Genomic DNA, 115343 nt, shown 5'->3' with positions numbered 1-115343 from the left:
CAGGAAAAAGGCTAAATTCAGAATTTGAAACTCAGCGGCATGGTGACTTTATAACTTGGACTGACAACCTGAAATTTTTACTAAAGGAGGGGATTATAAGTGCAGCTGACTTCGATCGTTTTCAAGAAGGATAAATTAACCTTGGCTGAACAAGTGGAGTTTTTAGAGTATCTGGAAAGCTCTTTAAAAAACGGCTTATCTTTTGCACAAGCTTTGGAAATTATCCCTGGTTTGTGGCCAAAAAAGGGAGTGCTTATAAAAAAGCAAGAAGCTTTGATGAGAGAAGGAGTTAGATTTAGAGAACTCTTATCGAATTTAGGGTTCAGTAAGACGGTTTCTTCTCAGCTTGACCTGGCAATGGAACAGGGAAATTTAGTGAATTGCTTATCACAGCTGGTTTATCTAGAAAAGCTGAAGGCTAAGCAAATTAAAAAGTTGCAAGCAGAATTGACTTATCCATTTACTTTGTTTGTAATGATGATTTTTTTACTGATATTCATGCAAAAGTTTTTGAATGAACAATTTAGTAGTAGTGACAATAGTGGCAATATTGTTTTTTCGCTTTTAACAGGTTTGGCAATTTTTGCAGTAGCAGGGATTTTATATTTACTTAAGCTATATCAAAAGCAAGATTATCATGCCTTAAAACGCTTAGCAAAATTTCCAATAATTCGAAAGTTAAGCTTAAGTTATATTCATTACTTACTTTCAGGACAGTTAGGAATGATGCTCGAAGCAGGTTTTAGTTTTCAAGAAATTTTTCAATTCTTTGCAAATCAAGAAGAAGATAGCTTGCAAACAGTTATCGGAGAGCAGGCATTAAGACGTCTTAGAAATGGTGAAAGTATAGAAGAAGTGGTAAGGAAGGAACTTTTTTTACCTGATAATTTATTAATTTTTCTAAAAACAGGAGCAAGCAAAAAGAATCTAGGTCAAAAATGTAGTTTATTAGCAGAAAGCTTTTTTCGAGATTTGACTATTAGATTAGAAAAATTAGTTGTGAATGTTCAACCAATTTGTTTTATTTTTATTGGTCTATGCATTGTGGGGATGTATTTGAAATTATTAATGCCAATTTATGCAGTAATGCAAAGTATGTGATGGAGGAACTTATTATGAAAAAATTGAAACAACTTTTGGCTAAATTAAGAACCAAAAAGAGTAAGGGATTTACATTAATTGAAATGGTAATTGTGATTGCTATTATTGCAATTTTACTAATTTTAATTGTGCCTAATTTGACGCAACAAAAGCAAAAGGCAGATCAAAAGACAACCGAAGCTTTCAGAACAACAATTCAAGCTCAAGTGGACTTAGCCAGTGATGATGGCAAAACTGTTACCTTTGCGGAATTGGAATCAGATAATTACATTACAAAGAAGCAAAAGGAAAAGGCTGAAAAATTATTTATCATTAAAGATGGTAGCGTTGAAACAATTAAACAAGATGGGGCTAAGTAGAGCTTTCACTTTAGTTGAGACTGTCATTACTTTAGGAATTGTTTGCTCTATGATGATTTTTACTTATTTTAGTTTGAAAGATGTAGAAGAGCAAGAAGTCTTAAATACCAATGTTAATACTGCAATTCAGTTTATTGGACGAGCAAGTAGATATTCAGGGGTCAATCAGGTGGCGTTAACTGTTAAATATTATGAATCTAAGAATGAATTAGTACTTGTTGCTAAAAATTATAGTCGTAGAGTTGCTTTAGATCCAAGAGTAAAGTTAATGCGTTTTAGTAATATTGTTATGGGACCAAATGGCTATTTAAGTCCGCGAACTATTACTTTTGCAACTAAAAAGTATAGCCGTCAAATCAAAATGCAAATGATGTGGGGAAAGATTATCAATGGTAACGAAAGGGTTTCTACTGGCTGAAGCTGCAATAAGCTTATTATTAGTAATGCTTTGTTTGACACTTGTAGTCAATTGCGTCTATGAAGCGAGAAAAGTTGAAGAACAATTGCAGTTAAAGGCTGATCAAAGTTATGCAAATTATATTTTGAAGAATACTGATGTAAAAAGGGTTGTAGTTCATGATCGAGAATATCAAGCAAGATAAGAAGTCGGGATTTTTGCTGATAGAAGCACTCTTTGGAATTATGATCACTATCTTGTGTGTATTTAGCTTGAGCCAAATCTTACTTAGTTTTAAACATTATCAAGGCAAGGGTCATCTCAATAATGAAGTTGTTTTTAGCTACGTACAATTTAAACAATTTCTGGATAAATTCGATGAAGTAACCGTAAGAACCGATTTATCTAACTCTCAAAAAATTATTTTATCTCCAAGAATTAACCATAAAACTACCAAAGATTATCGTATCGAATTTTATAAGAATGAGATGGTGCGACTAACTACGCCAAATGGTGGCCATATGCCATTATTGTTAAATTTAAGAGCAGCCCGTTTTTATATTGAACCTGATTATATTAGACTTCACGTTACCGAATTAGATGGTAAGAAGAGTGATTTGATATTTAAGCCAAAAAAGATGATATTAAAGGATAAGGCCGATGAAGAAACTGATAAAAAAGTTGATAAAGGCAAAGGTTAGAGGAAGTATTTTACTAGCAACGATGCTAGTTTTATTAACTTTGCTAGTCTTGGTACATTTTTATCAACTTGGTTTTAGCCAAAGTGTCGAAAACAATCATTTACTAATCGAATATTTTGATAAGCAATAGTTGCTTGCATTAACTCTGTAACTTACTTTAAAATAGTGACTGTAGTTAGGAGCGATTATTCATGAACAATATTGAAGCAACTTTTAGTAAATTCTTACAAGCAGTAAATATTCTACAAACAGCCTTAAATGTACCGATGGCAAGTGCAGTTACTGAAACCTTTGACAACTTAGAAAATGGCAAAATTAAGGTCGAAATGGGTGCACCTGATGTTGAAACTGTTAAGAAGTTGTCACAAGCTTATGAACAACTAGATTATGAAAACTTATCTAAAAATAAAAAATACCTTATCTTTACTTTATTAACTCTTAAAGCAATTAATGATGATGGTAGAGATTACAGTCAAATGCCAACTCCGCAAATTTTAGCAACTGTAATTTCATTAATGTTTGATAAGTTAATTTCTAAATCTGATATTACAATTGGTGATCCAGCCTTAGGTACCGGTAGCTTACTTTACAATGTGGTTAATCAATTAGTGGCCAGTCATCATTCTCAAAATAATTATCATCTTGTCGGAATTGATAATGATGAAGCAATGCTTGATTTAGCTGATGTTGGTGCACATTTAAATGGCTTTAAGATTGACTTATATTGCCAAGATGCTTTAGAAAGCTGGATGGTAGAAAAGCCAGAAGTGATTTTAAGTGATTTGCCAGTAGGGTACTATCCAATTGACGAAAATGCTAAGAATTTTGCAACTCATGCCAAAGAAGGACATTCTTTGGCACATGAATTATTTGTTGAACAAGTCATTAAGAACTTGGCTCCAGATGGATATGCATTTTTATTAGTACCAAATTCTCTTATCTCAGGGAAATTAGGTAGTGAATTTATGCCATGGTTAGCTAAGAAAGTACACTTACGTTCAATTGTTCAATTACCAAATGATTTATTTACTAATCCATTAAATCAAAAATCATTGATGGTCTTCCAAAATCATGGAACAAACTCTAAGAATGGAGAAATTCTTTTAACCAAACTTGATTCTTTGAAAAAAGAAAAATCTTTATTTGACTTCAGCCAAAAATTAAACGAGTGGTATAATAAAACGAGATAGTTTGTTGAGAAGAGAAAAGGAGTTTTATAATGAAGAAAGTATTGGCTATAAACTCCGGGAGTTCTTCATTTAAGTATAAATTGTTTGCACTACCCGAAGAAACCGTCTTAGCTGAAGGATTGGGTGACAGAATTGGTATTGCTGGTTCTACTTTTGAAATGAAATTACCTGATGGTAAGAAGTATCATGAAGAAGTCGATTTACCAGATCAAGATACAGCAGTTCATGTTTTACTTGATTGGCTAAAAAAATACGGTGTTATTAATGATTTGAATGAAATCGCCGGTGTAGGTCATCGAATTGTTAGTGGTGGGGAAGAATTTGCAGATTCAGCTATTATTGATGAAACGAATTTACAAAAGATTTTTGATTTAACTGATTATGCACCATTACATAATCCAGCTGAAGGACGCGGAATTAAGGCGTTTATGAAATTGCTGCCAGGTGTTCCTCAAGTTGGTGTCTTTGATACCTCATTCCACCAAACAATGGATGAAGTTCACTATTTGTATTCTATTCCTTATGAATACTATGAAAAATATAAGGCTCGTAAATATGGTGCACATGGTACTAGTGTACGCTATGTTGCAAATAGAACTGCAGAATTATTGCACAAGGATTTGAAAGATCTTAAGTTAATTGTTTGTCACTTAGGCTCAGGTGCTTCAATTACAGCTGTTAAAAATGGCAAGTCATTTGATACTTCAATGGGCTTCTCACCATTAGCTGGAATTACAATGGGTACTCGTTCAGGTGATATTGATGCTTCTTTAGTTCAATTTATCATGGATAAAGAAGGCATTAATAAGATTGATGACATGATTGATTTATTGAATCATAAGTCAGGCTTACTTGGAATCAGTGGACTTTCTTCAGATATGAGAGACCTTGAAGGTAGTGACACAAAACGTGCAAAATTAGCTCGTGATATCTTTATTAATCGAGCAATTCGTTACGCCGGTTCATATGCAGTTGAAATGGGTGGCGTTGATGCAATTGTCTTCACTGCTGGTATTGGTGAACATGATGCATACATTCGTGCTGGTATTATGAAGCCATTTGAATGTATGGGACTTGATCCAGATCTTGAAGCCAACAAGACCAATGGTGAAAAGTTAATTTCAAAGAGCGACTCTAAGATTGCAGCATTAATTGTACCAACTGATGAAGAATTGATGATTGAACGTGATGTTGTTCGTTTGGCACACTTAGATTAAACAAAAGACTTGAGGATATAGTAATTTATCGTTATAATTACTATGTCCTTTTTATGGGGATGTTTTGGGATTCGACAGGCGTAGATCTGCGCTGACTGCGATTCGTAGGTTACGTCTACGTAAAAACGTTATCAGTTAAATATAACTGCAAACAATAATAATTCTTACGCATTAGCTGCTTAGTCAGCATGTGTTGCCTCTTAGCGATTCACCTATGGTTGCTAATTGGTATCAACTCTAATAGGTTACGCTTAGTTTTGCCACCTGAGAGAATAAGAAGAGAATTTGCAGGTTAGTTAGGTTCTACTAGCCCTGATATATGGCGTTTGAACCTAATGAAATTTAAATAATATCTCTATGATCGTAGAGGTTAGTGATGGAATGCGTTTGGACAGGGGTTCAATTCCCCTCATCTCCACTGTAAGAAAAGCCCGGCACTTTGATGTGTCAGGGCTTTTTTGATTGAAAATATTTATAAATCAATGTATTATTTGAAGCAAGATGAGGTTAGTTCTAACAATTAGGAGAAGCTAGATGAGAAAAGCTGAAATAGATGAGTATATTCAAAAACTTATTAATACTCCACCTACTATTGATGGACAATATACGACTAAATTTGAAGATAGCTTTTCAAAGGAAGAGTGGAATTATTTTATTGAAAGACTAACAGAAATTTCTTTCACATGGACTCCGCCAGATGAGTATTTTTATAGAGGTGCATAGGCTAATAACTAATTTACTTCTAAGAGAGCTATATGCTGAAAGGAATGAGTAGATTGTTTACTATAAAATTAGTATCAAATAACAAAGACGTGTTAGTCTACGACATTTGGGATGAAGATAGAAATGAATATGTTAATCAGATAGAAGTTAGCAAAAAAGACCTATCTTATCGTTTGAAAAATAATCGAAAATTGTCTAATTCATATGAAGCGGGAGCATATAGAGTAATCATGGAAGCAATAAGGTCTAATGTAGCTCCTGAAAAATATAGTGATGGTTGGGGCTAATTTTAAAGATAAAAATTGATTTTAATTAAGCTCATTGCTAAAGGATGGAGTGACTTATCTTGAAAAAAGATAGAAATACCTTAATTGAAGAAAAGATTAATAAGATATTCAAGATGAGTGCGATAGAGTTGCTGACTGATGATACCACTTCTGAAGATATATTTTTAGATAAAGTAGGAGAGAATTTGATGTTTACCATTAAATTAGTATCTAACTCTGAAGATAAAGTAGTTTATGATATTTGGAATGGAGATACTAAAAAGTGCATTAATCAAATAGAAGTTAATAAGAGCAACCTATCTTATCGTTTGAAGAATAATCAAAAACTTTCAAATTCCTATGAGGCAGGAGCATATAGAGCGATTACGAAAGCGATAAAAGATGATTCTTATCCAGAACAATTCAGCAATGGATGGATTTAGAAAATAATAAGGAGTTGTTCACCTTGAAAAATCATAAAAAAGATCCTTTGGAAGAAAAAAATTAAGCAAATGTTCAAGACAGACCCTGTAGAACTTATGGGCAATGATACTTTAATTGAACTTCTTGAGACAGAATATAAAAGGTGATTTTTAAATCAACTTAGAAAAAACAATGTTAATTCTCTTTGTGAGGAATAATGATGTTTGCAAAAAATAGATTGGTGAGATAAAGGAATGGTTTATTATGAAAAAAATGACTGAAGCTGAAAAGAACAAGTTACTCCGTGAAAAGATTCAACAACTTGTGCATTCGAATCCTTTGGATGTGATTGGTGATGATACAATATTGGAACTCATTGATTTAGAAAATGAAAAATGACAATTTGAATATTATATAAAGTTGAGATGGGATTATAAAATGCAAAGAATTGAAATAGAAGAATATATTCAACGTGAAATTCGAAAGCCACCCGTAGACTATCAAATATCAAATTCTTTTATCGAAAGCTTGAGCGAAGAAGAAATGGCTTATTTAGAAAAAAGACTGATTGAAATATCTAAAACTTGGAATCCTCTATATGAATATACCTGAGCTTAAACAATTTTGAATCTAAGAACTAACAACACGTTAGTTCTTTTTTTATGCCTTTTTCCGTGCGTTGTAGGCGTTAAAGAACAACCTGAGTGTCTCCCACGACGGTAAATGCGAGTTTAGAAAGGACAATGAATATGCCTAACGAAGAACAACCAAATGTAACCAACAATGGCCAAGAAGTTAAGCCAGAACAAGCTGGTAATGCTGAACCAAATCCAGAAAAGCAAGATGGTGGTAAGGATTACGACAAACTTACCTCTGAACTTGAGAAGTTGAAGAATCGAATCGGCAAGGAACAGCATGAAAAGCATGTTGCTAATGACCGTATTAAGGAACTTCAAGCTGAGCTGGACAAGTACAAGCAAGAACAGGTGGATAAAGACCCTGAAAAGAAGCAAGATGAAACAGCTAAGTAATTAGAAGAACTTAAAAAGAAGAATGAAGAACTTAATCAGCAATTAGTCCGGAATAATCGCTTGAATAAAGTGAATTCAATCTTTAAGAAGTCAGGGCTTAACATTAGCGATGGTATTTTAAACATGAAGTGTGTGGACATGAGGGGAGTTGAACCCAAAAAGAAATAAAGTATTCTGTCACTATTAAAATATAAATAAAAATCAGCAACAAATACTATGATTTATAAAAAAACTTTAATATTTTCTTGCCATATGATATTATTTCCTCTAAAGAGGAGAAAACGAATGACTATAATAGGCTTAATTAAACACAAACCTTTACGCTCAATATTATTGAGTTTTTTAATTATTATCTCAGCTGCATTTGCAACTCTGGCTGATTATTGGATTAGATACCCGCTAGATGCAATTGCGCAGAAAAATCTAAAATTATTTGTTACAAACTTGATTCTTAATTTAAGTATTGGGATAGTTTCGGCTGTCTTAGTTAATATAACAGCGTTACTTTTTAAAATTCACTTACAGTCTTATATCCACCAATTAAGAGAAAAGCTAGTTAAACATTTTTACTATAATAAGGCAACGGATGTTAATCTGATGCAAAATACTCTTGCAAATAATTTGAAAATTTTATCTTCGAATTATGCGCAAGCAGCATTTATGATTGCTAAAAATGTAGTTGTTTTGCTCTTTTCAATTTATTTTTCTATCCAAATTCATTGGAGCCTTCTGCCGCTTTTTGCTGGATGTCTGTTAATCTGCACCTTAGCTCCATATTTATTGAGAAACAAGCTTTCATCCCTAACTGAAAACTTGACGCAAAAAAATGAACAGTACCTGCGTGATACCAGCCATTGGTTTGGCGGACTTGCTGAGTTAAAACGCTATGATGCAAAGGCAAAATTATCTTCAGAATTGTCTAAGTCTGGGGAACAGTTAGAAGAAATAAATGTAAAACGAACAACATTTAATCAATTGGCTGATGGCTTAAATGAAATGATTAATATCTTTGCTCAAGTTGGAATTAGTATTGGTACCGGATTGCTGTTTTTTAACCACCTAATTAGCTTTGGTGCTGCGACTGCTGCTGTTTCATTAGCTTTCGTGATTTTTTACAGTGTGAACGCCATTACAGAAGGATTAACCCAATTTAATTCAACGCATGCTCTAAACCAAAAGCTACTAGGAATGTTGCAAGAGCCTCAAACGAAATTGACACAACATTTGCAAGTGCCAACATGTTTTGCAATTAGTGATTTAAGTTTTGAATATGCAGATGGCGAAGTTATTAAATATCCAGATTTTAATGTAAAAATGGGAGAAAAGGTTTTAATTACTGGTGATAGTGGAGTAGGAAAGTCTACACTCTTTCGTTTGTTATTAGCTGAACTTTCTCCAAAAACAGGGAAAATAACTTATTTTGATCAAGCTGGGAAGTTAATATTACCGGATTTAGAAAGAGTCGGCTATATTGCTCAAGATGCCAAACTTTTTCCATCTTCAATTAAAAATAATATTACAATGTTCAATTCAAAGTTAGATTCAAAAGTTATGCCAATCTCTGAAAAATTAGGCTTTAATCGTGATTTGGCAACTTTGCCAGCAGGACTCGACACTGAAATAGATTTAGATCATGATAATCTGTCAGGAGGACAAAAGCAGAAAGTGATTTTAGCCCGAAGTGAAATTTATGAATCAAAGTTGTTACTCTTGGATGAAGCAACAAGTTCAATTGATGCTGGTGCAAGTCATGAGATTATAGCTAAATTGCTTCAAAGCAAAAAAACAATCGTTATGATTGCCCACAATCTTCCTGAAACAACTCGGAAAATGTTTGATAAAGAAATTCATTTAAGAAAGGGAGTGGACTAGTAATGACTTTCAAAGAACTTTTTAAAGTAAATCCGGTTCGCTTTCTTAGCATAGTCTTTTTAGCAATTATTAATGCTGGTGCAATTGCATTATCCAGTTATTTTGTTTTAGTTAGCAGTACAGCGTTACAGGCTTTAAAATGGCAAATGTGGGTAAGTACGACAATTGGACTTTGCCTGGCATATTTTCTTAGCACCCTAGCTGAGCCTGTTTATACAATTTTGCTACAAAAGCAAGTTCAAAATTACTTCCATGAAGTGAGAGCTGATATAATTACACATTATTATGAAGATGCCACTAGACCTGCTGTTTCAAAAATGCAAAATCGCGTAACCAATGATTTAGAGTTAATGGCAGAAAATAAATTGACCAAGCTAACAAGTATGATTAATAATGCCGCAATCTTAGTGATTTCTGCTGTTATTATTTATAGTTTGCATTGGAGTTTGTTAATAATCTTACTAATTATTGTTGCTGCTGGTTTAAGTTTGCCTAAATTAATTGATAAGCCTTTGCAAAGAGCTTTAGAGAAACTATCGGGAGCAAATGAAGAATATTTGAAGCGAATTAGCCAATGGCTTGATGGAATTAGTGAAATTAGACGCTTTTTAGCTGGAGCTAAGCTTTTTCAGGTTTTAGCAAAAACTTCAACTAAGCTTGAACAAGCTACTATCAAGCAGACTAAGCTAAAGCAAGCTTTAGCTTTTAATAACGAACTTGTTTCGCTGCTAACTGACTTTGTCTTGACCTTTGCGGCTGCAATCTTATTCATTAATGGTCAAGTTGCTTTCGGTGTAATTGTTGGAATTGGTAATTTTCAATTTTATATTATGAATGCAATTGAGGAATTAGCTAATGATTTAGGGGAAATTAAGAGTACTAAGTCTTTATCTCAAGTAATTACTGAAAGCCGCAAGACTTTGATAAGTAAATCTGAGAATGAAGATAGTATACAAATTTCAACAACAGATTTGATTTATCAATATCCTAATGGTGAAGAACTGCATTACCCTGCGCAAGTTTTTAAAGCTGGTGAGAAAGTTTTACTTACTGGAGACACTGGTGCGGGTAAGTCAACTTTTCTTAAATTATTAATCGGCGAATTATCACCGAAACTAGGTAATATTAAAATTAATCAAAAGTCCGTCAGCTATCTTCCGCAGCAGTCTGTCTTGTTTCCAGGTACGGTCAGAGAAAACATTACGATGTTTGATTCTAAGTTAAATAGTCAAGTTGAAGAAGTAGCAGAGCAGATGGGACTAAGTGTTGATTTAAAAAGTCATAAGATAAGGCTTGATAAGCAAATTAATCTAGATCAACTTAATGTCTCAGGTGGCCAAAGACAAAAAATTATTTTAGCCCGGAATTTGATCCATCAAAAACCGATTATGCTGATTGATGAGGGAACCAGTGCTATTGATAAAAATACAACCCTAGAAATTCTCAAAAACTTGAAAACGTCACCAGCTACGATTATTTTTATTGCTCATAATTTTTCACCTGAAATGCGTGCAATTTTTGACCGAGAGGTGCACTTTAGTAAAAAATAATATTATCTCAATCAAGGAACTAACTTAGGTTGGTTCTTTTTTAATAGTAAAAAAGTTAAGTTTTTCAATATACAAGATATTGAAAGATTATTAATTAACCTTTGAAATATCCCCAATATGTTGTATGCTTATATTCGTAACAACACATTTTTAGTCGAATGGGAGAAAATAATGTCAACCTTAGAAGTAAAAGATTTATATGTTTCAGTTCAAGACAACAATGAAGAAAAGCAAATTTTAAAAGGTCTTAACCTTAAAATGAGTACGGGTGAAATCCATGCCATAATGGGACCTAATGGTACCGGTAAATCAACTTTATCTTCAACAATTATGGGGGATGCAAAATATCACATTAACAGTGGGGATATCTTATTAAATGGCGAGAGCATCTTAGATTGGCCAGTTGATCAAAGAGCTCGGGCTGGACTTTTCTTAGCAATGCAATATCCTGCTGAAATTCCTGGGGTAACTAATGCTGAATTTGTCAAAGCAGCTGTTAATGCTCGTCGTCCTAAGAATGATCCCGTTCCTATGGGAGAATTCATGAAAGAACTTCAGTCTACTTTGAAAACTTTAGACATGACTATGGAAATGGCAGGACGCTATTTGAATCAAGGCTTTTCTGGTGGTGAAAAGAAACGGAATGAAATTATGCAAATGATGATGATTAAACCATCTTTTGCAATATTAGATGAAATTGACTCTGGGCTTGACATTGACGCTTTAAAGGTTGTCTCACGTGGTGTTAACTTGATGCGTGGCGATAACTTTGGTGCCTTGCTTATTACCCACTACCAACGTTTACTTAACTATATTGAACCTGACTTTGTTCATGTGATGATGGGCGGAAAAATTGTTAAAACAGGGGATGCAAGTCTTGCAAAACGCCTTGAAAATGAAGGCTATGCAAAACTTCGTGATGAATTAGGATTAGATATTAAATTAGTTGATGAAGACGCATAGGAGGCTGAAGAATGGAATCTGTAGAAACTTTAGCTAAAAAGCGTTTGGAGCCAACTTGGTTTGAAGAAATTCGCGAAAAAGCTAGTCAACTTATTGGAAAAACTCCATATCCTGATTTTAAAAAATTAAAATACAAAGATTGGGACTTACACTTAACTGGAAATTTTGTCCCAACTGAGACTTTTACGGCTAATGCTAATGTCGCTCAAGCAGGCGAAAATTTAGCTCAAATTAACCTCCCTGATGAATATCGCAAAAAAGGGGTAATTGTGGCGGATTTTCATGAGGCTTTACAAAATTACCCTAAGTTAGTGCAAAAATATTTTATGACTAAGGGCTTAAAAGCTAGTGATGATGAGTTTTTAGCTGAACATGTTGCTTATTTACAAAGTGGATTATTTATTTATGTACCTAAAGATGTTCAAGTTGAAACTCCGCTGACTTGTGAATATTTGCAAAAAGCCGCTTTAGCATCTGAATACGTTCACCATGTTTTATTAATAGTTGATGAAGGAAGTAGTTTCTCATATATTGAAAAGCTTACCAGTCAAGGCAATGAAAAAAGTAAAGTTAACTTTGTTTGTGAAGTAATTGCGAAGAAAAATAGTCATGTTCACTTTACAAGTATTGATAACTTGGCGGAAAACGTTACTTCTTATTTGAATCGTCGGGGTTATTTAGAAAAAGATGCCAAAGTTGATTGGGCCATGGCCTTGATGAATGATGGCCGAACTTTGGGTGATTTTAATAGTGATTTAGTTGGTGATGGTAGTCACGCTGAATTAAAGGCAGTGGGTATTTCAACTAACAGTCAAATCCAAGGAATCAATACCCGCGTTACAAATTATGGCAACAATACTATTGGTCATATTTTGCAACATGGTGTTAGCTTAGATAAATCAACTTTGATTTTTAATGCAGTTGGTCACATTATGAAAGGTTCAAAAGGCAGTGACGCTGAACAAGAAAGTCGTATCTTAATGCTGAGTCAAGGTGCACGTGGGGATGCAAATCCCATCTTGCTAATTGATGATAACGACGTTATGGCGGGTCACGCGGCAAGTATTGGCCGAGTAAACCCAGAGCAGCTTTATTACTTGATGAGCCGCGGCCTTGATAAAAAGATGGCAGAACGCGTTGTGATTCGCGGCTTTTTATCGCCAGTACTTGAAGAGATTCCAACTGCTGATTTAAAACAAGTGTTTAGTGATTTAATTGAGAGAAAGATTAGTGAAAAATAACTATAAAGCAGACTTTCCATTATTGGCCAATTCTGACTTAATTTATTTAGATAGTGCAGCAACTAGTCAAAAAACGCAATGTGTAATTGATGCTGTAACTAATTATTATCAAACGCAAAATGCCAATGTTCATCGGGCTTTGTACGGGTTAGGAGCAGCTGCTACGGCAGAGTATGAGCAGGCTAGAAAAAAAGTCGCAGACTTTATTAATGCTGAAGCAGATGAAGTGATTTTTACCAAAGGGACGACTCAAGGGCTTAACTGGATTGCTAGTGGTTTTGCCGAGCAAGTCTTAAAGCCAGGTGATGAAATTTTAATTTCAATTGAAGAACATCATTCAAATTTGGTCCCTTGGCAAATTATTGCTCAAAAAACTGGAGCTAAGCTAGTTTATGTCTATTTAACGGCTGATCTAAACTTTGATTATGCAGACTTTGAGGCAAAGTTAAATTCAAAGACAAAAATTGTTGCCTTACACCATATGTCAAATGTTTTGGGGAATATTCTTGATATAAGTAAACTTGCTGAATTAACCCATAATTTTGGTGCATATTTGGTAGTTGATGGCGCCCAAGCAGCTGCTCATACAGTACTTGATATGAAAAAGTTTAATTGTGATTTTTATGCTTTTTCAGGCCATAAAATGTTTGGCCCAATGGGAATTGGGGTGCTTTTTGGTAAAAGAGAGTTGCTAGCTAAAATGCAACCTGTTGAATATGGCGGAGAAATGATTAACGAAGTTAGTGAACAAAGTGCTGACTTTAAAGCTGCTCCACTTAAATTTGAAGCTGGAACTCAAAATGTTGCTGGTGCGATTGGCTTAGGAGTGGCAATTGATTATTTGAAGCAAGTAGGAATTACCAAGATTGAAAAGGTCGATTTGGACTTAAGTAAATATGCTAAAAATAAACTGGAAGAAATTGGTGGCATTACCATCTATGGCCATAACCATGGCATAATTTCGTTTAACTTAGATGGCGTTCATCCCCATGATGTAGTTAGCTTTCTTGATGCAGATGGTTTGTGCCTACGTGCTGGGCATCACTGCGCTGAACCACTAATGAATTATTTGAAGATTCCAGCATGCTTGCGAGCAAGTTTTAGTATTTATAATGATTATTCAGATGTAGATGCTTTAGCTAATTCACTAAAAAAGATAAAGGAGTTTTTTGGAAAATGAGCTTTAATTTGACTGATTTATACCGCGAAAGCATTGTTGAAGCAGCTCAAGCTCCTAGACACCATGGTCAATTAACTAAGAAAAATGCAAGTGTTGAACTTCATAATCCTTCTTGTGGGGATGTTTTAGTTTTAGATGGCTATTTTAAAGATAATAAGTTAGTTGATGTCGCCTTTTCTGGTTATGGCTGCACGATTAGCCAAGCTAGTGCAAGTTTAATGACTGATCATGTTTTAGGACAAGAAATATCTGAAATAAAAAATGAAGTAATGCTCTTTTCAAGCTTGATTACTGATGAACTTAGCCAAGCTCAAAAAGATCATCTAGGTGACTGCATCATGCTTGAAGGTGTAAAAGAATTTCCAGCCAGAATTAAATGTGCAACGTTAGCATGGAAGGCAATTTATCAATTAATTGAAAATTATGAAGGACAAAAATAATGACTGATGAAGCAATAAAAAATCTAGGTGGCCAATATCAATATGGATTTAAAGATGATATTGAACCAATTTATACAACTGGTGAAGGTTTAAGCGAAGAAGTTGTTAGAAAAATTTCAGCAGCTAAAAATGAACCTAAGTGGATGCTTGACATTCGCTTAGCTGCTTACGAAACCTATAAAAAGTTATCTTTACCAACTTTTGGGCCAGACTTAACCAAGCTTGATTATGAACACATTAACTATTTCAGACGTGACAGTGATTTTGTTGCTCGTAAATGGGAAGATGTGCCAGAAGATATTAAAAAGACTTTTGATAAATTGGGTGTGCCTCAAGCTGAACGAAAATATTTAGCTGGTTCCAGTGCCCAATATGAATCAGAAGTTGTTTATCACAATATGCGCAAGCAGTTTGAAGATATGGGAATTATCTTCATGGATACTGATACTGCAGTACAAAAGCATCCTGATTTAGTTAAGAAATATTTTGGAAAGTTAGTTCCAGCTAGTGACAATAAGTTAGCTGCCTTAAACACAGCAGTTTGGTCGGGTGGTACTTTTATTTATGTACCTAAAGGCGTTAGTTGTCCAACACCAATTCAAAGTTATTTCAGAATTAATGCGGGAAATTCTGGGCAATTTGAAAGAACTTTAATTATTGTTGATGAAGGCGCACACGTGAACTATGTTGAAGGTTGTACTGCTCCAAATTATTCAGCTGATTCACTTCACGCTGCAGTTGTTGAAGTTAATGTTTTAAAAGATGCATATTGCCGCTACACAACGATTCAAAACTGGTCGAACAATGTCTATAGTTTAGAGACTAAAAGAGCGCAAGCTTTAGAAAATGCAACTATGGAATGGGTCGATGGTAACTTGGGATCAAAGGTAACGATGAAGTATCCAAGTATCTACTTAAATGGACAAGGTGCCCATGGAAATATGTTATCAATCGCCTTTGCCGGTAAAAATATTGATTCTGATACTGGTGCTACGATGGTTCATAACGCTAAAAATACTTATTCAAGTACTGTTTCCAAGTCCCTATGTAAAGATGGCGGTATTGCCGATTACCGGGGCCATATTCGTTTTAACGAACATTGTGATGGTTCATTTGCCCATGTTGAATGTGACACAATCATTATGGATGATAAGTCTTCAAGTGATACTATTCCATTCAATGAAGTCTTGAATTCAAATGTATCAATGGAGCACGAGGCGAAAGTTTCGAAGATTTCTGAAGAGCAGCTTTATTATTTAATGAGTCGCGGAATTAGTGAAGAAAAGGCAACAGAAATGATTGTCATGGGCTTTGTTGAGCCATTTACGAAAGAATTACCAATGGAGTATGCAGTAGAACTTAATCGACTCATACAGCTCAACATGTCTGGCGGTATTGGGTAATAAAAAAAGCCGTTTCCACGGCATTTCCACATGATACGGCTAAAATAAACGATTACAAAGATGTTAATTTAATTGCTAGACCAATTTTATAAAACGCAATTAAGTACAGGAGAATATATATTGAAAAATACATTTGCACTTGGCCAATTTTTAAAGATCAAATCTCAATGTTTTTGGGATAAATTAAACATTATACGAGCTGGTATTTTAGGCGCAAACGACGGGATAATTTCGGTTTCTGGAATTGTTTTAGGAGCTAGTGGTGCTAACTTAGACAGTAAGACCTTGTTAATAGCTGGTCTTTCTGGGACTTTGGCTGGGGCTTGTTCAATGGCTGGCGGAGAATGGATGTCCGTTTCTACGCAAAGAGATATTTTGATGAAGAAAATGGAAAATCAGCTTGTTGATGATGACTTGAAATTTAAAGAAAATGATGGTCTAACGCCAATTAGCGCAGCCCTAAGTTCATTTTTCTCTTTTATTGCCGGTGCTATTATTCCATTGTGCGCAATGACTTTATCACCAATGAATTTGAGAATTCCAATTACCCTTTGTGCAATGATAGTATCATTAGCTTTAAATGCCTTTATTAGTACGTTAAATAGTGAAGCTTCAGTAAAAAAAGCCATTTTTCGCAATATTTTTACTGGCGTTTTAACGGGAATTATTACTTTTACTCTAGGTAGTGCAGTCTAAATTATTATTGAGATAGAGAGTTTTTCTCTTGTAAAAACTAGTAAAGGGTAGTAAACTAAAAGAGTTGTATTTGTGAAACCTCACATCTGCAACCGCACATGCGGGGTTAAAAGTCCGTTGCTACTTGACGGCACCTCGTTTGGCGAGTCTAAGTATTTTTTATGGAGGTGTACAAATGTACGCAGTAATTAAGACCGGTGGTAAGCAATACAAAGTTGCTAAGGGCGACAGTGTATTTGTAGAAAAGCTTGATGTTGAAGCTGGCGAAAAAGTAACTTTTGATCAAGTAATCCTTGTTTCTGATGGTAAAGACGTTAAAGTTGGTACTCCATTAGTTGAAGGTGCAAAAGTTGTGGCTAAAGTGGAAAAGCAAGGTAAGGAAAAGAAGGTTGTAACTTTCAAGTACAAGCCTAAGAAGCACTCACACACTAAGTATGGTCACCGTCAACCTTACACTAAGGTAACTATCGAAAGCATTGAAGCTTAATAAGAGGTGAATAATATTATGATGATGAATACTTTCTCAACTATGAACTTATTTGCCCACCACAAGGGTGGTGGTTCAACTGCCAATGGTCGTGACTCAGCTGGTCGTCGTCTTGGCGCAAAGCGTGCTGATGGTCAAACAGTTAACGCAGGTTCTATCCTTTACCGTCAACGTGGTACTAAGATCCACCCAGGTAAGAACGTTGGAATTGGTGGCGACGACACTTTATTTGCTTTAGTAAATGGCGTTGTTAAATTCGAACGTCTTGGTAAGACCAGAAAGCAAGTTTCTGTTTACCCAGTTGAAGAAGCAAAATAAGACTTTTTTGCAGACTGAAGACGTTTAGGTCTTCAGTCTTTTTTTATCTATGAGGTTTAACACTATGAACGGTGAGCAAAAATTATTAACTTTAACTTCAAATCGAATTAAGTCTGTTTGCAATTTAATTAAGCAAAAAGATGCCGACTGTTTGCTTATTTTTAATCAGGCAAATTATCGCTATTTAACTAACTTTACTGGTGAAGAAGCACAATTGATTTTGACAGCTAGTGGTGATAGATATTTACTTTCGGATTCACGCTTTGCTGGTCAAATTAAAAAGCAGGCAAGTGGTGAATTAACCGCAATTATGAAACGAGACGGTGATGTACCTGAAATTAGTAAAGTACTTAAACAATTAAATGCACGTCGAGTTTTAATTGAGGGCGAATTTATTTCGGCTACTAATTTTGAAAACTTACAGGCAAATTGTCCTGAAATAACTTTTGTTCTAGTTGAAGAGCTAGTTGAACAAGTTCGAAATGTTAAAGATGAGCTTGAACTTGAAAATATTCAAGAAGCTATTAATATTTCAATGGAAAGTTTTAAAGCAATTTTACCTGATTTAAAGCCAGGTGCTTGTGAACGGACAATTGGAGCTAAATTAGACTATTTGTTTAAAATGAATGGTGGTGATGGTCCATCATTTGATACAATTATTGCTTCAGGTGTGCGTTCTAGTTGGGCTCATGGTGTGGCTAGTGATAAACTAATTGAAAAAGGTGACTTGGTAGTTATTGATTTTGGAGCTTTTTATAATGGCTATGCAGCTGATATTACCAGAACAGTAGCAATTGGTGATGTCGATTCAGAACTAGAAAAAATCTATCAAATTGTCCGTGATGCCCAAAAATTGGGTATTGAAGCTGCTAAAGTTGGTAATACTGGTAAAGATGTTGATTTTGCAGCCCGCAGTTACATTGAAAAGCAAGGGTACGGTCAGTACTTTGGCCATGGAATAGGTCATGGAATTGGCCTTGAGATTCATGAATTATGTATGCCAGCTCTACCATTTAGACAGCAAAAGTTAGTTAATAATATGGTTATTACTGTTGAACCTGGTATTTATTTGCCTGATAAAGGTGGAGTTCGAATTGAAGATGATGTTTTAATCTGTAATCAAGAACCAAAAGTGTTATCAACCTTACCTAAAGAAAAATTGATTGTTTTATAAATTATTAATTATATGGAAATATCTTGCTATAATTGGTAAGATATTTAAGTAGAAATGAGGGATTACTTATGACAATGATCTCAGTTAATGAGTTCAAAAACGGATTAACTATTGAACACAATAATGATTTATGGAGAATTATCGAATTTCAACACGTTAAGCCAGGTAAAGGTAGTGCATTTGTTCGTTCTAAATTAAAGAGCTTAAGAACAGGTGCAGTTCAAGACTATACTTTCCGTTCAACTGAAAAAGTTAACACAGCTGATATTCAAACTAAGCCAATGCAATACTTATATAACGATGGCTCAAGTTATGTATTTATGGATATGAATACTTACGAACAACTTGAAATTCCAAACGCAGAAGTTGATCGTGAAGCTAAGTTCTTGAAGGAAAATATGGAAGTTAACGTTATCATGCACGGTAGCGAAACTTTGGGAATTGATTTACCAAATACTGTTGACCTTGAAGTTGCTGAAACTGAACCAGGTATTCGTGGTGATACCTCTTCAGGTGGTGGTAAACCTGCTACAATGGAAACCGGCTTAGTTGTTAACGTTCCATTCTTTATTAATGCAGGTGATATTTTAACTATTAACACTGCTGATGGTAGTTATGTATCACGTGCAAACAAGTAATTTTTAGTAGTTTTACGAGGTAAAAATTATGGCTGAAAGTTCAACAATTCTTTTGACCAGTAACGATGCTGGTGATGAAATCAAGATTGATTTAAGCGTGCTTGAAATTATTTTAGCAATTGCTGCTCAGAAGGTTGATGGTGTTGCTGCGATGCGTGGAAGTCTTAAGTCTGGGTTGAACTGGGTCTTAGGACGTGAAGATCGTGGTAAAGGCGTCGCTGTATCTGTTGATCATGATCAAAACTTGGTTGCCGATGTTTACTCTTACTTTGATTCTGGCGTCAATGTGCCTCAAGTAGCCGCTAAAATTCAAGCTAGCCTATCTAAACAAATTACACAAATGACAGATTTGAAATTATCTCAAATTAATATTCATGTAGTTGGTTTAGTTTTTCCTGAAGAAAAGGCACAGCTAGATGGTGAAAAAGACCAAAAAGAATTATTTCCTAAGTCAGAAAAGGATGGAGAGTAATGACACAACACGATAGTCGTAGAATTGCTATGCAAGCGGTTTTCCTCGCAAATGAGGAACCAGATTTGACTATTGAAGAAGTAGAAGCAAGAACTGCTAAAAGCTTGGATTTAAAAGCTCTTCCTGCTTATGCTCTTGAAATTCTTACCGGTGTTTTAAATGAACGTGGAGATTTACAAGCATTAATCTCTAAACATTTAAAAAAGGGCTGGAGATTTGAGAGAATTAATCGTATTTCAGTAGCAATAATGGAAGTTGCAATCTATGAAATTAAACATAGTACAGTAATTACCCCAGTTGCTGCTGTTAATGAAGCATTGATTCTCTGTGAAGAATTTGATGATCCTAAATCAAAATCATTTATAAATGGAATTTTGGCTAATTTTATGCCAACCAAGTAATTTTTGCCGGCATTTGCCGGCTTTTTTTGTAACAAGAAGGAGATTTATGGTGGGAAAAATTTTAGATGGTCGAGCTGTAGCGAATAAACGTGCAGCAAAAGTTAAAGAAACTGTTAAGACATTTAATGATAAGGGAATAATTCCACATTTTTGCGTAATTAATATTGGTGATGATCCCGCTAGTAAAATATACGTTGCTACAAAGAAAAGACGGGCAGAAAAATTAGGGATTAAACAAGATATCTATCAAATGTCAGCTGAAACTACTGAATCAGAAGCTTTAGAGCTAATTGCTAAACTAAATAAAAATCCTGATATTAATGGAGTAATGGTTCAATTACCGGTTCCTAAGCATATTAATAGTGATCATTTAATTGAAGCAATAAGTCCCGAAAAAGATGTAGATGCTTTGACTAGTGCTAATATTGGGCGCTTATGGCAAGGGACACATTTTGTCTTACCAGCAACTGCATGTGGAATTATCCATTTGTTGGAAGATTATGAGATTAACGTTGAAGGTAAAAATGCTGTGATTGTTGGTAGAAGTAATATTGTAGGAAAACCTACTGCGGCTTTGCTTTTAGAAAAGAATGCTAGCGTAACAATTCTACATTCACATTCGCAAAACTTAGCTGAATTTACCAGAAAAGCAGATATTCTAGTAGTGGCAGTCGGAAAAGCTAATTTGATTACCGCTGATATGGTTAAACCAGACGCAATTGTTATTGATGTTGGTATGAATCGTGTTGATGGGCATTTGATGGGTGATGTTGACTTTGAAAAAGTCAAAGAAAAGGCTAGTTTCATTACTCCGGTACCTGGTGGTGTGGGTCCATTAACTGTAGAGAGCTTGATGGAACAAGTTGTAGCACTCACAAGGAGACAAAATGACTGCGGAAAGTAAATATTTAAGTGTTACTGATTTAAATTACTATATTACGCAAAAATTTAAAAATGATCCTTATCTTCATAAAGTATTTTTGGAGGGGGAATTGTCTAATTTTAGGTTTAGACGGAATTCACACCAATACTTCTCGCTTAAAGATGAAAAATCAAAGATTAATGCCGTAATGTTTCGTTCTGATTTTGAAAAGATGAAGTTCAAACCTGAAGAAGGTATGAAAGTCTATGTGACTGGATACGTTGGAGTCTATGGTGTTCAAGGATCTTATCAATTTTATGTTCAAAAAATGGAACCAGCGGGTTTAGGTGAATTATATGAACGCTTGCGTCAGTTGCAAGAAAAGCTTTCTAAAGAAGGATTGTTTAATTCAGAACATAAACGCCGTTTGCCACGTTTTCCTGATAAAATTGCAGTTGTTACTAGTGCTTCTGGTGCGGTGATTCATGATATTATGGTTACAGCTAATCGACGGTTTCCGCATGCTGAAATTGATTTATATCCGGCTATTGTTCAAGGTGAAAAAGCAAGTGCTAGTTTAGTAGCTGCTATGGATCAAATTAAGGCTCGTATTGATAACTATGATGTAATGATCATTGGTCGTGGTGGAGGATCTTTAGAAGACTTGTGGCCGTTTAATGAAGAAGAAGTGGTTCGAGCTGTATATAACATGCCAATTCCAGTTATTAGTTCTGTAGGGCATGAAACAGATACTACTTTATGTGATTTAGTTGCCGATGTTCGTGCTGCAACGCCAACAGCAGCTGCTGAATACGCAACTCCTAATTTAGCTGATGAACTTGCTGGAATCCACCAATTACAAAGTAGATTGTTAGCTAGTATGCAAATGATAATTCGTCAGCGCAAAGAACGTTTACAAAGAGTTAAAAATTCAGTTATTATTCGTGAGCCTATGCGGTTATACGATCAACAAGCTCAAAGTTTGGATTTATTAAAAACACGTCTTGAGCAGGTGATGCAACAGACTCTTCATAATAATAAGCAGCTAGTAAAGCTAACCAATCAGCGCCTCATTTCTAAGTCGCCAACTCGTCAAATTGAACAAATGAGCCAAAAGACAGAATATTTAACTCGTAATTTAAACTTAGCAATTGAGAACTTCTTGAAGGATAAAAGGCATAATTTTAAACAGTTGATTACAACTTTAGATGATATTAGTCCCTTAAAAGTTTTAGCTAGAGGCTTTGTTTATACTAGTCAGGAAGATGGCAAAACAATTACGACTATTCATGATTTGGATGAAGGTCAGAAAATTAATTTACATTTCAAAGATGGTTTAGCAAGCGCGGAGATTTTAGACATTAAGGAGAAAACAAATGCCAACGAAGAAAAATAATTTTGAAGAACAATTAGCTGAATTGGAAAAAATTGTCACTAATCTCGAAAACGGCAATGTACCGCTTGATGATGCATTAACTCAATTTCAAGCTGGAGTAAAAATTAGCCGCGATCTTGAAAAGAAGTTAACACAGGCAGAAGAAACAGTTGCTAAGTTAATTGACAAAGACGGTAGTGAAAAAGAATTAGATCCAAAGAATGCCAGTGCACCAGAGGAATAATATGACAAATTTTCAAGACTTTTATAAGCAATATCAACCAAAAATAGATAGTTTCTTAGCTGATCACTTATCAGTAGAAATTCAAAATAAGATGTTTGCCGAAATAATGAAGTATTCTGTGATGGCAGGTGGTAAACGTTTACGTCCTTTATTATTTCTCGCAACACTTGATAGCTTGAAGCAAGAAATTGATGATAGAGCGATTAAGATTGCTTGTGGAATTGAATTAATTCATACTTATTCACTTATTCATGATGATTTACCAGCAATGGATAATGATGATTATCGTCGTGGAAAGTTAACCTCACATAAAAAATGGGGTGAAGCTCAAGCCATACTTGCTGGAGATGCTCTTTTACCGATGGGAATTCAGTGGATTGCGGAAGCATCACAAAATAGCCAAATGGTTCAAGTGATTGCAGAAGCAATTGGCCCTAATGGAATGGCTGGCGGACAATATTTAGATATAGACGCTACAAATAACGATAGTGTAAAAAATGATGCTAATTTCATTAACCAAATGGAATGGCTGAAAACTGGCTGTTTAATTGAAGCTAGTGTAAAAATGGCCACTATTTATGCTCAAGCAAGTAAAGATTTACAAGAAAAATTAGTTGACTTTAGTCGCCGGTTTGGCCGAGCATACCAAATCTATGATGATTTAGTTGATATAGTTCAAAGTGAACAAGAAGCTGGTAAAGCAACCCATAAGGATCAAGAAGAAGGTAAGAATAATACCTTAACTCTTTTAGGTGCAGATCAAAGTAGGATTGAATTGAAGAAATTAATTAATTTAGCTCAGGCTGATTTAAACTTAGTTGACGGTGAAGTTTTAGCAGGATTTTTAGATTTATATCAAAAGGTGTTGTAATGGGGAAAGAACGTGCAGATATCATTTTAGCTAAAAAAGGGTATTTTAATTCCCGTTCTCAAGCTCAGAGAGCAATTATGGCTGGTTTAGTTACAGATCATTTACACCAAAGAATTGATAAGGCTGGCGATAAATTTCCAGAAGATGAGAAGTTTTTTATCAAAGATGATGGAAATAAATATGTCTCTCGGGGTGGCTTTAAATTAGAAAAAGCGCTAAAAGTCTTTCAAATAAATTTGAAAGATAAGCTTTGCTTAGATATTGGGGCATCAACTGGCGGTTTTACTGATGTTGCCTTACAAAATGGTGCTAAAAAGGTATATGCCTTGGATGTTGGCTACAATCAATTAGCTTGGCAATTGCGCGATGATTCACGGGTTATTGTCATGGAACGTCAAAATTTTAGATATTCTAAACCAGTTGACTTTATTGAAGGCTTACCTGATTTTGCGATGACAGATGTTTCATTTATTTCATTGGATTTGATTATGCCACCAATGTATGAAATTTTGAAGGATAATTGTGATGCTGTTTGTTTAATAAAGCCACAATTTGAAGCTGGACCAGAAAATGTTGGGAAGAATGGAATTGTTCGTGATCATGCAGTCCATGAAGCCGTAGTAAAACATACAATTGAGTCCGCCTTGAATATAGGATTTGATGTATTAGGAATTGATTATTCACCAATTAAGGGTGGTAAGGGTAATATTGAATTCTTAATTCACTTAAAGAAAAACAGTACTCAGCCGAGTCAACTGTTATGGCACGGAAATGTTCAAGATGTTATTGCTCGAGCAGTAAATCAACTTTAGGAGAAGAGCATGTTAGTCGAACTAGATATACTTAATTTTGCCATTATTAAAAACTTAAAAATTAAGTTTCAAAAAAATATGACTGTTTTGATCGGTGAAACAGGTGCAGGTAAGTCAATTTTAATTGATGCTTTATCTTTGCTTTTAGGTCACCGTGCTCAAAGTGAAATGATTCGGACTGGTGAAAAAAAAGCGGTTGTGACTGGTTTATTCACTTTATCAAATAGTCAACGATTTTTAGTTGAAAATTTATGTGATGATTATGGTTTGCCTCTTGATGGGGATGATTTAATAATTAGTCGCGAATTATCAAATAAGGGTCGCAATATTATTAGAATAAATGGCCAACTAACAACTATTACAGTTTTAAAACAGATTGGACAATATTTGGTAGATATTCATGGCCAAAGTGATCAACAATTTTTAATGAATCAGGACAATCAGATTGACTTAGTGGATGATTATGCTTCAGATGAATTAAAAATCAAATTAAAGCAATATCAGGATTTATATTCTAAATGGCAAAAATTATCTGAAAAGCTGGCCCATTTACAGAAAGATGCTCAAGAAATCGCTCAGCGACAAGATATCTTGAAGTTTCAAAAACAGGAACTAGATTCAGCCAATTTAACGGATCCAGATGAAGATGAAAAACTGGAAAATGAATTTAGTAAGCTTAATAATTATCAAAAGATTGGTGAAACTGCGAATTACTTAATGCAGCTTTTCGATGATGATGAACATGGTTTAACCAGTTTACTTGGCAATGCCCAAACTGCGGCTGACGAGTTAGCTGATTATGGCTCTGACTTTAAAAATATGGCCCAGTCACTTGCTGATGGAGTTTATTCTTTAAATGATTCTCGTTCAGAACTTGGCGACATCATGGATAATCTAGATTTTGATGAAGAAAGATTTCAATATGTAACTACTAGATTAGATACTCTCAATAATTTAAAGAAGAAATATGGTCCAGAGTTAAGTGATGTCTTTAAATTCTATGAAAAAGTAGACCGGGAATTAAGTCAATTTGAAGTTGGGGGGCTTGATGAATCTAAAATTAAGGCTGAAATTAACAATTTGGAAACAAAGATGCAATCAATTGCCGGTCAAATTCATGAGGTTAGAGTTGCGACAGGCTTGAAGCTAGAAAAAGATATTAAACAAGAATTAGCTGACTTATTCATGGAAAAAGCTAGATTTTCTATTAGAATAACTCCTGCTAAGACCTTTACTAATAAGGGGTTAGATGAAGTAGCATTTTATATTGCTCCCAATCCAGGCGAAGATTTAATGCCATTAGTAAAAATTGTTTCTGGCGGGGAACAATCTCGACTCATTTTGGCACTTAAGACCATCTTTTCAAAGGTTGAACCTGTAGGAACAATGGTATTTGACGAAATTGACACAGGTGTTTCTGGCAGAGTATCGGCTGCAATTGGTAAAAAAATGCATTCAATTGGTCAAGAGAAGCAAGTAATTGCTATTACTCACTCTGTTCAGGTGGCTGCAAGCAGTGACTATCGTTATAAGATTGAAAAACATGTTGAAAACGGAACAACCTTTACAGAAGTTCATTCATTATCAGAAAAAGAAAGTGTAACAGCCATTGCTCAAATGATGGCAGGAATGAATGTGACAGCAGCCGCTGAACAAAATGCTCGTGATTTAATTAAAAGAAGTCAAGAAAACAAAAAGTAATCCATCACGGGATTACTTTTTTAGCATAAATCTACTCTAAAAATATCATTAACATTAACAATTCGATAAACTTTATGGTCGTAGTCAGCAAGCACGAATCTATGTCTTGAAACACGTTTGATAATCACTCCAATGGCAGTATGCCCATTAGCAAATCTAATTAAAATAATATTGCGTTTTAGTAAAGCAGAGCCTAATCTGACTAAAATGCCAGTATTCGATTGACTATAGATTGCTAATTTCTCAGAGTCGTAGCTAAATAAGTAGTGATAAGCATGGCTAAACTGGTCTTTAATATTCTTTGCAACTTTAAACATAAATGTATTCTCCATAATTTGTCTTAGTTAGTAATTTATACGAACGCTCGTTTGAATTAATTTTATTATACGAACAAAAGTTTTTATTAGCAAGACTTTTTTCGAACAAATTTTCGAGACCTATAAAAGCCAAGTAAGCTTGAAAAAGTTGAAGTTTTAGTGCATTATAGATGTATTAATGTTAATTAGGAGCAGTCATGGTTAATAAAGGTTTATTATTGGTCCTTTCAGGACCTTCAGGTGTTGGAAAAGGTACAGTTAAAAGTGCAATTGTAGAGCAAAAGGCTTTTCCTTTTGAGTATTCTGTATCAATGACTACAAGAAAGCCTCGTCCTGGTGAAGTTGATGGAGTTGATTATTATTTTGTTAGTGTTGATCGCTTTAAAGACGCCATTAACCAAGGTGAGCTAATTGAGTATAATGAATATGTGGGCAACTATTATGGTACCCCATTAAAGCCCGTAGAAAAAATGCTGTCTGAAGGTAAAGATGTTTTGCTAGAAATTGATGTAAATGGTGCCCAAAAAGTTCGTGAGCAAATGCCAGATGGTGTATTTATTTTCTTAACACCGCCTGATTTGCATGAACTAAAGCATCGCCTTGTACATCGTGGAACTGATTCTGAAAAAGTTATTCAAGGCAGAATGAAGCAAGCTCGTAAGGAAATTATGATGATGTCTGATTATGATTATGCAGTAGTAAATGATACAGTTGCTAATGCTGTCAGTCATATTAAGGCAATTGTTGAAGCTGAGCATGTAAGTGTTAAGCGTGTAATTGATTCATATCGTAAAATGGTTGAGGAGGACTAATTATGAAAATTACATATCCATCAATTGATAAGCTATTAGAAAAGGTTGATTCAAGATATTCTCTGTCTGTTCTTGCTTCTAAGAGAGCACATGAATTAGAAGCAGGAGACCCTGCGGCTTTAGATCATTTCAAATCTTCTAAGGCTTTAGGTCAAGCACTTGAAGAAATTGCTGCTGGTAAAGTGGTAATTGATCCAGATCGTAAGACAAAAGTAGATTAATTAACTGACCTTCATTCTTTATGGATGAAGGTCTTTTTTAGCAGGTGATTTTTTTGATTGCACAAGTTATTGTTGATGTAGCCTCTCAGCAAACTGATCATGTTTTTGAATACTTGATACCGCCTGAACTTGATGACGTAACAATTGGTAGTAGAGTTGTTGTCCCCTTTGGTAGAAGAAAGGTTCAGGGGTTTGTTGTTAACTTAGTTAATCAAACTAATTATCAGGGTAAATTAAAGAAATTGCTTTTAGTGGTTGATGAGCAAGCTCCATTGACCCCTGAATTAGTTGAGTTATCACAATATCTGGCTGACAACATTTTTGCGTATCGAATTTCAATTCTGAAAACAATGCTACCACGAGTGATGCGTGCAAATTATCGTAAAATTGTTACAGCTTCTTCTGGTGTTGATAATCCATTATTTACTAATGGGATTTTTGAATTAACTGGCAAAGAAGATTTAAAGATTATAATTAGCTTGAAATCGTTAATTAAAGCTGGAAAGGCAAAGATTGAATATTTAGTTGAAAATCAAGCAAAAGAAAAACTCGAGAAGTGTTATAATCTCGTTTTTACAAAAGAACAATATCAAGATTTGACCAAAGAAATAAGGAAAAATGCCAAGCAGCAACAAATATTAATCAACTTTATTTTAACCAACTTTGGAAAATTCCCTTTGCGCCAATCAATTTTGGCCCAAGCTGGCATCAAGACAGAAACTTTAAAAAACTTTTGTCATAAAGGTTGGCTTAGAAGTAAATTAGTTGAGACCTATCGTAATCCTTTAAGAGAATACGAAAATCAAAAAATAAAGCCAGTTAACTTGAATGATGAACAAGCTGCTGCTTTAAAACAAATTAATCAAAAAATTGAACAGCAAGAAGCAGAAACTTTTTTACTCGAAGGTGTTACTGGTAGTGGTAAGACGGAAGTATATTTGCATGCAATTAGTCAAAGCTTAAAAGTAGGGCGTAATGCCTTGATGTTGGTACCTGAAATTTCATTGACTCCGCAAATGGTTAAACAAGTCCATGCCCGTTTTGGTAAGGAAGTTGCGGTTTTGCATTCGGCTTTATCTGAGGGTGAAAAATACGATGAATGGCGCCGAATTCGCAGAGGAGAAGCAAAAGTAGTTGTTGGAGCCAGAAGTGCAATTTTTGCGCCACTTACTAATATTGGCATTATTATCATTGATGAAGAGCATGAAAGTTCTTATAAACAAGAAGATACACCACGTTATCATGCTCGTGATGTGGCAATTTGGCGCAGTAAATATCATCATGCACCTTTAATTTTAGGTAGTGCTACTCCATCTCTTGATTCAAGAGCAAGGGCACAAAAAGGGCGTTATCATTTATTAACATTAAAAAAGCGAGCAAATAAGCAAGCTCTGCCTGAGGTTAAAATTATTGATTTAAGAAAATCGGAATTTGCTGGGAGTCAATTCGATTTAACTAGTGAACTAGTCGATGCAATCAAAACTAGAATTAGTCAGCAACAACAAGTGATTTTATTACTAAACCGAAGAGGCTATGCTAATTTTATGCTTTGCCGTGATTGTGGCTTTGTTTTAGAATGTCCAAATTGTGATTTATCTTTAACAATGCATAGAGATGTTGGGCAGATGATTTGTCATTATTGTGGTTACCATGAAGCTATTCCTAATAAATGTCCCAATTGCCATAGTAAGGCTATTCGCTTTTTAGGTACGGGAACCCAAAAAGTTGAAAGTGAATTGAATGAATTATTACCACTTGCCAAGGTCTTACGGATGGACGTTGATACAACTCGAAGAAAGGGAAGTTACAAAAAAATTCTTGATGCCTTTGGACGTCATGAAGCAGATATCCTTTTGGGTACTCAAATGATTGCGAAAGGGCTTGATTTCCCTAATGTAACTTTAGTTGGGGTGATAAATGCTGATACAGGACTCTATCTGCCAGATTATAATGCTAGTGAAAAGACTTTTGAATTATTGACCCAAGTATCAGGACGTGCAGGAAGAGCGGAAAAAAAGGGCCAAGTTTTAATTCAAACATTTAATCCAGACCACTATGCTATTAAATTAGCTCAAAGTCAGGATTATGAAGCATTTTATCAAACTGAAATGAAAATTAGGTATCAGGGCAATTATCCACCATTTTTCTTTACGACTTTAATTTCTGTTGCAAGTAAAAATGAGCAAAATGCAGCTAAAGAAGCATTTATTATTAAAAGACAGTTAATGCATCAGTTGCATCAACCAACTATAATTTTAGGACCAACACCAAGTGCAATTTCTAAAATTAAAAATCTATATTATTATCAAATCCTGGTAAAATATAAACATGAGCCTAAATTAAAGGCAATTTTGCATCAAATACAAGATGCAGCACAAGAAAAGAAAAAGTATGGACTAAATATTTATATTGATAATCAACCAAATCGTATTATGTAGAAGGAGAGAAGACATGACCTCAATTATCTTTTTAGGAACCCCCAATTTTGGTGCAACTGTTTTAAAAGGGTTAATCGATTCCGATTATGAGATTAAAGCTGTAGTTACCCAACCTGATAAAAAAGTTGGTAGAAAGCAAAAAATAACAGCTTCTCCAGTAAAAGAATTGGCTTTAGCAAATAATTTAAATGTATTTCAACCAGAAAAACTTTCGAAATCTGATGATTTAACAACTTTAATGGACTTAAATGCAGATTTAATTGTGACTGCAGCATATGGTCAGTTTTTACCAACCAAGTTTTTGAATTCTGCCAAAATCGCTGCAGTTAATGTTCATGGCTCACTTTTGCCTAAGTACCGCGGTGGTGCACCAATTCAATATGCCTTACTTAATGGTGATCAAGAAACTGGCATTACTATTATGGAAATGGTTAAAGAAATGGATGCAGGTGATATGTTTGCTCAAGAAAAACTAACTATTGATCCTGAAGATACTGCAGGAACTTTATTTGAAAAAATGGCTAAGTTGGGCTCTGAATTGTTACTCAAAACTTTACCTAAGATAATTGCTGGTGAATGTCAAAAACTTCCACAAGATAGTAGTAAAGCAGTATTTTCTCCAACTATTAGTAAAGCACAAGCTCAAATAAAGACAGAGATGACAGCAAGCCAAGCTCGTAATTTAGTTCGGGCATTAAATCCAGATCCTGGTGCATTTTTTATGTTAAATGGAGAAAGAATCAAAGTTTGGAAGGCAGAAATTGGGCAAGATCATACAAGTTTAGAGCCAGGATGTTTAGTTGATAAAAAGAAGCGTTTTGCTGTTAGCCTTGCTGATAGTACGGTCTTGAATTTAACTGAAATTCAGCCAATGGGTAAGAAGCGTATGAGTGGAGCTGCTTATATGAACGGTAAAGGTGCATCTTTACCATTAGGAGATAAAATTATTGATGATTAAAACTGCAAGACAAGTCGCCTTAGAAACCCTGATTAAAGTTTTTGAGTCACAAGGCTATTCAAACTTAAGTTTAAATAGTGCTTTGTCAAAAAATAAGTTATCAGTAAAAGATCAAAACTTAGTGACAGAGCTTGTTTATGGCACAATTCAATATCAGCTCTATCTTGATTATCAGTTAACGGGTTTAGTGAAAACCAAGTTAAAGGATAGATATTTACGTCCATTATTACTAATGTCGCTTTATCAGTTAATTTTTTTAGATAAAATTCCTAATCGGGCGGTTTTAGATGAGGCAAATAAGCTAGCTAAGATAATGGGAAGAAAAAATTCTAGTGCATTTCGCCTAGTAAATGGAATTCTTCGTTCTTTTATCAGAAGAGGAGCGATTTTACCTCCTAAAGAGCCACTGAATAAATATTTAAGTATCAAAGAAAGTATGCCCTTGTGGTTAACTGATTATTTGCTTAATCATTGGGGTAGTAAAAGAACAGAAAAGATTTTAACTAGTTTAAATCAGAGGTCTAAAAATTGTATTCGAATTAATCAGAATGCTTCCAAGCCACAGGTATTAAATGAATTGCAGAAGTTAAAGATTAACTATGAAGAATCAAGCTTAAGTCCGAGCTGCTACTTCGTTGATAAACCAATCATGAAGACAGATTTATTTAAATCTGGCCAAGTAACAATTCAAGATGAAGCTGCAAGTTTAGTTGCAAGTTGTTTTGATTATCATGAAAATGATGAGATTTTAGATGCATGTGCTGCACCTGGTGGTAAAAGTATGCAAATGGCAGAAAATTTAACTAGTGGCCACGTTACTTGTTTAGATATCCATGAACACAAGTTAAAATTGGTTAAAAATTATGCAACTAGGATGAAGCTATCCAATAAGATTAAAACTAAAGCGGTAGATGCTAGAAAAGCTTCAACATACTTTTCTGAAGGTCAATTTGATAAAATACTAGTTGATGCACCATGTTCTGGCTTAGGATTATTACGTAGAAAGCCAGAAATTCGATATCTAAAGACAATGGATGATATCAAAAATCTTGCTAAAATTCAGTTAAAGATTTTAAATAGTGTTGCACTGCTATTAAAGAAAAATGGGGAGTTAGTTTATTCGACATGTTCAATTACAGTTGAAGAAAATGAAGCGGTAATTGCAGAGTTTCTTAAGCAAAATCCAAAATTTGAGATTCAAGCAATAAATTTACCCAAAATTTCAAGTAAAGCAGGTCTGAAAATCTTACCAGATACTTATCAAAGTGACGGTTTTTATATTGCTAAAATGAAGTTAAGAGGATGATGATTTTGATTGAAACAGCCTTTGCATCAAGTATTGGTAGAGTTCGAAAAACTAACCAAGACTTTGTACAAGTATATACAAATCAAAACAAAATAAGGATGGCAGTTGTTTGTGATGGTATGGGTGGTCACCAAGGTGGTGATGTAGCCTCAACCATGGCAGTTAGCCATCTTGGGCATAACTTTGAAATAACCGATTTTACCAAACCTGATTTGGCACAAAAATGGTTAAAAGTTCAATTAAAGTTAGAAAACGAAACTATTTTAAATACAGCTGATCGCTTTCCTGATTTAAATGGAATGGGAACGACTGTAGTTTTAGCCATTTGTTTTCCAAATCAAGCTTTAATTGCTCACCTGGGTGATTCTCGCGCCTATCTTTACTCTGGTGAAAAGTTTAATCAATTAACTGAAGACCATTCTTTGGTTAATGAACTTGTAAAATTAGGGCAAATTACTAAGGAACAAGCTAGAAATCACCCTCAAAAAAATATCATTACTCAAGCTCTAGGTGTATCTAGCACTGTTGAGCCAGAATATAGGATTGTAGAATTAGCTGAAAATGATATTATTTTGCTTTGTACAGATGGATTAACTAATTCACTTGAGGATGAGCAAATTCATCAGATATTAGCTACTAAAAGCCTATCATTGAGTGATAGATGCAAAAAGTTAATTAATGAAGCTAATCGGTTAGGTGGCGGCGATAATATTACTGTCTGCTTAGTTTCTTACAAAGGCGGTGAACCTAAGTGATAACACAAGGATATTTGCTTGGGGAACGTTATAAGATTCTTGATACCTTAGGTGAAGGTGGGATGGCAAATGTCTATCTTGCTGAAGATATTATTTTGCAAAGAAAAGTTGCAGTGAAGGTTTTACGACTGGACTTACAACGTGATCCTCAAACTTTACATCGCTTTAGAAGAGAAGCCTTAGCTACCAGTGAGTTGAGCCATCCAAATATTGTTTCAGTTTTAGATATTGGAACTGATCAGGGTTCTCCATATATGGTTATGGAATATGTGAAAGGACCAGATTTACACCAATATTTACACGATCATTATCCATTGCCATTTGATTTAATTATCAAAATTATGGACCAAATTCTAAGTGCAGTAGCCTTAGCTCATAAGCATAATGTTATTCACCGTGATTTAAAGCCTGAAAACATCCTTATCGATGAAAATGGGAAGATTAAGATTGCTGATTTTGGAATTGCGGTTGCTTTAAATCAAAGTACTATTACTCAGACTAATTCAACAATGGGTTCAGTTCACTATATGTCACCTGAACAGACGAGAGGTGGAATGGTAACTAAGCAATCAGATATCTATTCTTTAGGGATAATTTTGTACGAATTGATTGCTGGAAAAGTTCCATTTGGTGGAGATAGTCCAATTTCCATTGCCTTAAAGCACACTCACGAACCAATTCCATCATTAACTAAACAAAATCCTGCTGTTCCTCAAGCTTTAGAAAATGTTGTTTTAAAAGCTACGGCTAAGGATCCAAGAGATCGCTATCGTAGTGTAATCGACATGAGGTCTGATTTGGATACAAGTTTAGATCCCAAAAGGGCATTAGAGCCTGTATTTTTACCGCAACATGATCCTAATATCGAAGAAACTAGGGTATTACCTGTTTTGATTAAAGATCATGCTGAAGAAATGAGTCAAGCTAATCAAAACGATAAAAAAGCCAAGAATAAGAAGCCAGCTTCTGATAAGCAGAAAAAAGGCTTTTGGCGTAACTTTTATGAACATAAATTTTGGTTTTTGGGTTCAATTTTTAGTGTAATTGTAATTCTATTGATTTTATTACTTGCTTTGGGTGGTCGAAATTCCACACAAGTACCTGATTTAACCAACTTTACACAAAGTCAAGCTCGTGACTCATTAAATGCAGCTGGCCTTGAAATAGGTGATGTTTCTTATCAGCATTCTGACAAAGTAGAGAAAGGACATATCATTTCTAGCCTACCTAATAAAGGTAGTACCATTCAGCGTGGACAAACTGTTGATTTGATAATTTCTTCAGGTTCTGGTAAGACCGAAGTCCCAGATGTTACGGGATTGACATATAATCAAGCTAAGAAGAAACTTACTAAACTTGGTTTTAGTGTAAGCCGTGAAGATAGTTATTCTGACTCAACTAAAGGTACGGTAATTAATCAAAGTATTCTTGCAGGAGAAAAGGTTGGGGCAAGTGAAACTACGATTACTTTAATTGTATCTCGTGGTAAAAAAAGCAAGCCTAAGAGTAAAACCGTAAAGTTACGCGATTTAGTAGGTTATTCGTTAAAGAGTGTACAGGATTACGCACAAGAAAATGGTTTAATCTTGAAGACAGAAGAACAATATTCAGATAGCATTGATAATGGTCTAGTAATCACACAAAACCCAGAACCAGGTAGTACTTTATCAAAAGGGGATACTTTGACTGTGACCGTCTCCAAAGGTAAACAAAGTTCAACTAATAACTCTGAAAAAATAACTAAGAGTTTTACAGTGGATTATGATTTAAATAATGCTAATAATGGCCAAGGAAACCATGTTCAAATCTATATTGCTGATGATAGTCATCAAATTGAGAACATATACCGGGATCAATATATTAAACAAGATACTAACTTTTCAATTCCTTTTGAAATTAGTAAAGGAACAGGAACTTTAATTGTTGTAAAAGATGGAACAACGATTATTAACGAAAGGATAAACAAATGATAATTAACGGCATTGTGATTAGTTTAATTGCCGGTTATTACGATGTTTCAACGCCAGACGGTCTAGTGAGAACTAGGGCGCGTGGCGTTTTTCGTAAGCGTAATGAAAAACCACAAGTTGGGGATTCAGTTGATGTCCAATTGGATGATCATGGAACGAATTATTTAATCAAAGTTCATGAACGTAAAAATCGAATTGGCCGACCTGCTGTAGCTAACGTAAGTCATGTATTATTAGTAATGACTGCAACTCAGCCAGAGTTTAGTCTGCCTTTGCTCGATCGATTCTTAACTTTCTTTGCCTGGCAGAAAGTACCAGTTTCAATTTATTTATCTAAATCGGATTTGGTAGATGCTGAAACTTTAAACTCAATAAAAAATGATTTATCTTATTATCAAGAAATTGGTTACACTATTTACTTTTCTAAAGAAGAGCTAGAAAATAGATTAATGAATCAGATTGGTGAAAATGAAATTTGGACTTTAGCTGGTCAGTCTGGCGCGGGAAAATCAACCTTGCTTAATGCTTTGAAAACAGATGCAGGTCAAAAAACGGCAGAGATTTCTCAAAGTTTGAATCGTGGTAAGCATACAACTAGAACCGTTCAATTATTTGAATATGGGAAAGGCTTTATTGCTGATACGCCAGGTTTTTCTGCAATCGATTTATCACCAATTAAAATTAAAGAATTGCGAGATTATTTCACTGAATTCAAAGCGGCAAGTAATGCATGTAAATTCCGTACTTGTCAACACTTACATGAGCCTAAATGTGAAGTTAAGCGGTTACTTGATGCGGGTAAAATTAAGAACAGCAGATATGAAAGTTATTTGAATCTTAGGGATGAAATCGAACAAGGGCGCATGCCTGAATATAGAAAGTGAGTTTTTTTATGAAAATTGCACCATCAATTTTAAATGCAGATAATTTAAACTTAGGTCGTGATATCAAAAAGGCTGTTCAAGCTGGTATTAGCCGTTTTCATATTGATATCATGGATGGACATTTTGTACCCAATTTATCTTATGGACCTCAATTAGTTCAAGATTTTAAACGTGAATTTCCTTTTACTGAAGCAGAAGTTCACTTAATGAGTAATAATCTAAAAGAATTCATTCCAGCTTTTTCTAAGGCTGGAGCTGATTTAATTGAATTTCATTATGAAGCTAGTGATGAAGTGGGATACTGGCTTGATTATTTAGCAAGTAATGGGGTTAAAGCTGGCTTAGTCTTAAATCCTGAAACAGATGTAGATAACTTGAAGCCTTTTTTGGCTAATTTGAACCAAGTGTTGTTAATGAGCGTTCATCCTGGTTTTGGAGGCCAAAGTTTTATTTCTGAAACAATAAACAAGATTTCTGCCTTAAAGGAACTTTTTGCTGCTGAAAAGGTTAATATTCCAATTGAAATTGATGGTGGTATCGATGATAAGACGGCCAAGGATGTTAAAGCAGCTGGGGCTGATATTGTGGTCGCAGGTTCATATATCTTTAAAAAAGGTAATATCGCAACTCAAATCAAAACTTTGGATGGCATAATCAATGAAGGGCATTAGTCTACTTGGTGGACCTGTTGACTTAATACCAGCTGATTTTTTTGAAAATATAAGTCACAATAGGCCAGATTTGCTAGTCGGTGTTGACCGCGGTGCTTGGTTTTTGCTTGAAAAAGGAATAGTTCCTAACCTTGCAATTGGTGATTTTGATTCTTTGAAGAAAAAAGAATTAACTGAGATTGAAGCAAAAGTATCCGATGTTCGCTATTCAACTCCAATTAAAGATTTGACTGACTCAGAGTTAATGTTAGAGAGTTGCTTTCAAAATTACCATTTAGATAATTTAACAATTTTAGGAGCAACTGGTGGAAGAATCGATCATTTTTTGGTTAATTTATTTACGGTTCTTAAGCCTAGATTTCGGTCATATGCACCTAGAATAACAATTCAGGACCAGCAGAATATACTTAAATTTTATTTACCAGGAAAACATTTAATTAAGCCAATTGCTGATTATAAGTATGTTGGAGTTATTAATTTAGAGGCTGTAACAGATTTAAGGATTAAGGATGCTAAATATGAGCTAGATAATTTCACAAGTACTTATCCAGTATCATTTGCTTCAAATGAATTTAAAGAAGTAACAGAACCTTTTGAATTGAGCTTTAGCAAAGGGCTAATAATGATTGATTACTCAAGAGATATAAATCGCTTTATAAATATCTGAGTAAACAAAAAAGACACTCGAATTAGAGTGTCTTTTTTAATGCACAAAACTTGTACAACCAAGTCAACAAGTGCTGATATATCAACGTTTGTTGTGATTGGATATAATTAAGCTTAATTTATATCACTAATTAAACACGAGTAACTTTACCAGACTTCAAAGTCTTGGTGCTTACCCAAACACGCTTTGGCTTGCCGTCAACAAGAATACGAACTTTTTGAAGGTTTGGCTTCCAAGCTCTACGAGTAGAGTTCAAAGCTTTAGAACGCTTGTTGCCGAATGTTGTCTTTTTGCCAGTAACAAAATCTTTTGCCATTTGCTAAACCTCCTTTATGTTAAATTAACACTTTAATAATATAGCAAAAACTAGCAATTTGTGCAAGAAAATTTCAAATTTTGTCTTTTTTAGTCGATAGCATTTTGATAAAATATACGACTATGATAAAATACATTCGTATTATCCAGTTTGGGAACGGAGGGTTAATATGGCAGTTAAAATTAAAACAAAATATGGTTTAATTGATATTTCTAACGGTGTAATTGCAACAGTCGTTGGTGGAGCTGCAACTGCTAACTATGGTGTCGTGGGTATGGCTTCCAAAAATGCAATCCGCGATGGAGTAAATGAAATTTTGAATCGCGCAAATTACAAGCGTGGAGTCGTTGTCAAATCAGAAGATAATCAGATTACTGTAGATGTATATATTATTGTCGGCTATGGTTTAAAGATATCTGAAGTTAGCCGAAATGTACAAGACAGTGTCAAGTATAATTTAAAGCAACAACTTGGAATTGAAACAAAATCTGTAAACGTGATTGTCCAAGGCGTTAAGGTACTTGATGATTAACGCTTATCGGAGGAGTTAAATTGGTATTAACTGTAATCGAAAGTCAACAATTTAGAGATATGGTGAGAGTAGGTACTCACCGAATGGGGAAGAATAAAGAATTTGTTAATAATTTAAACGTTTTCCCAGTACCGGATGGAGATACTGGTACAAATATGAATTTAACCATTGAAAGTGGAGCTAAAGCTGTAAGTGAAAGCCAAAGTAATTCGGTTGGTGAATTGGTTGAAGCACTTGCTAAAGGTATGTTAATGGGTGCCAGAGGTAATAGTGGTGTTATCACTTCTCAACTCTTTAGAGGGATGTATAAGGCTACTGAAGGCAAAGAAACTCTAAATGCTCAGGAATTAGCTGCTGCCTTTTCAAATGGGGTTAAAACTGCATATAAAGCAGTTATGAAACCTGTTGAAGGAACAATCTTAACTGTTGCTCGAGTTGGTGCAGAAGATGGTGAAAAAAAGGCTAAAGAAACTGAAGATGTAGCTGAAGTAATGCAAGCTATCGTTGAAGGTGCTAAAAGAGCCTTAAAGACAACGCCAGATTTATTACCAGTCTTAAAAGAAGTTGGTGTTGTTGACTCTGGAGGTCAAGGACTTTTATTCATTTATGAAGGTTTCCTAGAAGGATTATTAGGTGAAAACTTCTCAGATAACTATCAACCAGATCTTGAAGAAATGGATCAAATGATGAATGCTACTCACCAGCAATCACAAAGTCAGTTATCTACTAAAGATATAAAAAATGGATACTGTACTGAAATTATGGTTGATTTAACTAAAGATATACCTGGGAAGAAAGAATTTAACTTAGAAGAATTCAGAAAGCATCTTTCTGGCTTGGGTGATTCTTTATTAGCTGTTTCTGATGATACAATTGCCAAGGTCCATGTTCATACAGAACATCCCGGGGAAGTCTTCATGTATGGTGCTCAATTTGGTCAATTAGGGAAAATTAAAATTGATAACATGAGAATTCAACATGAAACAATTGTGGATAAGGCAACTGAATCCCAAGAAAAAGTTGATTTCGCAGTTGTTGCTGTTTGCTCGGGTAATGGTATTAGAAAGCTCTTTGAAAGTGAAGGTGTAAACCGTATCATTTCTGGTGGACAAACTATGAATCCATCAACTCAAGATATTATTGATACCATTAAAAAATCTGGTGCTTCTAAGGCCATTATTTTACCAAACAATGGCAATATTATTATGGCAGCTAAGCAAGCAGCTGAAGTTTGTGATATTCCAATTGGAATTGTTCCAACTAAGACAATTTCTCAAGGTTTAACTGCAATGCTTTCATTTGATCCAGATGCAACAATTGATGAAAATGTTGAGGCTATGTCTGGTGAACTTGATATGGTTAAGTCAGGAGAAGTTACTAAGGCAATTCGTGATACAACTATTAATGACGTTGAAATTCATAAAGATGACTTTATGGGAATCATTGATGGCGATATCGAAGTTGATAAGCCTGACTTAGTTGATGCTACCTGTGCCATGATTGAAAAGATGCTTGATGAAGACAGTGAAATTGTCACGATTATGTTTGGTCGTGATGCAAGTCAAGCGGATGCTGAAAAAGTTCGTGACCGATTAGCAGATAATTACGAAGATTTAGAATTTGAGATACATAATGGTGGACAACCTGTCTACTCATTCCTTGTTTCAGTAGAATAAAATGATTGAGAACTTATTTGATCCAGTAACTAAATTAAAGGGAGTCGGAACTAAAACTGCTGAAGCTTTAGCTTCTCTCTCAATTTATAGCATTTATGATTTATTGTTTTATTTTCCTTATCGTTATGATGATTTGGAAATGATACCACTAGATCAGTTAGAAGATGGTCAAAAAGTACTCTTAAAAGGGATTGTAGCCACTGAACCTTTTCTTAGCCGTTTTGGGTATAAGAAAAGCCGCCTAAGTTTCAAACTGAGAATTGACCATGATATTATCATGGTCAATTTTTTTAATCAGCCATGGTTAAAGAACCAGTTAGAAATAGGCAAAGAACTCGCAGTTTATGGCAAATATAGTTTGTTAAAGCAAAGTTTATCGGCTTTTAAGATTGTTGCTAGTCGTCAAGATAGTGACTTAAGTCCAGTTTATCCAGTTAACCGCCATATTAAGCAAAAAAAGCTGATTGATTTAATCAAGTTAGCATTAAATGAATTACCAGATGTAGAAGATATCATTCCGCAAAGTATCCGGAGCAAATATAAATTGCTTTCAGATCAGGAATTAGTGAAGTGGATGCATCAACCAGCTAGTCCCAAAGCAGCTAAATTTGCTAAAAGATCAGCCATGTTTAGAGAATTTTTCCTTTTTCAAGTTCAGTTAGCTCAGCTGAGTATGAATCCAGCTAGTAAAAAAGCTCCGGCTAAAAAATATAGTTCAAGTGAGTTAGATAATTTAGCAAAAACTTTGCCATTTGAACTTTCTCCAGATCAGAAGAAAGTAATTAATGAAATTTTATCAGATATGGGACAAGCTAAGCAGATGCGCCGTTTATTACAAGGGGATGTAGGTAGTGGTAAGACGGTAGTTGCAGAATTTGCAATATATGCGGCAATTACGGCTGGATATCAAGCTGCTTTAATGGTACCGACAGAAATTCTGGCCAATCAACACTTCAATAAAATTGCCAATACCTTAGCACAATTTGGTGTAAGAGTTGCTTTATTGACTTCTTCTACAAAAACAATGGAAAAGCGTGAAATTTATCGTGAATTAACTGATGGCACCTTAAATGTAGTAATTGGAACGCATGCACTAATTCAAGCGAATGTTTCCTTTAAGAAGTTAGGCTTGGTTATCATCGATGAGCAACATCGTTTTGGTGTTAATCAACGTCAAAAGTTAATTGCAAAAGGTGATAATCCAGATGTTTTGGCGATGACTGCAACTCCAATTCCAAGAACGTTAGCATTGACTGCCTATGGTGAAATGGATGTTTCTGAAATTCGACATTTACCAGCGGGGAGAAAGCCAATTGTTTCAAAGTGGGTAACAACAAGTCATTTAGATGAAGTTCTGGCTAAGATGAAAGAACAATTAGCTGCAGGTTTTCAAATTTATGTTGTTACACCTCTGATTGAAGAATCAGAAAATATCGACTTAAAGAATGCTAAAGAACTTTCGCAAAAACTAGCTAATTACTTTAAAGATGAGCAAGTAGTTTTACTGCATGGCCAAATGGCTGGCGATGAAAAAGACGATATTATGACCAGCTTTGCTGCGGGGCAGATTCAGATTTTAGTTGCTACAAGTGTTATTGAAGTTGGGGTCGATGTTCCTAACGCCAATATGATGGTTATTTTTGATGCTGATCGCTTTGGATTAAGTCAGTTGCACCAACTTCGTGGTCGAATTGGGCGGGGACAAACAGAAAGTTATTGTTATTTTGTCGCTGATCCTAAAACTGAAATTGGTAAGAAACGAATGCAAATTATTTCAACAACAAGCAATGGTTTTAAACTTTCTGAAGAAGACTTAAAGTTGCGTGGTCAAGGTGATTTATTTGGAAAGGCTCAATCTGGATTACCAGAATTTAGGCAAGGAGACTTGGTTAATGATTACAATGCTATGGTTGTTGCCCAAGAACTTGCTCGTGCAATAATTAAAAAAGACCCGAATTTGAATCAAAATCCTGCTTTAAAAGCTGTGATTGCATATAACAAGAAAATAAAGGAAATAGATTAGGTGAATTCAATGAGAAGAATTGCAATTGATGCCATGGGTGGAGAAAATGCACCTGAAGCAATCATCAAAGCCGTTTTAAGAGCTAAAAAAGAATTAAAAGAAACCCAATTTTTGTTATTTGGAAATAAAGAAGAAATTTCGAAGTATCTACCTAGTGAAGAACTGGATAATCAAATAGAGATTATTAATACTAGTGAAATAATTTCAGATGAAGATGAACCTGTGAGAGCGATTCGCCGAAAAAAGGATTCATCACTTGTTGTGGCAGCCAATTATGTTAAGACTGGAAAAGCCGATGGTTTACTTTCATTAGGTAACACAGGGGCATTACTTGCTGCAGGTATTTTTATCGTAGGACGCATTAAGGGAGTTGAACGACCAGGCTTAATGCCAACTTTACCTGTAAAGAATTCTGATAATGGCTTTAATATGATTGATGTTGGTGCTAATGCGCAAGCTAAGCCAGAATACTTAGTAAAGTGGGCTCAAATGGCAAGTTTTTATGCTGAAAAAGTTAGAGGTATAAAAAATCCTAAAGTTGCTTTATTAAATAATGGTGCTGAATACGATAAGGGTGATGATTTACATAAAAATGTTTATCAACTCTTGCAAGCAGAGCCAATTAACTTTATTGGAAATATTGAAGGCAATCAGCTTCTATCTGGAATGGCAGATGTTGTTGTAACTGATGGCTTTACCGGAAATGCTGTTTTAAAGAATATAGAAGGTACTTCTAGTACAATTTTGCATTTGATTAAGGATGCACTTATAAACGGCAGTTTTATAACCAAAATCGGAGCTTTATTAATTAAAGGCGCACTAAAGTCAATTAAAAGCAAGTTTGATACTGCTAAATATGGTGGTGCGGTATTACTCGGTCTAAAAAGTCCAGTTGTTAAAACTCATGGCCGTTCAGACCAACGTGCAATTTATTATACTTTGATTCAAATTGATAAGATGATTGAAGAAGATTTAACCAGTGTCTTTACAGCTGAATTTTCAAAAAATGACGATAAGTAAAATTGGTAGACGGAAATAATTAATTGCCGTAAACTACAAGTAACAAATAAACGGAGGAATTATGATGACACAAACAGAAATTTTTAATAAAATTGCTAGCATTTTAGCTGATCACTTTAACATTGATCAAGATAAAGTAACAATGGATTTAAATTTTAAGAATGATTTAGATGCAGATTCAATTGATTTTGTTGAATTTGTAATGGATTTAGAAGATGAATTTGGTTCAGAAATTCCTGATGATGAAGCTGAAAAGCTTACTACAGTGGGACAAGCTGTAGAATATATTGAAAAACACCAATAATTCTTTTAGGTAGATTTAATTTTTTTGTTGGTATTTCTTGCATATAAAAAGGCATTTGTTTATAATTATAAAATAAATTAAGAAAACTAATAGGCCTTTAATAATACATGCCGAAAGTTAGATGGAGGGATGAACTTTGGAGAGACAAAGTGACCTACTTTTAGATATTCAACACTTACATACAGGTTATCGCCTGCAAGGTAAGTTTTATGATGCAGCTGATGATGTAAGTTTTACCTTGAAGCGGGATGAGATTTTAGCTATTGTTGGTGAATCTGGCTGTGGTAAAAGTACGATTGCATCAAGCATTATCGGCTTGTATGACCACAAAAACACAAAAGTAACTGGAGATATTCTTTACAATGAATTAAATCTTGTTGGATTAAACGAGTCACTTTTCAATAAGATTCGTGGTAACAATATTGGGATGATTTTCCAAGATCCCTTAGCAAGTTTGAATCCTTTAATGCGTGTAGGAGATCAAGTAGCTGAAACTTTGTATTACCATACTGATTTAGATGAAGCAGCTCGTAAGAAGCGGGTACTTGAGCTCTTTAATCAAGTAGGGATGCCAAGACCTGAAGAAATGTATCTCAATTATCCTCACGAATTATCTGGTGGTTTACGTCAACGTGTAGTAATTGCGATGGCAATTGCATGTAAACCTGAAATTATTATTGCAGACGAACCAACAACGGCCTTGGATGTTACTATTCAAGCTCAAATCTTAGATTTGCTTGAAAAAATTCAAAAGGAATCTCATTCAGGAATTATTTTGATTACTCACGACTTAGGTGTTGTGGCAGAAACAGCTGATGAAGTTGCAGTTATGTATGCAGGTCAAATTGTCGAAAAATCCGATGTTAAGACTATTTTCAAACATCCATTGCACCCATACACTCGCTCACTTTTGAATTCAATGCCTCAATCAGATGATACTGATCAAGAATTACATGTTATTCATGGTACTGTTCCATCATTGAAGAATATGCCACGTACTGGTGACAGATTCGCAGCCAGAATTCCATGGGTTCCAGCCAGCGAACACGAAGATGACCCAGTTTTACATGAAGTAGAACCAGGACACTTAGTAAGATGTACTTGCTGGAAGAACTTTCACTTTAACAACCAATAGTAAGCGGGGATAATTATGGGAAGAGAAATAATTCAAATTAAAGATTTAAAAGTGCACTACCCAATTCGTTCCGGCTTCTGGAACAGAATTACTGATTATGTACGTGCAGTAGATGGTGTTAACTTTTCAATCAATGAAGGTGAAACTTACGGCTTGATTGGGGAATCAGGTTCTGGTAAATCAACCACTGGTAAGGCAATTGTCGGAATTGAAAAGGTAACAAGTGGACAAATCCTATATAAGGGTGTTGATATAACTAAGGCATCTAACCGTAAAAAGTTAAACTACAACAAGGATGTCCAAATGATTTTCCAAGATTCAATGTCAAGTTTGAATCCCAGAAAGCGAATTGAAGATATTATTGCTGAACCAATTCGTAACTTTGAAAATCTTACAACTGATGAAGAACGTAAAAGAGTTCAAGAGTTGCTTGATATCGTTGGAATGCCAAGTGATGCAATTTATAAATATCCTCACGAATTTTCCGGTGGTCAAAGACAAAGAATTGGTGTTGCACGTGCAGTTGCAACCAGACCTAAGTTAATTGTTGCTGATGAACCTACTAGTGCTTTGGACTTATCAGTTCAAGCTCAAGTATTGAACTTTATGAAGAATATTCAACAACAATACGGCATTGCTTACTTATTTATTTCACACGACTTGGGTGTCGTAAAGCACATGTCTGAAAACTTGGCTATTATGCACCGGGGACGTTTAGTTGAAATTGGTACTAGAGAAGAAATCTACAACAATCCAATGCATATCTATACTAAGAGATTGCTTGCTTCAATTCCTCAAGTTGATGTTGATCATCGTGAAGAAAATAAAAAGCACCGTCTTGAAGTTGAACGTGAATTCCTTGATAACCAATCACGTTGGTATGATAAGGATGGACGGGTATTTCCACTACAAAGGGTAACGCCTACACACTATGTAGCTTTACCATCAGATTTAATAAGCAAGATGGAAGAGGGGGAATAAAACAATGTGGAAAACAGTTCTACGTAGATTCTTAGTTATGATTCCTCAAATCATCTTGCTAAGTATTTTAGTTTTCTTCTTAGCTAAAATGATGCCAGGGGATCCTTTTACTGGTTTGATTAACCCAAATTCAGATCCAAAAGAAATTGCTAGATTAAAGCAACAACTTGGATTGAATGATGCACCTTGGGTACAATATTCTCGCTGGGTTGGTAACTTATTACATGGTGATTTAGGTACTAGTTACATTCAACATACCTCTGTTGCTTCATTGATTGGGGACAGAGCAGTTAATACTTTCTGGTTAGCTTTATTTTCAGTAATTGTTACTTACGTGATTGCATTGCCTTTAGGTATTATTGCTGGTAAACACCAAGATGGCATTGCTGACCAAGGTATTCAAATTTATACTTATCTAATTATTGCTACACCATCATTTGTATTCTATATCTTAGGGTTATACTTATTTGGATTTATCTTGAATTGGTTCCCAATTAGTGGTTCTGTTGGGGCCGATGCAAGTGGATTCTGGGGATTGCTATTTAGTAGAATTCAACACTTAATTCTACCAGGTTTATTATCAGCAATTCTTAGCACCACCGGTATCATTAACTACTTAAGAACAGGAATTATTGATAACAAGGTTGAAGATTATGTTAGAACTGCCCGTTCAAAGGGTGTTCCAGAAAAGGTGGTCTTCAATAAGCACATCTTGCGTAATTCATTACTGCCTATTGCTGCATTCTTTGGTAACACAATTACCGGTTTATTAAGTGGATCAATTCTTTTGGAAACTGTTTTCAGTTATCCTGGTATGGGTAAGTTGTTCCTTGATTCAATTAGCCAACGTGATTACACTACCTTAACTGCATTGATTTTGCTCTATGGTATTTTAACTTTAATTGGTAACTTATTGTCAGATATTATCATGAGTATCGTTGACCCAAGAATCAGAATTCAATAGGAGGTGTAGGAAATGAAAAAAGATAAGAAAAAAGAAAATCAATCCAAAGTTTCACTTCCACCTTCTGGTCTTAGAATAGTCTGGAATGAAATTAAACGTGATAAAATGGCGCTAGCTGCGTTAGCAGTTATTATTGTCATCTTGTTATTTACTTTTGGTGGTTCACTATTTTTGAATAAATCACAAGTAACCGAAGTTAATATTGCTGATTCCTACTATGGCTGGGGCGAAGCAGGGCACTTGCTTGGTACTGATGACGGTGGCCGTGATATTTTGAAGCTTTTAATCATGGGTGGTAGAAACTCTATCATGGTTGGTCTTTCAGTAACTGTAATCTCACTGATTTCTGGCTTGGTTATTGGACTTGTTTCTGGATATTTTGGTGGTTTAATTGATAATATCATCATGCGTATAGTTGACTTCGTGCAAATTTTGCCACAAATGCCAATTTTGATTGTCTTTGCAGCAACTATTCCAAATTACAATGCCTTTACTTTGGTTATTATGATTACCTTGTTTGCCTGGACTGGGAGTGCGCGTTACTACAGATCATTTGTCCTGTCTCAAAGAGAAAGAGAATATGTACTTGCTTCCAAAACCTCTGGCTCATCAAACTTACAAATTATGTTTAGAGAAGTATTGCCAAATATTTCGTCAATGATTATTATTGACGTAATCCTTTCAGTTGCAGGAAATATTGGTATAGAAGCTTCACTTTCATTTATTGGTTATGGTCTTCCATCAACTACTCCATCACTTGGTACTTTGATTGGATATGCCAATGACCCAGTAAACGTTACTACTAGACCTTGGCTTTGGGTACCTGCCATGATTTTACTTCTTGTTATTTCATTAAGTATTAACTATGTTGGTAAGGCCTTACAAAGAGCTGGGGATGCAAGACAACGTGAAAACTAGTTAAAATAAGCCACAAGGCTTATTTTTTTTCTCCAATTAGCTCACTATAAAAACTAGTCATAAATATAAAATTACATATAATTGAGCAATTTATAAATCTGATTACAAATATATAAGACCAAATTAATAAAAGCAATTGATATCTTTAATAAACGATGATAATATAAGGATATCAACTTGTTCCAATTAATTTGGGGGAATTAATATGTTTTCAAAGAAAGTATTTGCATCAGCTGGTTTATTGGCTGGAGTTGCATTGACTCTAACAGCATGTGGTAGTGGTAATAATTCATCTTCTGATGCTACACCACATTTCAAACAAGCTGTACCTAAGAAGACTGTTAAAAGTGGTGGTACCTTAAAGGTTGCTATTGAAACAGATACACCATTTACTGGAATTTTTAGTCAAGAACTTTCATCAAGTGCAATTGACTCAGAAGTATCTCAATATGGACAAGAATCATTATTTGATACTGATGATAATTACAAGATTAATGATAAAGGCGCTGCTACTTTAAAAATTGATCAAAATGCTAAGACAGTTACTATTACTGTCAAAAAGGGTGTTAAGTGGTCAGATGGTAAGCAAGTTGTAGCCAAAGACCTTGAATATCCATATGAAATTCTAGGTAACAAGGAATCACAATCTCCATATTACACTTCTGCCATTGCTTCAATTGTGGGGATGCCTGAATATCATGAAGGAAAAGCTTCAAAGATTTCTGGGATTGAAATGCCAGATGGTGAAAATGGTAGGACAATTGTAATTCACTTCCAAGAAATGAAACCAGGTATGTATCAATCAGGTAATGGATATTTCTGGGAACAAGCTGAGCCATATCACTACCTTAAGGATGTTAAGTTCAAGGACTTAGCCTCAAGTGATAAGGTTAGAAAGCACCCATTATTCTTTGGTCCCTATAAGTTACAAAAATTAGTTCGTGGCCAATCAGCAACTTGGGTAAAGAATCCATATTACTGGCGCGGAACTCCAAAGATTTCTAAGATTGTAAACTCCGTAATTGGTACCAATTCTGTTGCTCAATCAATTAAGTCTAACAAGTTTGACGTAATTGATGTAGTAAACTCACAATGGAAGAACATTAAGGGCGCTAAGGGCTATAACTTTGTAGCTAAGGTTCCTTTACAATACAGTTACTTAGCATTCAAGGTTGGTAAGTACAAGAATGGCAAGAATGTGATGAACAAGAATGCCAAAATGAATAATAAGTCACTTCGTCAAGCTATTGCATACGCAATGAATGTTGATGAAGCATACAAGCGCTATTCAAGTGGCTTGTCATTTAGAATTCCAACCTTAATTCCTAAGCAATTTGGAAAATATTATGATAAAAATGCCTTCCATTACTCATATAACATAAAGAAGGCTAACCAAATTTTGGATAAGGCTGGCTTTAAGAAGAAGGGCACTTACCGTACTCTTCCTAATGGTAAGAAGCTTGTCATTTACTTAGCTGCCATGAATGGTAGCAGTAACGTCCAAGAATCAATCATTCAAAACTACATCCAACAATGGAAGAAGATTGGCTTGGATGTAAAGCTTTCAACTGGTCGTTTGATTGAATTTAACTCATTCTATGACAAGATTAAGAATGATGCATCAGGCATTGATATGTTTATTGGGGCATGGAGTTTATCAAGTGAACCATCACCAGCTGACTTATACAATGAAGAAGCTCCATTTAACTACTCAAGATTCGTAACCAAGGAAAACACTCAGTTATTAAATGATATTGATTCTCAAAAGTCATTTGATAATTCATACAGAGTGAAGGTCTTCCACAAGTGGCAAGACTACATGAACAAGGAAGCATACGTTGTTCCTGTATCAAATGGTTACAGCATCACAGCTGTTAATAACAAACTTTCTAACTTCTCACTTAAGCCATCAGATTCTAATGCAAGATGGTATAAGTTAGGTTTTGTTAAGTAAAAATTTAAAGATTGAAATCGTTAAAGCAAGCGCATTTGCGCTTGCTTTTTTGTATAAAAAGATATGCAATTTTAAGCTTTACTAATAAAAAACAAAAAAATAATAAAATACCATTGACTTTTTAATTATTTACTTATAATATACTTAGTAACATTACTTATGAGAAAAAATGGAGGGAATTATATGAACAAAACTAGAGTATTAAGTTCATTTGGATTACTTGCAGGAGTTGCCTTGACTCTTACTGCATGCGGAAGCAAGTCATCAAATACTAATTCACAAAACACCACAAAGTTTAAAACAGCTGTACCAACTAAAGCTGCAAAGTCAGGTGGTACATTAAATTACGCTATTGAAGCTGATAGTCCATTTACTGGTATTTTCAGTAATGAGTTAGAAACATCAGCAACTGATTCAGATGTTATGCAATTCGGTAATGAATCATTGTTTGACACTGATGATAATTACAAGATTAATAACAATGGTCCAGCAACCTTTAAATTAGATAAAAATGCTAAGACTGTTACAATTAAAATTAAAAAAGGCGTTAAATGGTCAGACGGTAAGCAAGTTGTAGCCAAGGATATTGAATACGCATACGAAATCATTGCCAATAAGGATACCAAGTCACAACGTTATACTTCATCACTTGCCAACATTGAAGGCTTAGCTGAATACCACTCTGGCAAAGCTAGTTCAATTAGTGGTATTGAAATGCCAAAGGGTGAAAATGGCGATACTGTAGTACTTCACTTCAAAGAAATGAAGCCAGGTATGTATCAATCAGGTAACGGTTACTTCTGGGAATCAGCAGCACCATACCACTACTTAAAAGATGTTAAGTTTAAAGACTTAGAATCAAGTGATAAGATTCGTAAGCACCCATTGTTCTTTGGTCCTTACAAGTTACAAAAGCTTGTTCGTGGTCAATCTGCAACTTGGGTGAGAAACCCATACTACTGGCGTGGAACTCCAAAACTTAACAAGATTGTGGCAACTGTTGTTGGTACTAGTGCAGTCAGTCAAGCAATCAAGAGTCACAAGTTTGACATGATTGGTGTAATTAACTCACAATGGAAGAACGTTAAGGATACTAAGAACGTTAACTTTATTGCCAAGGTTCCACTATCATACAGCTACTTAGGATTTAAAGTTGGTAAGTATGACTCAAAGACTGGCAAGAATGTCATGAACAAGAATGCCAAGATGAACAACAAGGCATTACGTCAAGCTATTGCTTATGGCATGAATGTTGATGAAGCATACAAGCGTTACATGAACGGCTTATCATTCAGAGTTCCTACTTTGATTCCTAAGCAATTCGGCAAGTTCTACAACTCAAATGCTGATGCATACTCATACAACCTTAAGAAGGGTAACGAAATTCTTGACAAGGCAGGCTTCAAGAAGAAGGGTACTTACAGAACCTTACCTAACGGTAAGAAGCTTACTATTCATTTAGCTGCAATGAGCGGTAGTTCAGTGCAAGAAACTATCGTTCAAAACTACATCCAACAATGGAAGAAGTTAGGCTTGAATGTTAAGTTAACTACTGGTCGTTTAATTGAATTTAACTCATTCTACGACAAGGTTCAAAATGACAGTAAAGATATTGATATGTTCATCGGTGCATGGAGCTTATCAAGTGAACCTTCACCAGCTGACTTATACAGTGAAACTGCTCCATTTAACTTCTCAAGATTTGTTTCTAAAGAAAACACTAAGTTGTTAGATGACATTGACTCACAAAAGTCATTCAACACTGCATACAGAGTGAAGGCCTTCCACAAGTGGCAAAAGTACATGAACGACCAAGCTTATGTTGTTCCTGTATCAAATGGTTACAGCATCACAGCTGTTAACAGTAAGTTAACTAATGTTAACTTGAACCCATCAAGTGGTAACAGTTTATGGTACAAAGTCGCATTTGTAAAATAATAAAAAATATTTTAAAAGTCCGGGTAAAACCGGGCTTTTTTGTGCTTTCAAAAATAGGTATAATAAAAGGTTAGAAAGGAAAATATCGATGGTAGGCACAAGTTTTAAACAAAATCTAAAAGAAAAATATGGTATTACCTTTAAAAATGAAGGATTACTAGAGGAAGCCTTTACTCATTCTTCATATGTAAATGAACACCGTGATAATAAATATAGAGATTATGAAAAATTAGAGTTTTTAGGTGATGCAGTCCTTGAGTTAGCAGTATCTGATTATTTATATCGTCATTTTCCAGAATTAAATGAAGGTCAGTTAACTCGGATGAGATCTAATATCGTCCGGACAGAAGGCTTTTCAGTCTTTGCAATTGAATGTGGCTTTCCGGATGAGATTAATCTAGGTAAGGGCGAAGAAAAAATTGGAGCTCGTTCACGCAAAACCTTGCTTGAAGATGTTTTTGAAGCATTTAATGGAGCATTGTTTTTAGACCAAGGGATGGAAGCAGTCGAAAGTTTCTTACAACTGACAGTTTATCCATTAATTGATTCAGGTGAGTTTACTGACTCGCGTGATTATAAGACAGATTTGCAAGAATTGCTTCAAGTTGATGGTCCAATTAAGATAGAATATCAAGTACTTGAAGAAACTAAGCAACCATCTAATTTTAAAGTTGCTTTATATGTAGAAGATAAAAAAATATCTGAAGGTGAAGGCCACAACAAAAAAGCAGCTGAGCAAGTCGCAGCTAAGGTTGCTTTAACAAAATATGAAAAGGAATAAGGTGTAACAGTGCCATTAACTGAACTTACCCTTACTGGGTTTAAATCTTTTGCTGAGAAGACCAAAATTGAATTTGGTAAAGGAATTACTGGTATCGTTGGACCAAATGGTAGTGGTAAAAGTAATATTACCGAAGCAATTCGCTGGGTAATGGGTGAATCAAGTGCCAAGTCCTTACGTGGTACTAACATGAAAGACGTAATTTTTGCGGGAAGCCAATTTCGGGCACCGATGAATCATGCGGAAGTTGAGATGTGCTTTGATAACAAGGACCGTAGTCTTCAAGTTGATGCTGATCGGGTGACAGTTGCCCGGAGAATTTTACGTTCAGGTGACAGTGAATATTTAATTAATAATCAGACTGTTCGTTTAAAGGATGTCCATGCGTTATTCATGGATTCAGGTATTTCACAGGATAGTTTGGCAATCATTTCCCAAGGTAAGGTTGATGAAATTTTAAATTCCCGACCTGAGAATCGTCGTCTTATTTTTGAAGAAGCAGCTGGTGTTCTACGTTTCAAAGAACAAAAGCAAACTGCTCAGCATGAACTAGAAAAGACGACTGATAATTTAATTAGAATTAATGATTTAGTTAATGAACTTAAGGGTAGAGTTGAGCCATTACATGAACAAAGCAGTTTAGCCAAAGAATATAAATTCCAAAAAAGAGGCCTTGATGAAGCCTTAAAGACCTTACTAGCTTTTGAAATTGAAGATTTAGAACTAAAAAGAGCAGATTTAACCAAAAAGTCTGCTAAAAGCCAGAATATTTTGAGTAAGCTTGATAATGAAGTGCAAAGAACGCAAGGTGAACTGGCACAAAAGAAAAATCAACTAAATCAAGCAAATAAAGAAAAAGAGCAACTGCAAGAGCAACTCTTACAATTAACCCAAAAGATTTCTAATTTAAATACTAATTTGCAAGTTGCGGAACAATCTGATCAATATAATGATGCAACTAAGAAAGAATACCAAGATCAGCTAAGCGAGCTTAAAATTAGTTTAGTTAAGCTAACAGAGCATACTAAAGCTATTAAAAAAGAGCAGGATCAGCTTTCAAAAGAATATGATTCACTGATTTCAACTAAGAAGCAGTTGATGCAGACCTTAAATGTAGATCCTGAAACTTTAAGTAAAGAGCTTGAAGATTTAAGAAATGAATACATTGAAGGCTTGCAAGCTGAAACAACCAATAATAATGATTTAGTTCACCTTAATAATGAATTAAAGCGTCTGCAAAATACTAGTAATCCAGAGCTAGATAACGTTTCAAAAGATTTGGCAAAAGGTGAAGCTGAATTAAAGGAGTTACAAGAGCAAGGTAAAGCTGCTAACAGTGAACGTAAAAATCTTGAAGCAAAAGTCAATGCTTTAAAGGAGCGTTTAGCAGATTTAACTGCCAAGGTTAAACTTCAAAATACCGACTTACAAACTGCAAGTCAGCACGTTCAAGCCATTAAGGCTAAAAAAGAAGCTTTAGCCAATATTCAAAAACGTCATGAGGGTTATTACTATGGCGTTAGAAATATCTTGAACAACCTTAATGATTATCCTGGCGTTATTGGGGTAGTTGGTGAATTATTGCAATTCCCAGCAGAACTAGAAGCAGCATTGACAACAGCATTAGGTGGTGGCGTTCAAGATTTAGTAACTAAAACAAAAGCTGATGCTCGAAATGCAATTATGACCTTAAAGCAAAGAAGAAGTGGTCGTGCAACGTTCTTGCCACTAGATGGATTACGAGTTAACAAAATACCAGCATCAACTGTGACAACTTTGAAGGCAATGCCTGGCTTTATTGGTGTAGCCGCTGATTTAGTTCAAACTAAAACACCCGAAGATATCACCAATGCAGTCGATTACTTGCTTGGTTCTGTTATTATCGCTGATACAATTGACAATGCCATGAAAATTAACTCAAGAGTTTACCGCTACCGAGTTGTAACTCTTGATGGTGACGTAATTTCACCAGGTGGTTCAATGTCAGGTGGGGCTAAGAATCAAAAAAATAATTCTCCACTTCAAATTGCAAGTGAGATTTCAAAATTAAGTAAGATATTAGAAGCAGACCAAGCAAAAGTTGACCAAATTAAGGCAGCTATTGTTGATTTACAAACTGAATTGACAACTTGCCAAGATAACTTTACAGAACAAAATAATAAATTGCAGGCAGTAAGCCAAGATGTCACCAGTTTAGCAATTAGTTATCAAAATAAAGAGCAAGAAGTTAAACGCTATCGTGACGCTCAAAAGATGTATCAAGCCCGGGTTGATGAAAAAGCTAAAGAAATCCTTAATCTTCAAGCTGAGCTTGCCACCAAAAAGAGCAAGCAAACTAGTTTGACTGATGAGCTTGCAAAGAAAAAAGAAGAAATTAGTGAAAAGAAGCGACAAATTGCTGATTTTGATAACTTGAATAAAGAAGTCCAAGCCAAACTTAGTGATTTGAATCCGCAACTTGCAGTTTTGAAGACGAAAAAAGCTAACTTAGAATCAAAACTTGCAGAAGCTGATAGTCAAATTAAGCTAAATCAAACGCAAACTAAGAACTTAGAAACTAAATTAGCTAATTTAAGTTCAAGCGCTGAATTATCTGAAAGTCAGCGTAAAGAAGCCAAAGCAGAAGTTGAAAAATTGACTAGTCAAAAAGAGCAGGTCCAAGAGCAAATGAAGGCTTTAAGTGCCAAACTAGGTCAATTAGATGCTCAAATTAGCCAACTTGATGCTACTTTTACTAGAAATTATGATTTGCGTAAAGATGCTGCTAGTGAACAAGAACAATATTCAATTGAACTTGCTCAAGTAAAAACAAAAATGAAGCAAAATCTAGATAAATTACGTGATGAATATCAACTCAGCTATGAATTAGCTTTAAAACAATCAAAACTTGAAAATACAGCTGAAAATCAGGCAAAACTGAAAAAGCAAGTTAAACTTCATCAAATGAGTTTAGATGATATTGGTCCAGTTAACTTGTCAGCAATTGCTGAATATGATGAAGTTAAACAGCGTTATGACTTTTTGACTAAGCAACAAGATGATTTATTAAAGGCAAAAGAAGATATTGAGAAGTCAATGACTAGTCTTGATGAAGAAGTTAAACGCCGCTTTAAGTCTAGCTTTGAAAAAATTGCTAAGAGTTTTAGCCAAATCTTTCCGGTTGTTTTTGGTGGAGGAAACGCTAAGTTAGTCTTAACAGACAGTGATAACTTGCTAGAAACTGGAATTGAAATTATTGCTCAGCCACCTGGTAAGAAATTGCAACGCTTGTCACTTTTATCAGGGGGAGAAAGGGCCTTAACGGCGATAACTTTGCTTTTTGCAATTTTGCAAGTAAATCCAGTACCATTTTGTATCCTCGACGAAGTTGAGGCTGCTCTTGATGATGCTAACGTAACGCGTTTCGCCAAGTTTTTACATCATTATGATATGCATACGCAATTTATTGTGATTACTCATAGACGAGGAACGATGGAAAAAGCAGACCAACTTTATGGAGTGGTTATGCAAGAATCTGGCGTTTCTCAAGTATTGTCGGTATCATTAAAAGAAATAAAGGATGAGGTGAGTTAATGGGATTATTTGACAAAATCAAGAAAACTTTATTTGGTAATAATGAAGAAAAAGCTGAACAGGCTACTTCTAAGCTAGAAGAGGAAAAAGCAGAAGTTACTGAAGAAACTAGTGAAGTAGAGTCAGAAGAAAATAAAGCGGCAGAAGTTGAAACTAATGCTGATGCTTCAGAAGCTGAAAATGAAAGTTCAGCTTCTGAAGAGGTAAAAAATGAGCCTGAAGTAAGTTCTAGCAAAGAAGAGCAAACTGATTCTGAAGAAGTTGCTGAATCAAAGCCAGAAGCTGAACCAGTAGATACTGCTGTTAGTCAAGAAGTTGAAGATAGTAGCTCAGAAGAAGAAAAAGGCGAAGAAATAGAACCTGAAGCAGAATCTAGCGAAAGTAAGAAGCAAGAACTTTATGACAATGGCCTAAAGAAAACAAATCAAGGCTTTGGTGCTAGACTTAATGCCTTCTTTGCCCAATTTAGAAGTGTTGATGAAGATTTCTTTGACGAATTAGAAGATTTGCTAATTGAATCTGATGTTGGCTTTGAAACTAGTGAAGAATTAATTGATCAACTAAAAGACGAAGCAAAATTGCAAAATGCCAAGAGTCACGATGAACTCAAAAAATTAATTGTTCAAAAACTTGTTGAAATTTATGATCAAAATGGGGATGCTGCGGCTGAAAAGTTAACTTATAACGAAGGAAAGACTAATGTTTATCTTTTTGTTGGAGTTAATGGCGCTGGTAAAACAACAACCATTGGTAAGTTAGCTCAAAGATTCAAGCAAGAAGGCAAAAAGGTTGTGTTAGTTGCAGCTGATACCTTTAGAGCTGGTGCTGTTGAACAACTTAAAGAATGGGGCAAACGGACTGAAACTGAAGTTGTAACAGGCCCTGTTCAAGCTGATCCAGCAAGTGTAGTTTATGATGGTGTCAAACATGGTTTAGAAGAGGATGCTGATTATGTTTTAGTTGATACTGCTGGCCGGCTTCAAAATAAACAAAACTTGATGAAAGAGCTTGAAAAAATTGAGCGGACAATTAAAAAGTTAGTTCCAGATCAACCTTGCGAAACCTTATTAGTATTAGATGGTTCAACTGGACAAAATGCATTACTTCAAGCCAAAGACTTTGACAAGACAACCAAGCTTACTGGACTTGTTTTAACTAAGTTAGATGGTTCTTCAAAGGGTGGGGTAATTTTAGCAATTAGAAATGAAATGAAATTGCCTGTTAAGTTAGTTGGTCTTGGTGAAAAAGCTGAAGATTTGGCTGATTTTGATGCAGCTAGTTATGCTGTTGGTTTATTCCACGGAATTGTATAAGGAGAAAAAGATGAAAGAATTAAGTGCATGTACAACTATTTTAGTTGGTAAAAAGGCATCAATTGATGGTTCAACTATGATTGCTAGAAATGATGATACTTTTTTGCCAATTACACCACAAAAGTTTGTGGTTAAGCCTGCTGTTAAGGGTGAAAAGGGACGTCATATTAAGTCGTGGCTCAACAAGTTTGAAATGGACTTACCAGATTGGGCCTACAGAACTCAAGCTGTGCCAAATGTAGACTACAAGAACTTGGGTTACTATGAAGAAAGTGGCATTAACGAAAAGAATGTTGCGATGTCTTGTACTGAATCAACTTATGGTAACGAAAGAACTTTAGCTTTTGATCCATTGGTAGTTGATGGTCTTGATGAAGACTGTATGCAAAATGTGGTAGCACCTTATATTGACTCAGCCCGTGATGGTGTTAAATTATTGGGTGAATTAATTAAGAAGTATGGTTCTGCTGCTGGAAACTCAGTTTTGTTTGGTGACAAGGATGAAGTTTGGTACATGGAAATTGTTACTGGTCACCATTGGGTAGCTCAAAGAATTCCCGATGATTGCTATGCAGTTGCTGCAAACCGAGTTTCAATTGAACAAGTTGACTTTAATGATTCTGATAACTTTATGTGGAGTGAAGGAATCCAAGAATTCGTTGAAAAGCACCACTTGAATGTTGATCGAGAAGGTTTTAACTTCCGTCACATTTTTGGTACTTACAATGAAAAAGATCGTCACTACAACACTAGTCGTGTTTGGTATGCTCAAAGATACTTCAATCCAAGTATTGAACAAGATCCAGAAGATGGTGATTTACCATTTATCCGCAAAGCAGAAAAATTAATTAATCCTGATGATATTACTTTTGTTTTAGGTAGTCACTATCAAGAAACTCCATTTGATCCATATGGCAAGGGTACTGATGAAGAAAAGCATCGCTACCGTCCAATTGGTTTAAACAGAACTCAAAATGCTCACATCTTGCAAATTAGAAATGACTTGCCAGAAGATAAGGCGGCTATTTACTGGTTATGTATTGGTGGCCCAACCTTTACACCATTTATTCCATTCTTTGCCAATATGAATGATACTGAAGAAAGTTTTAAGAATACTAGCTTAACTTTCAATCAAAAAGATGCCTGGTGGTTCTACAAGGCAGTAGCGGCAACTGTTGAAAGTCATTACCCACAATTTGTTCAATTTGATACCGATTATCTAATTGAAATGCGTCGTTACTTTAGAGCAAGAATTGAAGAAGTTGTTGCTAAGGCTGGCGATTTGAAGGGTGAAGAACTAACAGAATTCTTGACTAAAGAAAATCAAGAAACTGTTCGTTATACTCGTGAACAAACTGAAAAGTTATGGGGCAAGATGTTAACTGAAAGTATTAATATGAGTAAGTTAACCTTCAACATGGATAAAAACCTATAATTAATAGAAGGCGTAGACAAGCTTGAAAGCTTGATCTTACGCCTTTTTTGATATTAATGATTTTATTTTTGTTGCACAAGTGTTGCACGTGATAATTCAATTGTAAAAAATTATCTATGAAAAAATAGCTGAATCAAATTATGCCACTTGCTCCCTTTAACTTGATAATCTTTTACAGCTTGGGTAACTTCAACGCAGCCAATATATTTTCCTGCTTCATTATGTAAGCTATAAAAAGAAATGTTAATTGGCATTTTATTTTTGGTGATATTAATTGAAAGTGACTTTCTCTTGCCATCGTGCATTTGCTTAAGCACGGCTTTAACAGCCTTTTGTGAATGACCAGGATGAACTTCAAAAACAGATTTTCCAATATCTGCTTCGGTTCTTGGAAAGATGCGATTAGTATTCATTGAAGACCAAACAACGGTATCATTTTCGTCTAAAACATCGAATTCTTGGGGAATTGTTTTAAAAATTGCATTTAATTGGTCAATTGATAAATGACCACCAATTAAGTTAATATCTTTATTCATATCAGTTTCTTCTTCCATTTATTAACTACTTTTATTTTAGCATTATATTTATTCATGGATTTTCTTTGTGATAATCAATTTGAAAGCTTTTTTAGTGGAAGTTTAGTATAATTTAAGTAGGAGATACAAGGCCTTACTAAAGGAAAAGTAGGGAAGATTATGAAAATTAATCAATATCAAATTGGTCATTTAGTCAACATGCTTTTACTTGCTCTTTTGATATTGCGAGTTTCACAAGCCAACTTAACTATAGCAATTTTGTTTGTGCTTTTCTTAATTATCCCTAGCTACTATTTATTAGGTCAAGCAGCTAAAAAGAAAATGTATCTAGTATATCTACAAATGTTTTGGGATATTATTCTATTTTTAGGATTATATTTCTTTATTAAGTAAGTCATTATGAATTAAGCTACACCATGGAGTGTAGCTTTTTGTTTTGGTATACTATGAATTGGTGAAGTAAATGGAACTGATAAAAAACGAAGAGTTGGCTGACTTATATTCATTTTACGGCCAACTATTAACGAAAGGGCAACAGGCCTATTTTGAAGATTATTATTATGATGATTTATCATTAGGTGAAATTGCTGATAATCATGGTGTTTCTCGGCAAGCTGTTTATGATAACTTACGTAGATCAAGTAAGAGTTTGGAAAACTATGAAAAAAAGCTTCACCTTAAACGTGACTACTTGCAAATGGATCAATTAGCTAGTGAGGCTTTAAAGCAGCTAGCTAGTGATCCTGAAGCAAGCCGCGATAACTTAACTAAGTTAATAAAATTAATTAGAGGAGAATAATTAGATGGCTTTTGAAAACTTAAGTGAACGAATTCAAAAAGCATTAAAAAATTTAACCGGTAAGGGTAAGGTTAGTGAAGCTGACATTAACGCCGCAAGTCGTGAAATTCGCCTTGCCTTACTTGAAGCTGACGTTAATTTTAAAGTTGTTAAAGACTTCATTAAAAAGATTAAGGAAAGAGCTCTAGGCCAAGAAGTTCAAGGTAGTTTAACTCCCGGTCAACAGATTATCAAGATTGTTAATGACGAATTAACTAAGATGATGGGGGAAGAAGCTGCTAAGTTAAATAAGGCTCCCCATATTCCTACGATTATCATGATGGTTGGTTTACAAGGTACTGGTAAAACCACGACCGTTGGTAAATTGGCCAAGTATTTGATGGATACTGAAAAGGCTCGTCCATTATTAATTGCTGGTGATATTTATCGTCCAGCCGCAATCGATCAGTTAAAGCAAATTGGTGATCAGTTATCTGTCCCTGTCTTTAGCGAAGATGAAAAAGATGTTGCAAAGATTGTGGCAGATGGTTTGGCTCAAGCAAAAGAAGCTAAGAATGATTATGTTTTGATCGATACCGCTGGTCGACTTGAAATTGATGAAGCTTTAATGGAAGAATTAGAGCGCGTTAAAGCAGTTGCCAAGCCTGATAATATCGTCTTAGTTGTTGATGCAATGACTGGTCAAGTTGGTGCACAAGTTGCAGAAACTTTTGACAAGCGCCTTGATGTTACTGGGGTTATTTTAACTAAGCTCGATGGTGATACTCGTGGTGGTGCTGCACTTTCAATTAGAGCGGTTACTGGCAAGCCAATTCTCTTTACTGGTCAAGGTGAAAAATTATCTGAACTTGAAGGATTTTACCCAGATAGAATGGCATCAAGAATTTTGGGTATGGGGGATGTTTTAACCTTAATTGAAAAGGCCCAAAGAGATTATGATGCCAAAGAAGCTGAAAAAGTTGCCCAAAAGATGCGGGAAAACACCTTTGACTTTAACGACTTCATTGATCAATTAGAGCAAGTTCAAAAGATGGGGCCACTTGATCAAATTATGAAGATGTTACCAGGGATGGCTAATAATCCGCAATTAAAGAACTTTTCTATTGATGAAAAGCAAATTGCCCACACAAAGGCTATTGTTTACTCAATGACTGAAGCAGAACGCCAAGACCCAGACTTGCTTAAGCCTTCAAGAAGACGCAGAATTGCAGCAGGTTCTGGTCGTCCAATTATGGAAGTTAACCGCATGATTAAGCAATTTAAGCAATCAAAAGAAATGATGCAAAAGATTACTAGTGGTAATACCAAGGCTTTGGCAGGACTTCCAGGAATGGATTCACCAATGGCTCAAGCTGCAATGCGTCGTATGGGCAAGCAATTTAAGAAGGGCAAGAAGAAGCGCATGAAGAAGTTGCGCCGATTTAAGTCATAATTTTTAAAACTGTTAAGTAAAAATACTTTACACTTAAAAGAAAGCATGATATTATTAATACCGTTAATTAATTAGGAGGAATTCAAATTATGGCAGTTAAAATTCGTATGCGTCGTATGGGTTCTAAGAGAAAGCCTTTCTACCGTATCGTAGTTGCTGACTCAAGAGCTCCACGTGATGGTCGTTTTATTGAAGAAGTAGGTTACTACAACCCAGTTTCACAACCTAAGGAATTGAAGCTTAACGAAGAAAAAGTTTTTGAATGGCTTCAAAAGGGTGCACAACCATCAGACACTGTTAGATCACTTCTTTCAGGTGCCGGCTTAATGCAAAAGTTGCACGATGCAAAATACAACAAGTAATTAAGTTTACTTAGAAAGTTTGAAGTGAAGGCTTCAAACTTTTTTTATTAGGTAGAATGAGGATTTTTAATGCAATATTATGATGTAGCCCAAATTTTGACCAGTCATGGACTTAAAGGCGAAGTTAAAGTAAAGGTTATAACTGATTTCCCTGAAGAGCGATTTTCTGCGGGAACTAAATTAGAAATAAAAGAAACTAAACAACAATTAACTGTCAAAAGTGGCCGTCCTTTTAAGCAGTTTTGGCTCGTAACTTTTGCTGAAATTGCAGATATCAATGAGGCAGAAAAGTTATTTGGAAAGACTTTGGTCATTAGTGAAGAAAATCAACCAGAATTACCTGAAGGTCAATATTATTACCATCAGATTCTGGGATTAACAGTTTTAGACAATCTGACTGGTGAAAAAATTGGCCAAATAACAGACGTTGAATCTCCAGGAGCTAATGATATTTGGCAAGTAACTCCTCAAAAGGGAAAACCATTTTGGTTACCTTATGTCCCAGCTTTTGTAAAGGACGTAAATTTGGATAAAGGCGAGGTCAGAGTTGAACTAATGGAGGGGTTACGCGATGAAGATTAATGTCTTAACTCTTTTCCCTGATATGTTTGCTCCTCTTCAAGTTTCAATGTTAGGACGAGCTTTAGAAGATCAAAAATGGAATTTAAATTTGGTAAATTTCCGAGATTTTACGACAGATGTTCACCATCACGTTGATGATACTCCATATGGAGGCGGAGCTGGCATGGTGCTACAAATTATGCCAATTAAAAAGGCCCTTGATTCACTTGAAAGTAAGGGAAAAGTAATTATTACAGCTCCACAAGGAAAAACTTTTAATCAGCAAATGGCTCAGCGCTGGGCAAATGAAGAATCAGAATTGACATTTATTTGTGGGCACTATGAAGGTTTTGATCAAAGAGTCTATGAAATGGCAGATGAAGTTGTTTCGATTGGAGATTATGTTTTAACTGGTGGTGAATTACCAACGATGAGTATGATTGATGCTACTGTTAGACTTTTACCAGGTGTTCTGGGTAATTCTGCTTCTCCAGTTGAGGAAAGTTTTTCTCATGGGCTTTTAGAATATCCGCAATATACTCGTCCAGCAGATTTTGAAGGGATGAAAGTCCCTGACGTATTGATGAGCGGAAATCATGGGAAAATTGCTGAGTGGCGATTAAAAGAAGCCCTTAGAAACACTTTGATTAATCGCCCAGATATGTTAGAAAATCGTGATTTTTCTGCAGAAGAAGCTAAATTATTAGCAGAAATAAAATCCGAGCTTGATAATCAAGTTTAGAGTTGGTATGATATTAAGAGTGGCAAGTAGCCACATAAAGTTATGGGTATTCCGCTGGCAAAAGGTTTGTTGATGAATACCGTAGAAGGAGAAGATATTATGGATCCATTAATTCAAGAATTGACTAAGGAACAACTTCGTGACGATATTCCTACTTTCCGTGCAGGTGACACTATCCGTGTTCACGTACGTGTTGTTGAAGGTACTCACGAACGTATCCAACTTTTCGAAGGCGTTGTAATCAAGAAGAAGGGTACTGGAATCAGTGCTACTTACACTGTTCGTAAGATTGCTTCTGGTGTCGGCGTTGAACGTACTTTCCCAGTTAACGACCCACGTGTTGCTAAGGTAGAAGTTGTACGTCAAGGTCGCGTACGTCGTGCTAAGCTTTACTACTTACGTAACTTACACGGTAAGGCAGCAAGAATTCGTGAAGTTCGTCGTTAATCTCACGTTAAAAAAAGCAGCTCGAATGAGCTGCTTTTTTAGATGTTGCATTTAATTTCTTTGGAGGGAAGAAAGGTATGTTTAAAAAGGTATTTGCCTTAAAGTGGACGTATTATGTTTTTTCATTAGGACTTATTTATACAATAGTTCTAGGTTTTTTTACCCTTTGGGCTATGTATGATCATATGAATCAAGCAACAATTTATGAAAAAGTAGGGATATTTTTCCCACAAATTTTCCCACTATTTATTTGGGCTGCAGATTTATTTACTTATCCTTGGATAAGATTAGCTTTATTTGGTGAACGCTCTAAATTTGCAAAAAATACTGGTCGTAAGGTTTTAGATACATATAACCATTTAGTCAGTGACTCACAGAAGGCATATGAAAATGCACCTGAGCGAATTGTTGAAGGAACTATGTTTGTTGAAGCACCATACTCCATAACGAAGGTCGGGTATATTGTTCATTATTTAACAACCAATAACGAATTGAAGCAAAGAGCTAAAGATGCAGTTATAAATAAAAATTACGTAAAAATTATTTTATATGTTTCTCTTGCTGTTCTAAAGTTTGTCTTCGGTAACTTAATTGTTTATGTTATTTCATTTATTTTGTATCCACTAATGATGAAAGATAATAAACTTTATTATTTAGCTATTCAGAAGGAATATATAAGAAAATAAAAAGGGCACTCATTTGAGTGCCCTTTTGTGTTTAATAAGCTAAATATCATTTTGGGATATTAAGTCTTTTAATAGTTTTTCTTTTTTTGCCAGCATATGTTTTTAATGCCAACTTAACATGACTTTTCGTTTTACTTGGGTTGAAGTTTAATTTCTTATTCTTACTCATTGAAATTACCTCGTTATTTGGATAGTCATACTAATTATAAGAGAGTTTTATTATTAACGTAATTTTACCATGAGCTTTCAACCTCGTTTCCATTATTTAAAAACAACTATTTTAACTAACGACTGTAAATGAAAAGAATCATGTTAATCCCTCCTCTAACTTATTTAGCTTGATTATATCAAAATTAAAATATTAATACAAGAGATTTTAAAATTATAATGTATAAATAATAAAAGCACTTTGTTTACAAAGTGCTTTTAACTTATATTGAATCGCCTTTAAAAAATGTAACTGGTAATACATAATTCATTTCCGAAATTTCTTCATGATTGATTCTTTTTAGTAATAAGTCAACGAGTAATTTGGCAATTTCATCAATTGGTTGAATAATAGTCGATAAGTTTGGATTTAATTGTCGCATAATTGAAGTCCCATCATAACCAACAATTTTAATCTGATTACAATTTTGAAAATGATTCAACCTTATATATTGCCAAAATAAATTTGCTGAAAGGTCATCAGTGAAGAAGGCACCATCAATGCGATGTGAGGTCAATAATTTTTGAAAAGTCATTTTTTTCAGGTTAGCTGATTCGAAAAAATTCATTGGAACTAAAATTTGATTTAAATCATGTGATTTTATTGCATCTTGATAGCCTTTTAACCTTAAATCTGTTGGATTATTTGAACCCTTAATATTGCCAAAAAAGGCAATTTTTTCACAGCCAGAGTTAATCAGGTTTGAAGTTGCTATCCAGCCACCTTGATAATTATCTGAACTAACAACTGGTACATCAGGGCATAAGTTACGGTCAAATGAAACAATAGGTAAACCAGCTTCTTGGTATTGAGTAATATCCAAATTATGTGTTCCTGAAATTATCCCGTCAACTTGGTTAGCTTTTAGCATATTCAAATATGCTCGCTCTTTTTGGCTTGAATCTTGGGCAGCATTACAAAGAATCAATTTATAATTTTTTTGATTTAAAATTTCTTCAATGCGACTCACTAATTCAGCGAAAAAAGGATTGGTTAAACTTGGAACAATCGCACCAACTAACTGAGTCTTTTTCCCTTGCAGAGAGCGGGCGAGGGAGTTGGGTTGATAATTAAGCTTATTCATTGCATCGAAGACTTTTTTTCTAGTCTTTTCGCTAATATAGCCATAATTATTGATAACCCTAGAGACTGTTGTAGGTGAGACGTTTGCCAATTTAGCAACATCAGTTAGTTTAACAGGCATTAGATATCGGCCATTTCCCAATATTTAGCTTTAAAGTTAATGTCTCGATCTAAGACAAGCTTGTTACTACCGCCCTTAGGGAAGAAGCGACCAGTAAGTACATTTTCACCACCATTAACAAATACTTCAATTAATGAGTGATCTACAAAAATATCTAAATCAACTGCTGAATTCTTTGCAATAGCGATGGCTCTCTCAGTACCATATTTTTCATTAACAGCTAAGCCACTATTTTTACGGTCTAAAATTAATTTACCTGTTTTAGTGTCTATATGTAATTTTAAACATTCAGTATTTTCGTCATTTGCTGCAATTTTTAAAACTGCATCTTGTCCGGCAGCTATTTGAAGCTTAAGTTCAAATTGATTCTTGGTTGTCATTTCACCAGTAAATTCAACAGCTTCTCCGCGTAAATTGGTGGTAGCAGGAACTGGCTTTTGGATTAATTTACCATTTTTTAAGCTTAATTCCTTAACTTGACTGTAGCAGCCAGACCAGTTTTCAGCATCGGTTGGATAAGTTAAATCTGGTAAGCCAATCCAGCTGAGGGCATAGACCTTACCATCAGGAGCATTGAACGGCTGGGTAGCATAGACATCGAAGCCTTCATCCAAGTTCTTAATTTGAGAATTGCTAGTAAATTTTCCAGTTTCAAAATCAAATTTTTCGCCAATAAGGTACATATTAGGATAAATATTTCTATAATTTACTACATCTTTATCCATACCTTGTGGGCAGAAAATTAAAATTGGCTTTTCATCAATAAAGACCAGGTTAGGGCACTCAATCATATAGCCCATATCATCTTTTGAAAAATCTACATAACCTAGATCTTTCCATGGCCCAGAAACAGTTTCTGCTTCAAATAGAGAAATCTTTCCAGTTTTGGTAGCTTTATCTTGTGCACCAATAATACAGTAAAACTTACCATTATGCTCAAGAATTTGCGGATCGCGAAAATGGTCAGTGGTATGTTTTGGTTGCTCAATTAATGACTTAGGCAATTTTTCAATTTTATTAGCAGCGTCCATAAATGCACCCATTTGATGCGGATGACGGATCCAGTTTTCATCGCGGGCATTGCCGGTATACATTAAGAAAAGTTTATCGCCAATTACTTTGGCAGAACCTGAATATGCTCCGTGACTATCTAAAGCAGTATCTGGATAAATTGCAGTACCCAAATCTTTCCAGTGAACTAAATCTTTTGAGACGCAATGTGCCCATGATTTTAATCCATGGACTGGTCCAAATGGATATGATTGGTAAAAAACATGCCATTCATTATTAAAGTATGAAAATCCATTTGGATCATTCATTAAACCACTCTTTGGCCGAATATGATAATGCAATTGGTAGGGTGAATTACTTGCTTGTGCTTGAAGTTCTAAAAGCTCTTTAGCAGACCATTTTTCATAAGGCAAGTAACGCTTTTCAGTTGACCATTCCATAGTAAAGCTCCTTATTTTTAATTTTGCATCTTTATTTTACATTACAATCCCTATCAAATGTCAAGCGTTTAACAATTATTAAATGCTAATTTATCAATGATGTAAGCTATTGCAGAAAGCCATTACATATTTTTTAAGACAAAATTATGTTAAACGATTGACAGACATTTTTAGATAAAGTATCATAATAGCTGTAAGGGCTTTCAAACATTTATTTTTAGAAACGAGGATTGTAAACATGGCAATGGATTACAAGAAAGTTGCTGAAGATGTTGTTGCTGCTGTTGGTAAAGACAACTTAGTAGCAGCTGCACACTGTGCAACACGTTTAAGATTAGTTTTAAAGGATTTTGATGCAGTTGATCAAGCTGCACTTGATAATAATCCTGATGTAAAAGGGACATTTCAAACTAATGGCCAATATCAAATTATTATTGGACCAGGAGATGTTAACTTTGTTTATGATGAGTTAGTTAAGTTAACTGGGGTTCAAGAAGCTTCAACTGAAGAATTAAAGAAGATTGCAGATAATGGCAAGCCATTTAACCCAGTTATGGCATTCATTAAGTTATTGTCAGACATTTTCGTACCAATTATTCCTGCTTTAGTAGCAGGTGGTTTGTTAATGGCTTTGAATAACTTCTTAACACAACCTGGTTTGTTTGGACCTAAGTCAATTATCCAAATGAACACTGCTGTTAAAGGATTTTCAGATATTATTCAATTAATGTCTGCAGCGCCATTTATCTTCTTACCAATTTTAGTTGCTATTTCCGCTTCTAAGAGATTTGGTGCTAACCAATTCCTTGGTGCCGCAATTGGGATGATTATGACATCTCCTGATCTAGGTGCTACTGCAAAGTACTGGAATATCCTTGGTTACCACGTAATGCAAACTAACTACAAGTACCAAGTTGTTCCTGTATTAGTAGCAATTTGGGTATTATCAATTCTTGAAAAGAGATTCCACAAGATCTTACCACAAGCAGTTGACTTTACCTTTACTCCACTTCTTTCTGTAATGATCACTGGATTCTTAACATTTACTGTTATTGGACCTGTTTTCAAAGAAGTATCAGACTTATTAACTCAAGGTATTGTTTGGTTATACAACACTACTAGCTTTATTGGTATGGGTGTCTTTGGTTTGACTTATTCAGCAATTGTTACTACCGGTCTTCACCAAAGCTTCCCAGCAATTGAAACTCAACTTGTAACTGAATTTGCTAAGAACCATGTTGGTTCAGGTGACTTTATCTTTGTCGTAGCTTCAATGGCTAACGTAGCTCAAGGTGCTGCTACTCTTGCAATTTACTTCTTAACTAAGAACCAAAAGATGAAAGGCTTGGCTTCATCAGCAAGTGTTTCAGCATTCTTAGGTATTACAGAACCTGCATTATTTGGGGTAAACCTTAAGTACAAATTCCCATTCTTCTGTGCCTTAATTGGTTCAGGTGTTGCAGCAATTGTTGCCGGCTTAACCAAGGTTATCGCAGCATCAATGGGTGCAGCAGGTTTCATTGGGTTCTTATCAATTTATCCAAGTTCAATTCCATTTTACGTAATGTGTGAACTTCTTAGTTTTGCAGTTGCATTTGCATTAACATTTATGTACGGTAAAAAGAACTTAAAAGAAGAAGCGGTTGATATGTCAACAGTTTCTGCAATTCAATCAACTGAAAAGCAAACTGAAGTTGAACAAAATGTTAAAAAGCAACTTTCATTAAGTGATGAAGTTATTGCTAGTCCAGTTAATGGTAAAGAAGTCAGCTTGACAAGCGTTAATGATCAAGTCTTCTCAGCAAAATTAATGGGTGATGGTGCAGCAGTTATTCCTGCTGATGGTAATATTTACTCACCAGTTGATGGAGAAGTTACTGTTGCTTATGAAACTAAGCATGCATATGGTCTTAAATCAGATGATGGTGCTGAAATTTTAATTCACATTGGTATTGATACAGTTAACTTGAAAGGTGAACACTTTGAAAGCTTTGTGAAGCAAGGTCAACGTGTCAAGAAGGGCGACAAGCTTGGAACAGTTGACTTAGATGCAGTTAAAGCAGCTGGCTATGACACTACTGTAATGATTATTGTTACAAATACTAATGATTACGCATCAGTTGATCGTATTCAAAATGATGATGTAAAAGCTGGCGATAACTTAATCGCAGTTACTGCTCACTAAAATTTATCTCTCAAAATAAGAGTAGAAAAAAAGAAGGTTTTAAAACCTTCTTTTTTTAGTAGTTTCGATTTAATGAGATAACTTTGCCACAAATTTTAAAATGAGTATCTGGTAATAAGTCATCAGGGTACATTTCTTTATTATATGCCTTTAGACGTAATTCATTTGTTTGACGGTCTTTAGTCAGTTCCTTAAGAGTTGTACCGTTATTTTCAGTATAGGCAATAACTAAATCACCTAAGGAAGCATCATTTTGGTGACGAACGATGACCATATCTTCAGGATAAATGCCACGTTCAATCATACTCAGACCTTCAACTTTAAGCATATATAGTGGTTCACGCTTGTCGAACTTTTCAGGTCGTTCAACATAAAACTCGACGCCACTGTCATCTGCTAAGGCAGTATCAGGATCACCAGCTGCCACAGTACCCAAATATGGAATACCTGGATCTATTCCCAGAGCATTAAGACCATCTTGAGTTATTTCAAGAGCTCTAGGCTTACTTGGGTCCTTATATAGGTAGCCTGCTTTTACTAAACGATTAAGATGGCCGTGAACGGTTGAAGTAGAGGATAAGTTAACTGCTTCACAGATTTCACGAACAGTTGGTGGAAAGCCACGGCTTTCTACAGTATCATATATAAATTCAAGAATTTTGAATTGATTTGAATCTTCTTTGAGTGTCATTTCATTTCTCCGTATTTTTTCTTGACCTAATTATAACAAAGTAAAGATAAAATAACAAACGCCTGTTCCTGAAAAAAGTACTTTTTTTCTTCTTAATAATAATGTAAACTTAATATTGTTGTGAGGTGAAAACCTATGGATAAAAAAGAAGAAGAACAAATTCGCAAACGGATTAACGAGCTATATCATAAAAAGCAAACAGAAGGCTTAACTCCTGAAGAACAAAAAGAACGGGAAGAACTTCATAAGAAATTTATCGCCAATTTTAGAGCGGGATTTAAACAACAAATTGAAAATTTAGTTTTAATTGATAAAAATGGCAAAGAAATTACGTCTGAAAAGGCTAAAAGAGCACAAAGACGTAAGGGATTAAGACATGATTAAGTAGTATTGGAGGATAATTATGAATATTGGATTAGCAATTGTTTTAGTTATTATTGGTTTACTTATCGGGCTTGTAGGTGGATTCTACGGTGCTCGTGCATACATGAAGAAGTACTTTCAGGACAATCCACCAGTTAATGAAGATATGATTGTTGCAATGATGTCACAAATGGGACAAAAGCCATCTGCAAAGAAGGTTAACCAAGTGATGAACATGATGAAGCATCAACAAAAAGCAAAGTAAAAAAGTAGCTTAACTGAGCGGGATAATTGTCCCGCTCTTTTTTTATATTTATAATTAAAAAAATAAGAGGAGGAGTTTATGGATATTTTCAAAAAATTAAGTTGGTTCTTCAAAAAATATAAAAAACGATATACAATTGGTATTCTTTTTCTAATATTGACTTCGTTTGCTAATTTAGTTCCACCTTTAGTTTTAGGGAAAATTGCTGAGAAATTAAGTCTTGGTCAAATCTCTTGGACAGAATTCTTTCTTTACTTGTTTGGAATTTTATTAGCTGCACTTTTACTCTATCTTTTTCGCTTTGTCTGGCGTAGCTATATCTGGGGCGGGGCACAATATCTTGAAAAAGAATTTAGAAGTAAGTTATACGCTCATTTTTTGAAGATGGATGCAAGCTTTTACCTAAAACATAGAACTGGCGACTTGATGGCACATGCTACTAATGACTTAACTGCCATCAATTTGGTTGCTGGTGATGGCGTTTTATCACTGGTTGATGCATTGTTTACTGGTGGTACTACCATTATTGCCATGATGGTCTTTGTGGACTGGAGATTAACTTTGTTTGCTATGCTACCTATGCCACTTCTTGCTGTTATGGCAAGAAAACTTGGTGTTAGGCTACATGCTGCATATGATGCCAGTCAAGCAGCTTTTTCTGAATTGAATAACCACACGCAAGAGTCTTTGAAAGGAATTAAAGTTCTTAAAGCATTTAATCAAGCTGATGAAGATGCAAGAGTCTTTAATGATTTAACATTTAAGACAATAAAGATAAATCGACGAGTATTTAAAATTGATTCATTATATGATCCATTGACTACTTTGATTATTGGCGCAACCTATATAATTACGATTGTTTACGGAGGTTATTTAGTTCAAAATAATCAAATTAATATTGGACAATTAGTTTCGTTTATTGCCTATATTGGCGCACTAGATTGGCCTTTATTTGCAATTGGTTACTTATTTAATTTAATCGAAAGAGGTAGTGCAAGTTATGATCGGGTGATGAAAATTTTATCGGAAAAGAGTGCGATTATTGATCATTCAGAAAATAAGGAGATACCGGAAAATCCAATTTTATCTGCAAATATTAAGTCTTTTTCATATCCAGATGATCAAAAGCAATTAGTTTTAAAAGATATTGAATTTGAACTAAAACCGGGCCAAACCCTAGGTTTAGTTGGTAAGGTGGGATCCGGGAAAACTAGTTTAATTGAACTGATTATGCGAGATTTTGATAATTACCAAGGAAAAATTACCTTGGGAGATCAAGACATTCGCCAACTTTCCATGGATGCTTATTTAAATCAAATTGCTTATGTTCCACAAGAGAACTTCTTGTTCTCAATGTCGGTGCGTGATAATATTGCGTTTTCAAATCCTACTGCAAGTCAAGCGGAAATTGAAACCGCCGCCAAGCTAGCAGCTTTGCATGAGGATATCTTAGCATTCCCTGATGGATATGATACCTTAATTGGAGAAAATGGTGTTTCCTTGTCTGGTGGGCAAAGACAACGGATGGCGATTGCTCGTGCATTACTAAAAAATAGTCAGTTGCTAATTTTAGATGATGCTTTATCAGCGGTTGATGCAAAGACAGAAACAGAAATTTTAAGCCAATTAAGAAAGCAAACCAGAAAGCGTTCAGTTGTTATTTCAGCGCATCGTTTAAGCAGTGTTATGAAAGCAGATTTAATTTTAGTCTTAAAAAATGGGCAAGTTGTTGAACGGGGAACTCATGATGAATTATTAGCTTTAGGTGGCTGGTATAAAGAAATGTGGGATAAACAAGAATTAGCGAAGGAGGTTGGTGAAGAAAATGAATAAAAAGTTTGAATCTGACTGGTCAAAAGCTGTTAGTTTCTCTGAGCAAAAGCAAATTTTAAAAAGGATTTTGAGCTTTGCCAAATTTTATAAGTATTATTTCTTATTTGCTCTAATCGGAGCAGTTCTGGTAAGTGTCATCAATATGTTTTTGCCTAGATTTTTGCAATACTATATGGATAATTTCCTAGCTTATAAAAGTGCAACATGGCAAATTATTTATGGTGTAGCTGCAATTTATTTGATTGGGTTATTTCTGAAAGCCTTTTTACAATTCTCGTATGAATTTACTTATGCATTAGCCGGAGAAAAGACGCTTGAACATATTAGGCGGGTAGTTTATAGCAAATTACATCAGTTGGGGATGCGCTATTTTGATCAAGTACCTGCGGGTTCAATTTTGTCTCGGGTAACAAATGATACGATGGCTTTGAGCACCTTTTTGGGAATGTTCTCTACAGTTTTAATTGGTTTTATCTCAATGATTACTGCCTTCTTTGCGATGTATTATACAGATAAGGCCGCAAGTTTTTTAATTTTAATTTTTATCCCTATTTTGATGTTTGTAATGTGGTTGTATTCATATTTGAATTCAAAACTCTATCGGGAATATCGTGCCAGAAATAGTTTGATTAACACTAAATTGAACGAAACTATTAGTGGTATTAGTGTAATCCAGCAATTCAAACAGGAAAATAGAGTTCAAGCTGAATTTGAAAAGATTAATAATGACCAACTTAAGACTAGAATTAAGTTGATCAAGATGAATTCTATAATGCTTTCTCCCTTAACTAGTCTTTTGTATAATGTGGCTTTAGTTGCTAGTCTTGCTTATTTTGGCTTCCCTTTGAGAACTAGTTTTGTAGCCGCAGGTGTTATCTATGCATTTTCTAATTATGTTCAAAGTTTTTTCAATCCTATTAGTAGTATGATGGATTCTTTAACTAGTTTTACAGATGGGATAGTTGCAGGAAAAAGAATTTTTAGAATTTTAGATGAAACAGAATTAGAGCCTAAACAAAGCGAAAAGTCCGATGCAGTGATTTCAAAGGGAAAAATCGAATTTAAACATGTTTATTTTTCTTATGATGGTAAAAATGACGTTTTAAAAGATGTTTCTTTTACTGTTAATCCGGGAGAAACTTTGGGAATTGTTGGACATACTGGAAGTGGAAAAAGTTCTATTATCAATATTATGATGAGATTTTATGAATTCCAAAAGGGACAAATTTTATTAGATGGTCAAGATATTCGTAAATTCTCCAAAGAAGAGCTCCGAGCAAAATTAGGTCTGGTTTTACAAGAACCATTTATGTTTTATGGCACAGTTGCTTCAAATATTAGACTTTATAATCAAAAAATTTCTGATGATGCTGTTAAAGCGGCCGCTGAACAGGTTCAAGCTAATCAATTTATTGAAAAGTTACCTGATAAGTATCAAACGAAAGTAATTGAAGGCGGTAGTGAATTTTCTATGGGCGAACGGCAATTAATCTCATTTGCTCGTACCTTGGTTACTGACCCCAAAGTGTTAGTGCTTGATGAAGCAACAGCTAATATTGATACCGAAACTGAAAGCTTAATTCAAGAAGGACTTGCCAGACTGCGAGCTGGTCGGACTACTTTGGCAATAGCACATAGATTGTCAACTATTAAAGATGCTAACCAGATTATAGTTTTGGATAAAGGTCAAATTGTTGAAAAAGGAAATCACCAGCAATTAATGTCAAAACAGGGTTATTATTATAATTTGTACCGGTTACAACAGAATCGGGCATAAAAAGAAGGCATAGTTTTCACTATGCCTTTTGCTTATTTAGGAATATATTTAAAGTTAGGATCAAGTTCTTGGTCAAGTTTATCCCAAGCTTTTTCTACTTGTTGGTATAAAATTTCCGTAGTATCTTTATCGACTTTTGTCTTCCGATTAATTGTAATTGGGTTACCGATATTTACTTCTAACCCTTTTCTCTTTAGTAAGCCACTAAAGGTAAGGGGGCCTTGAAAAACAATCGGAACTAGTGGTTTATTGGACATTTTTGCAATTACAAATGCACCACTTTTTAATTCAGCAGAATGACGAGTCCCAGATGGGAAAATCATTACTGAATCTTTCCCTTTTTTTAGACCTTTAACTGGAATTTTAATAACAGATGGACCAGGATTTTTTCTATCAACTGGAAATGCACCTGCGTGTTTTAAAATAAAACTTAAAATCGGATTTTTAAATAATTCTTTTTTTGCCATAAACAAATAAGTTGTTGGACTTGTTGCTAAGGCGAATAAAATAGGCTCAAACCAAGTTCGATGAGGGGCAATTAAGACAAAATTCCCTTGGGGAAGTCGGTCTTTATTATGGACATGAAGTCGTCCATTTAATACCCATACAATAAATCGAACGATTGGCCGAATTATTTTATAAAACATAAATTACCTCCAATATTGTAGACTTATTATATCAGATAAGATGAAAAGGACAAAAATCTAATTATGAAACTTAAAGATGGCGAAAAAATAGATCATATTTATAGTGATCAGATACAAATAATTCAAGATAAACAAGCTTTTAGTTTTTCTCTTGATACAGTTTTGCTGGCGGCAAATTGCTTGGATTATATTAAAGATCGAGACCAGATTGTAGAATTTTGTGCCGGTAATGGTGCGGCCAGTATTTATTTGGCCTATCATAGTGAGGCTCATTTTAAAACAATTGAAATTCAAGAACATGCATATGATCAAAGCAAAAGATCACTTGAGCTTAACCATTTAGAAAATCGAATTGAACCTTTTTTGGGGGATGTAAATGATGCTGTTAAGTTTGTAGGAAGGCAAAATAACTTGGTTTTGGTGAATCCACCATATTTTAAGGTAGCGCCAGGCCACAAAGTGAATCCAAATGAGAAAAAAGCTATTGCCCGTCATGAAATTTTGATTGATTTAGAGCATATTATTTTTCAGGCTAGTCAAGTATTGAAGAATAAGGGGCGACTTGTTATGGTGCATCGCCCAGAACGCTTAGGTGAGATATGCTATTATTGCCAAAAATATAATTTACCAGTAAAAAAAGTCCAGCCATATTGTTCAAATGACGCTAAAGAATGCAATTTGATTGTAATTGTAGCAAGTAAAAATGGTGCTAATGACGGGCTTATTTTAAAAAATCCAATCATGACACAAACAGAGAATGGACATTATAATCCAGAAATAAGTCAATATCTTTTAGCAGATGATAAGCAGTTAGAGCAAAAATACTATTTTTATGTTTTACTTTGCAGTGATAATACTTTTTACGGTGGTTTTACGACGAATCTAGATCATCGTCTAAATGCCCATAATAGTGGGAAAGGAGCCAAATATACCAAAAGTAGAAGACCAGTAAAAATGATTTATCATGAAACTTTTTTAGATAAACAGCAAGCTTTAAAACGAGAATATTGGTTCAAACATCATACAAGAGCCTGGAAAGAGCAATTTTTGAAAGAACACAATGTAGACTATTAAATGTACATATTTTAAGCTTGAAAATATATTATTGCTTTGATACAATCAATGAGTATGCGTTATTGCATATAAAAATAAATAAACACACATCAAGGGCGATTAGTATATGGTGCCGCAAGGTCAAGTACTGAGTTGATCCCTTGAGAGGTATTAAACCATAGGAGGATATTTTTATGTCAGTTGTAACAATGAAGCAATTGCTTGAAGCTGGTGTTCACTTTGGTCACCAAACTAGAAGATGGGATCCAAAGATGAAGCCATACATCTTTACTCAAAGAAATGGTATTTACATCATCGACTTGCAAAAGACTATTAAGATGTTAGGTGATGCTTACAACTACGTTAAGGCTGTTGCACAAAACGATGGCGTTTTCTTATTTGTAGGTACTAAGAAACAAGCACAAGAAGCTATTAAGGAAGAAGCTACTCGTGCAGGTCAATACTACGTTAACCAACGTTGGTTAGGTGGTACTTTGACTAACTGGACTACTATCCAAAGTAGAGTTAAGCGTTTGAAGCAATTAAAGGCTATGTCAGAAGACGGCACTTTCGACTTATTACCAAAGAAGGAAGTTGCACTTTTGACTAAGGAAATGGACAAGTTACAAAGATTCCTTGGTGGTATCGAAGATATGCCAAGAATTCCAGATGTAATGTTTGTTGTTGACCCTAAGAAGGAAAAGATTGCTGTTCACGAAGCTAACAAGCTTGGTATTCCAGTTGTTGCTATGGTTGACACTAACACTGATCCAGACCCAATCGACGTAATTATTCCAGCAAACGACGACGCTATTCGTGCTATCCGTTTAATTGCAGGTGCTATGGCAGATGCTGTAATTGAAGGTAAGCAAGGCGAAGACGATGCTGATGTTGAAGAAGAAATGGCTGCAAAGGCTACTTCAGATGGCGAAAAGTCAATGGAAGAAGTAGCTAACGAAGCTGACGAAGATTAATTTTTACTTTTAGTTCCATAGGAGGAATTATTAATGGCAAAAATTACTGCTGCACAAGTTAAAGAATTACGTGAACGTACCGGTGCTGGTATGATGGACTCCAAGAAAGCTTTAGTTGAAGCTGATGGAGACATGGAAAGAGCAATTGATATTTTAAGAGAAAACGGTGTTGCTAAGGCTGCTAAGAAGAGTGGTAGAATTGCCGCTGAAGGTTTAGCAGAATTTGCTTTTGAAGGTAACACTGCTGCTCTTGTTGAAGTTAACTCAGAAACTGACTTTGTTGCTTCAAACGACAAGTTCATTAACTTAGTTAACGACATCACTAAGGCTGTATTAGCTGCTAAGCCAAAGAACATGGACGAAGCGTTAAATGCACCTTTAGGTGATGGTACTATTGAAAGTGCAACTACTAATCTTACTGCTGTAATCGGTGAAAAGATTACTTTCAGAAGATTCCAACTCATCGAAAAGACTGACGATGAAGTCTTCGGTGCATACAAGCACAATGGTGGTGCAATCGTTGCGTTAGTTACCTTAAAGGGTGGCAACGAAGAAGCTGCTAAGAACATTGCTATGCACGTAGCTGCAATCAACCCAGAATACTTAGACAAAGACTCAGTACCAGATGATGAATTAGCTCGTCAAAAGGAAGTCTTTACTAAGGAAACTGAAAACGAAGGTAAGCCAGCTAACATCGTACCTAGAATCGTTGAAGGCCGTGTGAACAAGTACTTGAGCGAAATTTGTTTAGTTGACCAACCTTACGTTAAGGACTCAGATATGACTGTTGAAGCATATGCTAAGTCACAAAATGCTACTGTTGCTGGCTTCGTACGCTTCGAAGTTGGTGAAGGAATCGAAAAGAAGCAAGAAGATTTCGCTGCTGAAGTTCGTGAACAAATGAAGTAGTAAGAAGAAGCCGTTAGGCTTCTTTTTTTTGTATTTTAAGAAAACAAAAATGTATTGTATCCTTATATAAGCATTTATAGAGAATCAGCCAATTCTATGGTAAAATGTTAAAGACAAAAACTAGGAGGTTATCATGAGTCAAGTTAAATATAAGCGAATTATCTTAAAAGTAAGTGGTGAGGCTTTAGCTGGCCCAAAGGGTAACGGAATTGATCCCATTGTAATTAGTCACTTAGCTAAAGAAATTAAATCTGTTCATGATTTAGGTGTAGAAATTGGTGTCGTTTGTGGTGGCGGCAATATGTGGCGTGGTGAAACTGGTGAAAAGCTTGGTATGGAACGTGCTCAAGCTGATTATATGGGAATGCTTGCAACCATTATGAATGGCTTGGCTTTACAAGATGGCTTAGAACATGTTGGAGTGCCAACTAGAATGCAAACTTCAATTGAGATGAGACAAATTGCTGAACCATACATCCGTAGAAGAGCAGTTCGTCACCTTGAAAAAGGTCGAGTAGTTATTTTTGGTGGTGGTACTGGTAATCCATACTTCTCCACTGATACAACTGCAGCTCTTAGAGCAGCTGAAATCGATGCTGATGTAATTTTGATGGCAAAGAATGGTGTAGATGGCGTTTATACTGCTGATCCGAAGGTTGATCCATCTGCAACTAAGTACTCCGAATTAACTCAATTAGATGTAATTGCTAAGAACTTAAAAGTTATGGATAGAACTGCGAGTTCATTATCAATGGATACAGATATTCCATTAGTTGTCTTTAATGTTAATACTGAAGGTAACATTAAGAAGGTTATCGAAGGCGAAAATATTGGTACTGTAATTAGAGGTGGAAAATAATGACAAATGATGTAATTACAAAAGCAAAAGAAAATATGGATAAATCTATTGCGGTTTATCAAAAGGAATTGGGTAATATCCGCGCAGGTGTCGCAAATGCTAGTTTACTTGAAGGGGTCAAAGTTGATTACTATGGTGTTCCTACACCATTAACTCAAATGTCAAGTGTGACTATTCCTGAAGCACGTGTGCTTTTGATTACTCCATATGACAAGTCAAGTTTAGATGAAATTGAACATGCACTTTTAGCTAGTGACTTAGGTTTAACTCCAGCTAATGATGGTAATGTTATTCGCTTAGTAATTCCTCAATTGACAGGTGAAAGAAGAGAAGAAATTGCCAAGCAAGTTGGTAAGCAAGCTGAACAAGCTAAGATTGCTATTAGAAATGTTCGTCGTGAAGCTATGGATGCACTTAAAAAGCAAGAAAAGAATGGTGACATTACTGAAGATGAACAAAGAAGTCTTGAAAAAGATGTTCAAAAAGTTACCGATGAATCAACTAAGAAAGTTGATAGCTTAGCTGATGAAAAGCGCAAGGAAATTACTAAGGCTTAGTTATGTCAGATGAAAAGAAATTAAATCATCTTGCAATTATTATGGATGGTAATGGTCGTTGGGCACAAAAACGTTTCCTACCAAGAGTTATGGGGCACAAGCAAGGAATGAATAATATTGAAAAAATTGCATTAGCTGCAAATGACCTTGGTATTAAGGTGCTCACTCTTTATGCTTTTTCAACCGAAAATTGGGGCCGTCCTAGTGATGAAGTTAATTATCTTATGAAATTGCCAATTAAGTTTTTTGATAAGTTTATGCCTAAGTTAATGGCAAATAATGTCAAAGTAAACATAATGGGATATACTCAAGAACTACCACAAGCTACTCTTGAAGTTGTTCAAAAGGCAATGGATGACACCAAAAATAATACAGGTATGGTTTTAAACTTTGCCTTTAATTATGGCGCTAGACGGGAAATTACTACGGCTGTCAAAGAGATTGCCCAGAAAGTTGTATCTGGAGATTTGTCTGTAAATCAAATTAATGAAGATTTGATTTCTGAGAATCTTTTAACGGGTAATTTACCTTATCCTGACCCTGATTTAATTTTAAGAACTTCAGGTGAGGAGCGGATTTCTAACTTTTTGCTTTGGCAATTGGCATATTCAGAGCTTGCATTTTCAGATAAGTTGTGGCCTGATTTTAATGAAGATGACTTACAGCGAATTGTATTAGATTTTAAAAACCGTAATCGTCGCTTTGGTAAACTTTAAAAAGAATGGAAGAATATGAAACAACGTACAATTACAGCAGTTATTGCTCTTATTTTATTTATTCCAATTGTTGTTGCAGGTGGATATTGGATTGATTGGCTAGTAGCTTTATTAGCTGCAGTAGCAATTGCTGAAGTCTTTTTGATGAAGAAGCAAATTCTATTTTCGATTGACTTTATATTAGCATTGCTTGCAACGATTACCTGGAATGTCCCTGCAAGTTTTTTTGATATCTTGTTCCCACAAAAAAATATTACTAGAGCAGGTGTTTACTTTGCCTGTGTTATGCTTCTTTTAACGTGGACAGTATTATCAAAAAACAAAACAAATTTTGATGATGTTGGGGTATATACTCTAGCTTCATTGTACATTGGTAGTGGTTTTCACTATCTTTCAGCTATCAGAAATATTAACCATACTTCAATCCTAGGATTGGCTTTGTTAGGTTATGTTTTTGCAATTGTTTGGTCAACCGATATTGGAGCATATTTAGTTGGTAAACAGTTTGGTAAACATAAGTTATGGCCTGTTATTAGTCCTAATAAAACCTGGGAAGGTTCAATCGGCGCAGTTGTTTGTGCTTTGGTTATTTCAGCGATTTATGTCAGTTTAGTCCCTCACTTACATGGACATCTTGAATTGATTTTTGCAAGTATTTTCTTCTCAATTGTTGGACAAATGGGAGACTTAGTAGAATCTGCCTACAAACGTTACTATGGAGTAAAGGATTCTGGAAAAATTTTGCCTGGACATGGTGGAATTTTAGATCGTTTCGATTCAATGTTATTTGTTTTACCTGTAGTAGCACTATTTCTCGGTATTAAATAGGAGTTAGTATGACAGGTATTTTAATATTTTTAGTAGTTTTTGGTTTAATTGTTTTTGTTCATGAATTTGGGCATTTCTTTATTGCAAAAAAATGCGGTATTTTGGTGCGTGAGTTTTCAATTGGGATGGGTCCTAAGTTATTTCAGACTAGACGTTCAAAAACTAGTTATACTATTCGCTGGTTACCTTTAGGTGGATATGTTCGCCTTGCTGGTAAAGACGATGCTAGCAAGATTGATCCAGGTACTAATGTTATTTTGTCAGTTAATGAACAAAATATAGTTCAAAGAATTGATGCTTCCGAATCCAATATGCCCATTGCTGGAATTCCAATCCAAGTGACAAAAGCTGATCTGGTTAAAGAATTAATTATTACTGGTTATGAAAATGGCGATGAAAGTCAAGAAATCAGTTATAAAGTTGATCATGACGCTACTGTGATTGATAATACTGGAACTGAATTGACGATAGCTCCTGAAGACACCCAGTTTCAAAATGCTACAGCTTGGAAAAAATTGGCAACTAATATTGCTGGTCCTTTAATGAATATCTTCTTAGGATTAGTCGTATTTATCATTTGGTCTTTGATGGCTAAAGGTCCCTCAACATTAACGGTTGATCATACTTTGACAAATAGCCCTGCTAGTGCATATCTCAAGAAAAACGATATAATTAAAGCAGTTAATGGGAAAAAAGTGGCTACGTTTGAAGATTTTTCGGAAAAAATAACTGCAGCTAAGAACAAACCTATTAAGTTAACAATTGATAGAAATAAAAAGCAGATTAATTATAAGCTTAAAGCTCGTAAGGTTACGGAAGCTGGAGTAAGTCGATACCAAATTGGAATTTACGCCAAATCTGATGAAAGAATTACAACCAAACTTCTTAGAGGTGTATCAACAACTCTTGAAACAAGTGGTATGATATTTAAGGCCCTTCAAAATTTAATTGGTAGTTTCAGCTTAAACAAATTGTCTGGTCCCGTTGGAATTTATTCTCAAACTAGTCAGATTTCAAAATTCGGTTTGACAGCAGTTATTGCTTTTACTGCAATGATTTCAATTAATATCGGAATTGTAAATCTTATTCCAATTCCAGGATTAGATGGCGGTAAGTTGTTACTTAACTTGATTGAATTATTACGTGGAAAGCCGATTTCAGAAGAACATGAAACAGTTGTTGAAATTGCAGGAGCTATTTTCTTGTTAATTCTGATTATTTTAGTAACGGGTAATGATATTTATCGTTACTTCATCAAATAATATTTAGGGAGTTTATTTATGCGTCAATCAAACTTTTTTATGCCTACTTTGAAAGAGGCTCCTGCTGATGCAGTAGCAGAAAGTCATAAAATAATGATTAGAGGTGGATACATTCGCCAAGTGACTGCAGGTGTGTATTCATACTTGCCATTAGGTTACCGTGTATTACGTAAAGCCGAAAGAATCATTGAAGAAGAAATGGAACGGATTAATGTTCCTGAAATGATTATGCCTCACTTGTTGCCTGCAACTTTATGGCAAGAATCTGGTCGTTACTACAAATATGGTGATGAAATGTTTAAGCTAAAAGACCGTCATGGTCGTGACAGTCTTTTAGGCCCCACTCATGAAGAAACATTTACTGAAATCATTGCTAAAAACTTAAAGAGTTACAAGCAAATGCCACTTGCTCTTTACCAAATTCAAACTAAGTTCCGTGATGAAAATCGTCCAAGATTTGGTTTATTGCGTGGTCGTGAATTTGTAATGCTTGATGGCTACAGCTTTGCAGCTACAAGAGAACAATTAGATAAGCAATTTGATGACCAGAAAGCAGCATATAAGCGTATTTTCAAACGTGCTGGTGTAACTGTTCACCCAGTTATTGCTGACTCAGGTACAATGGGCGGTAAAAATTCAACTGAATTTCAAGCTCCAGCGGCAATTGGTGAAGATACTATTGCCACTAATGAAAAAGGCTCTTACGCAGCAAACCTTGAAATGGCTAAGAGTATTGATACCTTTAAACAAGAACCTGAAGAATTGAAGTCAATGGAAAAAATTGCTACTCCAGGTTGTGAAACTATCGATCAATTAACAGAATTCTTGAACGTTCCTGCTACTCGAATTGTGAAGAGTATCTTGTACATGGCTGATGACCAAAAGATTTTAGTTTTAATTCGTGCTGACAAGCAAATTAATGAAGTAAAATTAGGTCATTTATTGGATGCTAATGAAGTTCGTGAAGCAACAGCAGATGAATTAGTTAGTGTAACTGGTAGCCAAAAAGGTGGAGTAGGTCCTGTGGATGCTGATTGGGCAGATAAAATTATTGCTGATGAAACAGTTAAGGGCTTATACAACGTTGTTGTTGGAGCAAATGAAACTGGTTATCAATTCCAAAATGCCAACTTAGAACGAGACTTCAAAGTTGATGAATTTGCAGATATTAGAACTGCGAATGAAGGTGAACCTGATCCAGTTGATCACTTACCACTTCAATTTACTACTTCAATTGAAGTTGGCCATATTTTCAAGTTAGGTACATACTACACTGAAACTATGGGTGCTGATTTCCTTGACCAAAATGGTAAGACTCAACCAGTTATCATGGGTTCATACGGTATTGGTGTAACAAGAATGTTATCTGCAGCAGTTGAACAAAACTTGACCGAGCACGGTGTTGCATGGCCTAAGGAAATTGCACCATTTTCCCTTCACTTAATTCAAATGAAAATGAATGATGAAGATCAAACTAAATTAGCTGAGAAGTTAGAAGCAGAATTCTCAGAAAAGTATGATGTCTTATATGATGATCGAAAAGAACGTGCCGGAGTTAAGTTTGCAGATGCAGACTTAGTTGGTGCACCTCTCAGAATTACTATTGGTAAAAAGGCTGCTGATGGAATCGTCGAAGTTAAACGTCCTACTGATGATAAAGCAGTAGAAATGTCAGTTGATGATCTTGCAGCTTTTGTAGCAAAAGAATTGGATTAAGGTAAAATTTGTGGCAAACTCAAACGAACTTTTTTTAAGATTGCTAAAACAAATTAAGTTTCCGGAAACCTTTAGTGACAATGATTTGTTGCAAAGGGGACAAATTGAAAACGTGGATGTTTACGGCAAAGAACGTACGTGGAAAATCCACGTTTTTTTTGATACTCCGTTAAAGTTTGAAACTTATAATGCTTTAGTTAAGTTAATAGATCAGGAATTTACTGATTTTGTATCAGTTAGTTTAGTAATTAGGACCCAAGATGGATCAGATAAGAACTTGAGTGAATATTGGAAATATGCTGTGTCTCATTCTAAAGCTCTACCCCCAATGGCACGTGAGACATTGCAAAATAAGACTCCACAAAAACAGGGTAATGACTGGATAATTCCAGTTGATACTCAAATGTTGGCTCAAGCTGTAACTGATTCTGATCTAGATCAATTGACAGAAGAATTTAGGAGCTACGGTTTCTTTAATATCAAATTAAAGGTACAGGTAAATGAAACTAGCGAAGATGCAAATCTTGCTTCACTAGAACAGTTGCAAGCTGAACATGAGCAAAATATGAACGTGGCGTTTCAAAATGCACCTGAAAAGCCAAAGCCTCGAAGAACTAAGCAATCTAATTTTGGTAAGGCTGAAATTAGTAGTTCTAGTTTAGTTCAAATTAAAGAGCTTGAAGATGGTACTAGGAACGTAGCTATTGAAGGACATATCTTTAATACCGATATTAGAGAATTAAAGTCTGGTGCTGTAATCTTTAGTGGAGAAATTACAGATTATACTGATTCAATTGCCTTTAAGAAATTTGTTAAAGATGATGAGCAAATTGAAATGGTCAAAGGTATAAAGCCAGGGGTCTGGGCTAGAATGCAAGGTAGCGCATTAGACGATCAATGGGAACATGATGTTGTGTTCAATATCACTAATATGAAAATAATTGAACATGTTGGTCGGACAGAGAAGTATGAAGGTGAAAAAAAACGAGTTGAATTACACTTACATACTAATATGTCCCAACTTGACGCTACAAATACAGCGACCGATTTCATTAATACAGCAAAGAAATTTGGTCAATCAGCAATTGCAATAACTGATCATGGTGACGTGCAATCATTCCCTGAAGCCTATCGAACTGGTGGCAAAGTTGGGATGAAGATACTGTATGGGCTAGAGGCAAATATGATTGATGATCATGCACTGCTTGTTTTGAACCCGGCAGACATGACGTACCAAAATCGTGAATTTGTAATTTTTGACGTTGAAACGACAGGGCTATCATCTGTCTATGACACCATCATCGAAATCGGTGCTGTTAAGATGAAAGATGGTGAAGTGATTGAAAGATTTGATGAATTTATTAATCCGCATCATCCTTTGAGTGAAACTACAATTAATTTGACTTCTATCACTGACGAAATGGTCTCAAAAGCTGACGATGAAGCTGAAGTTATTCGCCGATTTAAAGATTTTTATGGTGATCGCCCACTTTGTGGTCATAATGTTCAATTTGACGTCGGCTTTGTAAATGCTGCCTTAAAGAGAGCAGGCCTTTCTGAAATAACTCAACCTGTGGTTGATACTTTGGAAGTATCAAGATTACTTCATCCGGAACAAACTAGGCATACGCTAGATTCTCTTTGTAAAAAATATAATGTTGTTTTAGAGCACCACCACCGAGCAAATCAAGATGCCGAAGCGACAGGTTATTTAATGTTTAAACTTTTAGATGCATTTAATAAGCGGTTTGATCAAGATAATCTTGGTAAAATGAACGATTATGCTCAATATGGTCAGGTTTATAAGCGTGCTAAACCAACTCACATGACGATTTTGGCATTAAATCAAAAGGGACTAAAGAATATGTACAAGTTAGTTAGTGTAGCAAGTACAAAATTCTTTTATCGTGAACCACGTACTCCAATTAGTGAACTAAGAAAATATCGTGAAGGTTTGCTTTATGGTAGTGGTTGCTGGCAGGGTGATGTTTTCATCAATATGATGCAAAAAGGTTATGATGCTGCCAGAGAAAAAGCTAAATTTTATGACTTTCTCGAGGTTCAACCTCCAGCAGCTTATTCTCAACTGATTGCAGATGAATTAATTCAAGATGAAGAACAACTAGAAGAAATTATTTCTAATATCTACAAATTAGGACAGGAATTAAACATTCCAGTAGTTGCTACTGGTGACAGTCATTATGTCGAACAACATGATGGTATTTATCGAAAGATCTTATTAGCAGCTCAAAGAAGCAATCCTAATCGAAATAAGCCACTACCGGATTTGCATTTTTATTCGACTCAAGAAATGCTTGATGCTTTTGGCTTTTTGGGTGAGGATAAGGCAAAAGAAATTGTTATTGATAATACTAATAAGATTGCAGATCAGATTGATGAGATTGCACCGATAAAGAGCGGCTTATACCCACCACACATCAAAGATGCAGATCAGCAAATGATTGATTTGACTTATAATAAGGCTTATGAACTTTATGGTAAGCCCCTACCAAAGATTGTTAAGGATCGAATTGAACTAGAACTAAATTCGATTATTTCTAATGGTTATGCCGTTATTTATTTGATTTCACAAAAATTGGTAGCCAAGTCAAATAAAGATGGATACTTGGTTGGTTCTCGTGGGTCAGTTGGGTCAAGTCTTGTTGCGACAATGTCTGGTATTACAGAAGTTAATCCTTTGGCTCCACATTATCGCTGTCCAAATTGTAAATATTCACATTTCTATGAAAATGGGGAATATGGTTCAGGTTATGACTTACCAGATAAGAAGTGCCCAAAGTGTGGCACAGAATTAGTTAAAGATGGGCAGGATATTCCTTTCGCAACCTTCTTGGGATTCCACGGTGATAAGGTTCCTGATATCGATTTGAACTTCTCTGGTGACTATCAACCAGTTGCCCATAACTATATTAGAGTTATGTTTGGACCTGCTAACTCCTTTAGAGCGGGTACTATTTCTACGGTTGCCGATAAAACAGCCTATGGTTATGCAAAGCATTATGAAGAAGAACGAGGTTTAAATCTTAGAAGTGCTGAACTTGATCGACTTGCTTCAGGTACTTCAGGAGTTAAGCGAACAACTGGACAACACCCTGCCGGAATTGTTGTAGTTCCAGATGATATGGATATTTATGATTTTACGCCAGTACAATATCCAGCTGATGATTTGAATGCAGCATGGCTTACAACTCACTTTGACTTCCACTCAATTCACGATAATATTTTGAAATTCGATATTCTGGGACACGATGATCCAACGATGATTAGAATGCTTCAGGATCTTTCTGGAATTGATCCAATGACAATTCCACCAGATGATCCTGGAGTTATGTCACTTTTTAAAGATACTGAAATTTTAGGCGTAACACCCGAGCAAATTGGTTCGCAAACTGGGACTCTAGGCGTGCCAGAATTTGGTACTAAGTTTGTTCGCGGGATGCTTGAAGAAACTAAGCCAACAACTTTTTCAGAATTACTCCAGATTTCTGGGCTTTCCCACGGTACAGATGTATGGCTTGGAAATGCTGAAGACTTAATCAATCAAGGAATCTGTAAGTTGAAGAATGTAATTGGTTGTCGTGACAACATTATGATGGACTTAATCCACTGGGGTGTAAAACCAGAGGTTGCATTTTCAACAATGGAATCAGTTCGTCACGGTAAAGGGATTAGTGATGAAAATATGGCTGTCTTAAAGCAAAATGATCAGATTCCTGATTGGTATATTCCATCTTGTTTAAAGATTAAGTATATGTTCCCTAAGGCTCACGCTACTGCTTATATCTTGATGGCATTGAGAATTGCGTGGTTTAAGGTTTATTATCCTGTAATTTACTACACTTCATACTTCTCAGTTAGAGCTGATTTATTTGATTTAGTAGCTATGAGTCACGGTAAAAATAGTGTTAAAGCTGCAATTCAAAGAATTCAAGATGAAGGGAACGACGCAAGTGCTAAAGACAAGAGTTTGTTAACTGTTCTTGAAATTGCAAATGAATGTCTTGAGCGAGGAATTAAAATTAAGATGGTAGATGTTAATGAATCAGATGCCCTTAATTTTAAGATTCTTGACAACAATACAATTTTAGCTCCATTTAACGCCGTTCCAGGCTTAGGTGATAATGCGGCTAAACAAATTGTAGCTGCTAGAGCTGAACAGAAATTCCTTTCAAAGGAAGACTTGAGTAAACGCGGAAAAGTTTCTCAAACAATTATGGACTACTTAGAAGTTAATGGTGTCTTAGAAGGGATGCCAGATCAAAACCAGTTATCATTGTTTTAGTTTTGCTTATTTGTAAAATTTATGATAAACTCAAGTAGAAGTTCGAATAATTAATTCGAGTGAGCAGCAATGCTCACTCTTTTTATTACGGAGGAAGTTTTTTTGTCAAAAATCATTGATCAAGTAAGTGAACTAATTAAACCTTTAGCTGAAGCTAGAGGTGATGAACTGGTTGATGTTGAGTATGTTAAAGAAAAGACTCAATATTATTTAAGGGTATATGTTGATAAGCCCGAAGGTGGAATTGATATTGAAGAAATTGCTCAATTAAGTGAGTTAGTTTCTGAAAAATTAGATTCATTAAATCCTGATCCATTTCCAGATCCATATGTTTTAGAACTATCTTCACCTGGATTAGAACGTCCATTGAAGAATGAACGGGATTGGGAAAGAGCAGATGGAAAATACATCCATGTTAATTGTTATCAAAAAATTGATGGTGAGAAGTCTTTCGAAGGAACATTAATCCACCGTGATGAAGAAAAAATTGATTTGAAGATTAAGATTAAGACTCGAACCAAAGAAATTAGTATTCCAGTTAAAGCAATTGCAAACGCAAGATTTGCGATTGAATTTTAGAGAGGTCTGATTAAGATTTATGACTAAAGAAATGTTAGATGCTTTTGCTGTTTTAGAATCTGAAAAAGGTATCAAGCAAGAGGTTATTGTTGAAGCAATTGAAGCTGCATTGGTGGCCGCATACAAGAAGAATTATAATCAAGCCCCTAATGTTGAAGTTGAATTTGATGAGAAAAAGGGCAACTTCAAGGTTTTAGCAGTTAAGACAGTTGTAGATGAAGTTCAAGATGATCGTCTTGAAATTTCATTAAAAGATGCATTAGCTATTAACAAAGCATATGAAGTTGGTGACACAATTCAATTTGAAGTTACACCAAAAGACTTCGGGAGAATTGCAGCTCAAACTGCTAAGCAAGTTATCATGCAACGTCTTCGTGAAGCGGAACGCAGTCATATCGTTGATGAATATTCTCAATATCAAGATGAAATTGTTACTGGTGTTGTTGAACGTCACGATAATCGCTTTGTTTACGTCATGATTGACAAAGTAGAAGCTGTTATGCCTCGTGGTGACCAAATGCCTAACGAAACTTATAATCCTCAAGATAAAATCAAGGTTTTGGTTACTAAAGTTGGTACTGATTCAAAAGGAGCTCAAATTGTAGTTTCTAGAACTGCACCAGATATGGTTAAGCGCCTTTTTGAACAAGAAGTTCCTGAAGTGTATGATGGTACCGTTGAAATTGTTTCAGTTGCTCGTGAAGCAGGGGACCGTACTAAGATTGCAGTTCGCTCAGATGATCCAAACATTGACCCAGTTGGTACTTGTGTAGGCCCTAAGGGTGCAAGAGTTCAAAATATTGTTAATGAACTTGGTGGCGAAAATATTGATATTGTTAAATATGAAAAAGATCCTGCTGATTTCATTGCAAATGCTTTGAATCCTGCAGAAGTAATTGCTGCTCAATTTGGTGAGGATGAAGACGAAAAGAGTGCACTAGTTATTGTACCTGATTATCAATTATCACTTGCTATTGGTAAGAAGGGGCAAAATGTAAGATTAGCTGCTCGTTTGACTGGCTATAAAATTGATATTCGTCCTGAAAGTCAAGTAGAATTTGTGGATGAAAATACTGAAGATAACGCAGCTTCAGATGATTTAAGTTCAGAAACTGATAATGAAAAACAAGAATAGGTGATTTTTTGAAAAAGAGAAAAGTTCCTATGCGGAAAGATTTATTAACTAATACAATGCAACCAAAAAAAGATTTGGTTAGAATTGTAGTTAATAAAGAAAAAGAAGTTTCCGTTGATCCAACTGGTAAAATGCCTGGTCGTGGTGCTTATGTTTCTTTAGAACCTGAAAAAATTGCTGCTGCTCAAAAGAGTGGGATTCTTGAAAGAAGCTTAGGTGCTAAAATTGAAGCTAGTTTTTATGATGAACTATTTCAATATGTAGACCACCAAAAGGCTAGAAAAGAATTATTTGGTGATAAATAATTGCAAAATAAGCAAAAGATCCTTAATTTTTTAGGATTAATTCAAAAAGCAGGCAAATTAATATCCGGTACAGACTTTGTCTTACAAGCCTTGAAAGATCACAAAATCAAAGTCTTGATTTTAGCAAGTGATTTAGCTCCTGCAACAAGAGAAGACCTGGTTAAGTTGGCTGAAGCCGTTAATGTGCCGGTTATTGAAAAGTATAATGCACTTGAATTGTCAACCGCTATTGGTCGTAGCCGTAAGGTGCTTGGCGTTAGCGATAATGGCTTTTCAAAGGCGTTACTTAAAAAAATAAATTAAGGAGTGTGATTCGATGGCTAAAAAAAGAATTTATGAATTAGCAAAAGAATTGGGTGTTGATAACAAGGTAATCGTTGATAAGGCGAAAGCTTTAGGTTTTGACATTAAAAATCACATGTCTTCACTCATCGATGAACAAGTGAAATCAATCAAAAATAATTTAAAAGGCAACACTCCATCTAAAAACGCTGAAAAAGAAGAGAAAAACGAAAAGAAACCTGAGAAAAAGAGTAAGATTAAGCTATCTGTTTCTGCAATTCGTCGCCCTTCAGCAAAGAAGCATGAAGTTAAAAAACATAATTCTAATCATGCGCAAAAGAAGAACTTTAACGAAAAGAAAACAGAAAACCATGTTAGAAAAAATGCGGAACCACAAAACAATAAGGCCCGCGATTTACTAACCCAGCTTCAACAAAAACAACGTGCTGAACAAGGTGAATTAAGTCGTGAATCCGATAAAGCACGTAAGCAATGGAATAACGAAAAGACTACTGATACAAATACGCAAAAGTCAGTAGCAAATCCTGAAAAGAAAGAAACTAGAGAAGTGACTAATAAATCAGAAGAAAATAAGCCCAAAAAGGTTTTAGGCCCTAAGATTCTTAAGCCTTCTCCTGCGAGAAATAAACCTAAAGCTGAAAGTGGCACTACTAATTCAAATAATAACCGTGGTCGTTCAAATAATCGACCAGCTAGAAAGAATAATAGTAATCCATCATTGCCTAAGACTCCTCGAATGCCAGTAATGCCTGAAGAGACTAAAGATAGTCGTCGTAATGGTAATGGACATGGCCGTAACACTGGTAAGCCTGGTAGAAAGGGCCGTGACAATAACTTTGACCGTCGTAATGAACATTCTGATAAGATGGAAAGACGTAAGCGTAAGAATAAGCAAAACCACTTTGAAGAAAGAAAGCCAAAGACTGTTAGAAAAGAACGTCCATTACCAGAAGTATTAGTCTTTGAAGAAGGGATGAATGCTCAGGATTTAGGTAAATTACTTCACCGTGAACCAGCTGAAATCGTTAAAAAGCTCTTCATGTTGGGAGTAATGACTAATCAAAACCAATCTCTTGACAAAGATACGATTGAACTTTTAGCAGCTGAATATGGTATTGATGCCAAGCAAAAAGTACATGAAGATATCTCTGATATTGATAATTTATTTGATAAGGGGATGAAGGCTGCTAAAGAATCAGGTAACTTACAAGATCGTCCACCAGTTGTTACTATTATGGGTCACGTTGACCATGGTAAGACAACTTTATTAGACCGTTTACGTCATACTAATGTTTCTGAACATGAAGCAGGTGGGATTACGCAAAAGATTGGTGCCTACCAAGTAAGAGTAGATGATCGTTTGATTACCTTCCTTGATACTCCTGGACACGCTGCCTTTTCAAACATGCGTGCACGTGGAGCTGAAGTTACTGATATCGTTGTTTTAGTTGTTGCTGCTGATGATGGTGTAATGCCACAGACTATTGAAGCAATTGACCACGCAAAATCAGCTAAGGTTCCAATTATTGTAGCAATCAACAAGATGGATGCACCTGGTGCAAATCCAAGCCACGTAACTGAACAATTAATGAAATATAATTTAATTCCTGAAGATTATGGTGGCGACACAATCTTTGTTAACATTTCTGCTAAGACTGGTGAAAATGTTGAAGATTTATTACAAATGATTTTACTTCAAGCTGATGTGCTTGAACTTAAGGCTGACCCAAGTCAAAAGTCAATTGGTACTGTAATTGAAGCTCGTTTATCACGTGGTCGTGGACCAGTTGCCGATATTTTAGTTCAACAAGGTACTCTTGAAGTTGGTGACCCAATTGTAGTAGGTAACACTTTTGGTCGAGTTCGTGTTATGACTAACGATAAGGGTCTAAGAGTTAAAAAGGCAACTCCATCAATGCCAGTTGAAATTACTGGTTTAAATGATGTGCCAGAATCTGCAGACAAGTTTGTAGTCTTTGATGATGAAAAGACTGCTCGTGCTGTTGGTGAAGAACGTGCACAAAATGCTTTACAAAAACAACGTGAAAAAGTTCAACATGTTACTCTTGATAACTTGTTTGATACCATGAAGCGTGAAAATATGAAGGAAGTTGACATTGTTTTAAAGGCTGATGTTCAAGGCTCTGTAGAAGCATTAGCTCAATCACTTGAAAAGATTGATGTCGAAGGTGTAAGAGTAAACATCATTCACTCTGGTGTTGGTGCAATCAACGATTCAGATGTTACTTTAGCTAGTGCTTCAAATGCCTTTATTATTGGATTCAATGTTCGTCCAACTGCAACTGCTAAATCACAAGCAGAAAGTGATGAAGTTGATATTCGTTCATACAGTGTTATCTACAAGGCCATTGACGATGTTGAAGCTGCTATGAAGGGTATGCTTGAACCAACTTACGAAGAAAAGGTAACTGGTAATCTTACTATTCGTGAAACTTGGAAGGTTTCAAAGGTTGGTACAATTGCAGGTGCTTTTGTTGATTCAGGTTATATTCACCGTGATAGTGGCATTCGTGTAATTAGAAATGGTGTTGTTATCTATGATGGTAAAGTTGCCTCATTAAAGCGTTTCAAAGATGACGTTAAAGAAGTTAAGCAAGGATTTGATTGTGGTTTAACAATCGAAAACTATAATGACTTGAAGATTGATGACGAACTTGAAGCATACGAAATGCAAGAGGTTAAACCAGATTAAGGAGAAAAAGTATGAAACACAGAATTGGTCGAGTTGAAGGTGAAATCTTAAGAGAATTATCTAAGATTTTACAAAAGAAGATTCGTGATCCACGTTTAAGTGAGGTTACCTTGACTGCTGTAGAATGTACTAATGATTTCTCTTATGCAACAATTTATTATTCACTTTTAACTGAGGATAATAATGAAAAAGATGTTGCTGAAGGTCTTGAAAAAGCTAAAGGCATGATGCGTCACCTCTTAGGACAAGAGTTGACAGTTTATAAGGTGCCTGAATTAATTTTCAAACGTGATACTTCAGTTCAATATGGTAGTAAAATTGATCGTTTGATTGCTCAATTAAAAAAGCAAGAAAATGAACGTTAAAAAAGCGCCTTTTAGGCGCTTTTATTGTAGGGAGAATTTATGATAAACGGAATTTTAGTAATCAATAAAAGTAAAGGCATGACTAGTGGTGATGTAGTATACAAATTACGAAAAATTTTGAAAACCAGAAAAATCGGTCACGCAGGGACTCTCGATCCTGAAGTTGAAGGCGTACTACCCATTGCAATTGGTCAAGCAACCAAGCTGATTGAACTAATGCATGAGAAACCAAAGGCATATGAAGGTAGCGGACTTTTTGGCTTTTCAACCGATAGCTATGACTTAGATGGTAAAAAGTTAGCTGAAAAAGAATTAAATTCACCATATACCGCTGAGCAAATTCAGGATGGAATGAACTCGTTTTTAGGAAAGATTGAGCAGGTACCGCCAATTTATTCTGCTGTTAAAGTAAATGGGAAGCGGCTGTATGAATATGCCCGTGAAGGAATTGAAGTTGAAAGACCGGTCCGACAAGTAGAGGTAACAGGCTATGACTTAATTGGACAGCCTAAATTTGAACATGGGCAGGAGAGCTTTGATTTTAAAATTAAATGTTCTAAAGGAACATATGTCAGATCATTGGTAAATGATTTAGGTGATAAACTTGGTTGCCCAGCGGTTATGACATATCTTAAAAGAACTTCTAGTTCAGGTTTTGACCTTTCAAGTGTGGTAAAGTTAGAAGAGCTAGAAAACAAGCCAGAATTAGCTAAAAAAGTTATTTTGCCGATTGATTCATTCTTTAGTGACTATATTAAATATGATCTAACGGCTACTGAATGGAAAAAAGTGATGAATGGTAACACAATCTTAATTAATTCGGATGCAAAAAAGTTAGCTTTACGCTACAATAAAGTAGTTAAGGCTATATACCGCAAAGATGAAAACGGTTATCGGCCAGAACTAATGCTTTTACAAAATGAAGGAATGTAAGTTGAAGATTGTTCATTTAACCTATCCGATTGAAGATTCGGTAACCCCAGGTCCCATAGTGCTTGCTTTAGGCTTCTTTGATGGAGTGCACTTAGGTCATCAAAAATTAATCAAAAGAGCTAAAATTGTCGCAAATGAAAAGCATTTACCTTTGATGGTAATGACTTTTGATCGTCATCCCAAGGAAATATATGCAGGTAAGACTAATTTTCGCTATATTGATACTTTAACTGAAAAGGCAGATAAAATTGCAGCTTTAGGCGTTGACTATTTAGCGATAGCACCTTTTACTCATGGCTTTTCAAAGTTGAGTCCCCAGGAATTTGTCGATCAAGTTATTGTTGCTTTAAAAGCTGATACAGTAGTTGCAGGTTTTGATTATACCTTTGGACCTAAGGATGTTGCGAATATGGAGAATTTACCATATTTTGCCAAAAACAGGTTTGAAATCGTGATTTTACCAGAACAAACTAGTGGTGGCAGTAAGATTGGTTCTACAGCTATCAGAAAAGCAATTAAAGAGGGAAAGATTGATCTTGCTACTGAGTTACTAGGTAGCCACTATATTACCTCGGGTATTGTAGGGCATGGTAAGAGAAATGGTCATAAGCTTGGGTATCCAACGGCAAATTTAATTTTAGAAGATCGTAAAGTTATTCCGAAGATTGGAGTTTATGCTACGAGGACCTTAGTAAATGGTAAATGGTATGAGTCCATGACCAGTGTTGGTTACAATGTAACTATTGGTAATAGTAATCAAATTTACATTGAAACTAATATCTTTGATTTTGATGAAAATATTTATGATGAGCCTATCACCATTGAATGGTATAAATACACTCGTGGAGAAATTAAGTTTGATTCGCTTGATGAGCTAAAAAAACAGCTTGATTTGGATCAAATAGAGATTAAAAATTACTTTAGACACAAAAAAGACTAGCTTAGCTAGTCTTTTTTTGAAAAATATTAGCAAAGGACTTGCATTAGTGCTAATTTATTAGTATATTATTCATGTTAGCACATGAAAGTAATGAGTGCTAATTAAGAGGTCGAGATTATGTTAACCAAGCGTCAAGAGCTTATTTTGAAAACAATCATTAAGGACTTCACGCAAACGCATGAGCCCGTAGGCTCTAAGACTGTGATGAATCAACTTCCAATTAAGGTCTCAAGTGCAACCATTAGAAATGAAATGGCGCTATTAGAGGATAAAGGGTTAATTGAGAAGACTCACTCTTCTAGTGGCCGTATTCCATCAACAATGGGGTATCGTTACTACCTTGATAACTTAGTTGAACCTTTGCAGTTGCCTGAGTCCGTTTATAATCAAATCGTTTATCAATTAGATCGTCCATTTCATCAGGTGAATGAGATTGTCCAAGAGGCAGCTAAGATTTTGTCTGATTTGACTAATTATACAGCTTTTGCAGAAGGCCCGGAATCAAGACATGTTTTGATTACAGGCTTTAGAATCGTTCCGATTTCAGAACGACAGGTAATGGCAATTTTGGTTACCAGCAATGGTAATGTCCAAAGTCAGGTCTATTCATTACCTCGATTTGCAAATGGAGAAGAAATTGAAAAGGCTGTTCGTTTAATTAATGATCAATTAGTTGGCAAGAGCTTAAGTGAGATTTCTCCTGAAATGTTAGCTGATTTAGTAGAACATCGTTTAGGTGGTAATGCTACTGAGTTATTAAGCTTACTTTCAGATGTTTTGAAAGATGCGGCTAGTGAGCAAATGTATGTTGATGGACAAATTAATTTGCTAAATGATTCAACAGGTAATGTCCAGGATATTAGATCCTTGTATCAACTTTTCGATCAGAATGAGTTGGTTAGTGACTTGTTGAGTTTTGATGATGGCGATGACCATTTTCCTGTCCAAGTAAAGCTTGGATCAGAATTACCAAATGATTTGCTTAAGAACTATAGTTTGTTAACTGCAAGTTATAGCGTCGGCAGTCATGGTAAAGGAACGATTGCTTTATTGGGACCAACCAATATGCCATATTCTCAAATGATTGGGTTAATGGAATACTTCAGACAAGAATTAGCAAAGAAATTACTCGACTACTATGGAAAGTTTCAGTAAGGAGGCATGGCCTTGAGTAATTCAGAATTTCCAAGTGAAAAAGACCTAGATAAAAAGCCAAAAGAAGAAATGAAGCATAAGAAAAAAACTTCCTCTTCAAAGAAGGCAGAAGAAAACACCGCAGCAGTGAATGATAATTTAGCTAAGGAAATTGAAAAGCTAAAAGCTGAAAAAGCTGAACTTGAAGATAAGTACTTACGTAGTGAAGCTGAAATTCAAAATATGCAAAACCGCTACAACAAAGAACGTGCTCAACTTATTAAGTACGAATCACAATCCTTGGCAAAAGACATTCTACCTGCTGTTGATAACTTGCAAAGAGCTTTAAGCGTTAAAGTAGATGATGAAGCTTCTAAGCAATTGAAAAAAGGTGTAGAAATGACCTTAGATGCTATGGTAAAAGCAATGAGTGACCATGGTATTACTGAAATTAAGGCAGACGGAGCAAAGTTTGATCCCAACTTACATCAAGCTGTTCAAACAACAGTTGCAGAAAATGATGAACAAAAGGATCACGTTGTTCAAGTTTTGCAAGCGGGTTATCAATATAAAGATCGGACACTACGTCCAGCAATGGTTATTGTTGCCCAATAAATTAATTAAGCTTATTCAAAATAAAAAAGAAATAAGAAAGGACTTTTTGATATGTCAAAAGTTATTGGTATTGACTTAGGTACTACTAACTCAGCAGTTGCTGTTTTGGAAGGTAAGGAACCAAAGATTATTACTAACCCTGAAGGTAATAGAACTACACCATCTGTAGTTGCTTTCAAGGATGGAGAAATTCAAGTTGGTGAAGTTGCAAAGCGTCAAGCAATCACTAACCCTAATACTATTGTTTCTATTAAGCGTCACATGGGTGAAGCTGGATACAAGGTTAAAGTTGGTGACAAGAGCTACACTCCACAAGAAATTTCTGCAATGATTTTGCAATACATCAAGAAGTTCTCAGAAGATTATCTTGGTGAAGAAGTTAAGGATGCAGTTATTACTGTACCTGCTTACTTCAATGACTCACAACGTCAAGCAACTAAAGATGCTGGTAAGATTGCTGGTTTGAACGTTCAAAGAATTATTAACGAACCTACTGCATCTTCACTTGCATATGGTCTTGATAAAGATGAAGAAGACGAAAAGATTTTAGTTTACGACCTTGGTGGTGGTACTTTTGACGTTTCTGTTTTGGAATTAGGTGATGGCGTCTTCCAAGTACTTTCAACAAATGGTGATACTCACCTTGGTGGGGATGACTTCGACCAAAAGATTATGGATTGGTTGATTGAAAACTTTAAGGCAGATAACGGTGTTGACTTATCAAAGGATAAGATGGCACTTCAAAGATTAAAGGATGCTGCCGAAAAAGCTAAGAAGGACTTATCAGGTGTAAGTTCAACTCATATCTCACTTCCATTCATTTCAGCTGGCGAAAGTGGCCCACTTCACCTTGAAGCCGACTTAACTCGTGCTAAGTTTGATGAATTAACTCATGACTTAGTTGAAAGAACTAAGATTCCATTTGATAATGCCTTAAAGGATGCTGGTTTAACAGTTAACGATATTGATAAGGTTATCTTAAACGGTGGTTCAACTCGTATTCCAGCTGTTCAAGAAGCAGTTAAGAAGTGGAGTGGCAAAGAACCTGACCACTCAATCAACCCTGATGAAGCTGTTGCTATGGGTGCTGCTGTTCAAGGTGGTGTTATTTCAGGTGATGTTAAGGACGTTGTTTTACTTGACGTTACTCCATTATCACTTGGTATTGAAACTATGGGTGGTGTCTTCACTAAGTTAATTGATAGAAACACTACTATCCCTACTTCAAAGAGTCAAATTTTCTCAACTGCTGCTGATAACCAACCAGCTGTAGACATTCACGTTTTACAAGGTGAACGTCCAATGGCAGCAGATAACAAGACTTTGGGTAGATTTGAATTAACTGATATTCCTGCAGCACCTCGTGGTGTTCCACAAATTCAAGTAACCTTCGATATTGATAAGAACGGTATCGTAAATGTATCTGCTAAGGATATGGGTACTGGTAAAGAACAAAAGATTACTATTAAGTCATCATCAGGTTTATCGGATGAAGAAATCAAGCGTATGCAAAAAGAAGCTGAAGAACACGCTGATGAAGACAAGAAGAAGAAAGAAGAAGCAGACTTACGTAACGAAGTTGATTCATTAATCTTCACTACTGAAAAGACTTTGAAAGAAGTTGGCGATAAGGTTCCTGCTGATGAAGTATCTAAGGTTAAGGATGCTTTGGAAGACCTTAAGAAGGCACAAAAGGACAACAACTTAGATGAAATGAAGGAAAAGAAAGATGCTTTATCTAAGGTTGCCCAAGATTTAGCTGTTAAGTTATACCAAGCTAATGGTGCACAAGGCCAAGCAGGTCAAGCTGGACCAAATCTATCAGGTAACAATGACAACAACGATGGCAATAACGGTGACACTGTAAATGGTGACTTCAAGAAGGTAAACCCTGACAAGTAATGCTATAATAGTGGAAAGTTAAGGACTAATTTTAGTCCTTTTCTTTTATCAAATGATAAGGAGCGTTAGAAAATGGCGACAAGTCGCGATTACTATGATATTCTGGGCTTGGATAAAAATGCTAGTGAGCAAGATATTCAACGTGCTTACCGTAAGTTATCTAAGAAATATCACCCAGATATTAACAAAGCCCCAGATGCGGAAGAAAAATTTAAAGAAGTTAATGAAGCATATGAAGTTTTACACGACAAGCAAAAGCGGGCACAATATGATCAATTTGGCCAAGCGGGTGTAAATGGCCAGGCTGGCTTTGGCGGTCAGGGTGGCTATAGTAGCGGTGGTTTCAATGACTTTAGTGGCTTTGGTGACATCTTCAGCGATTTGTTTAATGGTGGAGCTAGACAACATGTTGACCCAACTGCGCCAGTAAAAGGTGACGATTTAGACTATACAATGACCATTGATTTCATGGATGCGATTAAAGGTAAAACAACCCAAGTTACCTATACTCGTAGTGAGACTTGTCCAACTTGTCAAGGTTCTGGTGCTGAAAAAGGCACCCATCCAATTACCTGTGATAAGTGTCATGGTTCAGGTTATATGACAGTTACTCAGCAATCTATGCTCGGTGTAATTCAAAGACAAACTTTGTGTGATAAATGTCATGGACGTGGTGTTGTAATTGAACATCCATGTAAGACTTGCCATGGTAAGGGTGTTGAAGACAAGCAACAAACTCTTGAAGTTAAGGTCCCAGCAGGTATCGATAATGGTCAACAAATTCGCTTAAGTGGTCAAGGTGAAGCTGGTAAAAATGGTGGGCCTTACGGAGATTTATACATTGTCTTTAGAATTCGTCCAAGTAAGGATTTTACTCGTCGAGGCAATACTATTTATACCAAAATTCCAATTTCATTTGCTCAAGCTACTTTGGGTGATGAAATCAGAATTAATACTGTTCATGGCGAAACTAGTCTTAAGATTCCTGCAGGAACTCAACCTGGCACTAAATTTACTATTCGCGGTGAAGGTGTACCATATCTTCGCGGCGATGGTAAGGGTGACCAAATTTCAACAGTTGAAGTTGTGATTCCGAAATCAATCAATGATAAGCAAAAGCAAGCTTTAGTTGATTTTGTTAAGGCCGGTGGTAGTTCAATCACTCCCCAAGAAAAGAACTTCTTTGAAAGATTGAAAGATAAATTAGGATAAAATTTTAAAAAGAGCTGTAAAGCTCTTTTTTATTTGTCCCTGTATTCCCATTTGCTATAATAGGGATAGACTAAAAAGGATGGAACTATATGGACCTCAAAAAACTTAAAGATTATCAAAAACATATTCGTAACTTTTCAATCGTTGCCCATATTGACCATGGTAAATCAACGATTGCCGATAGAATTTTGGAATTAACTGACACTGTTGCTGAGCGACAACTTAAGAGTCAAATGCTTGATGATATGCCTTTGGAACGTCAACGAGGTATCACAATCAAGTTAAATTCCGTTGAAGTTAAATATCATGCTAAAGATGGGGAAGATTATATTTTTCACTTGATTGATACCCCGGGACACGTTGACTTTTCTTATGAAGTGTCACGTTCTTTAGCTGCATGTGAAGGAGCTCTCCTTGTAGTTGATGCTTCTCAAGGTGTACAAGCTCAGACTTTAGCCAATACCTACCTAGCAATTGATGATGATTTGGAAATCTTACCTGTAATCAATAAAATTGACCTGCCATCTGCTGATCCTGATAATGCCAAGATGGAAATTGAAGAAATGCTTGGTCTTGATGCTAGTGATGCTGTTGAAGTATCTGGAAAAACTGGATTAGGTATTCCAGATTTACTTGAACGGATTGTAACTGATATCCCCGCTCCTCAAGGCGATCTTGAAGCACCACTTAAGGCCTTAATTTTTGACTCAAAATATGATGATTATCGCGGCGTTGTTTTAGCTGTTCGAATTGAAGATGGAATGGTTAAACCAGGCGATGAAATAGAAATTATGAATACCCACAAAAAGTATGAAGTTACTGAAGTAGGTGTTTCAAATCCTCATCCTGTTAAAAAAGATGTATTAGTTGCTGGAGATGTTGGTTATTTAACGGCTAATATTAAATCTGTTCGTGAAACTCGAGTAGGGGACACGATTACTTCTGCTCAAAATCCAACCGAAGAAGCCTTACCAGGTTACCGTCAAATTCCGCCAATGGTCTTTAGTGGGATGTATCCAGTTGATAATAGTAAGTATGATGATTTGAAAGAAGCGCTTGAAAAGCTTCAATTAAACGATGCTGCACTTGAATTTGAACCTGAAACTTCAACTGCCCTTGGTTTTGGCTTTAGATGTGGTTTCTTAGGCTTGCTACATATGGATGTCGTTCAAGAGCGTTTAGAACAAGAATTTGATCTTGATTTAATTATGACGGCGCCTTCAACAGATTATCATGCAATTATGAATGATGGGACGACCAAGGTAATTGATAATCCTTCAGATTTGCCGGACGCTGGTGAATATAAAGAAGTCCAAGAGCCATATGTTAAAGCAGAAATTATGGTTCCAAATGATTTTGTTGGTCCAGTAATGGAACTTTGCCAGCGAAAGCGTGGCGAATTCCAAACTATGGATTACTTGGATAAGTATCGAGTAAATGTGATATATCATATTCCATTAGCTGAAATTATTTTTGACTTCTTTGATGATTTAAAGTCTTCTACTAAGGGTTATGCATCACTTGATTATGAGATTATCGGGTACCGTGCTACAGACTTAGTTAAGATTGATGTCTTACTTAATAAAGAACCAATTGATGCCTTAAGCTTCATTGCCCATAGATCTGATGCACAAGCTCGTGCACGGCAAATGACATCATTATTGAAGAAACTGATACCACGGCAAAACTTTGAAGTGGATATTCAGGGTGCGATTGGTGCCAAAATTATTTCTCGTGCAACCATTAAACCATATCGTAAAGATGTTACTGCCCGGATTCATACTGGGGATCCAGACCGTCGTGCAAAACTATTAGATAAGCAAAAACGTGGTAAAAAGCGAATGAAGGCCGTAGGTAAAGTAGAAGTGCCACAAGATGCCTTCATGGCAGTTTTGAAGATGAATGATGATGACATCAAGGGTAAGTAAAAGTGAAAGAAAAAAATAAAAGAAGCAGTAAAAAGAATCTTGTCCTAAGAATTCTGGCAATTATTTTATTAATTGTTGGCCTAATCCTGGTCTTTAATGGACCAATTCAAAATTATTTTGTTAAGCAAAATCAAACAACAACTCTAAAAAAATTGACTAAAAGTCAAATTGAGAAAAATAAAAACAAAAAAGGGATGTTTGATTTTAGCAAGGTCCAAGATATGGATATTGCCAAAGTTACCAAGTCACGTGTTAAAAACACCGCGAATGCAATTGGTGCGATTGCAATTCCTAAGGTGAAGCTATATTTGCCAATTATGTTAGGCTTGAGTGATGATTCACTATCTACTGGTGGTGGAACTATGAGAGCTGATCAAGTGATGGGAAAGGGTAATTATCCTTTGGCTGGCCACTATATGACTAGTAAAGGCATTTTATTTTCACCACTTGAAGACACCAAAATTGGTCAAAAAGTTTACCTTACTGATTTAAAAAAGGTTTATGTCTATAAAATCTATATGAAACGAATTGTTGATCCGACTGCAGTTTGGCTAGTTAACAACACGAAAAATAACATTGTCACTTTGATTACTTGTGCTGATGGTGGGATTAATCGTTGGGCAATACGAGGTAACTTAATTCAGACAAAAAAGGCAACAACAAAGAATTTAAGTGTATTTAAACTGAAATAATGATTTGGAAAGAAAAGAAACAAGATAAACTTGATGAAAATTTAGTAGCAGAATTTCAACTTAGTCCAATTGAGGCTAAGTTGTTTTCTTTGCGGGGAATTAATACTAGTGAAAAATTAGATTTTTGGCTTAACGGGAGCGAAAATAACTTTGCTGATCCATATTTAATGCACGATATGAAAAAAGCAGTAAATCGCATTAATCAAGCCATTGACAATTTCGAAAAGATTACTATTTATGGCGATTATGATGCCGATGGAATTACAGCTACTACCATTATGTATGATACCTTAGCAATTTTAGGGGCGGATGTTCATTACTTTATCCCTGACCGTTTTAAAGATGGTTATGGCCCAAGCATGACGCGGTATCAAGATATTGTTGAGGATGGAACTAAGTTAATTATCACAGTTGATAATGGTGTAACTGGTATTCAAGAAGTTCAATATGCTCAAGATCATGGTTGTGATGTTATTGTAACTGACCACCACACCTTTCAAGAGCAAAAACCAGCAGCGTTTGCAACCGTTCACTGTAACTATCCAGGACAAAAGTATCCCTTTGACGATTACTGCGGAGCTGGAGTTGCTTATACAATTTGTCGGGCTTTAATGGATGATACAATGCCAGAACTGATTGAACTGGCGATGATTGGTACTATTGGCGATATGGTTAAAGTCTCTGGTGAAGGTCATATTTTAGTCAAAAGAGGACTAGAGTTGATTAACCATACTCAAAGACCAGGATTAAGAGCTTTAATTAAAAAAGCCGGCTTAGATTTAGGTCGCATTAATGAAACGGATATTGGTTTTCAAATTGCTCCACGACTTAATGCTTGTGGTCGCTTGGCTAGTGCTAGTTTAGCAGTTGATTTGTTATTGGCTGAAGATATTGAAACTGCAGAAAAATTAGCTGATGAAATTGAAACATTAAATAATAAACGTAAAGAATTGACTCAAAAAGTTTTCACTGAGGCTATGCGGCAAAGACAAGAACTGGGATTTGCCAACAAAAAAACTTTAGTTCTCTTTAGCAAAGATTGGCATGAGGGAGTACTTGGACTTGTGGCAAATAAGGTGGTTGAACAAACCCATCAACCAACAATTATGCTTACTGAAGATGAAAATGGTTTGCTAAAAGGGTCAGGGCGTAGTACTGAAGGCTTTAATTTGTTTGATGCCTTATCAAGCTTTAAGGATGAAGTTTTTGAAAAATTTGGTGGTCATGATTATGCCTGCGGGATGTCATTAAAGACTGATAAATTAGAAATACTTCGGCAAAAATTTGAGGCAAGTTTTAAGACGCCAAAGTCTGAGCCTGAAAATAAATATGACATGCAAATTAATCCTCAAGATTTGACACCGGAAATTTTGTCCCAATTACAACATGTTGGGCCTTTTGGAACTGATAATGAGGAGCCAATCTTCCAATTATCAAGTCCCAATATTTCTTCATTATTCTTAATTGGTAAGGATAAAAATCATATTAAATTTACGGTTGATGGTTTAAATATTGTTGGATTTAATATGTCATTTTTAAAGCAGAATCTTTTACCCTTTGTTAAGGCGATTTATATTACCTTAGGACAAAATATTTGGCAGAAGAAAGTTACTTTGCAAGGACAAGTTCAAGGTATTGAATTTGGAGCTCCTACAATTTCTGGTCAAAATAAAGTAATTGACTTTAGAAGTGAAAAACATATTTTGGGGTTCGCTGATAAGTTCTTATTTTTTGACGAAAAAAACATAGATTTAGCCGTTAATCGTTTTGGTTTAAGTAGTAGTCAAGTGGAGCTAGTAAATGATTATCACTCAAGTGGTGAAATTGTAACCTTAATTGATGCGCCACATTCTCGAGTTGAATTAGATAATGCTTTACAAAATGATTATCGTCAACTATACTTACGTTTTATGTTAGATCAGTTACCTGTTAAAAATATTCCAAATAGAGTTGCTTTTGCTAAGACTTTAAAGTATATTTATAGCCATCCTGGTTTAAAACCAAGCGATTATCGCTTAGTTGCACCATTTTTAGGGCTTGATGGGGAAGCAATTTACTTTATTTTGAGGGTGTTTTTAGAGCTAGATTTTGTTAAAATGGATAAGGAAAAGCTAAATCCAAATCAGAATGCTGGACAACATCAGCTGACTGATTCTCGCTATTATCTGGCTTGTGAATCGCAAGTGAAGTTTGTTAATAGTTTGAGAACTATGCCGACTAGTAAGTTATTGACCTATGTCAATCAACATTTAAATTAATGGAGGTTCAAGTCAACATGACAGTTGATTTTAAGAAGTATATTGCAAGTGTTCAAGATTTTCCAAATAAGGGAATCGTTTTTAGAGATATTACTCCAATCTTGCAAGATGGTGAAATCTTTAGAGCTGCAACACACGAATTAGCAACTTATGCTAAGAAGCGAGGTGCAGATGTAATTGTAGGGCCTGAAGCTAGAGGATTTATCGTAGGATGTCCTGTAGCAACTGAACTTGGAATTGGTTTTGTACCTGCTAGAAAGCCACATAAATTACCAAGAGATGTAGAACGTGCATCATATGATTTGGAATATGGTTCTAATAGTCTAGAAATGCATAAAGATGCAATTAAGCCAGGTCAAAAAGTTGTTATTTGTGATGACTTAATGGCAACAGCTGGAACATTACATGCAACTATTGAACTTATCAATCGCTTGGGCGGAGAAGTAGTCGGTGCTGCTTTTTACGTTGAATTACCTGATTTGAATGGTAGAGAAAAACTACCTGATATTGACATTTTCTCATTAGTTCAATATCATGGTGCTTAACTTAACAGCATAATGCAAAAAAACAACTAGTTTTTCAACTAGTTGTTTTTTCTTGTCTTAAATTTAATGATTAATGTTTTTTCATTATTGGTTGGTAGATTAAGTCAATTACCACCGCGGTAAGTAGACTAACTAGAATTACCAGGCCAAGTTGGTTTAACTTGATTGCCGTCATTGCAATACCAAAGATAGCTAAAATAAAGGTTAGGATAACGTCTATAATTTGAACACTACCAACTAATTTAGATGGATGAGATTGCCAGAAATAAGTTTTCGTTCTGGTAATTAAAACAATTAGCATAGCGCTTAAAACGCAGTATACATAAACCATTGTGCCAATTTCACCATGACTAAATCCTAACTTATTATTCATAAACCATACAAAGATACAACCAATTAAGGTCCAACCAGATGCAAGTGACATTGAAACTTTAGCCATGCGGTCCATATTCCAATTTTCAGGTTTATAGGTGATATGAGTGTTGTCAGTCCCAATCATCATTGTAACCATATTGTTCATAATAGTGTAGATAACCATGGCATTTAAAGCCATTGGTAAATAGCCGAAGAGTAAGTAACCGAAAGTTAAGATCATCGTTAATTCAGCTGTTCTTGAAAGCTTAGTAAGTGACCAAGTAGTCATTCTTTGGTAAACTCGATGACCAGCATCAAGGATTTTGACAATTGGCATTAAACCATCATCAAGTAATACCATCTTACCGCTACGCTTAGCAACGTCGGCAGCATTTGCTACAGCAATACCAACTTCAGCTTGCTTTAAGGCAGGAGCGTCATTAACACCATCACCAGTCATCCCAACAATAAAACCTTTTTCTTGGAAGAACTTGACCATTTTGAGTTTATCTTCTGGTAAAACGTCAGCAATCCCAGCTAAATTATCTAAATCAGTATTATCATCAAAATCATGAATAGAAATTACATTTCCAACCAAGTTAACTTGTTTAGCAACTGCAGCTGCAGTTCTTTGATTGTCACCAGTTAACATAATTGGACGGATACCCCGCTTTTTAAGTTCATCTAAGGCCGCTTTTGAATCTGAACGCACCAGGTCTTGCAAGATGAAGACTGCAGCCAACTTGTTGTTAACAAGTAAGGCTACGGAACGACCAGCAGTGAAATCGATGTCTTTTATTTTTGCCTCTGCACTTGAATCAATTAAAGATAATTGCTTAAACGAACCCAGTTTAATGTTTTTATCTTTTACCACTGCTTCTGAATAACCAGTATCAGAAGTAAAAGGAATAAACTTGTTTGGAATTAAAGCGGTCAGTTCTTTTTGCTGGAAGTAATTAATAATCGCTTCATCAATAATTGAAGTATTACGTTTATCAGTAGCGGCTTCTGCTAGTTGCAAAACCTCAGCATCAGACATTTTACTCAAATTAGTTAAGCTTGAGACTGCAGTCTTATTTTCAGTGATGGTTCCAGTTTTGTCTAACAAAATCAAATTAAGATTGGCAGCATCTTGAATGCCAGTTAAGTCGGAAGTCAAAACGCCTTCCTTACTTAAACGTTTAGCTTCAAATGAGTTAGAAATTGCAAAAGTAGAAGGCATTGCAACTGGAATAGAAGCAATAAACATCATTGCAAGGAAAGGTAGCATTTGAATTACGCCATGTAAGCCTTCTCCTCTTGCGAAAGCTGCAATAATAATGATGATTGTAAGACTTAAACTAAGCATACAAAGATAAAAAATAATCTTGGTTAATAGTTGTTGTAAGTGACCTGGTGCAGCTGATTGGTTAATCAAGTTAATGGTTTTACCTGATCTTGAATTTGCACCTGTTGCTTTAACAATAGCTAAGCCACTACCATCAACAACTGTAGTACCAGCATAGGCAATTGCGTCTAATTCTTTCTTTACAGGAGCGGATTCACCTGTAATCGAACTTTCATCACAGGTAATTTGACCTGATTTTAATGTGGCATCAGCTGCCAGGACATCCCCGCGTTTTAAGTTGATTAAATCACCAACAACTAATTGCTTAGAATTAAGTTTAATCCATTTACCATCGCGTTCAACAGCAACAGTAGGAGTTAACTCATGTGAAATATCATTTAAAACTCTTCGCGATTTTCGCTTTTGTGTTGCACCATTATATGCCGCAAATAAAAGCATTAAAAAAACGAAAGCAGCTTGTATTCTTTTTCCTAAAACTAATTCAAGGAGTAATGCTGCCTCTAAAATCCAGGCTGAAAGGTTCCACAATTTAGAAAGAAAAGCTTTCCAGAAATTAAATTCTGGTTCAGGCACTTCATTGGCTCCATCAAGTTTCAATCGTTTTTCTGCCTCTTGCGAACTAAGGCCATGTAAGCTTGTTTCCATAAAATCCTCCAAAATCTATTTAAAATATTCTTTATCCAGTTTAGCAAAAAAATTATTAGTCAGTAGCTTTCGTTACTGAAAAATAAGAATTTAAGTAAATTTCATGAACTGCAGCTAAGATTATATTTCTTAATATTGTTTTTTCGGCTGTATGAGTTGTCCCAATATCATCTAGTTGTTCTTTTAATTGATAGACATATTTAAAACAGTTTAAACTTTCTTCGCGTAAATATTGATATGCAGTTGCAATATCGTAACTGTCATCTTGCATTTTAATTGCTATTTTTAAATTATTTAAAGATAAAATTGGCTTGGCAAAGGCAATAAAAATTAATCTTGCAATTTGCTGGCGACTATAGCGTTTTTTGATAGGTTTTTCGATAATTCCTTTTTTAACATAATTACTGATCATTGAGTTAGTTAAATAAAGATCTTTAAAGGGGGATAAACTTGTGTTAATAAATTGACAAGTTTGTTCAAGATATAATCCCACATCAGGTATTTCATTAAAAGTAGGTAATGAGAAATTAATCACATCTTTTTGAATGGTTGTAAGAACTAATTTGTTTTCCATAAAATCCTCCAACTTGACATTATTCTGCATTAAAGTTTATTATAACACTATCGGATATCTAAAAACCGATAAAAAGATATTGATTAACGAAAGAAATAAATTATGAACGAAATTAAATTAATTGTTGATTCAAGTAGTAACTTGAATTCAGATTTGAGCTCAAATTTGGATGTTGTCCCATTGGTCATTAATTTGGGTAATGAATCTTACATAGATGATGATCAATTAGACTATAAACATTTTTTAGAAAGTATCTATGCAAATAACGAAAAATCAGGGACAGCATGCCCTAATTTGCAAGCTTGGCTTGATGCTTTAACTGGAAGTAAAAAAGCAATCATATTGACTGTTACTAGTGGTTTGAGCGGGACTTATTCTTCAGCTTGCCAAGCGGCAAAAATCTATGAAGAAGAAAATCCTGGTAGTGAAGTTTTAGTTATAGATTCAAAATCAGCCGGTCCAGAATTGAAGTTATTAATTGATAAATTACTTGAACTGGTACAGCATGAGAACTTGAGCTTAGTAAGAGAAGATATTAAAGCTTACCAAGAAAAGACACATCTTTTATTTAGTTTAGAGTCATTGCATAATTTAGCAGTTAATGGAAGAATTAACTCTGCTGTCGCAAAAATTGCGGGGATGCTACATATTCGCATGATAGGAGAAGCTAGTCAAGAGGGGACACTTGAACCGCTTGATAAGGCTAGAGGAAGCAAAAAAACGATTGTTTCCTTATTTAATAACATGAAAAAGCAAAATTATGCTGGAGGAAAAGTATATATTGATCATGTTGCAAATCTCAAAGATGCTAAAAATTTAAAGGAAGTAATTTTAGCTGAATTTCCAACAGCAATTGTTGAAATTGGAATTTGTCATGGCCTGTGTAGTTTCTATGCTGAAAAGGGTGGGTTAATGGTTGGCTTTGAAGGGTAAAAAATAACGCTTTTGTAATATTATTTTTTTAAATAACAAAAAGCGATAACACCCTTGTTTATAACTGAGATAATTGATAGAATTAATATTGGTTTAAGATAACATTGCTGTTAAGTAAAGCTTCAAAACCACTTTTACTCTAGTAAGTTAAAATAACAGTTTTATTAATTAATATAAAATTGTTTTGTTAAGTTCAATCATCCTTATTTTTTAAGAAGCTCCCAGAGTCTAATGGAACGACTTTCTATCCTCAAATTCTAGTTTTCCCCATATACTAGAGTTTGGTTGTTTTAAATTAGATTCGACCTTTCTCCCATAAGTTTTTATATATTTAACTAATTCTTTCTAGATGATAAGTTTGATAGTGATTTAATTACTACTAGAGATAAAATTGATGATGTACTGATAAGTTATTATCAGTGCATTTTTATTTTGAAAAAAAGCATGTTAGTGGCAAGACTAACATGCTTTTTTAACTAAAAAATGGTTGTGCTAATAAAAAACAAAAAATGGAAAGAATAGTAGCACCAACAATGTCAGAAGGATAATGGGCCTTGAGCATTATTCTAGAAAAGACCACCAAACACCAGAGTGTGAATAAAATGAAAAATAAACTAATGCCAATCATTCCACCATAAATTTGCCAAATAATTAAACTAAGACTGGTAATACTTAAGACGTGACCACTTGGAAATGAATAAGAGGGCCGTTTATTTTCACTTGGTCTTTTTCTTTTGACAGTATGCTTTAAAAAGATACCTACCAAATCTGTAAAGGCTAATGTACAAAGAACCCAGATTCCCTTTTTAATACTGCCATTAAAAAATAAAAAAATAGCGAGCAGAGTATCCCAAAAAGCAATTAATTTAGGTGCATTTAAAAATTCAATAATTGACCAAAAAGTACCATTTATCGGCCGGGTGAGTCTTTTTTTCAAAATACCGTCGAGATGACGAAAACTCTTGGAAGTTTGAAGTTTATAAATTAAAAATAACAAGATTATCGCAGATGAGCAGAGCTCAATTAGCCAGAATAAGTTCATGGTTACTACCTCGCAATCGTTCTTTGTTATTTTAGCAAATATTTGTGGTAAAGGCATTTTTTTAGTAAAAGCTTTAGACTTAGAGCCTTTTTTTGTTATAATTAAAATTAGTCATGGAGTGTTGGCAGAGTGGTAATGCACCGGACTCGAAATCCGGCGAACCGATTTTTTCGGCGCGCAGGTTCAAATCCTGTACACTCCTTACATAGCTATATGTAAAAAGCATAGCTCCTACCTGCTAGGAACTATGCTTTTTATTAATATGAAAATTTAGTATTAGTGTCGAAGTATTTGTCAAATGCAGTTCTTGAAATTGTGCTTTTACTTAATTTGTTAGCTGAGCTAGTCGTAACTTTTTTACTGTAGCTACCTTTAACTGTAATTTTATATTTACTGCTTCCTTTGACAAGAGTCTTACCGGCTGAATTGACAATTGTTACGGTTTTTCCAGACTTATCAACGATTTTTGCACCGGCTTCAACATTCAAATTACTTACAGTTGAATTACCAGTTACAACCCATTTTGAGCCTTTAGCGATGTTAATTGTAATTGGGGCTTTTGTTTTACTTGAGCTTGTAGCTTTTGAATTTGAAGTAATAGTAGTTTTACCGGTATAAGTTGAATTTTTTAAGAGATAAAGTTTAAGACTTGAGATATTGTCAACAGCGATATTGCCGTTCAATTTTTGCTTAATACCAGTGAAAGTTACTTTAGCACCATTTGAACCAGCACTACCCCAAGAATTAGAGTTATTACCGGCAATGGTTAATAGGTTAACTTTCTTTGAATTGAAGTTTAACTTGGTATTTTTGAGTACAACATTTGCACTGGTATTTGTAACATAAAACATTGCACCAGAATCAATTGAGGTTGACAAGCTAGAATTTACTGCTTGGAATTTTGCAGCTTTGCTAGTTGCAGTGTCGGCATCTCCAGACATTGACTGGTAAAGAATTACACCATTTTTAATTGGATCAGAACCAGTCTTATTGTTATTAGTAGAAACTAATTTTGAATTTGAGATATAAATGTTGTTGTAGCCTTCCATACCAGCAATTTGAGAGCCTGAAGCAGTACCAGTTACATTATTAACTTCAATATTTCCTGTTGAATAAATTAATGGAGAACCACTACCTGCAGTCTTAAGCTTAGAGTTAGTTACGCTAACATTACCACCACCACGGTCAGTAGCAATTGCTGCTGAGTGGTCACCTTTAGTAGAAATATTAGTTTTATTAGCAATAATAGTTCCGCCGTAGGTAGCATCTAAGCCACGAGAATTAGCTGATCCAGTTGTTGTGATAGAGGTGTTATTAGTATAGACAGTTGCCTTATTTGAAGCAAAAATTCCGTTTGCCCCTTTGGCATTACTTTTAATTTTAGAGTTTTTAATATATGCAGTTGATTTCTTTCCAGTAGCTAATAAAACTGAATTAGTCCCATAGAAGTTGTTATTGTCATCATTAGAAGAAGAACCAGTTTTAGACAATGTAACGTGATTTAAGGTTAAGGAACCGGCATTTTTTACTAAAGCGACATTTTTATCCTTACTGGTACTTGAATAAGTCTTATTTAATAGTTCTCTTGATTTTGAACTTGCTAAAATAGTAGCCGATAAACTTCCTGTATAGTCGTAGCTTTGGGTATTTGCACCGCCTTTACCTTGTTTTGCACTGCCCTTTGGCATTGCCGGAGGGGTAGAAGCAGCTGCTACAGTTTGACTTGCAAGAGCTGCTCCTTCACCAGCAAGAGATAATGCTAATAATGATAAACCGATAATTTTATAACTTTTCTTTTTCATTGCTTGTTACTCCTTTCAGTTGTTAGTTAAAGCTTATAGGGTAAATGTGATGTTTTCTTGATGAAAAAAGTAAATAACTGTTATTAAAGCGTGAAGAAAGGGGATAAAACTTGGAAAAAAGGGGATTTTCTTATAAAATAGTAAAGATATGTCAGATAAAAAAGAAAATTAGGATGTGAAGCCGTGATAGGAATTTTCATTAATGGATTAGCAATCGTAGTTGGAACTGCAATCGGTTGTTTATTCAAGAATCATCTAAAAGAAAAATATATCGAAGCACTTTGGTTAGCATTGGGACTTGCTGCTTTTGGTGTAGGTGCCAATACTGTTGTTAGTTACATGAGTAAGTCTAATATGCCGCTTTTGTTTATCATCAGTCTGACAATAGGAGCTTTGGTTGGTAAATTCTTTGAGATTGATCAGCATATTGAAAAATTAATCGAGACTAGATTTACTAATAGTCTAGCCAAGGGAGTAGCAACAGCTACTTTTTTAGATTGCATCGGGGCCTTGAGTTTATTAGGACCAATTAATGCAGCAAAAACAGGTGATTTAACCTTTCTATTAACTAATGCATCACTGACTTTTGTTTGTGCAATCATTTTTGGTGCAAGTTTTGGTTGGGGGATGCTACTTGAAACTCCTGTTCTTTTAGGTTGGTTTTTCCTGATTTTTGGACTGGTAAAACTTGGCTTTGCCAGTTTCTTTACAGTAGACTTAGTAAATGAATTATGTTTGGTAGGTGGCTTTTTAATAATAGCTAGTTCCCTAGGCTTACTGAAAATTAAAGAAGTTAAGAGTCTCGACTTATTACCTAGTCTGTTGATTCCAATCCTTTATTTCTTAATCAAATCTTTCTTCCACTTTTAGTAAAAGTGTTTTGTTTGCTATAGATAAATAGATAACATACAATTAAAATAGATTTTTTTGGATAAAAATTTTTATCCAGAATGAGAGGACTTTTTATGGAGAAAAAAACTAGTTCTGCACCGCAACTAAAACGCTCTATGTCAGCGGGGCATATGGAAATGATTTCCCTTGGGGGTGCAATTGGTGTTGGTTTATTTATGGGCTCAACATCAACTATTAAATGGACTGGCCCATCAGTTTTATTAGCTTACATGTTTGTGGGGCTTATTCTTTATATTGTGATGCGGGCCTTGGGTGAAATGCTTTACGTAAATCCGGGTACAGGCTCTTTTGCTGATTATGCAACCGAATACGTTCATCCAATGGCTGGATATATGGCTGAATGGGCTAATGTCTTTGAATATATTGTTGTGGGGATGAGTGAAGTTGTTGCTGCAACAGAATATTTAAAGTTCTGGTGGCCACAAGTTAATGTATTTTGGTCAGGTGTAATTATTATTGCCTTCCTATTATTAGCTAACTTAGCTAGTGCCAAGGCATATGCAAATCTAGAATTCTGGTTTGCAATGATTAAGGTTGTCACGATTGTTTTGATGATAATTTTAGGATTGCTAGTCATTTTCTTTGGCTTTGGTAATGGGGGACATCCAACAGGATTTAGTAACTTATGGAGTCATGGTGGTTTCTTTACCGGTGGTATTAAAGGTTTCTTCTTCTCGATGTCAATTATCGTTGGTTCATATGAAGGAATTGAATTATTAGGTATTAGCGCTGGTGAAGTAGAAAATCCAAAAGAAGCAGTGGTTAAAAGTGTTAAGTCTGTATTATTCAGAATTTTGATTTTCTACGTAGGCGCAATTTTTGTGATTATCACTATTTATCCATGGAATGAACTTTCTAGCCTTGGCTCACCATTTGTTACTACTTTTGCTAAGGTTGGAATTACTGCAGCAGCTTCAATTATTAACTTTGTGGTTTTAACTGCTGCCTTATCAGGTGCCAACAGTGGAATTTATTCATCAAGTAGAATGCTCTTTAAGTTGGCTCATGAAGGTGATGCACCAAAGATTTTTGGACATCTATCTAAACATGTTGTTCCAAGTAGAGCGATTATGGGGATTTCATCAGGAATTTTCCTTGGTTTTGTATTAAATGTTTTTGCTTCACAATTTAGCAAATCAACTGAAGATTTATTTGTGATTGTCTTTAGTTCATCTGTTCTGCCAGGGATGATTCCATGGTTTGTTATTTTGCTGGCTGAATTAAGATTCAGAAGAAATAATCCTGAGTTGCTTGAAAATCATCCATTTAAGTTGCCATTATATCCTTATTCAAACTATTTTGCTTTTATTATGTTACTTGTGATTGTTGCCTTCATGTTTATTAATAGCGAAACTAGAGTCTCAGTTATTGCTGGTTTAATGGTATTAGTAATTGCTGCAATTGTGTATGTTGTCAGACATGGTTTAAAAGTTCAAGGAGGAGATAACTATGGCGGAAAGTAAAGCTCCCAAATTAAAGCGCTCGATGACTGCCGGCCAGATGGAAATGATTTCCCTTGGTGGTGCAATTGGTGTTGGTTTATTCATGGGCTCAACTTCAACCATTAAATGGACTGGACCATCAGTACTTTTGGCATATATTTTTGTTGGTTTGATTTTATACATTGTTATGCGAGCTTTAGGGGAAATGCTTTATGTTAATCCAGGAACTGGTTCATTTGCTGATTATGCAACAGAATATGTTCATCCTTTAGCTGGTAATATGGCAGAATGGGCTGCAGTTTTTCAATATATTGTTGTCGGAATTAGCGAAGTTGTTGCAGCTACAGAATATTTGAAGTTTTGGTGGCCTAAGACCCCAGCACTTTTAGTTGGAATTATTATTATTGGATTCTTACTTTTAGCCAACTTGGCTAGTGCCAAGGCCTATGCTAGCCTTGAATTTTGGTTCTCAATGATCAAAGTGGTCACAATTGTCCTAATGATTATTTTAGGTCTTTTGGTAATTTTGTTTGGTCTTGGTAATAACTGGAAACCAGTTGGCTTTAGCAATTTATGGAGTCATGGTGGGTTCTTCACTGGCGGATTAAAGGGCTTCATTTTCTCAATGTCAATTATTGTTGGTTCTTACCAAGGGATTGAATTAATTGGTATTAGTGCTGGTGAAGTAGCTAACCCTAAAGAAGCTGTTGTTAAAAGTGTTAAGTCAGTTTTATGGCGAATTTTAATTTTCTACGTTGGGGCAATTTTTGTAATTGTGTCAATTTATCCATGGAACCAACTTTCAGCAATTGGCTCACCATTCGTGGAAACCTTCACCAAAGTTGGAATTACTGGGGCAGCTTCAATAATTAACTTTGTTGTTTTAACAGCTGCTTTGTCAGGTGCTAACAGCGGAATTTATTCTTCAAGTAGAATGCTATTTAAGCTAGCTAATGAAGGGGATGCACCAAAAATTTTTGGAAAGATTTCTAAAAAAATTGTCCCAAGTAAGGCGATTATTGGAATTACTTCCGGAATTTTAATTGGATTTGTATTGAACTTTATTCTTTCGACTATTAACAAGACCATGGATGAAATATTTGTTATTGTTTATAGTTCATCTGTTTTACCTGGGATGGTAGCATGGTTTGTTATTTTGCTTGCTGAATATAAGTTTAGAAAACATAATCCAGAAATTATGAAAGAGCATCCATTTAAATTGCCACTATACCCATATTCAAATTTCTTTGCGTTTGCAATTTTAGTCTTAATTGTATTCTTTATGTTCTTAAATGACGAAACTAGAATTTCTGTTTCTGTTGGGGCACTAGTTTTACTAGCTAGCGCAATGGAATACTATTTCAGAAGAATGCATAAAAAGAATAAATAAAAAAAA

The 115343-nt window shown here is 35.2% G+C and carries 113 protein-coding genes, 1 tRNA gene, 1 other RNA gene and 1 other annotated feature (1 of these 116 running past the window's edge); of the genes, 104 read left to right on the top strand and 11 right to left on the bottom strand.

Features of this window, described 5'->3' with window-relative positions; translation table 11 throughout:
* The 35 genes from comGA to recN form a co-directional block, all read left to right on the top strand.
* A protein-coding gene (gene comGA, locus H628_RS0100575; RefSeq protein ID WP_027824690.1) for a competence type IV pilus ATPase ComGA crosses the window boundary here: on the top strand, window positions 1–134 show its 3' end. 832 nt of this gene lie to the left of the window's left edge; 134 of the gene's 966 nt are visible here — the last part of the coding sequence; the start codon falls outside the window, past its left edge; it ends in the stop codon at window positions 132–134.
* Window positions 100–1101 (top strand): type II secretion system F family protein, encoded by a 1002-nt coding sequence (locus H628_RS0100570; protein WP_027824689.1) that lies wholly within the window; start codon window positions 100–102, stop codon window positions 1099–1101. Before comGA ends, H628_RS0100570 begins: the two co-directional genes overlap by 35 nt.
* A 14-nt stretch (window positions 1102–1115) precedes the next feature.
* On the top strand, window positions 1116–1460 hold the full coding sequence (gene comGC, locus H628_RS0100565) for a competence type IV pilus major pilin ComGC (RefSeq protein WP_051237950.1): 345 nt from the start codon (window positions 1116–1118) through the stop codon (window positions 1458–1460).
* Window positions 1429–1878 carry a hypothetical protein gene (locus H628_RS0100560; RefSeq protein WP_027824687.1) on the top strand — a complete coding sequence of 150 codons (450 nt, stop codon included), beginning with the start codon at window positions 1429–1431 and terminating at the stop codon, window positions 1876–1878. Before comGC ends, H628_RS0100560 begins: the two co-directional genes overlap by 32 nt.
* Window positions 1850–2062 (top strand): hypothetical protein, encoded by a 213-nt coding sequence (locus H628_RS0100555; RefSeq protein ID WP_027824686.1) that lies wholly within the window; start codon window positions 1850–1852, stop codon window positions 2060–2062. The genes H628_RS0100560 and H628_RS0100555 overlap by 29 nt, the downstream gene beginning before the upstream one ends.
* Window positions 2037–2558 (top strand): ComGF family competence protein, encoded by a 522-nt coding sequence (locus H628_RS0100550; RefSeq protein WP_027824685.1) that lies wholly within the window; start codon window positions 2037–2039, stop codon window positions 2556–2558. The genes H628_RS0100555 and H628_RS0100550 overlap by 26 nt, the downstream gene beginning before the upstream one ends.
* Before the next feature lie 191 nt (window positions 2559–2749).
* Window positions 2750–3748, top strand: a complete 999-nt coding sequence (locus tag H628_RS0100545; protein WP_027824684.1) for a class I SAM-dependent methyltransferase — start codon at window positions 2750–2752, stop codon at window positions 3746–3748.
* Window positions 3749–3777: 29 nt separating this feature from the next.
* A complete protein-coding gene (locus tag H628_RS0100540; protein ID WP_027824683.1) occupies window positions 3778–4965 on the top strand; it encodes an acetate/propionate family kinase in 1188 nt (395 codons plus the stop codon).
* A 55-nt stretch (window positions 4966–5020) separates the two neighbouring features.
* Window positions 5021–5386: a transfer-messenger RNA gene (gene ssrA, locus H628_RS07500) on the top strand.
* Window positions 5387–5499: 113 nt separating this feature from the next.
* Complete coding sequence (locus tag H628_RS0100535) at window positions 5500–5688, top strand: hypothetical protein (RefSeq protein ID WP_027824682.1); 189 nt, start codon at window positions 5500–5502, stop codon at window positions 5686–5688.
* Window positions 5689–5720: 32 nt separating this feature from the next.
* On the top strand, window positions 5721–5975 hold the full coding sequence (locus H628_RS0100530) for a hypothetical protein (RefSeq protein WP_244874306.1): 255 nt from the start codon (window positions 5721–5723) through the stop codon (window positions 5973–5975).
* Between the two features lie 59 nt (window positions 5976–6034).
* A complete protein-coding gene (locus H628_RS0100525; RefSeq protein WP_236692230.1) occupies window positions 6035–6397 on the top strand; it encodes a hypothetical protein in 363 nt (120 codons plus the stop codon).
* Between the two features lie 244 nt (window positions 6398–6641).
* On the top strand, window positions 6642–6776 hold the full coding sequence (locus H628_RS08010) for a hypothetical protein (RefSeq protein WP_280513045.1): 135 nt from the start codon (window positions 6642–6644) through the stop codon (window positions 6774–6776).
* A 39-nt stretch (window positions 6777–6815) separates the two neighbouring features.
* Window positions 6816–6989 carry a hypothetical protein gene (locus tag H628_RS07800; protein ID WP_169449737.1) on the top strand — a complete coding sequence of 58 codons (174 nt, stop codon included), beginning with the start codon at window positions 6816–6818 and terminating at the stop codon, window positions 6987–6989.
* 137 nt (window positions 6990–7126) lie between these two features.
* The gene (locus tag H628_RS07150; RefSeq protein WP_236692231.1) at window positions 7127–7408 is read left to right on the top strand and encodes a hypothetical protein; all 282 of its coding nucleotides are present in this window, start codon (window positions 7127–7129) and stop codon (window positions 7406–7408) included.
* 285 nt (window positions 7409–7693) lie between these two features.
* Window positions 7694–9280 carry an ATP-binding cassette domain-containing protein gene (locus H628_RS0100505; RefSeq protein WP_027824679.1) on the top strand — a complete coding sequence of 529 codons (1587 nt, stop codon included), beginning with the start codon at window positions 7694–7696 and terminating at the stop codon, window positions 9278–9280.
* Window positions 9281–9282: 2 nt separating this feature from the next.
* A complete protein-coding gene (locus tag H628_RS0100500) occupies window positions 9283–10830 on the top strand; it encodes an ATP-binding cassette domain-containing protein (RefSeq protein WP_027824678.1) in 1548 nt (515 codons plus the stop codon).
* Between the two features lie 171 nt (window positions 10831–11001).
* Complete coding sequence (sufC, locus tag H628_RS0100495) at window positions 11002–11793, top strand: Fe-S cluster assembly ATPase SufC (RefSeq protein WP_006584932.1); 792 nt, start codon at window positions 11002–11004, stop codon at window positions 11791–11793.
* Between the two features lie 11 nt (window positions 11794–11804).
* Window positions 11805–13034, top strand: a complete 1230-nt coding sequence (sufD, locus tag H628_RS0100490; protein ID WP_027824677.1) for a Fe-S cluster assembly protein SufD — start codon at window positions 11805–11807, stop codon at window positions 13032–13034.
* The gene (locus tag H628_RS0100485) at window positions 13009–14214 is read left to right on the top strand and encodes an aminotransferase class V-fold PLP-dependent enzyme (RefSeq protein ID WP_027824676.1); all 1206 of its coding nucleotides are present in this window, start codon (window positions 13009–13011) and stop codon (window positions 14212–14214) included. The genes sufD and H628_RS0100485 overlap by 26 nt, the downstream gene beginning before the upstream one ends.
* On the top strand, window positions 14211–14654 hold the full coding sequence (sufU, locus tag H628_RS0100480; protein ID WP_027824675.1) for a Fe-S cluster assembly sulfur transfer protein SufU: 444 nt from the start codon (window positions 14211–14213) through the stop codon (window positions 14652–14654). The genes H628_RS0100485 and sufU overlap by 4 nt, the downstream gene beginning before the upstream one ends.
* Window positions 14654–16057: a Fe-S cluster assembly protein SufB gene (gene sufB, locus H628_RS0100475; protein WP_006584929.1), complete on the top strand. Its 1404-nt coding sequence runs from the start codon at window positions 14654–14656 to the stop codon at window positions 16055–16057. The genes sufU and sufB overlap by 1 nt, the downstream gene beginning before the upstream one ends.
* 120 nt (window positions 16058–16177) lie before the next feature.
* A complete protein-coding gene (locus H628_RS0100470) occupies window positions 16178–16753 on the top strand; it encodes a VIT1/CCC1 transporter family protein (protein ID WP_027824674.1) in 576 nt (191 codons plus the stop codon).
* Window positions 16754–16833: 80 nt separating this feature from the next.
* Window positions 16834–16913: a sequence feature (ribosomal protein L21 leader region), on the top strand.
* 15 nt (window positions 16914–16928) lie between these two features.
* Window positions 16929–17240 (top strand): 50S ribosomal protein L21, encoded by a 312-nt coding sequence (rplU, locus tag H628_RS0100465; RefSeq protein ID WP_027824673.1) that lies wholly within the window; start codon window positions 16929–16931, stop codon window positions 17238–17240.
* A gap of 18 nt (window positions 17241–17258) precedes the next feature.
* Window positions 17259–17558: a 50S ribosomal protein L27 gene (gene rpmA / locus H628_RS0100460; RefSeq protein ID WP_027824672.1), complete on the top strand. Its 300-nt coding sequence runs from the start codon at window positions 17259–17261 to the stop codon at window positions 17556–17558.
* A 64-nt stretch (window positions 17559–17622) separates the two neighbouring features.
* Entirely contained in the window at window positions 17623–18732 is a 1110-nt protein-coding gene (locus tag H628_RS0100455; RefSeq protein ID WP_027824671.1) for a M24 family metallopeptidase, read from the top strand.
* Window positions 18733–18800: 68 nt separating this feature from the next.
* Complete coding sequence (efp, locus tag H628_RS0100450) at window positions 18801–19370, top strand: elongation factor P (RefSeq protein ID WP_027824670.1); 570 nt, start codon at window positions 18801–18803, stop codon at window positions 19368–19370.
* A 28-nt stretch (window positions 19371–19398) separates the two neighbouring features.
* Window positions 19399–19842, top strand: coding sequence for an Asp23/Gls24 family envelope stress response protein (locus H628_RS0100445; protein WP_027824669.1), 444 nt, complete (start codon window positions 19399–19401; stop codon window positions 19840–19842).
* Window positions 19842–20243, top strand: a complete 402-nt coding sequence (gene nusB / locus H628_RS0100440; protein ID WP_027824668.1) for a transcription antitermination factor NusB — start codon at window positions 19842–19844, stop codon at window positions 20241–20243. The genes H628_RS0100445 and nusB overlap by 1 nt, the downstream gene beginning before the upstream one ends.
* Window positions 20244–20292: 49 nt before the next feature.
* Window positions 20293–21147: a tetrahydrofolate dehydrogenase/cyclohydrolase catalytic domain-containing protein gene (locus tag H628_RS0100435; protein ID WP_027824667.1), complete on the top strand. Its 855-nt coding sequence runs from the start codon at window positions 20293–20295 to the stop codon at window positions 21145–21147.
* Window positions 21131–22501: an exodeoxyribonuclease VII large subunit gene (gene xseA / locus H628_RS0100430; RefSeq protein WP_027824666.1), complete on the top strand. Its 1371-nt coding sequence runs from the start codon at window positions 21131–21133 to the stop codon at window positions 22499–22501. Before H628_RS0100435 ends, xseA begins: the two co-directional genes overlap by 17 nt.
* Window positions 22482–22724, top strand: a complete 243-nt coding sequence (locus H628_RS0100425; protein WP_027824665.1) for an exodeoxyribonuclease VII small subunit — start codon at window positions 22482–22484, stop codon at window positions 22722–22724. The genes xseA and H628_RS0100425 overlap by 20 nt, the downstream gene beginning before the upstream one ends.
* A 1-nt stretch (window position 22725) precedes the next feature.
* Window positions 22726–23595, top strand: coding sequence for a polyprenyl synthetase family protein (locus H628_RS0100420; protein ID WP_027824664.1), 870 nt, complete (start codon window positions 22726–22728; stop codon window positions 23593–23595).
* Window positions 23595–24407: a TlyA family RNA methyltransferase gene (locus H628_RS0100415; RefSeq protein WP_027824663.1), complete on the top strand. Its 813-nt coding sequence runs from the start codon at window positions 23595–23597 to the stop codon at window positions 24405–24407. The genes H628_RS0100420 and H628_RS0100415 overlap by 1 nt, the downstream gene beginning before the upstream one ends.
* Window positions 24408–24416: 9 nt before the next feature.
* On the top strand, window positions 24417–26108 hold the full coding sequence (gene recN / locus H628_RS0100410; protein WP_027824662.1) for a DNA repair protein RecN: 1692 nt from the start codon (window positions 24417–24419) through the stop codon (window positions 26106–26108).
* Window positions 26109–26128: 20 nt separating this feature from the next.
* Here the strand turns inward: recN and H628_RS0100405 are convergent, their stop codons facing one another.
* Window positions 26129–26425, bottom strand: a complete 297-nt coding sequence (locus H628_RS0100405; protein WP_051237948.1) for a hypothetical protein — start codon at window positions 26423–26425, stop codon at window positions 26129–26131.
* Between the two features lie 197 nt (window positions 26426–26622).
* On the opposite strand from H628_RS0100405, the gene gmk reads away from it, so the two are divergent.
* The 10 genes from gmk to H628_RS0100355 are packed head-to-tail and all read left to right on the top strand — an operon-like array spanning window position 26623 to window position 37107.
* Window positions 26623–27237, top strand: coding sequence for a guanylate kinase (gmk, locus tag H628_RS0100400; RefSeq protein WP_027824660.1), 615 nt, complete (start codon window positions 26623–26625; stop codon window positions 27235–27237).
* 2 nt (window positions 27238–27239) lie between these two features.
* Window positions 27240–27458 carry a DNA-directed RNA polymerase subunit omega gene (rpoZ, locus tag H628_RS0100395; protein WP_027824659.1) on the top strand — a complete coding sequence of 73 codons (219 nt, stop codon included), beginning with the start codon at window positions 27240–27242 and terminating at the stop codon, window positions 27456–27458.
* Between the two features lie 53 nt (window positions 27459–27511).
* Complete coding sequence (priA, locus tag H628_RS0100390; RefSeq protein WP_027824658.1) at window positions 27512–29896, top strand: primosomal protein N'; 2385 nt, start codon at window positions 27512–27514, stop codon at window positions 29894–29896.
* A gap of 13 nt (window positions 29897–29909) precedes the next feature.
* Window positions 29910–30854 carry a methionyl-tRNA formyltransferase gene (gene fmt / locus H628_RS0100385; protein ID WP_027824657.1) on the top strand — a complete coding sequence of 315 codons (945 nt, stop codon included), beginning with the start codon at window positions 29910–29912 and terminating at the stop codon, window positions 30852–30854.
* A complete protein-coding gene (rsmB, locus tag H628_RS0100380) occupies window positions 30847–32160 on the top strand; it encodes a 16S rRNA (cytosine(967)-C(5))-methyltransferase RsmB (RefSeq protein WP_027824656.1) in 1314 nt (437 codons plus the stop codon). Before fmt ends, rsmB begins: the two co-directional genes overlap by 8 nt.
* Window positions 32161–32165: 5 nt before the next feature.
* Entirely contained in the window at window positions 32166–32915 is a 750-nt protein-coding gene (locus tag H628_RS0100375; protein WP_027824655.1) for a Stp1/IreP family PP2C-type Ser/Thr phosphatase, read from the top strand.
* Window positions 32912–34885 carry a Stk1 family PASTA domain-containing Ser/Thr kinase gene (gene pknB / locus H628_RS0100370; protein ID WP_027824654.1) on the top strand — a complete coding sequence of 658 codons (1974 nt, stop codon included), beginning with the start codon at window positions 32912–32914 and terminating at the stop codon, window positions 34883–34885. Before H628_RS0100375 ends, pknB begins: the two co-directional genes overlap by 4 nt.
* Entirely contained in the window at window positions 34882–35769 is an 888-nt protein-coding gene (rsgA, locus tag H628_RS0100365; RefSeq protein ID WP_027824653.1) for a ribosome small subunit-dependent GTPase A, read from the top strand. The genes pknB and rsgA overlap by 4 nt, the downstream gene beginning before the upstream one ends.
* 8 nt (window positions 35770–35777) lie before the next feature.
* Window positions 35778–36440 carry a ribulose-phosphate 3-epimerase gene (gene rpe / locus H628_RS0100360; RefSeq protein ID WP_027824652.1) on the top strand — a complete coding sequence of 221 codons (663 nt, stop codon included), beginning with the start codon at window positions 35778–35780 and terminating at the stop codon, window positions 36438–36440.
* Entirely contained in the window at window positions 36427–37107 is a 681-nt protein-coding gene (locus H628_RS0100355) for a thiamine diphosphokinase (RefSeq protein WP_027824651.1), read from the top strand. Before rpe ends, H628_RS0100355 begins: the two co-directional genes overlap by 14 nt.
* Window positions 37108–37237: 130 nt before the next feature.
* Here the strand turns inward: H628_RS0100355 and rpmB are convergent, their stop codons facing one another.
* Complete coding sequence (gene rpmB, locus H628_RS0100350) at window positions 37238–37423, bottom strand: 50S ribosomal protein L28 (RefSeq protein WP_006586914.1); 186 nt, start codon at window positions 37421–37423, stop codon at window positions 37238–37240.
* 169 nt (window positions 37424–37592) lie between these two features.
* On the opposite strand from rpmB, the gene H628_RS0100345 reads away from it, so the two are divergent.
* The 15 genes from H628_RS0100345 (at window position 37593) to H628_RS0100275 (ending at window position 57970) form a co-directional block, all read left to right on the top strand.
* Window positions 37593–37955: an Asp23/Gls24 family envelope stress response protein gene (locus H628_RS0100345; protein WP_027824650.1), complete on the top strand. Its 363-nt coding sequence runs from the start codon at window positions 37593–37595 to the stop codon at window positions 37953–37955.
* Window positions 37956–37975: 20 nt separating this feature from the next.
* On the top strand, window positions 37976–39631 hold the full coding sequence (locus H628_RS0100340) for a DAK2 domain-containing protein (RefSeq protein ID WP_027824649.1): 1656 nt from the start codon (window positions 37976–37978) through the stop codon (window positions 39629–39631).
* A gap of 1 nt (window position 39632) precedes the next feature.
* On the top strand, window positions 39633–41654 hold the full coding sequence (recG, locus tag H628_RS0100335; RefSeq protein WP_027824648.1) for an ATP-dependent DNA helicase RecG: 2022 nt from the start codon (window positions 39633–39635) through the stop codon (window positions 41652–41654).
* Between the two features lie 9 nt (window positions 41655–41663).
* On the top strand, window positions 41664–42674 hold the full coding sequence (gene plsX / locus H628_RS0100330) for a phosphate acyltransferase PlsX (RefSeq protein ID WP_027824647.1): 1011 nt from the start codon (window positions 41664–41666) through the stop codon (window positions 42672–42674).
* A gap of 64 nt (window positions 42675–42738) precedes the next feature.
* Complete coding sequence (gene acpP, locus H628_RS0100325; protein WP_027824646.1) at window positions 42739–42978, top strand: acyl carrier protein; 240 nt, start codon at window positions 42739–42741, stop codon at window positions 42976–42978.
* A 136-nt stretch (window positions 42979–43114) separates the two neighbouring features.
* On the top strand, window positions 43115–44113 hold the full coding sequence (locus H628_RS0100320) for an ABC transporter ATP-binding protein (protein WP_027824645.1): 999 nt from the start codon (window positions 43115–43117) through the stop codon (window positions 44111–44113).
* A gap of 15 nt (window positions 44114–44128) precedes the next feature.
* On the top strand, window positions 44129–45094 hold the full coding sequence (locus H628_RS0100315; RefSeq protein WP_027824644.1) for an ABC transporter ATP-binding protein: 966 nt from the start codon (window positions 44129–44131) through the stop codon (window positions 45092–45094).
* Between the two features lie 4 nt (window positions 45095–45098).
* Entirely contained in the window at window positions 45099–46058 is a 960-nt protein-coding gene (opp4B, locus tag H628_RS0100310) for an oligopeptide ABC transporter permease (protein ID WP_027824643.1), read from the top strand.
* A 12-nt stretch (window positions 46059–46070) separates the two neighbouring features.
* The gene (locus H628_RS0100305) at window positions 46071–46976 is read left to right on the top strand and encodes an ABC transporter permease (RefSeq protein ID WP_027824642.1); all 906 of its coding nucleotides are present in this window, start codon (window positions 46071–46073) and stop codon (window positions 46974–46976) included.
* Between the two features lie 205 nt (window positions 46977–47181).
* Window positions 47182–48930, top strand: coding sequence for an oligopeptide ABC transporter substrate-binding protein (locus H628_RS0100300; RefSeq protein WP_027824641.1), 1749 nt, complete (start codon window positions 47182–47184; stop codon window positions 48928–48930).
* Window positions 48931–49113: 183 nt separating this feature from the next.
* A complete protein-coding gene (locus tag H628_RS0100295) occupies window positions 49114–50868 on the top strand; it encodes an oligopeptide ABC transporter substrate-binding protein (RefSeq protein WP_027824640.1) in 1755 nt (584 codons plus the stop codon).
* Between the two features lie 88 nt (window positions 50869–50956).
* Entirely contained in the window at window positions 50957–51649 is a 693-nt protein-coding gene (rnc, locus tag H628_RS0100290; RefSeq protein ID WP_027824639.1) for a ribonuclease III, read from the top strand.
* Between the two features lie 9 nt (window positions 51650–51658).
* Window positions 51659–55222, top strand: a complete 3564-nt coding sequence (gene smc, locus H628_RS0100285; protein ID WP_027824638.1) for a chromosome segregation protein SMC — start codon at window positions 51659–51661, stop codon at window positions 55220–55222.
* A complete protein-coding gene (gene ftsY / locus H628_RS0100280; RefSeq protein WP_027824637.1) occupies window positions 55222–56535 on the top strand; it encodes a signal recognition particle-docking protein FtsY in 1314 nt (437 codons plus the stop codon). The genes smc and ftsY overlap by 1 nt, the downstream gene beginning before the upstream one ends.
* A 10-nt stretch (window positions 56536–56545) precedes the next feature.
* Entirely contained in the window at window positions 56546–57970 is a 1425-nt protein-coding gene (locus tag H628_RS0100275) for a C69 family dipeptidase (RefSeq protein ID WP_006587909.1), read from the top strand.
* A 110-nt stretch (window positions 57971–58080) separates the two neighbouring features.
* Here H628_RS0100275 and H628_RS0100270 read toward each other — a convergent pair whose 3' ends face one another.
* Window positions 58081–58524 carry a PAS domain-containing protein gene (locus tag H628_RS0100270; RefSeq protein WP_034538053.1) on the bottom strand — a complete coding sequence of 148 codons (444 nt, stop codon included), beginning with the start codon at window positions 58522–58524 and terminating at the stop codon, window positions 58081–58083.
* A gap of 141 nt (window positions 58525–58665) precedes the next feature.
* On the opposite strand from H628_RS0100270, the gene H628_RS0100265 reads away from it, so the two are divergent.
* The 8 genes from H628_RS0100265 (at window position 58666) to H628_RS0100230 (ending at window position 63535) form a co-directional block, all read left to right on the top strand.
* Window positions 58666–58899: a hypothetical protein gene (locus H628_RS0100265; RefSeq protein ID WP_027824635.1), complete on the top strand. Its 234-nt coding sequence runs from the start codon at window positions 58666–58668 to the stop codon at window positions 58897–58899.
* 70 nt (window positions 58900–58969) lie between these two features.
* Complete coding sequence (ylxM, locus tag H628_RS0100260) at window positions 58970–59305, top strand: YlxM family DNA-binding protein (RefSeq protein ID WP_027824634.1); 336 nt, start codon at window positions 58970–58972, stop codon at window positions 59303–59305.
* Between the two features lie 4 nt (window positions 59306–59309).
* Window positions 59310–60737: a signal recognition particle protein gene (gene ffh, locus H628_RS0100255; RefSeq protein WP_027824633.1), complete on the top strand. Its 1428-nt coding sequence runs from the start codon at window positions 59310–59312 to the stop codon at window positions 60735–60737.
* A gap of 89 nt (window positions 60738–60826) precedes the next feature.
* The gene (gene rpsP / locus H628_RS0100250; protein WP_027824632.1) at window positions 60827–61099 is read left to right on the top strand and encodes a 30S ribosomal protein S16; all 273 of its coding nucleotides are present in this window, start codon (window positions 60827–60829) and stop codon (window positions 61097–61099) included.
* Window positions 61100–61168: 69 nt separating this feature from the next.
* Entirely contained in the window at window positions 61169–61681 is a 513-nt protein-coding gene (rimM, locus tag H628_RS0100245; protein WP_027824631.1) for a ribosome maturation factor RimM, read from the top strand.
* Window positions 61671–62402, top strand: a complete 732-nt coding sequence (trmD, locus tag H628_RS0100240) for a tRNA (guanosine(37)-N1)-methyltransferase TrmD (protein WP_027824630.1) — start codon at window positions 61671–61673, stop codon at window positions 62400–62402. Before rimM ends, trmD begins: the two co-directional genes overlap by 11 nt.
* Window positions 62403–62501: 99 nt before the next feature.
* Window positions 62502–62849, top strand: a complete 348-nt coding sequence (rplS, locus tag H628_RS0100235) for a 50S ribosomal protein L19 (protein WP_027824629.1) — start codon at window positions 62502–62504, stop codon at window positions 62847–62849.
* Window positions 62850–62926: 77 nt separating this feature from the next.
* Window positions 62927–63535, top strand: coding sequence for a hypothetical protein (locus H628_RS0100230; RefSeq protein WP_027824628.1), 609 nt, complete (start codon window positions 62927–62929; stop codon window positions 63533–63535).
* Between the two features lie 431 nt (window positions 63536–63966).
* On the opposite strand, the gene H628_RS0100220 is transcribed toward H628_RS0100230, so the two are convergent.
* Together H628_RS0100220 and H628_RS0100215 are read right to left on the bottom strand one after the other, a co-directional pair.
* A complete protein-coding gene (locus H628_RS0100220) occupies window positions 63967–64947 on the bottom strand; it encodes a LacI family DNA-binding transcriptional regulator (RefSeq protein WP_027824627.1) in 981 nt (326 codons plus the stop codon).
* The gene (locus H628_RS0100215) at window positions 64947–66398 is read right to left on the bottom strand and encodes a sucrose-6-phosphate hydrolase (protein ID WP_027824626.1); all 1452 of its coding nucleotides are present in this window, start codon (window positions 66396–66398) and stop codon (window positions 64947–64949) included. The genes H628_RS0100220 and H628_RS0100215 overlap by 1 nt, the downstream gene beginning before the upstream one ends.
* Before the next feature lie 244 nt (window positions 66399–66642).
* On the opposite strand from H628_RS0100215, the gene H628_RS0100210 reads away from it, so the two are divergent.
* Entirely contained in the window at window positions 66643–68583 is a 1941-nt protein-coding gene (locus tag H628_RS0100210) for a sucrose-specific PTS transporter subunit IIBC (protein WP_027824625.1), read from the top strand.
* A 55-nt stretch (window positions 68584–68638) separates the two neighbouring features.
* Here the strand turns inward: H628_RS0100210 and lexA are convergent, their stop codons facing one another.
* Window positions 68639–69274: a transcriptional repressor LexA gene (gene lexA, locus H628_RS0100205; protein WP_027824624.1), complete on the bottom strand. Its 636-nt coding sequence runs from the start codon at window positions 69272–69274 to the stop codon at window positions 68639–68641.
* 135 nt (window positions 69275–69409) lie between these two features.
* Here lexA and H628_RS0100200 point away from each other — a divergent pair, with 135 nt between their 5' ends.
* From H628_RS0100200 to H628_RS0100185, 4 genes are all read left to right on the top strand, one after another.
* Window positions 69410–69658: a DUF896 domain-containing protein gene (locus H628_RS0100200; protein ID WP_027824623.1), complete on the top strand. Its 249-nt coding sequence runs from the start codon at window positions 69410–69412 to the stop codon at window positions 69656–69658.
* A 19-nt stretch (window positions 69659–69677) separates the two neighbouring features.
* The gene (locus H628_RS0100195) at window positions 69678–69902 is read left to right on the top strand and encodes a YneF family protein (RefSeq protein ID WP_027824622.1); all 225 of its coding nucleotides are present in this window, start codon (window positions 69678–69680) and stop codon (window positions 69900–69902) included.
* A gap of 78 nt (window positions 69903–69980) precedes the next feature.
* On the top strand, window positions 69981–71735 hold the full coding sequence (locus H628_RS0100190) for an ABC transporter ATP-binding protein (protein ID WP_027824621.1): 1755 nt from the start codon (window positions 69981–69983) through the stop codon (window positions 71733–71735).
* Window positions 71728–73512, top strand: coding sequence for an ABC transporter ATP-binding protein (locus H628_RS0100185; protein WP_034538051.1), 1785 nt, complete (start codon window positions 71728–71730; stop codon window positions 73510–73512). The genes H628_RS0100190 and H628_RS0100185 overlap by 8 nt, the downstream gene beginning before the upstream one ends.
* A gap of 32 nt (window positions 73513–73544) precedes the next feature.
* Here H628_RS0100185 and H628_RS0100180 read toward each other — a convergent pair whose 3' ends face one another.
* Complete coding sequence (locus H628_RS0100180; protein ID WP_027824619.1) at window positions 73545–74159, bottom strand: lysophospholipid acyltransferase family protein; 615 nt, start codon at window positions 74157–74159, stop codon at window positions 73545–73547.
* A gap of 63 nt (window positions 74160–74222) precedes the next feature.
* Between H628_RS0100180 and H628_RS0100175 the strand changes: the two genes are divergently transcribed.
* From H628_RS0100175 to H628_RS0100050, 26 genes are all read left to right on the top strand, one after another.
* Entirely contained in the window at window positions 74223–75233 is a 1011-nt protein-coding gene (locus H628_RS0100175) for a GIY-YIG nuclease family protein (RefSeq protein WP_081662425.1), read from the top strand.
* A 173-nt stretch (window positions 75234–75406) separates the two neighbouring features.
* Window positions 75407–76186, top strand: a complete 780-nt coding sequence (gene rpsB / locus H628_RS0100170) for a 30S ribosomal protein S2 (RefSeq protein WP_027824617.1) — start codon at window positions 75407–75409, stop codon at window positions 76184–76186.
* Between the two features lie 33 nt (window positions 76187–76219).
* Window positions 76220–77095, top strand: a complete 876-nt coding sequence (gene tsf, locus H628_RS0100165) for a translation elongation factor Ts (RefSeq protein WP_027824616.1) — start codon at window positions 76220–76222, stop codon at window positions 77093–77095.
* 133 nt (window positions 77096–77228) lie between these two features.
* A complete protein-coding gene (pyrH, locus tag H628_RS0100160) occupies window positions 77229–77954 on the top strand; it encodes a UMP kinase (protein ID WP_027824615.1) in 726 nt (241 codons plus the stop codon).
* The gene (frr, locus tag H628_RS0100155) at window positions 77954–78511 is read left to right on the top strand and encodes a ribosome recycling factor (RefSeq protein WP_027824614.1); all 558 of its coding nucleotides are present in this window, start codon (window positions 77954–77956) and stop codon (window positions 78509–78511) included. The genes pyrH and frr overlap by 1 nt, the downstream gene beginning before the upstream one ends.
* Window positions 78512–78513: 2 nt before the next feature.
* A complete protein-coding gene (locus tag H628_RS0100150) occupies window positions 78514–79227 on the top strand; it encodes an undecaprenyl pyrophosphate synthase (protein ID WP_027824613.1) in 714 nt (237 codons plus the stop codon).
* Window positions 79228–79242: 15 nt separating this feature from the next.
* On the top strand, window positions 79243–80055 hold the full coding sequence (locus H628_RS0100145; protein ID WP_027824612.1) for a phosphatidate cytidylyltransferase: 813 nt from the start codon (window positions 79243–79245) through the stop codon (window positions 80053–80055).
* An 8-nt stretch (window positions 80056–80063) separates the two neighbouring features.
* Window positions 80064–81317 (top strand): RIP metalloprotease RseP, encoded by a 1254-nt coding sequence (gene rseP / locus H628_RS0100140; protein WP_027824611.1) that lies wholly within the window; start codon window positions 80064–80066, stop codon window positions 81315–81317.
* 18 nt (window positions 81318–81335) lie between these two features.
* Window positions 81336–83033 carry a proline--tRNA ligase gene (locus H628_RS0100135; protein WP_027824610.1) on the top strand — a complete coding sequence of 566 codons (1698 nt, stop codon included), beginning with the start codon at window positions 81336–81338 and terminating at the stop codon, window positions 83031–83033.
* A 10-nt stretch (window positions 83034–83043) separates the two neighbouring features.
* Complete coding sequence (locus tag H628_RS0100130) at window positions 83044–87336, top strand: PolC-type DNA polymerase III (RefSeq protein WP_027824609.1); 4293 nt, start codon at window positions 83044–83046, stop codon at window positions 87334–87336.
* 102 nt (window positions 87337–87438) lie between these two features.
* Window positions 87439–87915 carry a ribosome maturation factor RimP gene (rimP, locus tag H628_RS0100125; RefSeq protein WP_027824608.1) on the top strand — a complete coding sequence of 159 codons (477 nt, stop codon included), beginning with the start codon at window positions 87439–87441 and terminating at the stop codon, window positions 87913–87915.
* Window positions 87916–87934: 19 nt separating this feature from the next.
* The gene (gene nusA, locus H628_RS0100120; protein ID WP_027824607.1) at window positions 87935–89050 is read left to right on the top strand and encodes a transcription termination factor NusA; all 1116 of its coding nucleotides are present in this window, start codon (window positions 87935–87937) and stop codon (window positions 89048–89050) included.
* 8 nt (window positions 89051–89058) lie between these two features.
* The gene (gene rnpM, locus H628_RS0100115) at window positions 89059–89355 is read left to right on the top strand and encodes an RNase P modulator RnpM (RefSeq protein ID WP_027824606.1); all 297 of its coding nucleotides are present in this window, start codon (window positions 89059–89061) and stop codon (window positions 89353–89355) included.
* Window positions 89356–89658 (top strand): L7Ae/L30e/S12e/Gadd45 family ribosomal protein, encoded by a 303-nt coding sequence (locus H628_RS0100110; RefSeq protein ID WP_027824605.1) that lies wholly within the window; start codon window positions 89356–89358, stop codon window positions 89656–89658.
* A gap of 13 nt (window positions 89659–89671) precedes the next feature.
* A complete protein-coding gene (gene infB / locus H628_RS0100105) occupies window positions 89672–92371 on the top strand; it encodes a translation initiation factor IF-2 (protein WP_027824604.1) in 2700 nt (899 codons plus the stop codon).
* An 11-nt stretch (window positions 92372–92382) separates the two neighbouring features.
* Complete coding sequence (locus tag H628_RS0100100) at window positions 92383–92736, top strand: ribosome-binding factor A (RefSeq protein WP_027824603.1); 354 nt, start codon at window positions 92383–92385, stop codon at window positions 92734–92736.
* A 39-nt stretch (window positions 92737–92775) separates the two neighbouring features.
* Window positions 92776–93669 carry a tRNA pseudouridine(55) synthase TruB gene (gene truB, locus H628_RS0100095; protein WP_027824602.1) on the top strand — a complete coding sequence of 298 codons (894 nt, stop codon included), beginning with the start codon at window positions 92776–92778 and terminating at the stop codon, window positions 93667–93669.
* A complete protein-coding gene (gene ribF / locus H628_RS0100090; protein ID WP_201780422.1) occupies window positions 93656–94609 on the top strand; it encodes a riboflavin biosynthesis protein RibF in 954 nt (317 codons plus the stop codon). Before truB ends, ribF begins: the two co-directional genes overlap by 14 nt.
* A 117-nt stretch (window positions 94610–94726) precedes the next feature.
* Complete coding sequence (gene hrcA / locus H628_RS0100085) at window positions 94727–95764, top strand: heat-inducible transcriptional repressor HrcA (RefSeq protein WP_027824600.1); 1038 nt, start codon at window positions 94727–94729, stop codon at window positions 95762–95764.
* A 12-nt stretch (window positions 95765–95776) separates the two neighbouring features.
* Window positions 95777–96358 carry a nucleotide exchange factor GrpE gene (grpE, locus tag H628_RS0100080; RefSeq protein ID WP_027824599.1) on the top strand — a complete coding sequence of 194 codons (582 nt, stop codon included), beginning with the start codon at window positions 95777–95779 and terminating at the stop codon, window positions 96356–96358.
* A gap of 51 nt (window positions 96359–96409) precedes the next feature.
* On the top strand, window positions 96410–98260 hold the full coding sequence (gene dnaK / locus H628_RS0100075) for a molecular chaperone DnaK (RefSeq protein WP_027824598.1): 1851 nt from the start codon (window positions 96410–96412) through the stop codon (window positions 98258–98260).
* A gap of 72 nt (window positions 98261–98332) precedes the next feature.
* Window positions 98333–99472, top strand: a complete 1140-nt coding sequence (gene dnaJ, locus H628_RS0100070) for a molecular chaperone DnaJ (RefSeq protein ID WP_027824597.1) — start codon at window positions 98333–98335, stop codon at window positions 99470–99472.
* Between the two features lie 89 nt (window positions 99473–99561).
* Window positions 99562–101400: a translation elongation factor 4 gene (gene lepA, locus H628_RS0100065; protein ID WP_027824596.1), complete on the top strand. Its 1839-nt coding sequence runs from the start codon at window positions 99562–99564 to the stop codon at window positions 101398–101400.
* A 2-nt stretch (window positions 101401–101402) separates the two neighbouring features.
* Complete coding sequence (locus H628_RS0100060) at window positions 101403–102092, top strand: class A sortase (protein WP_027824595.1); 690 nt, start codon at window positions 101403–101405, stop codon at window positions 102090–102092.
* Window positions 102092–104350: a single-stranded-DNA-specific exonuclease RecJ gene (gene recJ / locus H628_RS0100055; RefSeq protein WP_027824594.1), complete on the top strand. Its 2259-nt coding sequence runs from the start codon at window positions 102092–102094 to the stop codon at window positions 104348–104350. The genes H628_RS0100060 and recJ overlap by 1 nt, the downstream gene beginning before the upstream one ends.
* Window positions 104351–104367: 17 nt before the next feature.
* Window positions 104368–104895, top strand: coding sequence for an adenine phosphoribosyltransferase (locus H628_RS0100050; RefSeq protein ID WP_027824593.1), 528 nt, complete (start codon window positions 104368–104370; stop codon window positions 104893–104895).
* A 70-nt stretch (window positions 104896–104965) separates the two neighbouring features.
* Here the strand turns inward: H628_RS0100050 and H628_RS0100045 are convergent, their stop codons facing one another.
* On the bottom strand, window positions 104966–107242 hold the full coding sequence (locus H628_RS0100045) for an HAD-IC family P-type ATPase (RefSeq protein ID WP_027824592.1): 2277 nt from the start codon (window positions 107240–107242) through the stop codon (window positions 104966–104968).
* Window positions 107243–107297: 55 nt separating this feature from the next.
* Window positions 107298–107816, bottom strand: a complete 519-nt coding sequence (locus tag H628_RS0100040) for a DUF1836 domain-containing protein (protein WP_027824591.1) — start codon at window positions 107814–107816, stop codon at window positions 107298–107300.
* Window positions 107817–107918: 102 nt separating this feature from the next.
* On the opposite strand from H628_RS0100040, the gene H628_RS0100035 reads away from it, so the two are divergent.
* Window positions 107919–108749 (top strand): DegV family protein, encoded by an 831-nt coding sequence (locus H628_RS0100035; protein WP_027824590.1) that lies wholly within the window; start codon window positions 107919–107921, stop codon window positions 108747–108749.
* A gap of 472 nt (window positions 108750–109221) precedes the next feature.
* Here the strand turns inward: H628_RS0100035 and H628_RS0100030 are convergent, their stop codons facing one another.
* Window positions 109222–109791: a phosphatase PAP2 family protein gene (locus tag H628_RS0100030; protein ID WP_027824589.1), complete on the bottom strand. Its 570-nt coding sequence runs from the start codon at window positions 109789–109791 to the stop codon at window positions 109222–109224.
* A 115-nt stretch (window positions 109792–109906) separates the two neighbouring features.
* Between H628_RS0100030 and H628_RS0100025 the strand changes: the two genes are divergently transcribed.
* Window positions 109907–109993 (top strand) — tRNA-Ser (locus H628_RS0100025).
* Between the two features lie 55 nt (window positions 109994–110048).
* On the opposite strand, the gene H628_RS0100020 is transcribed toward H628_RS0100025, so the two are convergent.
* Window positions 110049–111593 (bottom strand): autotransporter outer membrane beta-barrel domain-containing protein, encoded by a 1545-nt coding sequence (locus tag H628_RS0100020; RefSeq protein ID WP_027824588.1) that lies wholly within the window; start codon window positions 111591–111593, stop codon window positions 110049–110051.
* 183 nt (window positions 111594–111776) lie between these two features.
* Between H628_RS0100020 and H628_RS0100015 the strand changes: the two genes are divergently transcribed.
* The 3 genes from H628_RS0100015 to H628_RS0100005 all read left to right on the top strand — a co-directional run bounded on the left by H628_RS0100015 (window position 111777) and on the right by H628_RS0100005 (window position 115337).
* Window positions 111777–112463 carry a DUF554 family protein gene (locus H628_RS0100015; protein WP_027824587.1) on the top strand — a complete coding sequence of 229 codons (687 nt, stop codon included), beginning with the start codon at window positions 111777–111779 and terminating at the stop codon, window positions 112461–112463.
* A gap of 95 nt (window positions 112464–112558) precedes the next feature.
* Window positions 112559–113968: an amino acid permease gene (locus tag H628_RS0100010; RefSeq protein WP_027824586.1), complete on the top strand. Its 1410-nt coding sequence runs from the start codon at window positions 112559–112561 to the stop codon at window positions 113966–113968.
* Window positions 113955–115337, top strand: a complete 1383-nt coding sequence (locus tag H628_RS0100005) for an amino acid permease (RefSeq protein ID WP_027824585.1) — start codon at window positions 113955–113957, stop codon at window positions 115335–115337. Before H628_RS0100010 ends, H628_RS0100005 begins: the two co-directional genes overlap by 14 nt.
* Window positions 115338–115343: the final 6 nt, after the last annotated feature.

This window comes from Lactobacillus psittaci DSM 15354, from assembly GCF_000425905.1.
In the GTDB taxonomy this organism is placed as follows: domain Bacteria; phylum Bacillota; class Bacilli; order Lactobacillales; family Lactobacillaceae; genus Lactobacillus; species Lactobacillus psittaci.
The sequence above is the reverse complement of the archived record's forward strand: the minus strand, read 5'-3'. Positions and strand labels throughout refer to the sequence as shown.

Bases quoted from the DNA above. Each gene is read 5' to 3' on its own strand.
- dnaK (WP_027824598.1), top strand. From the start codon at position 96,410: ATGTCAAAAGTTATTGGTATTGACTTAGGTACTACTAACTCAGCAGTT.
- H628_RS0100420 (WP_027824664.1), top strand. From the start codon at position 22,726: ATGACAAATTTTCAAGACTTTTATAAGCAATATCAACCAAAAATAGAT.
- H628_RS0100505 (WP_027824679.1), top strand. From the start codon at position 7,694: ATGACTATAATAGGCTTAATTAAACACAAACCTTTACGCTCAATATTA.
- H628_RS0100555 (WP_027824686.1), top strand. From the start codon at position 1,850: ATGGTAACGAAAGGGTTTCTACTGGCTGAAGCTGCAATAAGCTTATTA.
- trmD (WP_027824630.1), top strand. From the start codon at position 61,671: ATGAAGATTAATGTCTTAACTCTTTTCCCTGATATGTTTGCTCCTCTT.
- tsf (WP_027824616.1), top strand. From the start codon at position 76,220: ATGGCAAAAATTACTGCTGCACAAGTTAAAGAATTACGTGAACGTACC.
- H628_RS08010 (WP_280513045.1), top strand. From the start codon at position 6,642: ATGAAAAAAATGACTGAAGCTGAAAAGAACAAGTTACTCCGTGAAAAG.
- H628_RS0100265 (WP_027824635.1), top strand. From the start codon at position 58,666: ATGAAAATTAATCAATATCAAATTGGTCATTTAGTCAACATGCTTTTA.
- H628_RS0100405 (WP_051237948.1), bottom strand. From the start codon at position 26,425: ATGTTTAAAGTTGCAAAGAATATTAAAGACCAGTTTAGCCATGCTTAT.
- dnaJ (WP_027824597.1), top strand. From the start codon at position 98,333: ATGGCGACAAGTCGCGATTACTATGATATTCTGGGCTTGGATAAAAAT.
- rplU (WP_027824673.1), top strand. From the start codon at position 16,929: ATGTACGCAGTAATTAAGACCGGTGGTAAGCAATACAAAGTTGCTAAG.
- recG (WP_027824648.1), top strand. From the start codon at position 39,633: ATGATTGAGAACTTATTTGATCCAGTAACTAAATTAAAGGGAGTCGGA.
- H628_RS0100535 (WP_027824682.1), top strand. From the start codon at position 5,500: ATGAGAAAAGCTGAAATAGATGAGTATATTCAAAAACTTATTAATACT.
- sufB (WP_006584929.1), top strand. From the start codon at position 14,654: ATGACTGATGAAGCAATAAAAAATCTAGGTGGCCAATATCAATATGGA.
- lexA (WP_027824624.1), bottom strand. From the start codon at position 69,274: ATGACACTCAAAGAAGATTCAAATCAATTCAAAATTCTTGAATTTATA.
- H628_RS0100415 (WP_027824663.1), top strand. From the start codon at position 23,595: ATGGGGAAAGAACGTGCAGATATCATTTTAGCTAAAAAAGGGTATTTT.
- fmt (WP_027824657.1), top strand. From the start codon at position 29,910: ATGACCTCAATTATCTTTTTAGGAACCCCCAATTTTGGTGCAACTGTT.
- rsgA (WP_027824653.1), top strand. From the start codon at position 34,882: ATGATAATTAACGGCATTGTGATTAGTTTAATTGCCGGTTATTACGAT.
- ribF (WP_201780422.1), top strand. From the start codon at position 93,656: ATGAAGGAATGTAAGTTGAAGATTGTTCATTTAACCTATCCGATTGAA.
- opp4B (WP_027824643.1), top strand. From the start codon at position 45,099: ATGTGGAAAACAGTTCTACGTAGATTCTTAGTTATGATTCCTCAAATC.
- H628_RS0100040 (WP_027824591.1), bottom strand. From the start codon at position 107,816: ATGGAAAACAAATTAGTTCTTACAACCATTCAAAAAGATGTGATTAAT.
- H628_RS0100315 (WP_027824644.1), top strand. From the start codon at position 44,129: ATGGGAAGAGAAATAATTCAAATTAAAGATTTAAAAGTGCACTACCCA.
- plsX (WP_027824647.1), top strand. From the start codon at position 41,664: ATGAGAAGAATTGCAATTGATGCCATGGGTGGAGAAAATGCACCTGAA.
- H628_RS0100020 (WP_027824588.1), bottom strand. From the start codon at position 111,593: ATGAAAAAGAAAAGTTATAAAATTATCGGTTTATCATTATTAGCATTA.
- H628_RS0100175 (WP_081662425.1), top strand. From the start codon at position 74,223: ATGAAACTTAAAGATGGCGAAAAAATAGATCATATTTATAGTGATCAG.
- H628_RS0100100 (WP_027824603.1), top strand. From the start codon at position 92,383: ATGAAACACAGAATTGGTCGAGTTGAAGGTGAAATCTTAAGAGAATTA.
- sufD (WP_027824677.1), top strand. From the start codon at position 11,805: ATGGAATCTGTAGAAACTTTAGCTAAAAAGCGTTTGGAGCCAACTTGG.
- H628_RS0100230 (WP_027824628.1), top strand. From the start codon at position 62,927: ATGTTTAAAAAGGTATTTGCCTTAAAGTGGACGTATTATGTTTTTTCA.
- H628_RS0100445 (WP_027824669.1), top strand. From the start codon at position 19,399: ATGGCTGAAAGTTCAACAATTCTTTTGACCAGTAACGATGCTGGTGAT.
- H628_RS0100305 (WP_027824642.1), top strand. From the start codon at position 46,071: ATGAAAAAAGATAAGAAAAAAGAAAATCAATCCAAAGTTTCACTTCCA.
- recJ (WP_027824594.1), top strand. From the start codon at position 102,092: ATGATTTGGAAAGAAAAGAAACAAGATAAACTTGATGAAAATTTAGTA.
- H628_RS0100145 (WP_027824612.1), top strand. From the start codon at position 79,243: ATGAAACAACGTACAATTACAGCAGTTATTGCTCTTATTTTATTTATT.
- recN (WP_027824662.1), top strand. From the start codon at position 24,417: ATGTTAGTCGAACTAGATATACTTAATTTTGCCATTATTAAAAACTTA.
- H628_RS0100180 (WP_027824619.1), bottom strand. From the start codon at position 74,159: ATGTTTTATAAAATAATTCGGCCAATCGTTCGATTTATTGTATGGGTA.
- nusB (WP_027824668.1), top strand. From the start codon at position 19,842: ATGACACAACACGATAGTCGTAGAATTGCTATGCAAGCGGTTTTCCTC.
- H628_RS0100275 (WP_006587909.1), top strand. From the start codon at position 56,546: ATGAAAGAATTAAGTGCATGTACAACTATTTTAGTTGGTAAAAAGGCA.
- ylxM (WP_027824634.1), top strand. From the start codon at position 58,970: ATGGAACTGATAAAAAACGAAGAGTTGGCTGACTTATATTCATTTTAC.
- H628_RS0100220 (WP_027824627.1), bottom strand. From the start codon at position 64,947: ATGCCTGTTAAACTAACTGATGTTGCTAAATTGGCAAACGTCTCACCT.
- H628_RS0100270 (WP_034538053.1), bottom strand. From the start codon at position 58,524: ATGGAAGAAGAAACTGATATGAATAAAGATATTAACTTAATTGGTGGT.
- xseA (WP_027824666.1), top strand. From the start codon at position 21,131: ATGACTGCGGAAAGTAAATATTTAAGTGTTACTGATTTAAATTACTAT.
- rnc (WP_027824639.1), top strand. From the start codon at position 50,957: ATGGTAGGCACAAGTTTTAAACAAAATCTAAAAGAAAAATATGGTATT.
- H628_RS07800 (WP_169449737.1), top strand. From the start codon at position 6,816: ATGCAAAGAATTGAAATAGAAGAATATATTCAACGTGAAATTCGAAAG.
- rpmB (WP_006586914.1), bottom strand. From the start codon at position 37,423: ATGGCAAAAGATTTTGTTACTGGCAAAAAGACAACATTCGGCAACAAG.
- H628_RS0100295 (WP_027824640.1), top strand. From the start codon at position 49,114: ATGAACAAAACTAGAGTATTAAGTTCATTTGGATTACTTGCAGGAGTT.
- ftsY (WP_027824637.1), top strand. From the start codon at position 55,222: ATGGGATTATTTGACAAAATCAAGAAAACTTTATTTGGTAATAATGAA.
- H628_RS0100030 (WP_027824589.1), bottom strand. From the start codon at position 109,791: ATGAACTTATTCTGGCTAATTGAGCTCTGCTCATCTGCGATAATCTTG.
- H628_RS0100530 (WP_244874306.1), top strand. From the start codon at position 5,721: ATGCTGAAAGGAATGAGTAGATTGTTTACTATAAAATTAGTATCAAAT.
- rplS (WP_027824629.1), top strand. From the start codon at position 62,502: ATGGATCCATTAATTCAAGAATTGACTAAGGAACAACTTCGTGACGAT.
- H628_RS0100455 (WP_027824671.1), top strand. From the start codon at position 17,623: ATGAACGGTGAGCAAAAATTATTAACTTTAACTTCAAATCGAATTAAG.
- gmk (WP_027824660.1), top strand. From the start codon at position 26,623: ATGGTTAATAAAGGTTTATTATTGGTCCTTTCAGGACCTTCAGGTGTT.
- H628_RS0100540 (WP_027824683.1), top strand. From the start codon at position 3,778: ATGAAGAAAGTATTGGCTATAAACTCCGGGAGTTCTTCATTTAAGTAT.
- H628_RS0100150 (WP_027824613.1), top strand. From the start codon at position 78,514: ATGTCAGATGAAAAGAAATTAAATCATCTTGCAATTATTATGGATGGT.
- rpmA (WP_027824672.1), top strand. From the start codon at position 17,259: ATGATGATGAATACTTTCTCAACTATGAACTTATTTGCCCACCACAAG.
- H628_RS0100185 (WP_034538051.1), top strand. From the start codon at position 71,728: ATGAATAAAAAGTTTGAATCTGACTGGTCAAAAGCTGTTAGTTTCTCT.
- sufU (WP_027824675.1), top strand. From the start codon at position 14,211: ATGAGCTTTAATTTGACTGATTTATACCGCGAAAGCATTGTTGAAGCA.
- lepA (WP_027824596.1), top strand. From the start codon at position 99,562: ATGGACCTCAAAAAACTTAAAGATTATCAAAAACATATTCGTAACTTT.
- H628_RS0100035 (WP_027824590.1), top strand. From the start codon at position 107,919: ATGAACGAAATTAAATTAATTGTTGATTCAAGTAGTAACTTGAATTCA.
- rsmB (WP_027824656.1), top strand. From the start codon at position 30,847: ATGATTAAAACTGCAAGACAAGTCGCCTTAGAAACCCTGATTAAAGTT.
- rpsP (WP_027824632.1), top strand. From the start codon at position 60,827: ATGGCAGTTAAAATTCGTATGCGTCGTATGGGTTCTAAGAGAAAGCCT.
- infB (WP_027824604.1), top strand. From the start codon at position 89,672: ATGGCTAAAAAAAGAATTTATGAATTAGCAAAAGAATTGGGTGTTGAT.
- rpe (WP_027824652.1), top strand. From the start codon at position 35,778: ATGAAAATTGCACCATCAATTTTAAATGCAGATAATTTAAACTTAGGT.
- hrcA (WP_027824600.1), top strand. From the start codon at position 94,727: ATGTTAACCAAGCGTCAAGAGCTTATTTTGAAAACAATCATTAAGGAC.
- H628_RS0100545 (WP_027824684.1), top strand. From the start codon at position 2,750: ATGAACAATATTGAAGCAACTTTTAGTAAATTCTTACAAGCAGTAAAT.
- frr (WP_027824614.1), top strand. From the start codon at position 77,954: ATGACAAATGATGTAATTACAAAAGCAAAAGAAAATATGGATAAATCT.
- comGC (WP_051237950.1), top strand. From the start codon at position 1,116: ATGAAAAAATTGAAACAACTTTTGGCTAAATTAAGAACCAAAAAGAGT.
- efp (WP_027824670.1), top strand. From the start codon at position 18,801: ATGACAATGATCTCAGTTAATGAGTTCAAAAACGGATTAACTATTGAA.
- H628_RS0100045 (WP_027824592.1), bottom strand. From the start codon at position 107,242: ATGGAAACAAGCTTACATGGCCTTAGTTCGCAAGAGGCAGAAAAACGA.
- rpoZ (WP_027824659.1), top strand. From the start codon at position 27,240: ATGAAAATTACATATCCATCAATTGATAAGCTATTAGAAAAGGTTGAT.
- H628_RS0100355 (WP_027824651.1), top strand. From the start codon at position 36,427: ATGAAGGGCATTAGTCTACTTGGTGGACCTGTTGACTTAATACCAGCT.
- H628_RS0100425 (WP_027824665.1), top strand. From the start codon at position 22,482: ATGCCAACGAAGAAAAATAATTTTGAAGAACAATTAGCTGAATTGGAA.
- H628_RS0100135 (WP_027824610.1), top strand. From the start codon at position 81,336: ATGCGTCAATCAAACTTTTTTATGCCTACTTTGAAAGAGGCTCCTGCT.
- H628_RS0100215 (WP_027824626.1), bottom strand. From the start codon at position 66,398: ATGGAATGGTCAACTGAAAAGCGTTACTTGCCTTATGAAAAATGGTCT.
- H628_RS0100210 (WP_027824625.1), top strand. From the start codon at position 66,643: ATGGATTACAAGAAAGTTGCTGAAGATGTTGTTGCTGCTGTTGGTAAA.
- nusA (WP_027824607.1), top strand. From the start codon at position 87,935: ATGACTAAAGAAATGTTAGATGCTTTTGCTGTTTTAGAATCTGAAAAA.
- rpsB (WP_027824617.1), top strand. From the start codon at position 75,407: ATGTCAGTTGTAACAATGAAGCAATTGCTTGAAGCTGGTGTTCACTTT.
- rseP (WP_027824611.1), top strand. From the start codon at position 80,064: ATGACAGGTATTTTAATATTTTTAGTAGTTTTTGGTTTAATTGTTTTT.
- pyrH (WP_027824615.1), top strand. From the start codon at position 77,229: ATGAGTCAAGTTAAATATAAGCGAATTATCTTAAAAGTAAGTGGTGAG.
- H628_RS0100195 (WP_027824622.1), top strand. From the start codon at position 69,678: ATGAATATTGGATTAGCAATTGTTTTAGTTATTATTGGTTTACTTATC.
- H628_RS0100345 (WP_027824650.1), top strand. From the start codon at position 37,593: ATGGCAGTTAAAATTAAAACAAAATATGGTTTAATTGATATTTCTAAC.
- H628_RS0100200 (WP_027824623.1), top strand. From the start codon at position 69,410: ATGGATAAAAAAGAAGAAGAACAAATTCGCAAACGGATTAACGAGCTA.
- acpP (WP_027824646.1), top strand. From the start codon at position 42,739: ATGACACAAACAGAAATTTTTAATAAAATTGCTAGCATTTTAGCTGAT.
- H628_RS0100300 (WP_027824641.1), top strand. From the start codon at position 47,182: ATGTTTTCAAAGAAAGTATTTGCATCAGCTGGTTTATTGGCTGGAGTT.
- H628_RS0100050 (WP_027824593.1), top strand. From the start codon at position 104,368: ATGACAGTTGATTTTAAGAAGTATATTGCAAGTGTTCAAGATTTTCCA.
- H628_RS0100005 (WP_027824585.1), top strand. From the start codon at position 113,955: ATGGCGGAAAGTAAAGCTCCCAAATTAAAGCGCTCGATGACTGCCGGC.
- ffh (WP_027824633.1), top strand. From the start codon at position 59,310: ATGGCTTTTGAAAACTTAAGTGAACGAATTCAAAAAGCATTAAAAAAT.
- truB (WP_027824602.1), top strand. From the start codon at position 92,776: ATGATAAACGGAATTTTAGTAATCAATAAAAGTAAAGGCATGACTAGT.
- rimM (WP_027824631.1), top strand. From the start codon at position 61,169: ATGCAATATTATGATGTAGCCCAAATTTTGACCAGTCATGGACTTAAA.
- H628_RS0100190 (WP_027824621.1), top strand. From the start codon at position 69,981: ATGGATATTTTCAAAAAATTAAGTTGGTTCTTCAAAAAATATAAAAAA.
- H628_RS0100550 (WP_027824685.1), top strand. From the start codon at position 2,037: ATGATCGAGAATATCAAGCAAGATAAGAAGTCGGGATTTTTGCTGATA.
- H628_RS0100010 (WP_027824586.1), top strand. From the start codon at position 112,559: ATGGAGAAAAAAACTAGTTCTGCACCGCAACTAAAACGCTCTATGTCA.
- sufC (WP_006584932.1), top strand. From the start codon at position 11,002: ATGTCAACCTTAGAAGTAAAAGATTTATATGTTTCAGTTCAAGACAAC.
- H628_RS07150 (WP_236692231.1), top strand. From the start codon at position 7,127: ATGCCTAACGAAGAACAACCAAATGTAACCAACAATGGCCAAGAAGTT.
- H628_RS0100500 (WP_027824678.1), top strand. From the start codon at position 9,283: ATGACTTTCAAAGAACTTTTTAAAGTAAATCCGGTTCGCTTTCTTAGC.